The sequence below is a fragment of the Azospirillum oryzae genome, assembly GCF_900177515.1.
GTDB lineage: Bacteria > Pseudomonadota > Alphaproteobacteria > Azospirillales > Azospirillaceae > Azospirillum > Azospirillum oryzae_A.
Genome location: NZ_FXAK01000002.1, coordinates 1 through 105000 on the forward strand (window position 1 = coordinate 1; position 105000 = coordinate 105000).

91 protein-coding genes (1 of these 91 only partly in view) are annotated in these 105000 nt (G+C 68.9%); 47 read left to right on the top strand and 44 right to left on the bottom strand.

Features of this window, described 5'->3' with window-relative positions:
- Positions 1-189: 189 nt before the first annotated feature.
- The 3 genes from pyk to B9N97_RS03215 form a co-directional block, all read right to left on the bottom strand.
- Positions 190-1704: a pyruvate kinase gene (gene pyk / locus B9N97_RS03205; RefSeq protein ID WP_085083342.1), complete on the bottom strand. Its 1515-nt coding sequence runs from the start codon at positions 1702-1704 to the stop codon at positions 190-192.
- 50 nt (positions 1705-1754) lie between these two features.
- On the bottom strand, positions 1755-2840 hold the full coding sequence (locus B9N97_RS03210) for an aldose epimerase family protein (protein WP_085083344.1): 1086 nt from the start codon (positions 2838-2840) through the stop codon (positions 1755-1757).
- A gap of 332 nt (positions 2841-3172) precedes the next feature.
- Positions 3173-3544, bottom strand: a complete 372-nt coding sequence (locus tag B9N97_RS03215) for an EF-hand domain-containing protein (RefSeq protein WP_085084617.1) — start codon at positions 3542-3544, stop codon at positions 3173-3175.
- 228 nt (positions 3545-3772) lie between these two features.
- On the opposite strand from B9N97_RS03215, the gene B9N97_RS03220 reads away from it, so the two are divergent.
- Positions 3773-4006 carry a thioredoxin domain-containing protein gene (locus tag B9N97_RS03220; protein ID WP_085083346.1) on the top strand — a complete coding sequence of 78 codons (234 nt, stop codon included), beginning with the start codon at positions 3773-3775 and terminating at the stop codon, positions 4004-4006.
- Between the two features lie 54 nt (positions 4007-4060).
- Here the strand turns inward: B9N97_RS03220 and B9N97_RS03225 are convergent, their stop codons facing one another.
- From B9N97_RS03225 to B9N97_RS03235, 3 genes are read right to left on the bottom strand one after another with little or no spacing between them, the layout of a single operon-like run.
- The gene (locus tag B9N97_RS03225) at positions 4061-5416 is read right to left on the bottom strand and encodes a sensor histidine kinase (protein ID WP_085083348.1); all 1356 of its coding nucleotides are present in this window, start codon (positions 5414-5416) and stop codon (positions 4061-4063) included.
- A 22-nt stretch (positions 5417-5438) separates the two neighbouring features.
- Complete coding sequence (locus B9N97_RS03230) at positions 5439-6098, bottom strand: response regulator (RefSeq protein ID WP_085083350.1); 660 nt, start codon at positions 6096-6098, stop codon at positions 5439-5441.
- Between the two features lie 4 nt (positions 6099-6102).
- Complete coding sequence (locus tag B9N97_RS03235) at positions 6103-6441, bottom strand: PepSY domain-containing protein (protein WP_244560532.1); 339 nt, start codon at positions 6439-6441, stop codon at positions 6103-6105.
- Between the two features lie 228 nt (positions 6442-6669).
- On the opposite strand from B9N97_RS03235, the gene B9N97_RS03240 reads away from it, so the two are divergent.
- Genes B9N97_RS03240 through B9N97_RS03255 form a run of 5 tightly spaced genes read left to right on the top strand, consistent with a single transcriptional unit; the run spans position 6670 to position 8672 of the window.
- Positions 6670-7074, top strand: a complete 405-nt coding sequence (locus B9N97_RS03240) for a hypothetical protein (protein ID WP_085083352.1) — start codon at positions 6670-6672, stop codon at positions 7072-7074.
- A 13-nt stretch (positions 7075-7087) separates the two neighbouring features.
- The gene (locus B9N97_RS36640) at positions 7088-7216 is read left to right on the top strand and encodes a hypothetical protein (protein ID WP_280174729.1); all 129 of its coding nucleotides are present in this window, start codon (positions 7088-7090) and stop codon (positions 7214-7216) included.
- Between the two features lie 25 nt (positions 7217-7241).
- Entirely contained in the window at positions 7242-7778 is a 537-nt protein-coding gene (locus B9N97_RS03245; protein ID WP_085083354.1) for a hypothetical protein, read from the top strand.
- Positions 7775-8212, top strand: coding sequence for a DUF1924 domain-containing protein (locus B9N97_RS03250; RefSeq protein WP_085083356.1), 438 nt, complete (start codon positions 7775-7777; stop codon positions 8210-8212). The genes B9N97_RS03245 and B9N97_RS03250 overlap by 4 nt, the downstream gene beginning before the upstream one ends.
- 10 nt (positions 8213-8222) lie before the next feature.
- A complete protein-coding gene (locus B9N97_RS03255; RefSeq protein ID WP_085083358.1) occupies positions 8223-8672 on the top strand; it encodes a diheme cytochrome c in 450 nt (149 codons plus the stop codon).
- A 120-nt stretch (positions 8673-8792) separates the two neighbouring features.
- Here the strand turns inward: B9N97_RS03255 and B9N97_RS03265 are convergent, their stop codons facing one another.
- Genes B9N97_RS03265 through fliF form a run of 10 tightly spaced genes read right to left on the bottom strand, consistent with a single transcriptional unit; the run spans position 8793 to position 20690 of the window.
- Positions 8793-9158, bottom strand: coding sequence for a hypothetical protein (locus B9N97_RS03265; protein ID WP_085083362.1), 366 nt, complete (start codon positions 9156-9158; stop codon positions 8793-8795).
- A complete protein-coding gene (locus tag B9N97_RS03270; protein WP_085083364.1) occupies positions 9155-11008 on the bottom strand; it encodes a hypothetical protein in 1854 nt (617 codons plus the stop codon). Before B9N97_RS03270 ends, B9N97_RS03265 begins: the two co-directional genes overlap by 4 nt.
- Before the next feature lie 8 nt (positions 11009-11016).
- Positions 11017-11814 (bottom strand): MinD/ParA family protein, encoded by a 798-nt coding sequence (locus tag B9N97_RS03275; protein WP_085083366.1) that lies wholly within the window; start codon positions 11812-11814, stop codon positions 11017-11019.
- The gene (locus B9N97_RS03280; RefSeq protein WP_085083368.1) at positions 11811-13088 is read right to left on the bottom strand and encodes a flagellar biosynthesis protein FlhF; all 1278 of its coding nucleotides are present in this window, start codon (positions 13086-13088) and stop codon (positions 11811-11813) included. The genes B9N97_RS03275 and B9N97_RS03280 overlap by 4 nt, the downstream gene beginning before the upstream one ends.
- A gap of 46 nt (positions 13089-13134) precedes the next feature.
- Positions 13135-15318, bottom strand: a complete 2184-nt coding sequence (flhA, locus tag B9N97_RS03285; RefSeq protein ID WP_143266344.1) for a flagellar biosynthesis protein FlhA — start codon at positions 15316-15318, stop codon at positions 13135-13137.
- 53 nt (positions 15319-15371) lie between these two features.
- Positions 15372-16931, bottom strand: a complete 1560-nt coding sequence (locus B9N97_RS03290; RefSeq protein WP_085083370.1) for a sigma-54-dependent transcriptional regulator — start codon at positions 16929-16931, stop codon at positions 15372-15374.
- A gap of 4 nt (positions 16932-16935) precedes the next feature.
- Positions 16936-17853, bottom strand: coding sequence for a motility protein A (locus B9N97_RS03295; RefSeq protein ID WP_085083372.1), 918 nt, complete (start codon positions 17851-17853; stop codon positions 16936-16938).
- On the bottom strand, positions 17853-18170 hold the full coding sequence (fliN, locus tag B9N97_RS03300) for a flagellar motor switch protein FliN (protein WP_085083374.1): 318 nt from the start codon (positions 18168-18170) through the stop codon (positions 17853-17855). Before fliN ends, B9N97_RS03295 begins: the two co-directional genes overlap by 1 nt.
- Before the next feature lie 34 nt (positions 18171-18204).
- Positions 18205-18981, bottom strand: coding sequence for a FliH/SctL family protein (locus tag B9N97_RS03305; RefSeq protein ID WP_085083376.1), 777 nt, complete (start codon positions 18979-18981; stop codon positions 18205-18207).
- 47 nt (positions 18982-19028) lie between these two features.
- Entirely contained in the window at positions 19029-20690 is a 1662-nt protein-coding gene (gene fliF, locus B9N97_RS03310; protein WP_085083378.1) for a flagellar basal-body MS-ring/collar protein FliF, read from the bottom strand.
- Positions 20691-21230: 540 nt separating this feature from the next.
- Between fliF and B9N97_RS03315 the strand changes: the two genes are divergently transcribed.
- Positions 21231-21737 carry a helix-turn-helix domain-containing protein gene (locus tag B9N97_RS03315; RefSeq protein WP_085083380.1) on the top strand — a complete coding sequence of 169 codons (507 nt, stop codon included), beginning with the start codon at positions 21231-21233 and terminating at the stop codon, positions 21735-21737.
- A 21-nt stretch (positions 21738-21758) separates the two neighbouring features.
- Here the strand turns inward: B9N97_RS03315 and B9N97_RS03320 are convergent, their stop codons facing one another.
- Positions 21759-22367 carry a transcriptional regulator gene (locus tag B9N97_RS03320; protein WP_085083382.1) on the bottom strand — a complete coding sequence of 203 codons (609 nt, stop codon included), beginning with the start codon at positions 22365-22367 and terminating at the stop codon, positions 21759-21761.
- Between the two features lie 60 nt (positions 22368-22427).
- Positions 22428-24554 (bottom strand): ATP-binding protein, encoded by a 2127-nt coding sequence (locus B9N97_RS03325; protein WP_244560533.1) that lies wholly within the window; start codon positions 24552-24554, stop codon positions 22428-22430.
- A 235-nt stretch (positions 24555-24789) separates the two neighbouring features.
- On the opposite strand from B9N97_RS03325, the gene B9N97_RS03330 reads away from it, so the two are divergent.
- From B9N97_RS03330 to B9N97_RS03340, 3 genes are all read left to right on the top strand, one after another.
- A complete protein-coding gene (locus B9N97_RS03330) occupies positions 24790-25224 on the top strand; it encodes a response regulator (protein ID WP_085083386.1) in 435 nt (144 codons plus the stop codon).
- Between the two features lie 183 nt (positions 25225-25407).
- Positions 25408-26133 carry an exopolysaccharide biosynthesis protein gene (locus tag B9N97_RS03335; protein ID WP_085083388.1) on the top strand — a complete coding sequence of 242 codons (726 nt, stop codon included), beginning with the start codon at positions 25408-25410 and terminating at the stop codon, positions 26131-26133.
- Between the two features lie 27 nt (positions 26134-26160).
- Positions 26161-27465 (top strand): hemolysin family protein, encoded by a 1305-nt coding sequence (locus B9N97_RS03340; RefSeq protein ID WP_085083390.1) that lies wholly within the window; start codon positions 26161-26163, stop codon positions 27463-27465.
- 187 nt (positions 27466-27652) lie between these two features.
- Here the strand turns inward: B9N97_RS03340 and B9N97_RS03345 are convergent, their stop codons facing one another.
- The gene (locus B9N97_RS03345; RefSeq protein WP_085083392.1) at positions 27653-27919 is read right to left on the bottom strand and encodes a hypothetical protein; all 267 of its coding nucleotides are present in this window, start codon (positions 27917-27919) and stop codon (positions 27653-27655) included.
- A 313-nt stretch (positions 27920-28232) separates the two neighbouring features.
- Between B9N97_RS03345 and B9N97_RS03350 the strand changes: the two genes are divergently transcribed.
- Together B9N97_RS03350 and B9N97_RS03355 are read left to right on the top strand one after the other, a co-directional pair.
- The gene (locus tag B9N97_RS03350; RefSeq protein WP_085083394.1) at positions 28233-28811 is read left to right on the top strand and encodes a TetR/AcrR family transcriptional regulator; all 579 of its coding nucleotides are present in this window, start codon (positions 28233-28235) and stop codon (positions 28809-28811) included.
- A 139-nt stretch (positions 28812-28950) separates the two neighbouring features.
- A complete protein-coding gene (locus B9N97_RS03355) occupies positions 28951-29427 on the top strand; it encodes a hypothetical protein (protein ID WP_085083396.1) in 477 nt (158 codons plus the stop codon).
- 27 nt (positions 29428-29454) lie between these two features.
- Here the strand turns inward: B9N97_RS03355 and B9N97_RS03360 are convergent, their stop codons facing one another.
- Positions 29455-29829, bottom strand: a complete 375-nt coding sequence (locus tag B9N97_RS03360) for a DUF1636 domain-containing protein (protein ID WP_085083398.1) — start codon at positions 29827-29829, stop codon at positions 29455-29457.
- Positions 29830-29978: 149 nt separating this feature from the next.
- Here B9N97_RS03360 and B9N97_RS03365 point away from each other — a divergent pair, with 149 nt between their 5' ends.
- Both B9N97_RS03365 and B9N97_RS03370 read left to right on the top strand, forming a co-directional pair.
- A complete protein-coding gene (locus tag B9N97_RS03365) occupies positions 29979-33464 on the top strand; it encodes a hybrid sensor histidine kinase/response regulator (protein ID WP_085083400.1) in 3486 nt (1161 codons plus the stop codon).
- A complete protein-coding gene (locus B9N97_RS03370; RefSeq protein WP_085083402.1) occupies positions 33461-34393 on the top strand; it encodes a response regulator in 933 nt (310 codons plus the stop codon). The genes B9N97_RS03365 and B9N97_RS03370 overlap by 4 nt, the downstream gene beginning before the upstream one ends.
- 22 nt (positions 34394-34415) lie before the next feature.
- On the opposite strand, the gene B9N97_RS03375 is transcribed toward B9N97_RS03370, so the two are convergent.
- Positions 34416-34880, bottom strand: a complete 465-nt coding sequence (locus B9N97_RS03375; RefSeq protein ID WP_085083404.1) for a MaoC family dehydratase — start codon at positions 34878-34880, stop codon at positions 34416-34418.
- 240 nt (positions 34881-35120) lie between these two features.
- On the opposite strand from B9N97_RS03375, the gene B9N97_RS03380 reads away from it, so the two are divergent.
- The 8 genes from B9N97_RS03380 to B9N97_RS03415 all read left to right on the top strand — a co-directional run bounded on the left by B9N97_RS03380 (position 35121) and on the right by B9N97_RS03415 (position 45610).
- Positions 35121-35636, top strand: coding sequence for a chemotaxis protein CheW (locus B9N97_RS03380; protein WP_244560534.1), 516 nt, complete (start codon positions 35121-35123; stop codon positions 35634-35636).
- Entirely contained in the window at positions 35633-37063 is a 1431-nt protein-coding gene (locus B9N97_RS03385; protein ID WP_085083408.1) for a CheR family methyltransferase, read from the top strand. Before B9N97_RS03380 ends, B9N97_RS03385 begins: the two co-directional genes overlap by 4 nt.
- A complete protein-coding gene (locus B9N97_RS03390) occupies positions 37060-37773 on the top strand; it encodes a chemotaxis protein CheW (protein ID WP_244560535.1) in 714 nt (237 codons plus the stop codon). The genes B9N97_RS03385 and B9N97_RS03390 overlap by 4 nt, the downstream gene beginning before the upstream one ends.
- Before the next feature lie 46 nt (positions 37774-37819).
- Positions 37820-39508 (top strand): methyl-accepting chemotaxis protein, encoded by a 1689-nt coding sequence (locus B9N97_RS03395; RefSeq protein ID WP_085083412.1) that lies wholly within the window; start codon positions 37820-37822, stop codon positions 39506-39508.
- 186 nt (positions 39509-39694) lie between these two features.
- Complete coding sequence (locus B9N97_RS03400) at positions 39695-41938, top strand: hybrid sensor histidine kinase/response regulator (protein WP_085083413.1); 2244 nt, start codon at positions 39695-39697, stop codon at positions 41936-41938.
- A gap of 50 nt (positions 41939-41988) precedes the next feature.
- On the top strand, positions 41989-43065 hold the full coding sequence (locus B9N97_RS03405) for a chemotaxis protein CheB (RefSeq protein WP_208621140.1): 1077 nt from the start codon (positions 41989-41991) through the stop codon (positions 43063-43065).
- Between the two features lie 23 nt (positions 43066-43088).
- Entirely contained in the window at positions 43089-43829 is a 741-nt protein-coding gene (locus B9N97_RS03410; protein ID WP_244560536.1) for a response regulator transcription factor, read from the top strand.
- A gap of 107 nt (positions 43830-43936) precedes the next feature.
- Positions 43937-45610 (top strand): ATP-binding response regulator, encoded by a 1674-nt coding sequence (locus tag B9N97_RS03415; RefSeq protein ID WP_085084626.1) that lies wholly within the window; start codon positions 43937-43939, stop codon positions 45608-45610.
- 35 nt (positions 45611-45645) lie between these two features.
- Here the strand turns inward: B9N97_RS03415 and B9N97_RS03420 are convergent, their stop codons facing one another.
- From B9N97_RS03420 to B9N97_RS03450, 7 genes are all read right to left on the bottom strand, one after another.
- Positions 45646-46704, bottom strand: coding sequence for an osmoprotectant NAGGN system M42 family peptidase (locus B9N97_RS03420; RefSeq protein WP_208621141.1), 1059 nt, complete (start codon positions 46702-46704; stop codon positions 45646-45648).
- A gap of 208 nt (positions 46705-46912) precedes the next feature.
- On the bottom strand, positions 46913-48673 hold the full coding sequence (gene ngg / locus B9N97_RS03425) for an N-acetylglutaminylglutamine synthetase (protein ID WP_085083417.1): 1761 nt from the start codon (positions 48671-48673) through the stop codon (positions 46913-46915).
- Positions 48674-48797: 124 nt separating this feature from the next.
- On the bottom strand, positions 48798-50573 hold the full coding sequence (locus tag B9N97_RS03430; RefSeq protein ID WP_085083419.1) for an N-acetylglutaminylglutamine amidotransferase: 1776 nt from the start codon (positions 50571-50573) through the stop codon (positions 48798-48800).
- 297 nt (positions 50574-50870) lie between these two features.
- The gene (locus tag B9N97_RS03435) at positions 50871-52307 is read right to left on the bottom strand and encodes a mechanosensitive ion channel family protein (protein ID WP_085083421.1); all 1437 of its coding nucleotides are present in this window, start codon (positions 52305-52307) and stop codon (positions 50871-50873) included.
- A 109-nt stretch (positions 52308-52416) separates the two neighbouring features.
- Positions 52417-52908: a BLUF domain-containing protein gene (locus B9N97_RS03440; protein WP_085083423.1), complete on the bottom strand. Its 492-nt coding sequence runs from the start codon at positions 52906-52908 to the stop codon at positions 52417-52419.
- Positions 52909-53021: 113 nt separating this feature from the next.
- On the bottom strand, positions 53022-53744 hold the full coding sequence (locus B9N97_RS03445; protein WP_085083425.1) for an extensin-like domain-containing protein: 723 nt from the start codon (positions 53742-53744) through the stop codon (positions 53022-53024).
- Between the two features lie 12 nt (positions 53745-53756).
- Positions 53757-54251 (bottom strand): GFA family protein, encoded by a 495-nt coding sequence (locus B9N97_RS03450; RefSeq protein ID WP_085083427.1) that lies wholly within the window; start codon positions 54249-54251, stop codon positions 53757-53759.
- Positions 54252-54403: 152 nt separating this feature from the next.
- Between B9N97_RS03450 and B9N97_RS03455 the strand changes: the two genes are divergently transcribed.
- From B9N97_RS03455 to B9N97_RS03465, 3 genes are read left to right on the top strand one after another with little or no spacing between them, the layout of a single operon-like run.
- Entirely contained in the window at positions 54404-54955 is a 552-nt protein-coding gene (locus B9N97_RS03455) for a (2Fe-2S)-binding protein (RefSeq protein ID WP_085083429.1), read from the top strand.
- The gene (locus B9N97_RS03460; protein ID WP_085083431.1) at positions 54952-55962 is read left to right on the top strand and encodes an FAD binding domain-containing protein; all 1011 of its coding nucleotides are present in this window, start codon (positions 54952-54954) and stop codon (positions 55960-55962) included. The genes B9N97_RS03455 and B9N97_RS03460 overlap by 4 nt, the downstream gene beginning before the upstream one ends.
- Positions 55959-58241: a xanthine dehydrogenase family protein molybdopterin-binding subunit gene (locus tag B9N97_RS03465; RefSeq protein WP_208621142.1), complete on the top strand. Its 2283-nt coding sequence runs from the start codon at positions 55959-55961 to the stop codon at positions 58239-58241. The genes B9N97_RS03460 and B9N97_RS03465 overlap by 4 nt, the downstream gene beginning before the upstream one ends.
- A gap of 176 nt (positions 58242-58417) precedes the next feature.
- Here the strand turns inward: B9N97_RS03465 and pncA are convergent, their stop codons facing one another.
- From pncA to B9N97_RS03480, 4 genes are all read right to left on the bottom strand, one after another.
- Positions 58418-59053 carry a bifunctional nicotinamidase/pyrazinamidase gene (pncA, locus tag B9N97_RS03470; RefSeq protein WP_085083433.1) on the bottom strand — a complete coding sequence of 212 codons (636 nt, stop codon included), beginning with the start codon at positions 59051-59053 and terminating at the stop codon, positions 58418-58420.
- A gap of 136 nt (positions 59054-59189) precedes the next feature.
- A complete protein-coding gene (locus tag B9N97_RS35480) occupies positions 59190-59336 on the bottom strand; it encodes a hypothetical protein (RefSeq protein ID WP_167393185.1) in 147 nt (48 codons plus the stop codon).
- Between the two features lie 304 nt (positions 59337-59640).
- A complete protein-coding gene (locus tag B9N97_RS03475) occupies positions 59641-61137 on the bottom strand; it encodes a sensor histidine kinase (protein WP_085083435.1) in 1497 nt (498 codons plus the stop codon).
- Between the two features lie 13 nt (positions 61138-61150).
- Positions 61151-61816, bottom strand: a complete 666-nt coding sequence (locus B9N97_RS03480; protein WP_085083437.1) for a response regulator — start codon at positions 61814-61816, stop codon at positions 61151-61153.
- Positions 61817-61998: 182 nt separating this feature from the next.
- On the opposite strand from B9N97_RS03480, the gene B9N97_RS03485 reads away from it, so the two are divergent.
- The 3 genes from B9N97_RS03485 to B9N97_RS03495 all read left to right on the top strand — a co-directional run bounded on the left by B9N97_RS03485 (position 61999) and on the right by B9N97_RS03495 (position 66013).
- Positions 61999-63102 (top strand): ABC transporter substrate-binding protein, encoded by a 1104-nt coding sequence (locus B9N97_RS03485; protein ID WP_085083438.1) that lies wholly within the window; start codon positions 61999-62001, stop codon positions 63100-63102.
- Between the two features lie 198 nt (positions 63103-63300).
- Positions 63301-64968 (top strand): ABC transporter permease, encoded by a 1668-nt coding sequence (locus B9N97_RS03490; RefSeq protein ID WP_085083440.1) that lies wholly within the window; start codon positions 63301-63303, stop codon positions 64966-64968.
- Positions 64961-66013 carry an ABC transporter ATP-binding protein gene (locus B9N97_RS03495; protein ID WP_085083442.1) on the top strand — a complete coding sequence of 351 codons (1053 nt, stop codon included), beginning with the start codon at positions 64961-64963 and terminating at the stop codon, positions 66011-66013. Before B9N97_RS03490 ends, B9N97_RS03495 begins: the two co-directional genes overlap by 8 nt.
- A gap of 157 nt (positions 66014-66170) precedes the next feature.
- Here B9N97_RS03495 and B9N97_RS03500 read toward each other — a convergent pair whose 3' ends face one another.
- Positions 66171-66890, bottom strand: a complete 720-nt coding sequence (locus B9N97_RS03500; protein ID WP_085083443.1) for a metallophosphoesterase family protein — start codon at positions 66888-66890, stop codon at positions 66171-66173.
- Entirely contained in the window at positions 66883-67668 is a 786-nt protein-coding gene (locus B9N97_RS03505) for a nucleotidyltransferase (protein WP_085083445.1), read from the bottom strand. The genes B9N97_RS03500 and B9N97_RS03505 overlap by 8 nt, the downstream gene beginning before the upstream one ends.
- A 283-nt stretch (positions 67669-67951) precedes the next feature.
- Here B9N97_RS03505 and B9N97_RS35485 point away from each other — a divergent pair, with 283 nt between their 5' ends.
- The 3 genes from B9N97_RS35485 to B9N97_RS03515 all read left to right on the top strand — a co-directional run bounded on the left by B9N97_RS35485 (position 67952) and on the right by B9N97_RS03515 (position 69570).
- Positions 67952-68098, top strand: coding sequence for a hypothetical protein (locus B9N97_RS35485; RefSeq protein WP_167393186.1), 147 nt, complete (start codon positions 67952-67954; stop codon positions 68096-68098).
- 3 nt (positions 68099-68101) lie between these two features.
- Positions 68102-68701 carry a hypothetical protein gene (locus tag B9N97_RS03510; RefSeq protein WP_085083447.1) on the top strand — a complete coding sequence of 200 codons (600 nt, stop codon included), beginning with the start codon at positions 68102-68104 and terminating at the stop codon, positions 68699-68701.
- A 122-nt stretch (positions 68702-68823) separates the two neighbouring features.
- On the top strand, positions 68824-69570 hold the full coding sequence (locus B9N97_RS03515; protein WP_085083449.1) for a hypothetical protein: 747 nt from the start codon (positions 68824-68826) through the stop codon (positions 69568-69570).
- Positions 69571-69661: 91 nt separating this feature from the next.
- Here the strand turns inward: B9N97_RS03515 and B9N97_RS03520 are convergent, their stop codons facing one another.
- Positions 69662-70876, bottom strand: coding sequence for an alpha-hydroxy acid oxidase (locus B9N97_RS03520; protein WP_280174731.1), 1215 nt, complete (start codon positions 70874-70876; stop codon positions 69662-69664).
- A 120-nt stretch (positions 70877-70996) separates the two neighbouring features.
- Positions 70997-71191, bottom strand: a complete 195-nt coding sequence (locus B9N97_RS03525; protein ID WP_085083451.1) for a hypothetical protein — start codon at positions 71189-71191, stop codon at positions 70997-70999.
- A gap of 219 nt (positions 71192-71410) precedes the next feature.
- Between B9N97_RS03525 and B9N97_RS03530 the strand changes: the two genes are divergently transcribed.
- Positions 71411-72733 carry a nitrate regulatory protein gene (locus B9N97_RS03530; protein ID WP_085083453.1) on the top strand — a complete coding sequence of 441 codons (1323 nt, stop codon included), beginning with the start codon at positions 71411-71413 and terminating at the stop codon, positions 72731-72733.
- A 5-nt stretch (positions 72734-72738) separates the two neighbouring features.
- Here B9N97_RS03530 and B9N97_RS03535 read toward each other — a convergent pair whose 3' ends face one another.
- From B9N97_RS03535 to galE, 3 genes are read right to left on the bottom strand one after another with little or no spacing between them, the layout of a single operon-like run.
- Complete coding sequence (locus tag B9N97_RS03535) at positions 72739-73965, bottom strand: DUF2336 domain-containing protein (protein ID WP_085083455.1); 1227 nt, start codon at positions 73963-73965, stop codon at positions 72739-72741.
- Between the two features lie 16 nt (positions 73966-73981).
- The gene (locus B9N97_RS03540; RefSeq protein WP_085083457.1) at positions 73982-74551 is read right to left on the bottom strand and encodes a winged helix DNA-binding protein; all 570 of its coding nucleotides are present in this window, start codon (positions 74549-74551) and stop codon (positions 73982-73984) included.
- A 39-nt stretch (positions 74552-74590) separates the two neighbouring features.
- Positions 74591-75604, bottom strand: coding sequence for a UDP-glucose 4-epimerase GalE (gene galE / locus B9N97_RS03545; RefSeq protein ID WP_085083459.1), 1014 nt, complete (start codon positions 75602-75604; stop codon positions 74591-74593).
- A 540-nt stretch (positions 75605-76144) separates the two neighbouring features.
- On the opposite strand from galE, the gene B9N97_RS03550 reads away from it, so the two are divergent.
- Both B9N97_RS03550 and B9N97_RS03555 read left to right on the top strand, forming a co-directional pair.
- Positions 76145-77869, top strand: a complete 1725-nt coding sequence (locus B9N97_RS03550) for a type I secretion system permease/ATPase (RefSeq protein ID WP_085083461.1) — start codon at positions 76145-76147, stop codon at positions 77867-77869.
- Positions 77866-79221, top strand: a complete 1356-nt coding sequence (locus tag B9N97_RS03555; RefSeq protein ID WP_085083463.1) for an HlyD family type I secretion periplasmic adaptor subunit — start codon at positions 77866-77868, stop codon at positions 79219-79221. The genes B9N97_RS03550 and B9N97_RS03555 overlap by 4 nt, the downstream gene beginning before the upstream one ends.
- 233 nt (positions 79222-79454) lie before the next feature.
- On the opposite strand, the gene B9N97_RS34705 is transcribed toward B9N97_RS03555, so the two are convergent.
- The gene (locus B9N97_RS34705; RefSeq protein ID WP_143266345.1) at positions 79455-79751 is read right to left on the bottom strand and encodes a hypothetical protein; all 297 of its coding nucleotides are present in this window, start codon (positions 79749-79751) and stop codon (positions 79455-79457) included.
- A 125-nt stretch (positions 79752-79876) separates the two neighbouring features.
- Here B9N97_RS34705 and B9N97_RS03560 point away from each other — a divergent pair, with 125 nt between their 5' ends.
- From B9N97_RS03560 to B9N97_RS03600, 9 genes are all read left to right on the top strand, one after another.
- On the top strand, positions 79877-80695 hold the full coding sequence (locus tag B9N97_RS03560; protein ID WP_143266346.1) for a calcium-binding protein: 819 nt from the start codon (positions 79877-79879) through the stop codon (positions 80693-80695).
- Positions 80696-80836: 141 nt separating this feature from the next.
- Positions 80837-83128 (top strand): glycosyltransferase, encoded by a 2292-nt coding sequence (locus tag B9N97_RS03565; protein WP_085084636.1) that lies wholly within the window; start codon positions 80837-80839, stop codon positions 83126-83128.
- On the top strand, positions 83125-83952 hold the full coding sequence (locus B9N97_RS03570) for a class I SAM-dependent methyltransferase (RefSeq protein ID WP_085083465.1): 828 nt from the start codon (positions 83125-83127) through the stop codon (positions 83950-83952). Before B9N97_RS03565 ends, B9N97_RS03570 begins: the two co-directional genes overlap by 4 nt.
- Positions 83949-85337, top strand: a complete 1389-nt coding sequence (locus B9N97_RS03575; protein WP_085083467.1) for a glycosyltransferase family 4 protein — start codon at positions 83949-83951, stop codon at positions 85335-85337. Before B9N97_RS03570 ends, B9N97_RS03575 begins: the two co-directional genes overlap by 4 nt.
- Positions 85334-87529 carry a hypothetical protein gene (locus tag B9N97_RS03580; RefSeq protein WP_085083468.1) on the top strand — a complete coding sequence of 732 codons (2196 nt, stop codon included), beginning with the start codon at positions 85334-85336 and terminating at the stop codon, positions 87527-87529. The genes B9N97_RS03575 and B9N97_RS03580 overlap by 4 nt, the downstream gene beginning before the upstream one ends.
- 185 nt (positions 87530-87714) lie before the next feature.
- Positions 87715-89028 (top strand): glycosyltransferase family 4 protein, encoded by a 1314-nt coding sequence (locus tag B9N97_RS03585; protein ID WP_085083469.1) that lies wholly within the window; start codon positions 87715-87717, stop codon positions 89026-89028.
- 197 nt (positions 89029-89225) lie between these two features.
- The gene (locus B9N97_RS03590; protein ID WP_085083471.1) at positions 89226-90413 is read left to right on the top strand and encodes a polysaccharide pyruvyl transferase family protein; all 1188 of its coding nucleotides are present in this window, start codon (positions 89226-89228) and stop codon (positions 90411-90413) included.
- Between the two features lie 42 nt (positions 90414-90455).
- Positions 90456-91250, top strand: a complete 795-nt coding sequence (locus B9N97_RS03595; protein WP_085083473.1) for a hypothetical protein — start codon at positions 90456-90458, stop codon at positions 91248-91250.
- Between the two features lie 138 nt (positions 91251-91388).
- Complete coding sequence (locus B9N97_RS03600) at positions 91389-94811, top strand: DEAD/DEAH box helicase (RefSeq protein WP_085083475.1); 3423 nt, start codon at positions 91389-91391, stop codon at positions 94809-94811.
- Between the two features lie 6 nt (positions 94812-94817).
- Here B9N97_RS03600 and B9N97_RS03605 read toward each other — a convergent pair whose 3' ends face one another.
- From B9N97_RS03605 to B9N97_RS03615, 3 genes are all read right to left on the bottom strand, one after another.
- A complete protein-coding gene (locus tag B9N97_RS03605) occupies positions 94818-96053 on the bottom strand; it encodes a glycosyltransferase family protein (protein WP_085083477.1) in 1236 nt (411 codons plus the stop codon).
- A gap of 3 nt (positions 96054-96056) precedes the next feature.
- Positions 96057-97616, bottom strand: coding sequence for a glycosyltransferase (locus B9N97_RS03610; RefSeq protein WP_085083479.1), 1560 nt, complete (start codon positions 97614-97616; stop codon positions 96057-96059).
- Positions 97617-97727: 111 nt separating this feature from the next.
- Positions 97728-99347, bottom strand: coding sequence for a hypothetical protein (locus tag B9N97_RS03615; RefSeq protein ID WP_244560537.1), 1620 nt, complete (start codon positions 99345-99347; stop codon positions 97728-97730).
- A gap of 588 nt (positions 99348-99935) precedes the next feature.
- On the opposite strand from B9N97_RS03615, the gene B9N97_RS03620 reads away from it, so the two are divergent.
- From B9N97_RS03620 to B9N97_RS03635, 4 genes are read left to right on the top strand one after another with little or no spacing between them, the layout of a single operon-like run.
- Positions 99936-100943 (top strand): sulfate ABC transporter substrate-binding protein, encoded by a 1008-nt coding sequence (locus tag B9N97_RS03620; protein ID WP_085083483.1) that lies wholly within the window; start codon positions 99936-99938, stop codon positions 100941-100943.
- 3 nt (positions 100944-100946) lie between these two features.
- On the top strand, positions 100947-101846 hold the full coding sequence (gene cysT / locus B9N97_RS03625) for a sulfate ABC transporter permease subunit CysT (RefSeq protein WP_143266347.1): 900 nt from the start codon (positions 100947-100949) through the stop codon (positions 101844-101846).
- Positions 101836-102717: a sulfate ABC transporter permease subunit CysW gene (cysW, locus tag B9N97_RS03630; RefSeq protein ID WP_085083485.1), complete on the top strand. Its 882-nt coding sequence runs from the start codon at positions 101836-101838 to the stop codon at positions 102715-102717. Before cysT ends, cysW begins: the two co-directional genes overlap by 11 nt.
- Positions 102718-102745: 28 nt before the next feature.
- The gene (locus B9N97_RS03635; RefSeq protein WP_085083487.1) at positions 102746-103783 is read left to right on the top strand and encodes a sulfate/molybdate ABC transporter ATP-binding protein; all 1038 of its coding nucleotides are present in this window, start codon (positions 102746-102748) and stop codon (positions 103781-103783) included.
- A gap of 5 nt (positions 103784-103788) precedes the next feature.
- Here B9N97_RS03635 and B9N97_RS03640 read toward each other — a convergent pair whose 3' ends face one another.
- Positions 103789-105000, bottom strand: the 3' portion of a protein-coding gene (locus B9N97_RS03640; protein ID WP_085083489.1) for a monovalent cation:proton antiporter-2 (CPA2) family protein. Its footprint extends 486 nt past the window's final position; the window shows 1212 of its 1698 coding nt (coding positions 487-1698); its start codon lies off the right edge, out of view; it ends in the stop codon at positions 103789-103791.

Here is a 105000-nt window from a genome sequence, read left to right on the forward strand (position 1 = left end):
TCTTTATTTGATCGGTGTCAAGAGCATAGAAGTCGATAGGCCGCAAGGCTGACCGGACTTGCGTTTGATACTTTGGCAAGGCGCCCTTTGTTCGGATCGGAGGATTGGCGGTCTGCGAAAGGTGCGATTCGAACCGCGGGGCGGAACGGCCGGAAAGCCGCACCGCCCCGGTCGGACTTGCCCCCCGACTCAGGCGTCGGCGAAGGCCATCGGCTGGCGGGCCCGGACCTTCTGTTCACGCGCCTCCTGGTCCCGCTCCGGACGGCTCGGCGGCTCGACCCAGGCGATGCGCAGGACGTTGGTCGATCCCGGCATGCCGAAGGGCACGCCGGCGGTGATGACCAGCCGCTGGCCTTCCTCGGCCAACCCGTGGACATAGGCCAGCCGGGCCGCCTTGTGCACCATGTCGGAGAAGCTCTGCACATCCTCCGTCAGCACCGCATGGACGCCATAGGCCAGCACCATCCGCCGCGCGATGGCGGCGCTCTCGGTCAGGCAGAGGATCGGCACCTCCGGCCGCTCGCGCGCCGCCCGCAGCGTGGTGGAGCCGCTGGTGGTGTAGGTGGCGATGGCCGCCGCCTTCACCGTATGGGCGACCTGCCGGGCGGCGGCGGTGATGGCGTCCGATTCCGTCTGTTCCGGATCGGCATGCTGGGCATCCATCAGCCCACGGTACAGCGGATCGCCTTCCACCCGCCGCGCGATGCGGTCCATGATCGACACCGCTTCCACCGGATACTCGCCCGACGCGGTCTCCGCCGACAACATGACGGCATCGGCGCCGTCGAACACCGCGGTGGCGACGTCGGACGCCTCGGCCCGCGTCGGGGCGGGGGCGGAGATCATCGATTCCAGCATCTGGGTGGCGACGATCACCGGCTTGCCGGCCAGACGGGCGGCGCGGATGATGCGCTTCTGGATGGAGGGCACATCCTCCGGCGGCATCTCCACGCCCAGGTCACCGCGCGCCACCATGACGCCGTCCGACATCTCGACGATGCGGTCCAGATGCTGGATCGCCTGCGGCTTCTCCAGCTTCGACAGCAGTGCGGCGCGGCCGGCGATCAGCTTGCGCGCCTCCGCCACGTCCTCCGGCCGCTGGACGAAGCTCAGCGCCACCCAGTCCACGCCCTGGTCGAGCGCGAAGTCCAGATCGGCGCGGTCCTTGGGTGTCAGCGGCGACAGCGGCAGCATCACGCCGGGAACATTGACGCCCTTGCGGTCCGACAGCTTGGTGCCGGACACCACCACGGTCTCGGCGTAATCGGCGCCGCAGGCGGTCACCCGCAGCCGCACCTTGCCGTCGTCCAGCAACAGTTCGGCGTCCGGCACCAGGGCGGCGAAGATCTCCGGATGGGGCATGCCGACGCGACGGGAATCACCCGGCTCCGCCAGCAGGTCGAGGCAGAAGGACTGGCCGGCGGTCAGCGTCACCGGCCCGTCGGCGAAGCGGCCCAGCCGCAGCTTCGGCCCCTGCAGGTCGGCCATGATGGCGATGGGGCGGCCGGTCTCCTCCTCCAGCGCGCGGATGGCGCGGACGCGCTCGCCATGGTCCTGGTGGCTGCCGTGGCTGAAATTCAGGCGGAAGACGTCGACGCCGGCCTCGAACAGACGGCGGATCATCTCGGGCGAAGAGGAGGACGGACCCAGCGTGGCGACGACTTTCGTCTGCCGGTAACGGCGGATCGGCTTGGCGGTGTTCATGGCGATGGGGACTCCGAGGGGAGGGTGGGGGCGGGCGGTATGGCGCCGCCTCAGGCGACCCCGAACCGGTAGACGATGGACCCGGCGGTCCATTGGCCGGGACGCAGCACCGTCGACGGGAAGGACGGCCAGAAGGAGGAGAGGTTGACGGCGTTGGGGAATTTCGACGGCTCGGCGCAGAAGGCGCTGTGCTTCGTGTAGAGGACGCCGCCCTTGCCGACATCCCGCGGGGCTTTGCCCGCGAGGAAATTGCCGGTGTAGAGCTGCAGGCCGGGTTCGGTGGACAGCACCTCCAGCGTCCGGCCGCTGCCGGGATGCAGGAAGCGGGCATGAAGCACGGGCGCCGGCCCATTTGCCGGCCGGTCGATCACGTAATGCAGGTCATAGCCCTTGCCGAGCGCCAGCATGCGGTCGTCGGCGTCGATGCGGGCGCCCAGGGCCGTGGGCGTGCGGAAGTCGTGCGGCGTGCCGGCGACGTCCACCATCTCCCCCGTCGGCACCGCGCTGTCGCTCAGCGCCAGATAACGCCCGGCATGAACGGTGGCGACATGGTCGAGGATCGACGATCCCGGATCGCCCGACAGGTTGAAGAAGGTGTGGTCGGTGAAGTTGGCGATGGTCGTCTTGTCGGCCGCCACCGCGGTCCAGGCGATGGTCAGGGCATTGTCGTCGCCGACCGTATAGACCAGCCGCAAGGGCAGGGTGCCGGGAAAACCCTCCTCGCCGTCCTGGAAGACATAGGTCAGCTCCAGGCTGGCCTCGTCCAGTTGCCGGGCGTCGAAGACGCGGAAGCGCGACCCGCGCTGGCCGCCATGCAGGGTGTTGGGCGGGCTGTTCACCGCCGCCTGATGGGCGACGCCGTCCAGCGTGAAGCGCCCGTCGGGGATGCGCCCGCAATAGCGCCCGATGAAGGAGCCCATGGACGCCTGCCCGCCCATCGCCCCCTCGATCCCGTCATAGCCCTGGACGACATCGCCCAGGACACCGTCGCGGTCGGGGACCAGGACCTGCTCGATCTTGGCGCCGTAATTGGTGATGCGCACCACCATGCCGCGGCGGTTGCGCAGGGTGAACAGATCCACCGGCTTGCCGTCGATGGTGGCGGAGAAATTCTCACGCTTGAGGTCGGTTGCCATGGTGCAGGCATCCCTGTGGAAGAGGTTAATAGAAACCGAGAAGCAGCAGCCCCAGAACCATCACCACGCGCAGGAGCAGTGCCGTCTCCAATGGGTCGGCGGTCATGACGGGGCCTCACCGGATGGATCGTGGCTGTATTATACTAATATATTAGAGCGGAAGGCAAACCGCATCCGCACCCCGTACCCCCGCCGGACAGTTTGCCGCAGGCCGGGGACGCCGTGCATGGTCGGGAGACGCCGACGCCCCCCGGCCGTCATTCCCAGCAGGGTGGAAATGGCGGCGGAGGGGCGTTGGCCGGGTTCCTGCCGGTGTTATTGTCTGGTTGTGGTTACTTGGTCTTGGCCGGCGTCCAGGCGCCCCATTCCTCGGGCGTCAGCTTGCCGTCCTTGTTCTTGTCGAACCGGGCGAACCGGGCGCCGCGGCGATCCTTGGCGAGGTCGGTCATCGAACCGGGTCCGCCCCGCGGCGCATCGACGAACTCCGTCCGGCTGATGGCGCCGTCCTTGTCGGCATCGAGCTGGTCGAACATCTGCTGGTGCATCGCACCGGTGCCGCCCATGCCTTTCCCCGGCCCCATGCCCTGGCCCATTCCTTGGCCGCCCATGCCCTGACCCATGCCGGGACCCGCCCCGGTCTGGGCGAGAGCGGAGCCGGCAACCAGCAGCCCGGTGCATAGCGCGGCAATGAGGAAGCGTTTCATCGGAACCTCCCGTCGAAAATCAGCACCCCCGCTGCGATATTAGGCCCCACTGATAGAAGGGCGACCGCGCCAGCTTGTCGCAGACCCGGACTCGGCGCGACCTGCGATCTGGAATGCGCCCAACACGCAGCGCAACCTCTTGCGCCATCCCGATTCCGTGGCGCCGCGCTGTGGACCGACGCATGGCCGCGATGTCCCCGGCGCAAGGCCGCGCCCGGCTGTGACGCCATGCCCTACCGCCCGGCAATTGCCGACGGCACGGCGCTGACATTAGAATACACTCATGCACTGTCGCTGCCGGTGATGATCATCCTGCGCAAGGTGCTGACCGTCCGCCTGATCGCCCTGTTCACCGGGGTGCTGGGCCCCGGCTGCAAGCGGTGCCAGACGACGGCGGACATGGTCCTGGCCGAGGCCGACCGCCTCGGCGGGCCGGTCCGGATCGACAAGATCACCGACTAGGCGGCGATCGCCGGCTATGGCGTGCTGTCGACGGCCGGCTAAGCCGTACGCCCGTCACGCCGCCGGAAGCCGCAGCGTCGCCCGCAGCCCGCCCAGCGGCGATGCGCCGAGTTGGATGTCGCCGCCATAGAGCCGCGCCACATCCCGCACCACCGCAAGGCCGAGCCCCGTCCCCGGCGTGCTCTCGTCCAGCCGCACCCCTGGCTCCAGCGCCGCCTCGCGGCAGTCGTCGGGCAGGCCGGGGCCGTCGTCGTCCAGCGTGACGGACAGCATGCCGCCGTCTTCCTTCCGGCCCGTCACCTCGACCCGCCCGCGCGCCCATTTGCAGGCATTGTCCAGCAGATTGCCCAGCATCTCGTCCAGGTCCTCGCGCTCGCCGGCGAACAGCAGCCCGTCGGCGGCATCGACGCGGATGTCCAGCGCCTTGGCGGCGTGCAGCTTGCGCATCACCCGCGCCAATGCGGCGACGCAGTCCGGCACCGGCGTGCTGATGCCCGGCACGCCGCGGGCGGCGGCGGCGCGGGCGCGGGCCATGTGATGATCGACATGCCGGCGCATCAGCTCCACCTGCCGGACCATCGCCGCCCCCACCGCGCGCGCGTTGCGCTCGTCCAGCGTGGCGGCCTCGTTCGCCAGCACGGCGAGGTTGGTCTTCAGCGCATGGGCCAGATTTCCGGCCTGCAGCCGCCCGCGCCCGACGATTTCCTCCGCATGGGCCAGCAGCGCGTTCAGATCCTCCACCAGCGGCCGGACTTCCGTCGGCATCGCCACGTCGAAGCGTTTCTTCCGCCCGGCCCGCACATCGGCCAACGCGCCGCGCAGGCGGGACAGCGGCCTCAACCCGATCTGAACCTGGATCAGCGCCGCGGCGATCAGCGCCGTCGCCAGCACCGCCAGCGACAGCGCCAGCGTGGCGTTGAAGGCGCGGGTGACGCCGGCCAGTTCGGCCCGGTCGGCGGCCACGGCGATGCGGATCGGCTCCGCCCGCTCAGGCAGCAGGACGAAGCGCTCCAGCACGAACAGCGACTGGTTCGCCGGTCCCGCCGCGTCGTGCCGGTGCAGCGACCCGTCCTCCCCCCGGTCGTCGGGCAGGTTCAGCACGCTGTCCCACAGCGAGCGCGAGCGCAGCGGCTCATCCCCGCTCTCCCCCACCTGCCAGTATAATCCCGACAGCGGCCGGCGGAAGCGCGGGTCGCTCAAGGGCTGGCGCAGCGCCGGCCTGCCGTCCGGCCCGATCTCCAGCACCGCCGCCAGCTGTTCCAGATGATTGGTCAGTTCCGCCTCGAAGCGCTGGCGGACATGGGTCTGGAACAGGTCGGCGATGATCCAGCCCGCCAGCATCAGCGCCAGCGCCACCCACACGGCCGCGCCGGCCAGCAGCCGGAAGCGCAGCGACTCCGTCCATCTCATGGCCAGTTCCTATGCCCCGTCCTTACGGCTCGTCCGCCCGGTATCCCAGCCCGCGCACCGTTTTGATGACGTCCACCCCCAGCTTGCGGCGCAGGCGGCCGACGAAGACTTCGATGGTGTTGGAATCGCGGTCGAAATCCTGGGCATAGACATGCTCGATCAGTTCGGTGCGCGACACCACCTGCCCCTTCCGGTGCATCAGGTAGGACAGCACCCGGTATTCGAAGGCGGTCAGCTCGACCGGCTCGCCATCCACCGTGACCCGTCCGCTGCGGGTGTCGAGCACCACCCCGCCGCAGGCGATCTCGGCGGTGGCGTGGCCCTTGGCGCGGCGGATCAGCGCGCGGACGCGGGCCAGCAGCTCCTCCATGCTGAAGGGCTTCGCCAGATAATCGTCGGCGCCGGCGTCGATGCCCTGCACCTTCTCGTTCCAGGCGTCGCGCGCGGTCAGGATCAGCACCGGCACGGCCATGCCCGCCCGCCGCCACGAGCGCAGCACCGTCAGCCCGTCGATCTTCGGCAGCCCCAGATCCAGGATCACCGCGTCATAGGGCTCGGTCTCGCCCAGAAAGCGGCCCTCCTCGCCGTCCCCGGCGGTATCGACGGCATAGCCTTCGCCCTCCAGCCGCTGTTTCAGCTGCCGGGCCAGTTCCGGCGTGTCCTCCACCACCAGCACGCGCATGGCCTCACCTCCCGTCGCCGTGGGACCGGTGGCGGCCTCTGGTCCGCAGCAGCTCGCCGGTGGCGGCGTCATAGTCCAGCTTCAGGATCCGGCCGTCCGGCGCGATCAGCTTCAGCTCATAGCGGAAGCCGTCCTCCTCATCCTCCAGATCGACGTCGAGCACGTCGCCGCCGAACCGTTGCCTGGCGCTTTCGACGATCCGCTCCAGCGGCAGGATTCGCCCCTCCCGCAGCGCGCTGCGGGCACGCTCGTGGTCGTCGCCGGCATGGGCGCCAGCATGGATGCCCGGCCCTGCTGCGAACAGCAGGATGGGGAGAAGGAGCAATGCGGGACCGGTCCTCATGATCGACCTCTCTGCCTGGAACAGCATCGCGCACCGGGGCTGCGCGATCGAACCAGCATATCGTCGCATCCCTGAACCGCCGCTGAATGGCCCCCGAATCGCAGCTAACCGCCGTTTTTCATCCTGAACGGCGGATGAACGGCCCGTTCAGGCTCGGCTCAGGCTGGCTGGGGCAGAGTGCGCTTCATCGGGCGCTTTGACGCTCACCCCCGCACCACAGGTGATGCCATGCTGAAAGCCGCTACCCTCGCCACCCTTCTGACCGCGACCCTCGCGACCGCCGCTTTGGCCGGCGACCATCACCGCGGCGCGGCAATCCAGCCGACCAGCCCGCAGCCGATCGCCGACGTGGTGAAGGCCGGCGGCGGCACCGTGACCGGCATCGTGGAGAAGGTCGCGGCGAACTGGTTCGTCATGACCGACGGCAGCGACCGCATCGACGTCGCCAGCCGCGGCTTCCTTCCCGACGGCATCCGGACCGGCGACCAGATCACCGTCGTCGGCGGCGTCCGCCAGGGCGCGATCCAGGCCGGCCAGATCATCCGCCAGGACGGCACCGCCTTCGGCCGCGACGCCATGGGCAAGCATGAAGGCCGCCGCCACGGCCATGACGACGACCGCGACGACGACTGACCGGAGCCGCGCCATGCTGAAGAAGATGATCCTTCACACCCTGCTGATGGCGGCCGTCGTCGGCGCCCTCGCCACCGCCTATCAGGCCAGGGGCGCCGGTATCGCCACACTGCTGACCGCTGGCCTTACTCACGACGACTGACCCGCCCCAGGAGAGGGAGATCATCATGTCCGCCCGCAAGCCTTCCGCCGCCGAGATGACCGCCCTGCTGGCCTTCCACGCCATCGTCTCGGGCGCCTTCATCGTCGCCTATCTCACCGGCGACGAGGACACCTACGGCATGCACGTCTTCTCCGGCTATGCCGTCCTCAGCGCCATCGGCCTGCGCGTGGCGGCGGGGGCGCTGGCCCCGGCGGGAAGCCCGCTGCGCCTGCCCCGGCCCTCGGTGGCGGCGGTCGCCGGATGGCTCCGCCGTCTGTTCACCGGCGATGCGAAGGCGCGGGCGGAGCGCAGCCCGCTGACCGCCTGGATGGCCGCCGCCCTGCTGGTCGGCGTCGGGATCGCGGCGGCGACCGGTGCCGTCGCCGACTTCTTCGTGCAGGTCGAACATCTGCACAAGGAGATCGCCGAGGCCTCCCTCTTCCTCATCCTTGCGCACATCGCCCTGGTCTTCGCACTGCACGGCCTGAAGCGGATGCCCTCCGGCATCGTCTCCCGCTGCACCGCCTGGCTGTCCAACCTTTCCAACCGGGTGATCCCATGAGACCGACCAAACCGATCCTCCTGCTCGCCGCCGCGGTGTCCTTGGGCGCCGGCGTCGCCCTGGCGGCGTCCGGCGATCCGGAGCGTGCCCGCATCCTCGACGGCTATGCCGCCCAGGCCAAGGCGCAGACCCCCGGCTTCGCCGGCTTCTCGGCGGAGCGCGGGCGCGCGCTCTATCTCGGGCCGCATGCCGGCGGCAAGGTCGCCGACACCCCCGGCTGCGCCAGCTGCCACACCCGCGACCCGGCCGGAACCGGCCGCCATTACAAGACCGGGCGCGACATCCTGCCGATGGCGGTATCCGCCAACCCCAAGCGCTTCACCGATCCCGCCGAGGTCGAAAAGCGCTTCGAGCGCGACTGCGTCAACGTCCTCGGCCGCGCCTGCACGGCGCAGGAAAAGGGCGACTTCATCACCTTCCTGTCGAACCGATAGCGAGCCGCCGATGTCCCCCAACCGCAGTTTCCGCCCGCTCACCGGCATCGCCGCGCTCGCCATGCTCGCCGCGACCGCCGGTGCGACCTTTGCCAGCGAGTTCGAACGCGTCCGTCCCGTCACTCACGCCGCCACCCAGAAGGAATGCGGCGAGTGCCACATGGCCTATCAGCCGGGCCTGCTGCCGGCGGCGTCCTGGACCCGCATCATGGACGGCCTGCAGGACCATTTCGGCGATAACGCCAGCCTGCCGGCCGACACGGCCGCGGCCATCCGCAACTACCTGACGCAGAATGCCGGCAACGGCGACGGCCGTCTGATCCGCATCACCGAACAGCGCTGGTGGCTGCGCAAGCACGACTTTTCGCCCTCGATCTGGACGCGCAAATCAGTTGCCGCCAAAAGCAACTGCGAAGCCTGCCACCGCACCGCCGCGCAGGGTCTCTACGAGGACGATTGAGTAAGCTTTGAAGCGGCAACCCTCTCGACACCGCAAGAGTCCCCTCTCCCCCCGGGGAGAGGGTTAGGGTGAGGGGGACGCACAGCGAGGATTCTCGGGAAGGCACGCAACGCATCCCCCTCACCCCGACCCTCTCCCCGGGGGGGAGAGGGGGAACATGCGCGGATTGTCCCAGGTCGGCTGCCGGTCCTCGATCACCACGCGGTGGGGCAGGGGGGTGTCGCTCTCCACCGCGACCTCGACCCAGCGGGGGACCAGCTCGTTGTTGACGTCGTCCAGGATGGCGACCGCCAGCGCCTCCAGCCCGTCGGAGAAGCCGGCGAACTCCGCCAGATAGGCCACCACCGACGCCGGATCGGGCACCAGCAGGTCCGGCACCAGCCGCAGGGTCAGCCGCACCCCCGGCATCGGCTCGCCGCGCAGCTCCACCAGGAAGTCGTGGCGGGCGTCGGGGGAGGGGTGGGTGGTCAGACGCTCGCGCCTCATGCCGACACTCCCAGACCCGCTTGGCCGGCGCGGGTCAGCTTCACCCAACTGCGCGCCCCCGACTGGAAGGACAGGCCGCCGGTATAGCCGACGGCCCGCACGCTGTCGGCGAAGACCTGGATCAGCTCCACCCGCAGCTCCGGCGGCAGGGCGGCGTGGCTGCGCAGGATCAGGTCGAAATGGTTGGGCCGCACCAGACCGTCCAACTGCATCGGCCCGAAGCGGCTGAGGTCCAGATCGATGACGAAGCGGCTGCCCGGCTTCGACCGTTCCTTGCCGCCGCCCTCCTCGTCCTCCTTCAGCGGATGGACATGCAGCTTGATCGGCTTCGGCCCGTTGGCGTCCATCAGCGGGATGGTGTAGCTGCGCCAGTCGCCCGGCAGCGGCTCCGCCGCCTCGCGCCGCAGACCGTCGAAATCCTTCTCCAGCCGCTCCAGCAGGTCGCGCCGCCCGGCCTTATCCAGGGCGCCCGCCGCACCGTCGCCGAGCCAGCCCGCCGCGTCGCCGCCGCGCATCGCCGCCAGGAAGAAGCCGATGGCGGCGGTCAGCTTGCGGTTCGGCTGCGGCATCGTCGCCAGCATCGACTTGGCGAGCGCCGGATCGGCCGCCGCCAGCGTCGCCATCAGCTGCCGCATCGCCGGCCAGTCGCGGCCGTCCAGCGGACCTGGCGGGCCGGGCAGGGTGGGGGCCGCCGCCTGCATCGCCTGGGCGAGGTCGGCCAGCGCCGCCGTCACCTTGGCCCCCTGCGGCAGGCTGGCCGGGACGTTCAGCGCCAGCATGCCCTGCCTGGTCGCCAGGATCGGCTGCCCCTGCGCCGTGCTGCCGGCCACCGTGCCGCGCAGGATGGGGGTGTCGGGCGGCAGCGCCGCCTCGTCCGGCTCGGGGAACGGCTGCGGAGATGATTGCCCGGCGGATTGCTGTCCCGGCTGGTTCCCGGCCTGACCGTTGCGTCCACCGCCCTCCGGATCGCCGGGCGGGCGCGGCTGTTGCGGCGGCGGGGTGACGGTCAGGATCCTCAGCGCCACCGTGGCACCACGCGGCAGGTCGGGCGGCTCGGCATTGCCGGCGGTCTCGGCGGGCCGGTTCGGCATCGTCGGCGTTTCGGCGCCGGGATGGGCTGCGTCGCCGCCCAGCTGGACCGGCGTGCCGAAGGTGGCGCCGCCGCCGCCCATCGTCGGGGAGGGTGTCGGCGAACCGCTCATCGGCGCGGCCGGCGTTCCGGCGGTCGGAGCTTCGGGCTTCTGCGAACCGGACAGGCCGGGCGTGCCTGCGGTCGGCGTGGCGGGCGTGCCCTGCGACGGCGTCGCGGACGGAGCCGGCGGCTTGGCGCCCGACCCGCCGGCCAGCACCAGCGCCGGCACCACGGTGCCCGGCAGCAGCGGCGGCAGGTTGGTCGGGACCGTCGCCCCGGTCGGGGTGGGCAGCAGGACGGCGGGCGCCGCTCCGCTTCCGGCCGCCGGGGCCGGCGTCGTCCCGCCGGTCTGCGGCGCGGCCGGATTCCCCAATGATTGCAGCAGGATCAGCGCCGTCGGCTTGGCCGGCAGGGCGGTGGTGGGGGAGGCCGCCGAGGACATATTCCCCGGCGTGATCTGCACCGTGACCTGCTTGTCCGGTGGCAGCTCCGCCGCGCTGTCCAGCAGCAGTTCACCCGCCGCGGTGCGCACGCGGGTCAGCCCCTCCGGCGTCTGGCCGGCGACGGTGCCGGTCAGCACCACCGGGCGGGTCACCTCCGGAAGCCGTTCGGGAAGCTGGACGACCGTGGCCTCGGCCGTGACGGGGGCGGGCGCGGCGGGGGTCGCCGCGGCGGTGGCGGCGGCAGGCGTGACCGACGGTGGGATCGCCCCGCCCATCCTTGTCCTTACTTGGCGCCGGCGAGCAGCCGCTGCACGATCGCCTCGACGTCGCGGGCCGCGTCGCTGGAGGGCGAGCGGGTCAGCAGCGGGGTCTGGTTGCGGATGGCGTCGCGCACCTTCAGGTCGCGGCGGATGATGCCCGCCAGCGCCGGCTTGTATTTCAGGAAATTCTGGCAGGCCTTCAGGATGGTGCCGTAGGTGCGCTCGCCGTCCTTCACGCTCTGCGCCATGTTCACCACGATCCGCAGATCGGCGGATGGGTTGGTGGCGTGGGTCAGCTTGATGAAGGCATAGGCGTCGGTCAGCGAGGTCGGCTCGTCCGTCGTCACCACCAGCGTGGTGCCGGCCGGACCCGACAGAGTGCGCACCGTGCGGTCGACGCCGGCGCCCATGTCCATCACCACCCGGTCATAGCTCTTCGCCAGTTCCAGCAAATCGTTGCGCAGGCCGGACAGCCGCTGGCTCGGCAACTGCGCCAGCGTGCCCGACCCCGACCGGCCGGCGATGATGTCGAATCCGGTGTCGGGGAAGCGCTGCGCCGCCTTGGCCAGCGTCACCTCGCCGTTGATGACGGCGCCCAGGTCGTTCTTGGGGGAGAAGCCCAGCTGGATGTCGACGTTGGCAAGGCCCAGATCGCCGTCGAACAGCAGGGTGTTCATGCCCGCCTTGGTCAGGGCATGGCTGAGCGTGATGGAGAACCACGTCTTGCCGACGCCGCCCTTTCCGCTGGCCACGGCGATGACGTTGGCGCCGCGCAGCGGGCGAACGTTCTTGAGGGCGGCCGGGAACACCGGATCGGTCATGGCAGGGTCCTCGACGAGGGGGAACTGGCGGCCTTAGCCTTGGTTGCGGATTTCTGGGTTGTGGGTTTGGACGGTTTGGCGGCGGCGGCCCTGCGCGGTGGCGGCGGCGGTGGTGCCGGCTCCAAGTCCGGCTCGTCGTCCTCCGGCTCATAGCCCCGGCCGAACTTCGGCTTGCGCTCGGGTGTCAGGTCCGGCTCATGATCCGGGTGGCCCCCTTCGCCGATGTCGTCGTCCTCGTCCCACTCCGCGGTGCGGGCGGCGCGGCGCGGCGCCGGCTCCTTGACGGCGGGCGCCTTCTCCTCGGCCGGGATCATCATGCGGGCCAGCGCCAGCGGGTTCAGTGCCGTCAGCCCCTCCGCCACCTTGGACGAGATGCTGACGTCGCAGAAGGACAGCCGGGCGCGCGCGGCGATCGCCAGCACGCTGCCCAGCCGGCGCGCGATGTCCAGCCGGGTCACCAGCATGCGCCGCACGCCGACCGCCTTGAAGGCCAGCGCCATGTCGGCGGCCTCCATCGCGTCCAGCCCGGCCGGCAGCACCAGCACCGGCTCCACCTCTCCGGCGGAGAGCATGGCGCGCAGATCCTGCATGTCGTCGGCGTCGAACGGGTTGCGCCCGGCGGTGTCGACCAGCACGAGGTCGGTGCGGCGATGCACCTCGAAGGCGCCGGCCAGCGCGTCGGGGTCCTCCACCGTCGCCAGCTTCAGCTTCATCAGCCGGGTGAAGGCGGCCAGCTGGTCGACGCCGCCGGCCCGCACCGTGTCCGTGGTGATGACGCCGACCGAGCATTTGCGGAACACCGCCCGCGCCGCCAGCTTGGCCGCCACCAGGGTCTTGCCGGAGCCCGGCGGCCCGACCAGCGCCAGCGGCTTCACCGGCGACCGGCCGTCGGGCAGCGGATTGAAGGTGAAGAAGGAATCGAGCGCCGAGCCCAGCGCCAGCCGCGGGTCCTCGGTGTCCAGACCCGACGCCGCGTCGATCAGCTGTTCGGCCAGCGCCGCTGGCACGCCATGGCGCTGCAGGGCGTCGGCCACCACCTCGCCCACGTCGATCTCGGGTTCGACCGGCTTCGGCGGCGCCTTGCCCCGGCCGCCGCGCGCGGTGCCGGAGGACGGGGCGGGCGGCAGGTCGTCCTCTTCCACCGCCGCTGTGACGCGCACGCCGCCGCCTTCCTCCTCGCGCGTGGCGACGATGATGGCGTCGTCGCCCAGCGACTGGCGCACCATCCGCATGGCGTCGGACATGGTCTTGGCGTGGAAGGACTTCAGCCGCATCGGCAGCGCCTTCCGTCAGCTAAGGAGGAGGGAACGGCACGCACCATCAGATCTGCCCCAGGGTCTTGATGCGGGCCTTCGGGTGGATTTCGTTCTGCGACATGACCACGGTCGCCGGCCGGAACCGCTCGACGATGGAGCGGACGAAGGGCCGGATCAGCGGGCTGGTCAGCAGTACGGGGCTCTCGCCCATCATGGCATGTCGCTCGAAGGTTTGACGGACGGAGGTGATGAACTGCTGCAGGCGGGACGGGGCCATCGTCAGCTGCCGGTCGTCGCCGTCGCCCACCAGCGATTCGGCGAACCCCTGCTCCCATTCGGGCGACAGGGTGACGAGCGGGATGAAGCCCATCTCGTTCGTGTTCGCGTCGCAAATCTGCCGGGCAAGGCGGGACCGCACATGCTCGGTGATCTGGGTGATGCTGCGGGTCTGGCTGGTCGCTTCGGATACCCCTTCCAATATGGTGGGAAGATCCCGGATCGAAACCCGTTCGGCAAGGAGATTCTGCAACACCCGTTGCAATCCGCCCACAGTGATCTGTCCGGGCACCACATCGGCGATCAGCTTCTGGTGTTCCTTGTCGGTCTCGTCCAGCAGCTTCTGCGTCTCGGTGAAGGACAGCAGCTCCGGCATGTTGTCCTTGATCAGCTCGGTCAGGTGGGTGGTGACCACGGTCGACGGATCGACCACGGTGTAGCCCTTGAACAGCGCCTCTTCGCGGTATCCCGGCTCGATCCAGATGGCGGGCAGGCCGAAGGTCGGCTCCACCGTCTGTTCGCCGGGCAGGCTCATGGCGTCGCCGCGCGGGTCCATCACCAGCAGCATGTTGGGCCGGATGTCGCCGCGCCCGGCCTCGATCTCCTTGACGCGGATGATGTAGGTGTTGGGCGGAAGCTGCAGATTGTCCTGGATGCGCACCGCCGGCATGACGAAGCCGACCTCGCCGGCGATCTGCCGGCGCAGGCCCTTGATCTGGTCGGTCAGCCGGTGGCTGCCCGCCTGCGGCTGATTGATCAGCGACAGCAAGCCATAGCCCAGCTCCAGCCGGATCAGGTCGATGGACAGTGCGGTGGAGATCGGCTCGTCCGGCGCCGGTCCGGCGCCAGGCCCGCCGCCCGGCATCCCGCCGGCCGCCGCCGCTTCCTCCGCCGCCGCGGCCTCTTCCGCCTCTTTCCTGGCGCGCAGGCGCGGCATGTACCAGGCGGCGGCGCCGACCGCGGCGATGACCGGGGCCAGCGTCAGGATCGGCATGCCCGGCAGCAGGGCCAGCACGCCGACGGCACCGGCCGACAGGGCCAGCGCCTGACTGTGGCCGGTCAGCTGCCCGACCACCGCCTTGTCGGTGGAGCCGCCCATGCCGGCCTTCGACACCAGGAAGCCGGCGGAGATCGAGATCACCAGCGCCGGGATCTGCGACACCAGACCGTCGCCGATGGTCAGCTTGGTGAAGGTGTCCAGCGCCTGCATCACCGGCATGTCGTGGCGCAGCACCGCGATGGTCACGCCGCCGATGATGTTGATGAACATGATCATCAGGCCGGCGACGGCGTCGCCCTTCACGAACTTCGACGCACCGTCCATCGAGCCGAAGAAGGCGCTTTCGTCCTCCAGCTCCTTGCGCCGCGCCCGCGCCGTGCCCTCGTCGATCATGCCGGCCGAGAGGTCGGCGTCGATGGCCATCTGCTTGCCGGGCATGGCGTCCAGGGTGAAGCGCGCAGCCACTTCGGCGATGCGGCCCGAACCGGCGGTGATGACCTTGAAGTTCACGATGGTCAGGATGGCGTAGATGATCACGCCGATGACGAAATCGCCGCCCATGACCAGACTGGCGAAGGCCTCGATCACATGGCCGGCGGCCGACGTGCCCTCATGCCCCTGCGTCAGGATCAGGCGCGTCGAGGCCATGTTGAGCGACAGGCGCAGCAGCGTGGTGATCAGCAGGATCGTCGGATAGGACGACAGCTCCAGCGGCTTCTCGATGAACAGCACCACCATCAGGATCAGGATGGAGATGGTGACGTTCAGCCCCAGCATCATGTCGAGCATGACGGCGGGCAACGGCATGATCAGCCCGACCACGACGATCAGGATGCCGATGGCCATCGCCACGTCGCCGCGCTTCAGCGACGACTTGGCGACCGACCACATCTCGCCGAAGGCGGCCATGTTGCCGGGGCCACCCCCGCCACCGCCACCGCCGCCGCCGCTATTCTGCTCCGTCAGCGCCATGGATGCTCCCGCCGCTCAATCCCGCCGCTCATGGCTCCGAACCGGACGCGCCGTCAGGCCGTCGCCCGCTCGTCGTTGCCCGGGGTGGGCACGTTGCGGCCCTCGTCGCCATACTGCTTCAGCTTGTTGCGCAGCGTGCGGATCGAGATGCCCAGGATGTTGGCGGCATGGGTGCGGTTGCCCAGGCAGTGGGTCAGCGTCTCCAGGATCAGGTCGCGCTCGACGTCGGCCACGGTGCGGCCGATCAGCGCCGCCAGACCGGCGCCGCTGGTCCCGGCGCTGGCCGCGGCAGCCGCGCTGCTGTTGGCCGCCATGCCGTAGGGGCCGGGCTTGCCGCCCTTCGGCGGGCCGTAGCTCGTCGGCATGGCGCCCGGCGGCGGAACCACCAGCGGGGCGGACGGCTGCTGCGGCTGGTAGGGCGCGGCCGGCACGGTGCCGCCGGGACCGGCGAACGGGTTGGCGACCGGCGAGTCGGTGGGGATGGAGGCCTGGGCACTGCCTTCCGGGGCCAGCAGCTTGCTGGTCAGCATGATCGCTTCCGGCCCGACCTCTTCCCCGCGCGACAGCAGGACGGCGCGGTGCATGGTGTTTTCCAGCTCGCGCACGTTGCCGCGCCAGTGATGCGCCTTCAGCATCAGAAGCGCGTCCTCGGTCAGGCGCTTGTCGCCCAGCCCGTTGGCCTCCGCGTACTTCTTCAGGAAATGCTCGGCGATCATCGGGATGTCGGCCGGGCGTTCGCGCAGGGACGGGATCGCCACGCTGAACACGTTCAGGCGGAAATACAGATCCTCGCGGAAATTGCCGGCGCGGACCTCCGCCTCCAGATTGCGGTTGGAGGTGGCGATCAGGCGGACATTGACCTTCACCGGCTGGCTGGAGCCGATGCGGTCGATCTCCTTTTCCTGGATGGCGCGCAGCAGCTTGGCCTGCAGGCGCGGATGCATCTCCGACAGCTCGTCCAGCAGCAGGGTGCCGTTGTTGGCCTCCTCGAACTTGCCGAGCCGCCGGGCGACGGCGCCGGTGAAGGCACCCTTCTCGTGCCCGAACAGCTCCGACTCCAGCAAATTCTCCGGGATGGCGGCGCAGTTCACCGCGACGAAGGGCTCGCCCGACCGCCGGCTCTTGCGGTGGATGAAGCGGGCCATCAGCTCCTTGCCGGTGCCGCTCTCGCCGGTGATCATCACCGAGGCGTCGCTGGGCGCCACCTGCTCGGCCAGCCGCAGCGTCGCCAGCATCGCCGGGTCGCTGCAGACGATGGAATGGCTTTCCTCTGCCACCGCCTCCAGCACCGCGGCGATCAGTTCGGCATTGGGCGGCAGCGGCAGGTATTCCTTGGCGCCGGCGCGGATGGCGCGCACGGCGGCGGCCGCATCGGTGCCGATGCCGCAGGCGACCACCGGGATGGTGATCCGCTCCGACTTCAGGCTGTCGATGAAGGTGGCGATGTCCAGCTTGACGTCGATCATCACCAGATCGGCGCCGGCGGCGGCACGCAAGGCGTTCAGCGCCCCTTCGATGCTGTCGGTGTGCGACACCTTGGCCCCCCGCTTCATGGCGATCTTGCCGGCGGCGGTGATGTAGCCTTCCAACGTTCCAACGATCAGCAGACGCATAGCCTTACGCTCCCACTCTCGGGGCTTCCCGGTCGAAATACTGGATCCGCTTTCCAGGCGGCAGGACGGCGTTCAGGAGCATCTCCAGACGCCGCGGATTCTCCTGGCGCGCGATGGACACGGCGCCAATGGTGTAGAGGGTCTTGACCAGCGCGTCCTCCTCCGCCGCCCGCTCCACCTTGGCGGCGAGCGGGGAGAGGACGACGTTGCCGAGCACGGCCCCGTAGAAGGTCGTCAGCAGCGCCAGCGCCATCGCCGGCCCGATGGCCGACGGGTCGCTCAGGCTGCCCAGCATCTGCACCAGACCGACCAGCGTGCCGATCAGCCCCATCGCCGGCGCCACTTCCGAGGCGCGGCGCAGCACGCCGGCGCTCTTGCCGTGGCCGCCGGCGGTCGCCTCGACCTCGCCGGTCAGCATCCGCTCGATGGCGTCGGGCGGCAGGCCTTCGGTGATCAGGGTGACGCTGCGGTGCAGGAATGGCTCGCCGCGCAGTTCCGGCAGGACGTTGCGCAGGGTCTCCGGCCCGGCCCGGCGGGCGGCCTCGGCCAGCAGGATCACCTGCCGCGCCACGCCCTTGGGATCCAGCGTCTGATGCACCAGCACCGCCGCCGCGTTCTTCCAGGCCACCGCCACGTCGCCCAGCGAGAAGGAGGCGGTGGTGACCGCCAGCGTCCCGCCCAGCACGATCAGCAGCGAGGGCGGATCGAGGAAGGCGCGGGCCGACCCGCCGGTGGTGATGGCGATCACGATCACCGCGGCGGCGGCGGCCAGCCCGACCAGCGTCGCCACGTCCAGTCCGCCGCGCAGCCGCACGCTCCGCCCCGGCGCGGTCGCGCCGGTGGGGGCCTGCTCCGCGGTACGGGCGCCACCGCTGGCGGTGGCCTTCGCGCGGGACGTGGCGCTGTCGGACGAAATCGCCATCAGCCCCGATCCGACTTGATGATTTCCGTCATGGTCACGCCCAGCCGGTCTTCCACCACCACCACCTCGCCGCGGGCGACCAGGCGGTTGTTGACGTAGATGTCGATGGCCTCACCGACCTTGCGGTCCAGCTCCACCACCGCGCCGCGGCCCAGCTTCAGCAGCTGCGCCACCTGCATGGTCGATTTGCCCAGCACCGCGGAGATCTGGACGGGGATGTCGTACACCGCCTCCAGATCCTTGGTGATTCCGGGGCTGGCATAGTCGTCGCCATCGCCACCCTGCAGATCGTTCAGCGAGAAATTGTCGCTCGGCATGTCGGTCTCGGACCTCCTTCATTCCGGACACCCCTTAGACGGGGGCCGGAGCCTCCAGCATGTGCGCGGCGCGGCGTTCGATCTCGGCAAGCAGCTGGGCGGTGTCCCGCTCCATGCCGCCTTCGGCCCATTCGATGCGGCAGCCGCCGGGGGCGACCGACGGATCGCCGATCACCATCAGCTTGGCGCCGAAGCCGCGGGCGCCCACCGTTTCGTCCAGATGGTCGCGCACCAGACCCATCGTGTCCTCCGCCACCCGGATGACCAGCCGCGGCTCGTCGATCAGGTCGGTCAGGCAGGCGCGGACCATGCCCTCGACCTCGACCATGCCGCCGCGCCGCGCCCATTCCGGCAGCAGCTTGCGGACGATGGCCATCGCCAGATGGACCGGCTGCTCGCTGCGCGCGGCGTTGCCGGCCTCGCGCTCCGCCAGCAGCCGTTGCACCCCGTCGGCGATCTGCGCCAGGGCGTTGGCGATGCGGTTGTTCACCGTCGCCTCGATCTCCGCCTTGCCGCGCTCGTAGCCGGTGTTCTGCCCGGCGGCCATGCCGTCGGTGAAGCCCTTGCCGTAGCCCTCGGAGGTCCCCGCCGACTTGCCGGCGGCCATGCCCTCCTCATAGCCCTGGGCGCGGGCGGCGGCCAACTCCTCCTCGCCGAAGGTCGGGGCGGGCGGCAGTTCCGGCTCCGGTTCGGGTTCCGGCTGGGCCGACAGCTCGTCCTCCGGCAGCAGGTCGTCGTCCTCCACATGGGTCATGCGGGGGACGGCGTCCACGTCGAAGGACTCGTCGAAGAGGAATTTGCGCACGCTCATCGCCGCGACCCTCCCTCAAACGCTGTGGAAACGGAGGCCGGCATCGCTCAGCTCTCCTGATACAGCCAGTTGCGCAGGATGGAGACCGCCTCTTCCGGATGCTTGTCGACGATCTCGCCGACCTTGCGCAGGGAGGACGCGCGGACGCGGCCCTCGACCCGGTTGATGTCGATCATCTGCTCCAGCTCCTCGTCGGCCTGCGCCGCTTCCAGCGCCAGATCCTGGGCCAGCGCGCCGGTGGGGGCGGCGAGCGCGGCCGGCATGCCGGCCTGATCGGTCAGCAGGCGGTCCATCTCGTCCTCCTCCTGCATCTCCGCCTTCTCGAAGGCGCGGGAGATCAGCGGGCGGATGACCAGCAGGATGATGAGGACGGCGACGATGCCCAGCACGACCATCTCCGCGATGCGGAACAGGTCGTCCTTGGTCATGCCCATGAACAGCTCTTCCGGCTTCTGGATGTCGTCCTCGGGCGACCAGAAGCGCATGTTCACCACTTCCAGCGAGTCGCCGCGCACGGCGTCCAGCCCGACGGCGGACCGCACCAGCGCCTTGATGCTCTCGATCTCCTGCTCGCTGCGCGGCTGGTAGGTCGGCCCGCCGTCCTTGTTGGTCTGATAGGTGCCGTCGACCAGCACGGCGACTGACATGCGGCGCACCTGTCCCGCCTCGCGGACATGCGACTTGGTGGTCTTGGTGATCTCGTAGTTGATCGTCTCTTCGGCGCGGGACGACTTGTTGGAGGACAGCGGGCTGGCGCTGCTGCTGGCCTGCGCCGTCGGCAGGTTCTGGTCCACCGTCACCGGGGCCAGCGGGTCGCGGTCGCTGCTCTCGTTCGATTCGTTGACGGTCTGCGTCGAGCGGACGACCTGGCTGTCCGGGTCGAAGATCTCCGACTGGGTGGTGATGCGGTCGAAGTCGAGGTCGGCCGACACCTCCGCCCGGACCTTGCCGTAGCCCAGCGTCCGGCCCAGCAGATCCTCGATGGTGCGGGCCATCCGCCCCTCATAGGCCTGCTTCTTCTCCTCGGCGCTCGCCATCATCGCTTCGGCGGTGTCCGTGCCGGTGCCGCGCGCCAGCAGGTTGCCCTTGTCGTCGACGATGGAGATGCGGTTGGGGTCCAGGTTGGGGACGGAGGCGGCGATCAGCTGCTGGATCGCCTGGATGTTCTCGCGGCTCAGCTTGGCGCCGGGGCGCAGCTTCAGGAAGACGCTGGCGGTTGCCGGGTTCTGCTGGCGGGCGAACAGCTCGCGCTTGGGCAGCACCAGATGCACGCGGGCCTGCATGACGCCGTTCAGCGTCTGCACCGTGCGCGCCATCTCGCCTTCCAGCGCGCGCAGGTGGTTGATGTTCTGCATGAAGCTGGTGGCGCCGAACCCCTCGCCCTTGTCGAACAGCTCGTAGCCGACCGACCCGCCCGACGGCAGGCCCTGCGCCGCCATCCGCATGCGCATCGGCCCGACCTGATCGGCCGGGACCATGATCTTGGTGCCGGACTTGTCGACGCTGTAGGGGACCTTGGCCTCGTCCAGCTTCTTGGCGATGGCCGCCGCCTCCGTCTGCTGGAGGTCGGAATAGAGCAGCTCCATCTCCGGCGTGGACAGCCGGGTGGTCAGATAGACGAAGAATCCGATCAGCAGCAGCCCGACCCCGCCGATCGCCGCAAGGCGGGCGGGTCCGAGATTGCGCAAGGTCTGCAGCAGGTTGTTCACGCGCGGTCCCCGATCGGAAGTCTTCCCGGCATACTCTCCACACGTCTCCGTTTCGCGATTGCGAGACGGTTTGTGCAAGTTCCGCGCCGGGCATGCCTATGTCGGGGCATGCTGCGGTGTCTTGATGAAGAGAGGGTTAATCGGCGGCAGTTTTTGCCGGGCGCCCGGCAAATTATGCCTAGTGCCCCGCAAATGTTGCAGCCCTGCGGCGGCCGCGCCACGGTCCCCGCAGCAACCTTGGGTCACAATGCCGCAGCTGGGCTGGGGCGTGAGCGGGGCCGTCTGTCCGGCGCGACTGTGGGTAGGAGGATACCGCCCAATGCGCGAAAAGAGTGCGGTTCTATGACCAACCGGCCGATTTCCGCGAATAATCCACTGTCCAAAAGAGGTATCTGGGCGAGCCGCGGTTGACATCGGCAGGTCGCGGTCATAGCTGAGTTGCATTCAATCCCCGCATTCGGCCGATTCGTCTTTCCCGGCGACGTCACTCCGCAGAATCGGCTGCCGGGAACCAGTACAGGATCGAAGGGGGGAAGAGCCATGAAACGGCGTGGGCGCGAAAAGAAGGAAGGCCTGAACGAGGTCGATGTGTTCGTTGGCCAGCGCCTGCGGGAGCTGCGCATGCTCGCCGGCCTCAGCCAGAGCGACGTCGCCGCGGCGCTGGGTCTGACCTTCCAGCAATTGCAGAAGTACGAGCGCGGCTTCAACCGCGTGTCCTCCAGCCGCCTGTTCAAGCTGGGTCAGTTCTTCCGCGTGCCCGTCTCCGTCTTCTTCGAAGGGCTGGAGAACCGCCAGCAGGCGGGCGAGGGCGGCGAGATGCCGGCGGCCGGCGGCGGCGAGGAGCAGGAGAACACGCTGCAATCGCGCGAGGCGCTGATGCTGGCGCGCTATTTCCAGAGTATCCGCGATCCGCAGATCCGCGCCGCCATCCGCGAGCTTGCCGAGCGTTGCGCCGAGCAGCAGGCCAACGGCGCGTCCGCCTCCGGTGCCGCGCCGGCGCCCAAGCGCGGCCGTGGCCGGCGCGCGGAGCAGGGCGGCCACGCCTGACGCTGACCCGGCCCCCCGGTCTCACGCCGGCTTCAGCCGCCGGTAATGCTCCAGGAAATCGGCCAGCGCTTCCTCCGGGCCGAGCGGCACGATGGTGGCCTCGTCCGGGTCGGGCAGGTCGCGCCAGTTGACGCGGTGCGGCGCGCACAGGTCGCGCAGCTCGGTCGCCAGCGCCCGCTGGTCGGCCAGCTTGACCGCCTTCGGCTCCGGATGGCGGAAGCCGAAACGCAGGGCCAGCGCGCTCTTGATCGGCTCCACCGCCTGCCGGATGGCGTCGCGGCCGATCCGCACCTTCCAGGGCGTCGGCCAGTCGCCGGTGAAGGCCTCCTCGCAGTCATGCATCAGCGCGTCGTAGGCATAGCCCTGCGGCGCCAGCCGGCTGGCCAGGACACAGTGCTGGGCCACGCTGAAGAAGCGCTGGGTGTTGCCGACGAAGCGGCACTGGTAGGCCAGCGGGCGGGCGATGTCCTCGATGTCGAAGGGACCGAAATCCGGCCGCTCCAGATCCACCGTCCGGCCGGAATAGGTGATCATCACCGCCGTCGGCTCGGGCACGTCGAGCAGATCGAACTGGTCGGGATGGGTGATGCGCGGCGACCCGCCGCGCCGCTTCGGCGCTGCTTTCTTCATGCCCCGAGTCTCTAGCAGATCGGTCCCGCGCCGCTCAACCGCGCGTCCGGCGGAGTCACCTCAATCCCCTCCCGCCGGCTCGCGCACCAGGCTGCTGGTGGCGGCGACGGTGGTCTCCAGCAGGGGCAGCAATGCGGCGACCTTCTCCGTGTCGGCCGGGCTGTCGTTGATGGCGCGGGCGATGGCGGCCATGCGCGGGGTGCCGAAATTGGCGGCCAGCCCGGCCAGAGTGTGGGCCGCCTGCTTCAGCTCCTTCGGCCGGCCGGCCTGCAGGGCGGAGCGGATCGCCGTCAGCTCGCGCAACGCCGTCTCCGGCAGCAGCAGCAGCATGCCGTCCAGCGCCTCGCCGCCCAGCGCCAGCCGCAACTCCGCCAGCTTCACCCGGTCGACCAGCGGCAATGCCGAGAACTGGCCGCCCTCCGCCGCCGGACGGCTGGGCATCGGCACGACGCGCCCGTCCTGCGGCCGGGTCGCCAGATCGATCAGCACGGCATCCAGTTGGTCCCAGTCGATCGGCTTGGTCAGATAGGCGTCCAGCCCGGCGGCCAGATGGCCGTCGCGATGCTCCGGCAGGGCGTCGGCCGACAGTCCGACGATGGGGATGCGCGCCACCGGCCCGTCCAACCGGCGGATCGCCCGCGCCGTCGACCGGCCGTCCAGCACCGGCATCTCCATGTCCAGGATCAGCGCGTCGTAATCGGCCGCCGTGACCGCGGCCAGCGCCGCCCGCCCGTCGGCCACCGCGTCGATCTGGTGGCCGATGCGGGTCATCATGGCGACGATCAGCATGCGGTTGATGTCGTTGTCCTCGGCCAGCAGCAGCCGCAGCGGCACCCGCGTCGGCTCCGGCAGGTCGGCAGCCGACAGGGCCGGCCGCGACCCGAGGTCGGCGGCCGGCTGCGCCTCCGCCAGCCGGCTGCGGATCGAGAAGCGGAAGGTGGAGCCGCGGCCGGGCGCGCTGGAGACGGTGATCTCGCCGCCCATCGCCTCCACCAGCCGCTTGCAGATCGCCAGCCCCAGGCCGGTGCCGCCATATTTGCGGCTGGTCGACACGTCGGCCTGGACGAAGGCCTCGAACAGGCGGGCGCGCTGCTCCGCCGTCATGCCGATGCCGTTGTCCTGCACCTCGAACCGCAGGGTGACAGGACCATCCGGCGCGGCGGAGCCCTTTGACAGGTCGGCCGGCGGGTCGGGCGACCACACCGCGATCTCGATGGCGCCGCGGTCGGTGAACTTGATGGCGTTCGACACCAGGTTGAACAGCACCTGCCGCAGCCGGGTCGGGTCGCCGCGGACGTGGCGCGGCGTGTCCTCGGCGATGGAGGCCGACAGGCTCAGCCCCTTGGCCGCAGCCCGCACCAGGAACAGCTGGACCACGTCCTCCACCAGCCGGGGCAGCGAGAAGTCGATCTCCTCCAAGGTCAGCTGCCCCGCCTCGATCTTGGAGAAGTCGAGCACGTCGTTCAGGATCGTCATCAGCGTGTCGGCCGAGGAGCGGAGCGTCTTGACGAATGCCTTCTGCTGGTCGTTCAGCCCGCTGCCCATCAGCAGGTCGCCCATGCCGATCACCGCGGTCATCGGCGTGCGCAGCTCGTGGCTCATCATCGCCAGGAACCGCGACTTGGCGCGGCTGGCGTTCTCCGCCGCGATGCGGGCGGCCTCCGCCTCCTCCCGCGCGCCGTCCAGCTTCTCGGCCAGGGCGAAGGTCTCGGCCGCCAGCTTGGTCAGCTTGTCCTCGGCGGCGCGCAGTTCCTCCTGCGACCGGCGGCTGTGGGTGACGTCGGCGCAGGAGGCGGCGATCCAGCGCGCCCGCCCATCGGACCCTCCCCCTGGCCCCGGCACCGGCTGCAGGTTCAACGCATTCCAGAAGGCGGTGCCGTCCTTGCGGTAATTCAGCACCTCCACCGACAGGGGCCTCGCCTCGGCCAGGGCGGCGCGGATCGCCGCTGCCGTTTCCGGATCGGTGCCCGGCCCCTGCAGGAAGCTGCCGTCCTGGCCGATCACCTCGTCGGCCGCATAGCCGATCATGTCGAGGAAGGCGCGGTTGCAATAGATGATCGGATGATCGGGGAGGGTGGCGTCGGACACGGCGATGCCGCCGCCGCTGGCCTCCACCACGGCGGCGAGCATCGCCGCGTCGGGCGAGCTGCCGAAGGGGGACAGGGAGGATGCGGGCGGCGGGGTCACGGGGGGAGCGGTCCTGATCGGTTCGAATTGGGTCGGTTCCGAAGGGCTGGCCTTGCGGCGATGCCAAGGATAGGACGTTGCGTATCCGATTGCCATTCCCCGACGGCGGGATCCGCGTGTCGCCGACCCAGCATTGATGATTCCGTTAACGACTGCGCAACAATACTTCCAGAAAACTGTGTCGTCCGGCAGCATTGGCAGCGTCCGGGTGAAAACAGGCGGAGCGGAGAGCGTCATGGTGGTGGAGGCAGGCGGACGGACCCGCCAGGTCCGGACGATACAGGATCTCGGCGTGCTTCTGGTCGAGGACGACGATTTCACCCGCAAGCTGATCTACCGGCTGCTGCACGACATCGGGCTGCGGACGGTGTTCGAGGCGGCGGACGGCGTCCAGGCGCTCGACATCCTGCGCAAGAACGGCGAGGACGTCGACGTGGCGATCTGCGACCTGGAAATGCCGCGCATGACCGGGCTGGACCTGCTGCACGCCCTGCGCACCGCCACCGGCAACCCGCTGGCCGACCTGCCGGTGCTGGTGCTGACCGGCCACCGCGAGGCGGATGTGGTGAAGCGCGCCATCGCCTACGGCATCTCCGGCTATCTGGTGAAGCCCGTGTCGAAGGCCGACCTGACCAAGCGCCTGACCTTCGTCATGCAGAAGCGGCAATAGCGGACGGGCGGCGGCAGGGGAAGCTCTCCCGTCCGATTCCCGCCGCGCCTCAACCGGCGCTGGCGCTTTGGCCGCCCTTCCTGTAGAAGGGACGTCATTGCCGCCGCGACGCGAAAGGTCCATGGTTTCCTGCCATCCTTCGCCCGGCCCGCTCCGATCCCGTTTCCGGCATCGGGGAGAGCCGTGAGCAAAGACCGACCTCCCGGGTCGTCCCCCAGGTCGTACGACGCACCCGATCCCAGTGCGGAAGGGAGCTGTGCGCGCGTTTCGGACCTGCTGGACGACTTCCTGACGCGCGGTGCCGAAACCGCCGCCGATGCCGCCCCCGGCGATCCCCGTTCCGACGATCCGGCCGTCCCCTCCCGCATCTCGCTCGGCGAGATCATGGACGCGCTGGGCGACCGTGCCTTCGGCGCGCTGCTGCTGATCCTCTCCATTCCCAACGTGCTGCCGGTCCCCGGCCTGTCGACCGCCACCGGCGTGCCGATGATCCTGCTCGGCGCCCAGATGGCGCTGGGCCGGCATGGCCCCTGGCTGCCGCGCCGCATGCTGGCGGCCAGCTTCGACCGCCGGGCATTCCTGGGCGTGATCCGCCGGGCCAAGCCGTGGGCGGAGCGGGTGGAGCGGCACCTGCGGCCCCGCATGCCGGCGCTGGCCGGTCCCGCCGCCGAACGGCTGCTGGGGCTGGCGGTGATGGTGCTGGCCGGCATCCTGTCCCTTCCCATCGTCTTCGGAAACCAGCCCCCCGCCTTCGCCATCGCGCTGATCGCGCTGGGGCTGATGGAATCCGACGGTGCCTTCGTCTCGGCCGGCCTGATCGCCGGCCTTCTGTCCATCGCCATCGTCGCCGCCGTCCTGCTCGGTCTCGGGCAGGCGGCGGTCGCCGTGGCGCAACAACTGATCGGTTGAGGGAGCGCCCGCAAAGGGCATAAAGCCATGATCTGGGAACTGTTGGTCATCGTCCTGCTGATCCTGCTCAACGCCTTCTTCGCGATGTCGGAGATGGCGCTGGTGTCGGCGCGCCGCGCCCGGCTTCAGCAGATGGCCGAGGAGAAGGGCGGCGCCGGCGCCCGCGCCGCGCTGGAGCTGTCGGAGGACCCGAGCCGCTTTCTGTCCACCGTGCAGGTCGGCATCAGCCTGACCGGCATCATCGCCGGCGCCTATGGCGGCTCCACCCTGGCCGAACGGCTGGGCGGCGTGCTGGACGAGAATGTCGCCTGGATCGCCCCCTATGGCCACACCGTCGCGTTCGCCCTGGTGGTCGCCGCCATCACCTATTTCTCCCTCATCATCGGCGAACTGGTGCCCAAGCGCATCGCCCTGATCTCGTCGGAGCGGATCGCTGTCCTGGTCGCCGCCCCGATGCGGACGGTGTCGCGGCTGTCGGCCCCGGTGGTCTGGCTGCTGGGCGTGTCGAGCGACGCGGTGCTGAAGCTGCTGCGCCTGCCGACCTCGCGCGAGCAGACGGTGACGGAGGAGGAGGTCAAGACCCTGATCGCCGAAGGCACCCAGAGCGGCGTCTTCGAGCCGGCCGAACGCCAGATGATCGAGGGCGTGATGCATCTGTCCGACCGCACGGTGCGGTCGATCATGACGCCGCGCCCCGACCTGATCTGGCTGGACATCGACGACAGTCCGGAAACATTGGCCCGCGAGATCTGCGAAAGCGGCTATTCCCGCTTCCCGGTCTGCCGCGGCGATGTCGACGAGGTGCAGGGCATCGTCGCGACCAAGGCGCTGCTCGACCAGTCGCTGAAGGGGATCACCTTCGACCTGCGCACGGCGATGGTCCAGCCGCTGGTCGTCCATGACGGCACTCCGGTCTTCCGCCTGCTCGACCTGTTCAAGCAGGCCAGCGTCCACATGGCGGTGGTGGTGGACGAATACGGCAGCGTCGAGGGGCTGGTCACCATGACCGACATCCTGGAGGCGATCGCCGGCGAGCTTCCCGACAGCACCCAGGAAGGCGACTCCTCCGCCGTCCAGCGCGAGGACGGCAGCTGGCTGGTCGACGGCATGACCCCGGTCGAGGAGGTCGAGGCGCTGGTCGGCGTGAAGAACATGAAGGGGGAGGGCGATTTCCACACCATCGCCGGCTTCCTGCTCGATCATTTCGGCCACGTTCCGACCGCGGCGGAGCATTTCCACTGGAACGGCATCCGGTTCGAGGTCGTCGACATGGACGGCCGCCGCATCGACAAGGTGCTGATCCAGCTGAACCCCGAGGTTTCGGAGGGGTGAGGGTGACGTTCGAACTGATTGCTCCACCAAACCTTATGCCCCCTCCCCCCGCTTCGCGGGAGAGGGGGTAGGACGCTTGTTCGAGTGAACTGAATCGCGAAGCGGCGGCAGTCCCCTCTCCCGCGAAGCGGGGGAGGGTTAGGGAGGGGGCAAGAGGTTTGAGGGGGCGAGAGAGGCCAAGCCCCCCTCAATGCACCACCATATCCCTGTCCCCGAACGCGCCCCCGAACGCCCCATCATCCGCATTCGTCGTCCGCACCGCCTCGACCAGATCGCGGACTTCCTCCGACAGATCGTCGGCGTCCCAGCCATGGCCGTCGGCGCCGGCCACCACCAGCAGGCGCAGGGTGGTGCGCAGAAGGTCGCCGGCCTTCCAGCCGTTGGACCGCTCCGCCTCGCGCGCCATGTGCAGCAGGCCGGCGGCACAGTTCAGGACCTCCGTGTCGACCTTCATCGGGCGCTCCTCATCGCCCGTAAAGGGCGAAATCTGTTGGTCTGACCAACAATTATCGGAAGGTCGCCTTGGTCTGTCAAATAGGTCCTTCGGAAATGGGGGACAGCATCCGAGCGACCTCGCGTCGCTTCGATCCATAGGCAAGGCGCAAATCACATTGGGTCTTCCGCACCGGCAGGTATCAAACAGGATCCGGCGAATCTCGGATTCCGTGAAGGTCGGGAGACGGATTCTCAAAACCGCCGCCGATGATCGCCGCTGCGGCCAATCGCTCTGTGTTGACATGCTACCTACTAGTTGGTAGGTTCTCGGCATGAACACGCAATCGACCAGAGCCGATGACATTCTCCGCTGTGCGCGTTCACTCATCGTCAGGGGCGGCTACAACAGTTTCAGCTATGCCGACATTTCCAAGGTCGTCGGCATCCGCACAGCGAGCATACATCATCATTTTCCCAGCAAATCGGATCTGGTCCGCGTGCTCGTCGCGCAGTACCGGGAGGAGGCTTCGGCCGGACTGGCCCAACTGGAACAAAATATCCCCGATCCGCTCGACCAACTCCGCGCCTATCTCGGCTATTGGGAGCGGTGTTTCGCCGACATGGCTGCTCCTTTCTGCGTCTGCGCGTTGCTCGCGGGCGAAATCCCGGTTCTGCCCGAAGATGTCGCCGTGGAAGTGCGGGCACATTTCCGCCGGCTTGCCGACTGGTTGACAGGAGTCTTCCAACGCGGCGCCGCACAGGGCCGTCTCCGTCTGTCCGGAACCGCCAGCGCTGACGCCGAGATGTTCATGGCCACCACGCATGGCGCGATGCTGTCGGCCCGCGCCTACGGCGATGCCAAGGCCTTCGGTGCCATAACCCGTCCCCTGCTGGAGCGGATCGCCGCCTGAAAGCGGAGCCTCTCCCCGCGGAGTAAACGCTTGGCCGCAGAGCCTATCAACCAGTAGGTAGGCTATTCCTCCCTTCGGTCGGCTCCCCTCCTGCCGGCTCTCACCGTCCCGTTCCTCCCAAACTGAAAGGAAATCGCTGATGTTCGGAATTTCTCCGATCGGCTGGGCTCATACGCTCGGCAGCCTGCCGGCCATCCCCGTGGCCGCCTATATGTTCGCCCGCCATGGTCGGATCGTGCCCCGCTCCATGCCAGGTGCCGTCTATTTGGCGTCCATGCTGATCGGTTCCTCGACGGTCTTTCTCGCCGCTCACCAGCCGGTCAGCTACGGCATCGGCGCCGTGACGATCCTGCTGCTGCTTGTGGGTTATGCGATCGGATCGGTACCGGCGGCGGGGCGTACGGCCCGCTACATCGAGACCGTCTGCCTCAGCGTGAGCGCCTTCCTGCTGATGGTGCCGACGGTCAGCGAAATCCTGCGCCGGGTTCCGGACGGCCACCCTCTGGTGACGGACTTGAAGTCGCCGCTGCTGCTGGGCGCCCAGGGCGCGTTGGCGGTCATCCTCGTCATCGGCCTGACCGCCCAGATCGTCCACTTGGCACGGCGCCGGCAATAGACTGTCACCACCGGCGGGAGCAACGGTTCAATCCTCCAGCGGCGGGAGTCTGGAAACGAAACGACCCTTGACTCCCTGCGGCCATTGCTTGAACGGAACGATCCCGTCCTCGGTGGCGGCATAGGCGCGGAGATAGGCGGTCAGCGTCTCCACCGTCATCTCGTCCGGGGCGAAGTCGCCCAGCACATAGCTCATCCGCGCGGCGGAGCGCACGGCGACGGCACAAGGGCGCCGGCAGCTCATCAGGCAGCGCATCGGCCGCAGCCGCACCTGCGCGGCCAGATCGGGCGCCTCGGCCAGCGCCCGCTCCATCAGCGCCACCAGTTCCGCCCCCGGCCGGACGGCCTCCGGCGGATCCTCCGGACGGCGGCAGGTCTCACAGACGACAAGCTCGACGGTCATGCTTTGGCTTTCGGAGGTTTTCCGGGTCATGGGGTTCGACAGCTAGAGTGCGGCTCCGGCGCTGTCAACGCGCTTGCACCTTGCCAAGCCCCGCGAAACTTCCGACGATGCGGGCCACCACAGGCGACGGGCGGGAACGGCGGACGGGCATGAGCGCGAGGCAACGGATCGTCCGTGAACGCCGGCAATACAACCAGCTCGCCGCCGACCAGACGCTGGAGGACTACGCGCTCCGCTACACGGCGGAGCGGGCGCGGCGCTGGAGCGCGTGGCGGGTGGCCAACACCGCGCTCGGCGCCATCTCCTTCCTGGCCTGCGAGGCGCTGGGCGCCGCCGTCACCCTGACCTACGGCTTCGAGAACGCGATGGCCGCCATCCTGGCGGTGGCCGTTCTCAGCATCCTGGTCGGGCTGCCGATCACCTACCATGCGGCCAAGGCCGGGGTGGACATCGACCTGCTGGCCCGCGGCGCCGGCTTCGGCTATCTGGGATCCACCATCACCTCGCTGGTCTACGCCTCCTTCACCTTCATCCTGTTCTCGATCGAGGCCAGCATCATGTCGGCCGGGCTGACCATGGTGCTGGGCATTCCCGCCTCGCACGCCCATGTCATCAGCTCGCTGGCGGTGATCCCCATCGCCGTCTACGGCATCCGTTTCATCAGCCGCATGCAATGGGCGACGCAGCCGGTTTGGATCCTGCTGCAATGCGTGCCGCTGGCCTATTTCTTCCTGCTCGACCGCGAAACGCTGGCGCAATGGACCTCGCTGCCCGGTGTCTACGCCCCCGACGGCGGGCTGTCGCTGCTGCCTTTCGGCATGGCCGCCTCGGTCCTGCTGTCGCTGCTGCCGCAGATCGGCGAACAGGTCGACTATCTGCGCTTCCTGCCCTCGCAGTCCCGCATCGGCAAATTGCGCTGGTGGACGGCGATGCTGGCCGGCGGGCCGGGCTGGGTGGTGATCGGCAGCCTGAAGCTGGCGGCGGGGTCGCTGCTGGCCTTTCTCGCCATCAAGCACGGCATGCCGGCGCAGGACGCGGTGCAGCCCAACGGCATGTACCACATGGCCTTCCTCGACGTGTTCGGCTCCCCCATGGCGGCGCTGGCGCTGACCGGCGTCTTCGTCGTGGTCTGCCAGATGAAGATCAATGTCACCAACGCCTATGCCGGCTCCATCGCCTGGTCGAACTTCTTTTCCCGCCTGACCCGCAGCCACCCCGGCCGCGTCGTCTGGCTGGTGTTCAACGTGCTGCTCGCCCTGCTGCTGATGGAGATCGGCATCCTCGGCGTGATCGAGAGCATCCTCGGCCTCTACGCCAACGTCGCGGTCGGCTGGCTGGGGGCGGTCGCCGCCGATCTGGCGGTCAACAAGCCGCTGGGCTTTAGCCCGCCGGGCATCGAGTTCAAGCGCGCCCACCTCTACGACATCAACCCGGTCGGCACCGGCGCCATGGGGCTGTCGGTGCTGTGCTCCACCACCGCCTTCTTCGGGCTTCTCGGCCCGGTGGCCCAGGCGCTGGCCCCCTTCATCGGACTGGTCGTCGCCTTCGCCGCCGCCCCGTTGATCGCCTGGAGGACCGGGGGCCGTTATTACATCGCCCGCAAGTCCGCCCAGCTTCCCGGCGAGGGCGCCACCGTCCGCTGTTCGATCTGCGAGAACCATTTCGAACGGCCGGACATGGCCTTCTGCCCGGCCTACGACGCGCCGATCTGCTCGCTCTGCTGCACGCTGGAGGCGCGCTGCCACGACCTGTGCAAGACCGACAGCCGCTTTGCCGACCAGATCGCCCACAGCCTGCAACGGATCCTGCCCAAACGCATGGCCGCCGGGGTCCACACCCGCACCGGCCATTTCATCGGGGTGATGACGCTGTTCTCGCTGGTGCTGGGCGGGGTGCTGCTGGTCATCGACTTCCAGTATGCCAACGCCGAGGCGGCGGAGCGGGCGGCGATCCACGCCGCGCTGGTCACCGTCTTCGTCTGCCTGTTCATCCTGTCCGGCGTCGCCGCCTGGCTCCTGGTGCTGGCCCATGAAAGCCGCCGCAAGGCGGAGGAGGAGACCGGCCGCCAGACCGCCATGCTGATGGACGAGATCGCCGCCCACGAGCGCACCGACGCCGCGCTCCAGAAGGCCAAGGAGGTGGCGGAGGCCGCCAACGCCGCCAAGAGCCGCTACATCATCGGCGTCAGCCACGAAATCCGCGCGCCCTTGAACGCCATCTCCGGCTATGCCCAGCTTCTGGAAAGCAACAGCACCCAGCGCCCGCAGGACGCCGTCCGCGTCATCCGCCGCAGCGCCGAGCATCTGTCGAACCTGATCGACGGTCTGCTCGACATCTCCAAGATCGAATCGGGCCTGCGCCGGCTCAGCCGCGACAAGGTGCAACTGATCGACTTCCTCGACCAGCTGGCCGACATGTTCCGCATCCAGGCCTCGGCCAAGGGGCTGGAGTTCCGCTATGCCCGCGTGCCGCATCTGCCGGTCTGGGTCCACACCGACAGCAAGATCCTGCGCCAGATCCTGATCAACCTTCTGTCCAACGCGGTGAAATACACCGAGAGCGGCCATGTCGCCCTGACCGTCCGCTACCGCAGCCAGATCGCCGAGTTCGAGATCGCCGACAGCGGCATCGGCATCCGCGCGGAGGACCTCGACCGCGTCTTCGAACCCTTCGAGCGCGGGCGGGGCGCGGCGGTGCGGGCGGTGGCCGGCACCGGGCTCGGCCTGACCATCACGCGGGTGCTGACCCGGATCATGGGCGGCGACATCGCGCTGCGCAGCGAAGCCGGGCGGGGCAGCGTCTTCACCGTCCGCCTGCTTTTGTCGGAGGCGATGCACCGGCCGGGCGAGCAGGTGGAGCGCCGCGCCGTCACTGGCTATGCCGGGCCGCAGATCACCATCCTGCTGGCCGACGACGACCGCGACCACCTGGCGCTGATGACCGACATCCTGCGTCCGTTGGGCTTCGTGCTGTTCACCGCGTCCGACGCCGCCACCTGCCTGGAACTGGCGGCGCAGTGCAAGCCGGACGTCGCCATGCTCGACATCTCGATGCCCGGCGAGAGCGGCTGGGACGTGGCGGAGGAGCTGCGCCGGCAGTTCGCCGACCGCATCCGCATCATCATGGTCTCCGCCAACGCCTACGAAGCGCAGGGACCGGGCGACGGCCGGGCGCCGCATGACGCCTTCGTCGCCAAGCCCATCGAGATCCACGCGCTGCTCGACCGGCTGCAGGCGCTGACCGGCCTGGAATGGATCCACGCCCCGGAAAAGCTGGAAAAAGCCGCGGAACCGCTTGCTCCGCCGCCCGCGCCGGCCGATCAAACGCCCGTACCGTCCAATCAAACGCCGCCCAATCACCCCCCGGAGTCGGCGCTGCGTCATCTCGACGACCTGCGCCAGCTCGGCCGGATCGGCTATATTCGCGGGATCGAGGCCAAGCTGCGCGAGATCGAGGCGGAGGATGCCGCCGCCCTGCCGTTCGTCGAGCGGCTGCGAACGCTGGTGCGCGCCTTCGACCTGAAAGGCTATATGCGTGCGGTGGAAGAGGCGGCGGCGCATCGCGACGCGGCGGCAAAGGGCGACAAGGATCGGGCGGAAGATGATCTGGCGGAAGATGGGGCCGTGACGGGATGAAGCGCCGCGACATGATCCTGGTGGTGGACGACACCCCCGACACGCTGGGATTCCTGACGGAGGCCATCGAGCAGGCCGACCTGACCGTGCTGGTCGCCGTCGACGGCGAGAGCGCGCTGGACCTCGTCGGACAGATCACCCCGGACCTGATCCTGATGGACGCGGTGATGCCCGGCCTCGATGGATTCGAGACCTGCCGGCGGCTGAAGCAGATCCCCCACCTGTCGCATATCCCCGTCATCTTCATGACCGGCCTCAGCGACACCGAGCATGTGGTGAAGGGGCTGGAGGCCGGCGGCGTCGATTACGTCACCAAACCCATCGTGGTGGACGAGCTGATCGCCCGCATCCGCGTCCACCTGACCAACGCCCGCGTCGCCTACGGCGCCCGCGCCGCGCTCGACGCCACCGGCCGTTTCCTGCTGGCGACGGACGGGGAGGGCAGGCTGCTGTGGTGCACCCCGCAGGCGGAGCGGCTGCTCTGCGGCCTGCTGCCCGGCCCCGACGGCGTGCGCCCCGAAGCGGCATCCTCCCTGGCCGCCGGTCTGGTCCGGCTGCGCCAGTCCTCGTCCCCCGGCGCCTCGGCGGAGCCCTTTACGCTGGACCTGCCGGACGGCGAGGGGGTGCGGCGGCTGGAGTTCACCTATCTCAGCCCGGCCAACCCGGACGAATACCTGTTCCGTCTCAGCGAGCCGACGGCCGGCCGGCAGGAGGCAATCCTGCGCGACGCCCTCGGCCTGACCGCCCGCGAGGCGGAGGTTCTGCTGTGGATCGCCAACGGCAAGCCCAACCGCGACATCGGCGAGATCCTGGGCATCAGCCCGCGCACGGTGAACAAGCACCTGGAACAGGTCTTCGCCAAGCTGGGGGTGGAGAACCGCGCCTCCGCCGCCGCGCTCGCCATCCGCACCCTGGCCGCGCGGGCCTGAAGGCGGCGGAGGCAGGCGGCGTTCAGACCTCGACGGTCTGCGGGCCGCCCCGTCCGGCGATGATGTGGTTCATGATGCAGGTCATCACTGGCTCGCCGCGCTGGTTCACCGTGGTGTAGGCCAGCCGCACCGTGCCGCGCCCGCCGCGGCGCGACGGGATGGTCTCCACCACCTCCACCCGGACGCGGATGGTGTCGCCGGGCCGCACCGGGCGCAGCCAGCGCAACTCGTCCATGCCGGAGCCGCCAAGGCTGGTGCCGGTAATGATGCCGGTGTCGCGGATCAGCCGGAAGGTCAGCGACAGGGTGTGGAAGCCGCTGGCGATCAGTCCCTGGAACGGCCCGTCGGCCGCCGCCGCCGCATCCATGTGGAAGGGCTGCGGGTCGAAGCGCAGGGCGAAATCCATGATCTGGCTGTCGGTCAGGGTCGCCCCCTCCGATTCGATCACGTCGCCGATGCGGAAATCCTCGAAATAGCGGCCGGTCATCGTCACGTCTCTCCCTGGTCCCGGTTTGTCCTTGCCGCAGGAGAGTAGCCCGCCCCATCCATCCGGCAAAGGGCAGGGACGGTCTCGGCCGCGGCATAGGCCCTACGGCGTAAACCATTGGCGTAATTCGCAATCCGGTCGTGATGGGGCATGTTCCCGGTCGGATTCCAGACCATCGACGGACGGATGTCACCAAACCCAGCGCAAACCATCGCCACGCCATCGCCATTCCGTTGCGTCGTGTTTTCGGTTGCCGGCCGGGCGCTGGCGCTGCCGGTGGGGTCCGTGCGGCGTTTCCTGCCGTTGCCGCGTCTCGACCGTCTGCCGACGGCGCCGCTGCCGGTCGAGGGCGTGTTCCGCTATCAGGGCGAGGTGGTGCCGGTCCTGCGCCTGGACGTGCTGCTCGATCTGTCCGCCGGGGCGGCCGAGCCGAACCTCTATTCGCCGCTGTTCCTCGTCACCTGGCAGGGACGGCCGGCGGCGCTGCTGGCCGACCGGGTCCATGGCGACACCCTGGTCGATCCCGCCGAGCGCACACCCTCCGACCCGTCGCTGACCTTCAACGGCTGTGCCGCCGGCGCCTTTCCCGACCGTTTGACCGGCCGCGGCGGCACCGTGACCCTGCTCGACCCCGACCGGCTGCTCAGCGAGGCGGAAGCCCGGCTGCTCGACGCTTTCCGTGCGGTGGCGGAGCGCCGGCTGGCGCAGTGGCGGCAGTCTCAGGACGCGGACTCTTCCGCGGACGGTGCCGCATGATGCCGAATGCCGCCGCCGCCGGGATCGAGGCGATCCGCCGCGATCCGAACTTCCCGCGCCTGAAGTCGATGGTGATCGACGCCACCGGCCTTGCCTATTACGCCGACAAGGACGCCGCCTTCGCCGAGCGGATCAACCGCCGGCTGCCCTTCGGCAGCATCGCCACGGTCGGCGGCTATCTCGCCGCGCTGGAGGCGGAGGGCCCGGCCGGCGCCGAGTACCAAGGACTGATCAACGAGCTGGCGGTGGGGGAGACCTTCTTCTTCCGCTACATCGAGCAGTTCGACGCACTGCGCGCCGTCGCCATCCCCGAATGCCTGCGCCGCAATCAGTCGAGCCGCCTGCTGCGGATCTGGAGCGCCGGCTGCTCCATCGGGCCGGAGGCCTACACGCTCGAAATCCTGCTGAAGCAGCATTTCGCTTCCCAGCTGGACGGCTGGCAGGTCCACATCGTCGGCACCGACATCAACGGCGCCTTCCTGGAACAGGCGCGGCGCGGCGCCTATGGCGACTGGGCGGTGCGCGGCCTGTCGCCGGAAACGCTGGATGCCTGCTTCGACCGCCAGGACAAGCTGTGGTCGGTCAAGCCGAAATACCGGCAATGGACCAGCTTCATGCCCTTCAATCTGGTGGACGGGTCGATCCCCTCCTATCCGCACGGGATCGGGCATTTCGACATCATCCTGTGCCGCAACGTCATGATCTATTTCGACGAGGCGACGCGGCACCGGCTGCTGGGCAACCTGCACAAGGCGCTGGCCGATGGCGGCTGGCTGGTGGTCGGCCATGCCGAGGCGGGGCCGCAGATGAACGAGCTGTTCATTCCGGTCTCGGTCCCCGGCGCCACCCTCTACCGCAAGCAGGCCGAACCGGCGGCCCCGGCCATGGCGGATCGCGGCACGCCCCCCCGCCCGGCAGCGGCGCCGGCCCCCCTGCTCAAATCCCGCCGCGCGGCCGCTCCGGCGCCGGACGCCGCACCCGATCCGGCCCTCCGCCCCGCTCCCCGCGCGCGCAAAGTAACACCGGCGGCGACGCCTCCCGCCGCGCCGACCCCGCCGGACACCGCCGAGACCAACGAGCGCTCGACCGTTCTGGAAGCCTGTCTGGCCCGGGTGGAGGCCAACCGGCTCGACCCCGGCGCCCATTACCAGCTCGGGCTGGTGGAGGAGGAACTGGGCGTCGGCGACCCGGTGGCGGCCTTCAAGCGCGCGCTGTATCTCGACCCGCGCTTCGTCCTGGCCGATTATCATCTGGCGCTGGCCTATTGGCGGCGCGGCCGGCTGGTTCCGGCGCAGCGCCATTTCCGCAATGCGCGCGAGGCGTTGGAAATCCGTCCCGACGACGAGGCGGTGGCGGAGGGCGGCGGCCTGACCGTGCAGGAGCTGCGCGGCATGCTGGACCTCTGGCTGACCGGTGAGGAGGGATGATGGACGACACGCTCGCCGGGGCAGGGGCGGCCAATGGAATGGGTGTGGGAGCGGGCGCCGCACCGCTGATCGCCGCCCTCGAAAGCGCCTCCCCCGAGCGCGCCGCCGCCCGTGCGGCAATCGACTGGGACGATGTGCACAGGAAGCTGGCCCGCCGCAACGCCGACCTGGAGGCGACCTTCGCCGGGCGCGGCCCCTGGGCCGACGCGGTGCTGGCCCGCCGGGCCGAGGATCTGGCCGAAATCCCGCAGATCCACGAGGAGGAGAGCGCCGGCATCCCGATGCTGGTCGCCCGCGGGGACGAAACGCTCTATGGGCTGGAACTGCGCCATCTCGGCCATATCGTGCCGATGCCGCGGCTGGCCCGCGTGCCGGGGGCGCCGCCCGCCGTGCTGGGGGTGATCGCCGTCGCCGGCCGGGTGATGCGGCTGTTCGACCTCGACCGGCTGTGCAATGGCCCGTTGGCCAGTGTATCCGCCGCTCTCGCCAGGGGCGATGCCGGGGCCGACCCGTCCGGCTACGCCATCGTGCTGCGCACCGGCGCCGGCCGCCCGGCGGCCTTGCGCGTGCGCGAGGTGGAGCGGGTCGCCGACATCGTGCCGCCGCGGGGATCCGCCCCGGCGGAGGCCGGCCCGCTGGTCAGGGCCATCGCCGCCGACCGCATGGCGATCCTCGACATGGCGGCACTGCTCGACCTCGTGAAGACCTGACAACGACCGATCCACCTGAAGAGCCGTCCGGGGCTGGAGTCCAAGAATGAACATGAAAGTCGCGCACAAGCTGGTCCTGGGATTCGGCGTGGTCTGCGTCCTGACGGCGCTGCTGGCGCTCTATCAGATGTCGCGCTTCTCCGATGCGCTGGACGTCATCATGGCGGTGTCGACCTACGACAACGAAGCCGCCGACATGGTGACGGATGTCGGCAATATGCAGGCGGAGCTGCGCAGCACGCGCGAGACGGCGCTGAACGCCGTGTCCGTCGCCAATGCCGAAGGGCGGGTCGCCGAGATCCCCGCCCTGCTGGCGCCGCTGCACCGTCATTACGACGAGGTCGGCGTCCAGCTGCGCGACCGGCTGGGTCAGCTGCGGGCGATGGTGGCGGAGCGGGCCTCGACCGGCGTGACCGACAGCCGCCGCCGCGGCTGGGTCGAGCTGGACACCGCGGTCAACGAGATGAGCCGCGCCATCACCCTGGTCGGCGACGAGGCGCGGACGATCTACACCATGCTGGAGCGCAACCAGATCGCCGAGGCGCTGCTGCGCCGCCAGCGGGTGGATGAACTGCGCAAGAACATGGAGGCGCGCATCGCCCAGGCCCAGACCGCCATCGACCATCTGACCCAGGCCGGCCGGGCCGACATCCGGTCGATCTACAACTCCGCCATCCAGTCCTCGGTCATCGCGCTGGTCGTCGTCTTCCTGATCGCGGTGGGAGTGGCCTATCTGATCGGCAGCTCCATCACCCGCCGGCTCGGCCGCGCCATCGACTTCGTCACCAAGGTCGGCCATGGCGATCTGACCCAGGAGATCGCCATCGCCGGCAAGGACGAGCTGGCTATCCTCGGCCAGCATCTGAACGAAATGGCCGGCCGGCTGAAGTCGATGGCCCGCACCACGCGCGAGACGGCGGAGAGCGTCCACGCCGCCACCGCCCAGATCCGCGCCTCGACCCAGCAGCAGTCGGCCAGCGTCGCCGAACAGCTGGCGGCGGTGGAACAGACCACGGCGACCCTGTCGGAGATCACCGAATCCGGCGCCCAGATCAACCGCCGCGCCCAGGACGTCTCGCACGGCGCCCAGACCGTGGCGTCCTCCAGCCATTCCGGCATGAAGGCCGTGGACGACACCATCCAGGCGATGGACGCCATCCGCGAGCAGGCGGAGGCGGTGGCCGAGAACATCGTCATGCTGTCCGAGCGCACCCAGGCGATCGGCGAGATCATCGTGACGGTCAACGACATCGCCGAGCGCTGCCACCTGCTGGCGCTGAACGCCGCCATCGAGGCGGCGGCGGCGGGTGAGCATGGCCGCACCTTCTCCATCGTGGCGGGCGAGATCAAGAGCCTCGCCGACCAGTCGAAGGAGGCGACCGCCCAGGTCCGCTCCAACCTGTCGGAGATCCAGCACGGCATCAACGCCTCGGTCATGCTGACGGAGGAGGCGGTGAAGCGCGTCGCCGCCGGCAAGCGCCAGACCGACGCCACCCAATCGACCATCCGCACCATGGCGGAGAACATCCAGGAGAGCGTGCTGGCCTTCCAGCAGATCGTCGCCGGCACCAACCAGCAGCAGATCGGCCTGGAGCAGGTGATCCAGGCGCTGCAGAACATCCGCGAAGCCAGCAGCCAGACGGCAGCCGGCACCCGCCAGCTGGAAGGCGCCGCCGCCAACCTGAACAACCTCGGCCAGGGCCTGGTCGAGGCGGTGCGGAACTACCGGGTGTGACGATGCGGCGCCGAAACCATCCTATCCCTCTCTCCCGCCCCAAATCTCCCTCTCCCCCCCGGGGAGAGGGGCGGGGTGAGGGGGATGCACCGCGTGCCTTCCCGGAAATGCCGCCACGCTTCCCCCTCACCCTAACCCTCTCCCCGGGGGGGAGAGGGGACCGGCGTCGGGCGTGAGAGGACCCTGATGGACATCCGCCAGCGCCTGCTCGCCGCCTTCGACCTGGAGCACAAGGACCATCTCGCCGCGATCCGCAACGCGCTCCGCGATGCGGAGGCGACGGGCGAGGCGCCCGACCTCGTCGACATCCACCGGCGCGCCCACAGCCTGAAGGGCGCCGCCCGCGCCGTCGACCTGCCGGAGGTGGAAGCGATCTCCCACCGGCTGGAAGCCGCCTTCATCGCCGTGCAGAAGGGCGAGATCCCGCTCGACGCCGCCAATGTCGGCGTGTTCCGCCGCGCGCTGGACGCCATCGAGGATCTGGTCGCCTGGTCGCTCCAGGGCGGCGGCGAGGTGGAGACGGCCGGTGTGCTCGCCGACCTCGACGCGCTGGCCGGCGGCCGGAACGGCGGCCCCGCTCCGGTTCCGGTCCCCGCCACGGCAATGCCTGCCCGCGCTGTTGCGAACCGTCCTCCCCGCCAACGCGAACCCGCCGGTGACGCCGACTCCGCCGCCCTCGTCCGCATCGCCGCCCAGGGGCTGGAGCGCCTGTCGGAAACCGCCTCGGCCCTGCTGCCGGAGGTGGAGGCGCAGGCCGGCCTCGGCGAGCAGCTCCGCGCGATGCGGCAGGAATGGCGGGCGCTCGACCGCGCATGGCGGCATCTGCGCGTGCAGCTCGGCCGCGGCGCCCGGACAGAGGATGGAGGAACCGACGCGCTCGACGGCCGCGGTGCGCTGCCCGCCCTGATGGCCTTCGAACGCCGCTTCCGCGCGCTCGGCGGCGCGCTCGACAGCGCGCACCGCAGCCATGACCGGCTCTTGTGGTCGATGCGGCGCTGGGGCGGCGGCTTCCAGCAGGACATGCGGCGCCTGCGCATGCTGCCGGCGGAAAACCAGCTGAGCGGCCTCGGCCGCATGATCCGCGACATCAGCCGGGCCGAGGGCAAGGAGGTCGAGGTCGACGTCCGCGGCCTGGAGGTGGAGGCCGACCGCAATGTCCTGCAGCGGCTGAAGGACCCCATTCTGCACATCGCCCGCAACGCCATCAGCCACGGCATCGAAACCCCGGCGGAACGGCTGGCGCTGGGCAAGCGGCCGGCGGCGCGCGTCACCATCGCCGCCTCGGTGGAGGGCGCGCGCCTGCGCCTGCGCATCGAGGACGACGGCCGCGGGTTGGACCGCGCGGCGATCCTGCGCAAGGCGGCGGAACGCGGCCTGATCGACGCCGACGAGCTGTCCGGGGCCGACGAGATGCCGCTGGAGCGGCTGACCGAGTTCCTGTTCCACCCCGGCTTCTCCACCGCGTCGCGCACCACCGAACTGGCGGGGCGCGGCATGGGGCTGGCCATCGCGCGGCGGGAGGTGGAGCGGCTGCAGGGCAACCTGACCATCGCCGACCGGCCGGAGGGCGGCGCCGCCGTCACCATCGAGGTGCCGCTGAGCCTGCTCAGCCAGCGTCTGGTCTTCGTCGCCGTGCAGGACCAGATCCTGGCGATCCCGTCGGCCGACGTGGTCCGGCTGCGCACCGCCACCGTCGAGGCGCTGTTCTCCGGCGTCGGCACCCCGATGATCCGCATCGGCGAGGAGGAGACGCCCGTCACCTCGCTCGCCGCCCTGCTGGGCATGGAGGCGCCGGTGGTGCCGACCGCCGAACGCTCGCTGTCGCTTGTGGTGGTGCGGGCGGCGGACCGCCGGCTGGCGCTGGCGGTCGACCGCTTCGTCGCGACGCGCGAAACGGTGGTGACGGCGGCGGAGGAGACCGGGCTCGACAGCGGGCGCTATCTCGGCACCGTGCTGATGGACGACGGCGGGCCGGCGCTGGTGCTGAACATCTCCGGCCTGATGCCTCTGCCCGGCAGCGTATTGCCGCCGCCGGCACGACCGGCGGAAGAGGTTACCCCCGCCCGGGCGCATATCCTGGTCGTCGATGACAGCATCACCACCCGCACGCTGGAAAAGAGCATCCTCGAAGCCCATGGTTATCGGGTGACGCTGTGCGTGGACGGGCGCGAGGCCCTGGAGCGCCTTTCCGAAGGGATGGAGGTTGGCCTGATCATCAGCGACGTCGAGATGCCCAGGATGGACGGATTCGCCCTGCTGCAGGCGGTGAAGGCCGACAAGCGGCTGGAGGAGATCCCGGTGATCCTCGTCACCTCGCGCGCCAGCGACGAGGACCGCGAGCGCGGCCTGCGGCTGGGGGCGGACGCCTACATCGTCAAGACGCGCTTCGACCAGAACGAGCTTCTGGCCGGCATCCGGCGGCTGCTGTGAGCGGGGCGTCGCACTCCGGATCTCCCACCGTCGGAAACCGTCGTATCCGTGTGCTGGTGGTGGAGGACAGCCCGGTCATCCAGCAGCTGCTCAGCCACGTCATCGGCGCCGACCCGCGGCTGGAGGTCGCGGGCATCGCCTCCAGCGGCGAGCAGGCGCTGCGCATGATCGAGAAGAACGCCCCCGACGTGGTGTCGCTCGACATCCGCCTGCCGGGCATCGACGGCTTCGAGGTGACCAGCCGCATCATGCGGCAGACGCCGCTGCCGATCGTGGTGGTGGCGTCCGACGTGCGCGACCTCGACATCCCGATGCGGGCGCTGCAGGCCGGCGCGCTGGCGGTGGTGGAGAAGCCGGGCAGCATGGCGCGCGCCGACTACCAGACGGTGGCGCACCATCTCTGCACCCAGCTGGTCATCATGAGCCAGGTGAAGGTCATCCGCCACCGCATCACCGCGCGGGCCGCCCGCCCGCCCGGTGCGAACGGCGAAACCCCATCCCCGGACGGCGGCCTGCCCGAGGCGGCGGTGACGGCCGACGGCCGCATCCGCCGCTTCCGCGGGCTGGGTCTCGTCGCCTCCACCGGCGGGCCGGCGGCGCTGTCCAAGGTCCTGCGGGAGCTGCCGGCCGGCTTCCCGCTGCCGGTCTTCGTGGTCCAGCATATGGGCGCCCCCTTCATGGAGGGCTTCGCCAACTGGCTGGGCACCGTCTCGTCCCTGCCGGTGCAGCTGGGCGAGGCGGGGGCGAAGCCGCGCCCCGGCACGGTCTATGTCGCGCCGGGCGACCGGCACATGCTGGTGGACAACGGGGCCATCCGCCTGTCCGGCGACCCGATGGTGTGCGGCCAGCGACCGTCGGGAGAGGTGCTGTTCCAGTCGATGGCGCGCGCCTATGGCGCCTCCGGCATCGGCGTGCTGCTGACCGGCATGGGAGAGGACGGGGCGAGGGGATTGGTGGACATGCACCGGATGGGGGCCTACACCATAGCCGAACACGCCTCCACGGCGGTGATCCACAGCATGCCGGGCACCGCCGTGCGCCTGGGCGGCGCCGTGGAGGAACTGCCTCTCGACCGGGTGGCCGGACGGCTGCTGCAACTGACCTCCGACGATAAGATGGCGCCATGAACGGACTCCGCAGCCTGGTAGTCATGGGTTCCCAGACGCAGGGCCTTCTGCTGAAGCTCCTGCTGGAGGAGCGCGGCGTCGAGACCGTCTGTGTCGAAGGCGTCGAACCCGCCCTGGCCGAGATCGCCGGCACCGCGCAGGACCTGCTGATCGTCGAGGGCGAGCTTGCCGGCCCCTCCGGCCTTGCCGACCTGCGCGCGCGCAGCGACGCCGCCGTCATGGTGCTCGGCCGTGGTGAGGGCGAGCACGACCCCTCCGACCCCAAGGCGCTGGTGGAGGCGGCCTGCGCGCTGATGGAGCGGCGCAGCGCCCCGCCGACCGTGCCCGAGATCTTCCGCCGCGCCCGCATTCTGATCGTCGACGACAGCGCGACCTACCGCGAGTTCCTGCGCGCCGAGCTGGAGCAGGAGGGCTGCACCGTCACCGCCGCCCGCAACGCCGACGAGGCGGTGACTGCGCTCGCCGGCGGCGGGCTCGACTGCGTCATCCTCGACCTCGTGATGCCGGGCACCAGCGGCACCCAGCTCTGCGAACGATTCGACAGGTTCCGGCGCCAGCGCGGCCTGTTCTTCCAAATCGTCATCCTGACCAGCCAGGACGACGAGGAGCAGTTGATGATCAGTTTGAATGCCGGTGCCGACGATTTCGTTGGAAAGGCGCAGGAGATGGATGTCCTGAAGACCCGCCTGATGGCGCTTCTCCGTCGCAAATACTTTGTGGAGGATCATCTTATGCGGCGGCCGAAGCCTGCACCTTCCGCATAGGAAGGGAGTAGAGCCATCGTGTGATTTCGAAAGCCGGCTTGTCCGTTTATTCTCTGCGGACTTTCTGAAACTGTCCCACGGTCCGACCGGTGCCGGTGCCCAACACGATGGCGATCAGCCTCCAGCCGTTCCACGAGATCCCGATCCCCGCCCCGATCACCGGCGATACCGACGCGAGAGACCCCGACGCGATGCACCGATCTTCGGCCACCCCAATGTCCCCGACCGATCAGCGCTATCGCGAGTGTCTCGACAACGCGCGCCGGGTCTGCGCGGCCGGAACGGTGCCGACCATGCTGGTGATCGGCGGGCCGGAGATGGCCGCCGTCCGCTGCAACGAGGCGCTGGCCACCCTGCTGAACCATCCGCGCGCCGCCACCCGCGACGAAAGCGGCCCGACCCTGCTGCCCGGCGGCTGGGCGGCGGTGGCCGACGCGCTCCGCCCGCTCTACGGGGTGGAAGGCACCGGCGGTTCGGCCACGCCGCCCGACGGCGCCCCGCTGCAGTTGCCGACCGAACCGCCGCTGAGCCTGCGCGCCACGCCGCTGCTGGTCGACGGGCGCGTGGTGGGGGTGCTGGCGACGGCGACGATGGACGGCGCCATCGCGAAGCTGGAGGAGGCGATGCGGGCGGAGGTGGCGCGCACCACGGCGGCGCGCTCCCGCTTCCTGGCCTCGGCCAGCCATGACCTGCGCCAGCCCTTTCAGGCGATGCGCCTGTTCCTCGACGCCCTGACCACCCAGGTGGAGGGCAACGCGCGGGCGAGCCGCACCGCCGGCATGCTGGCCAACGCCATGACCGCAGGCGAGCAGCTGCTGAACGCCCTTCTCGACATCTCGACGCTGGACGCCGGCACGGTGGAGGCCGACCTGCAGCCGGTGTCGCTCGACGCGATGCTGCAATCGCTGGCCGAGGAATTCCGTCCCCAGGCGGAGGAGAAGGGCCTGCGCCTGCGCCTCCATCTGCCCTGCCAGGCCTTCACCCGCAGCGACCCGGTCCTGCTCGGCCGCATCGTCCGCAACCTACTGGCCAACGCCATCCGCTACACCCAGCGCGGCGGCATCCTGCTGGGCCTGCGCGAGCGCGACGGCCAGTGGCGGATCGAGGTGTGGGACACCGGCTTCGGCATCCCGCAGGACAAGCTGGACGTCATCTTCGACGAGTTCCACCAGCTGACCAACCCGGCCCGCGATCCGACGCGCGGCCTCGGCCTCGGCCTCGCCATCGTGCGGCGCCTGTCGGTGCTGCTGAGCGCGCCCATCGACGTGCGGTCGCGCTCCGGCCGCGGCTCGGTCTTCGCCGTCACCGTCGACCGGCTGGAGGGGGAGGGGGCGCTCGCCGACGCCCCGTCCGCGACGGCATCCTCCGACCACGGGGCGGCGGCCGTGCCCTTGGACGGCATGCGCATCCTGGTGGTCGACGACGACAGCATGGTCCTGTCCGGCCTGCTGCTGACCCTGGAAAGCTGGGGCTGCGCCTTCGTCTCCGCATCCAACATGCGCGAGGTGTTCGCCGCCGTCGATGGGTTGGAGGGTCCACCCGACGCCATCCTGACCGACCTGCGCCTGCCGGGAAAAGTTTCCGGCTTCGACGTGATCGACCGTGTGCGCAAGCTGTTCAAGGCCAACATCCCGGCGGTCGTCCTGACCGGCGAGACCGCGCCCGAATCCCTGCTGGAGGGCCAGCGCCGCGGCTGCGCCTTCCTGCACAAGCCCCTCCACCCCGGCGACCTGCGCCGCGTGCTGGAGGAGGTGCGGCGGGACGGGACGGCGGGCTGCTGAGCGTCCCCCTCAATCCCGCCCGTCAATCCCGCCCCTCAATCCCTGGGCGGGCTCTGCAGATACAGCACCAGCAACCGCACCAGGCTTTCCAGCGCGTTCGTGTGGATGCGCTCGTAGCCGTGCGAGGCGTCGATGCCGAAGCAGACCAGCGCCGTGCGGATGTCGTTGCCGGCCTCGATGGCCGACGCGCTGTCGCAGCGGTAATAGCGGAAGACGTCGCGCTGGTGCGGGATGTTCTGCGCCTTGCACAGCGTGATCAGCGAGTGGGTCAGCGCCATGTCGAACGGGCCGGTGCTGTCGGCCATGGCGATGGTGACGCCGTATTCGCTGCTGTTCTGGCCGGGGGCGGTGGTGCCGTTGTCGATGGTCACCATCTCCGCCACGTCCTGGTGCAGGATCGAGGACGCACCGGACCCGACCTCCTCGGAAATCGTGAACAGCAGGTGGCAATCGACCGGCAGCGCCGCCCCGGCATCGACCACCGCCTTCGCCGCGCCCAGCATCACCGCCACCCCCGCCTTGTCGTCGAGATGGCGCGAGACGATGAAGCCGTTCTCAAGGAATTCCGGCTGCGGGTCGATGGCGACGATGTCGCCGATGTTGAAGCCGTTCTCCTCCAGCTCCGCCCGGTTGCGGCAGGGGGCGTCGACACGCAGTTCCACCTGCTGCCAGGTGACCGGCTGGGTGTCGACCTCCTTGTTGAAGGTGTGGCCCGAGGCCTTCAGCGGCAGGATGGTGCCGCGCCACGGGCCCCGGTCGGTCAGCACGGTGCAGCGCGCCCCCTCGGCGAAGCGCGACGACCAGTGGCCGATCGGCACCAGCTCCATCCGGCCATTGTCCTTCAGCATCTTCACCTGGGCGCCCAGCGTGTCGACATGGGCGACCAGCGCCCGGTCGGGGCTGGCCCGCACGCCCTTCAGGTCGGCGCGGATGGCGCCGCGCCGCGTCAGCTCGTAATGGATGCCCATCCGCTCCAGCTCGGCGCAGCACAGCCGCACCACGTCGGTGGTGTATCCGGTCGGGCTGGGCGTGGTCAGCAGCCGGTAGAGGATGTCGGTGACATAGCCCATGTCGATGGGCAGCGGCACGGCCATGGTTGGATTTACCTCCTGCTGGCGGTGGGAGTTGTTGCGACGATTGCCCCCTCCCTAACCCTCCCCCTCTTCGAGGGAGAGGGGACTGCCGCCGCTCCTTTGCATCACTCCTGCAAGCGTCCTGCCCCCTCTCCCGCGATCGGACCGGCCTTTGGCCGGCCGAGAGCGGGGGAGGGATGGGGAGGGGGCACCCGACGCGACAACTCCCCTACAGCACCCCCCGCGTCTGGGGAAACAGCAGGTCGACGAAACGTTCCGCCGTCGGCTGCGGTTCGTGGTTGGCAAGGCCGGGCCGCTCGTTCGCCTCGATGAAGACGTAGCCCGGCCGGTCGGGCGATCCCACCAGCAGGTCGAACCCCACCACCGGAATGTCCAGCGCGCGGGCGGCCACCGTCGCCACCTCCACCAGTTCCGGGTGCAGGCTGTCGGTCACGTCGTGGATCGTCCCGCCGGTGTGCAGGTTCGCCGTCTTGCGCACCGGCAGCACCTCGCCGGCCGGCAGCACGTCGTCCAGACTCTTGCCGGCGGCGGCGAGGCAGCGGTCGGTCTCCGAATCCATCGGGATGTGGCTTTCCCCGCCGGTGGCGGCGGCGCGGCGGCGGCTCTGCGCCTCGATCAGCTCGCGCACGCTGTGGGTGCCGTCGCCGGTGACCTCGGCCGGGCGGCGCACCGCGGCGGCCACCACCTTCTTGTCGATGACGATGATCCGCAGATCCTGCCCCTCGCAGAACTGCTCCAGCAGCACCGTGTCGCAATGCTGGCGGGCCGAGGCTATGGCCTTTTCCATCGTCTCGGCGTCGCGCACGTCCACCGTGATGCCGCGCCCCTGCTCGCCGCGGGCAGGCTTGACCACGACGCGGCCGTGCGTCGCCAGGAAGGCGGCGTTCTCCTCCGCGCTCCCCGCCACCGCCTGGGCCGGCACGTTCAGCATGGCGCGTTCCAGCACGCGCCGGGTCACCGCCTTGTCGTCGCAGCGGCTCATGGCGACGGCGCTGGTCAGCTCGCTCAGCGATTCGCGGCAGACCACGCTGCGCCCGCCCCAGGTCAGGCAGAAATAGCCGGCCTCTGCATCGACCACATCGACGCCGATGCCGCGCCGCCGCGCCTCGTTGACGATGATGGTGGCATAGGGGTTCAACCGCTCGCCCGGCAGCGGGCCGGTGAACAGCCGTTCGTTGATCGGGTTCTTGGTCTTCAGCGCGAAGGCCGGGATCCGGCGGAAATTCAGCTTCTCATAGAGCGCGATGGCGTTCTCGTTGTCGTGCAGCACCGACAGGTCGAGGAAGGCCCGGCCGCGGGCCTGCACATGCTCCGCCACCGTGCGGACCAGCGTCTCGCCGATCCCCGGAAACGACGCCTGCGGATCGACCGCCAGGCACCACAGCGAACTGCCGTTCTCGGGATCGCCATAGGCATGGGCGTGATCGACCGCCGTCACCGAGCCGATCACCTCGCCGGTCGCGTCGTCGCAGGCGACGAAATGGGTCAGCACCCGGCTGTTGCGCGACGCCACCAGGAAGGAGGAGGAGACCGGGACCATCCGCCGCCGGGCATAGATGCGCTGCACCCCCTCGGCATCCTCGCGCGTGCGCAGCCGGCGGACGCTGTAGCCCTTCGGCCGCCGCCGCGACGGCCGGTAATCGGTCAGCCACAGGCGGAAGGTGTGGGACGGGTCGAGGAACAGCTCCTGCGGCGCGCGGGAGAGCGCGACATGCGGGTCCTGCAGATAGAACACGATGTCGCGGGTGCCCGGCGCTTCCTGCCGCAGCGTCTCGATCATGCGGTCGAGATCGTCGAAGGTGTGGGCGAAGATCAGCCGGCCCCATCCGCAATCCACCACCACGTCGGCGCGCGGCGCGTCGGCCTCGGTCTCTCCGGCCGGCGGACGGCCGGTATAGCGCCGGGTGTGGCGCAGGGTGGCGCTGGCGGCGCGTTCCAGCCGGTGCGGTTTGACGCGGGCGTAGCTCATTGGAATCCCCCTGATCGTCGGATGCGGCTCCTCGCATTGGCAACATCCGGGGACGCGGTTCGGTCCCGCGCTCGGACGTGCCGGCGGAGCGTTCTTCGTTTGTGATGGCCGTGAAGACGGCCGCTTACAGGCCCTGTTCCTGGAACCAGAATTCCAGCAGCGCCACCTGCCACAGCTTCGACCCGCGCAGCGGCGTGATGTGGCTTTCCGGATCGGCCAGCAGCCGGTCGAGATACTCGCGCCGGAACAGGCTGCGTTCCCGCGCCGCCGGTGCGTTCAGCACGTCCCGCACCCGCTCCAGGAAGGGACCGCGCAGGTATTTCAGCGCCGGCACCGGGAAATAGCCCTTGGGCCGGTCGATCACCGCCGCCGGCACCACGCGCCGCGCGGCTTCCTTCAGGACGTATTTGCCGCCGTCCGGCAGCTTCATCTCCGCCGGGATGCGGGCGGCCAGCTCGACCAGCTCATGGTCGAGGAAGGGCACGCGCGCTTCCAGTCCGGCGGCCATCGTCATGTTGTCGACGCGCTTCACCGGATCGTCCACCAGCATGACGGTGGTGTCGAGCCGCAGCGCCTTGTCCACCGGCCGGTCGGCGCCGGGCATGGCGAAGCGCTGCTCCAGCCAGCGGCGGGAATGGTCCTCGCCGACCAGACGCGGGTCCAGCGCCTCCGCCATCTCGGCCTGATCGCGGTCGAAGAAGACGCGGGCGTAATCGCCCACCGCGTCCCGGCTTTCCAGCAGCGGCGGATACCAGTGATAGCCGCCGAACACCTCGTCGGCGCCCTGGCCCGACTGCACCACCTTCACCTGCTTCGCCACCTCCTGCGACAGCAGGAAGAATCCGATGTTGTCGTGGCTGACCATCGGCTCCGACATCGCGCGGACGCAGTCGGTCAGCTCCGGCAGCGCGCGGGCGCTGTCGACGAAGATGCGGTGGTGGTCGGTGCCGAAATGCTTGGCGACGATGTCCGAATACTGGAACTCGTCGCCGCGCTCGTCGCCCACCGTCTCGAAGCCGATGGAGAAGGTCTTCAGCCCGCTCTGCCCGTTCTCGGCCAGCAGCGCGGTGATCAGCGAACTGTCCAGCCCGCCCGACAGCAGCACGCCCACCGGCACGTCGGCGACCAGCCGGCGGCGCACCGCGCGGGTCAGCGTCTCCAGCACCAGTTCGCGCCAGTCGGCGAAGTCGCGCCCTTCGTCGCCGGACTGCGGCCCGAAGGTCAGCGACCAGTAGGTGTTCTCGCGCCGGGTGCCGTCCGGCTCCAGGATCATGACCGTGGCCGGCGGCAGTTTCCGCACGCCCTTCAGGATGGTGTAGGGCGCCGGGACGACGGCGTGGAAGCTCATGTAGTGGTGCAGCGCCACCGGATCGACGTCGGTGTCGATGCCGCCCGACGCCACCAGCGCCGGCAGCGAGGAGGCGAAGCGCAGGCCGCCGGGAATGTCCGCCAGATACAGCGGCTTGATGCCCAGCCGGTCGCGGCCCAGCACCACCCGGCCGCTGTCGCGCTCATGGATGGCGAAGGCGAACATGCCGTTCAGGCGCTTGACGAAATCAGGCCCCCAGGCGTGATAGGCCTTGATCAGGACCTCGGTGTCGCCCTCCGAGAAGAAGCGGTAGCCGAGCCCGACCAGTTCCTCGCGCAGATCCCGGTGATTGTAGATACAGCCGTTGAAGACGATGGCGAGCCCCAGGGCCGCATCCACCATCGGCTGCTGCGATGCCTCGCTGAGATCGATGATCTTCAGCCGGCGGTGCCCGAAGGCGACGCGCCCATGGGCGAACAGGCCGTGGCCGTCCGGCCCGCGCGGCGCCAGCCTGTCGCACATGGCCTGGACCGCCACCGTGCTGGCCGCCTCGCCGGCCTTGAAACGAATTTCACCACTCAGTCCGCACATCGGCTGTCGAGCCTCCTCGTTGGTTCAGGACGAAGGGGCGCTCGACCCGCAAGAAGGGCCAAACACCGGGGGCGCCGGCTGCGGAATGCGGCCGCCACCCGTTGCGAGCGATCGATGATGCTCCGATCCGGAAAATCGTTTCCGGCACCCGCGCGCCATAACGCCGCGCACCGCCCGAGGTTCCATGAAGAAGCCCGCCGGACAAAACCGCTCGCAGCCGGCCTCTTGTGGGCCGGAGCCGAAAAGATAGGGATTACAGCCGGCGATTGCCAGCAACCGAAGGTCGCAAACGTCCGGTTACAGCCCGAAAAAGCCCCGCAGACGTGCCAGCAGCGCCTGCGATTCCGCCGGCGGCGGCGGGGTGGCGCCCTGCTGGCGCTTGGACTGGCTGACGTTGCGGGTCTGGCGTTCGGCCATCAGTTCCGCCAGCCGTTCCGCCAGTTCCGGACGGCGCCGCAGCACCGGGTCGAGATGGCCGCGGGCCAGCTCGAACACCACGGCGTCGGTGCAGGCGACGACCGAGGCGCTGCGCGGCTGCCCGGTCAGCAGCGACATTTCGCCGAACAGGTCGCCCGGCCGCAGCCGCGTCAGATGCACCACGCCGGAGCGCTGACCGTCCTCCGCGTCGGCGGCGCTGCTGGCGGCGACCTGGACGTCGAACACCCCCTCGGCGATGACGAACAGCGATTCGCCGGCATCGCCCTGGCGGACGGCGGCGGTGCCGGCGGGGATGTGGAGTTGCCGCATCGCCTGGGCCAGCGCGTCGACCTCCTTGTCGTCGAAGGCGTCGAACAGTTCCAACTGGCGCAGCAGACCGCGCCGCAGCGTGCCGCTGTCGGGCGGCCCCGGCTGGCGGCGGCGGACCTCCTGCTTGGGGCGGGCCGGCTCGATCCCGGCGCGGGCGAGGTTGGACAGCACCGCCGTCAGAACGGCGTCGCGCACCAGCGACACCCGGCCGCCGTCGTCGGTCCAGAAGCGCGCCAGATACGACACGCCGTTGGGCGTCACCGCCTCGACGATCACGTCCGGCCGCGGCGTGGGCAGCACGCCGTCGGCGCAGAGCATCGCCGACAGCAGGATGCGCTTGGCGCGCTCCACCGGCACCTCCTGGTCCAGCAGGATCGGGACCGAGGCGCGGAAGGCCGGGTTGGGACGGCTGTAATTGACGAAACGGCTGCCGGCGACGATGCCGTTCGGCACGACGATGGCGGTGCCGTCGCTGGCGATCAGCCGGGTGGCGCGCCAGTTGATCTCGTCCACCCGCCCCGCCACGCCGGGCGACAGCTCCAGCCAGTCGCCCAGCCGGTAGGGATGTTCGATGTTCAGGGCGATGCCGGCGAAGATGTCGGCGATCATGTTGCGCAACGCGAAGCCCAGCACGGCGATGGCGACGCCCGAGGTCGCCAGCAGCCCCGTCACCGGCTGTTCCAGCACGAAGGCCAGGATCGCCAGCACCGCGACGCCATAGACGAAGAAGCGCAGCAGGTCGGCCAGCAGCCGGGGGATGCGCGGCGGCCGGCCGCCGTTGCCCGCCGCCAGCATGTCGATCACCCGCGCCCCGCCCCAGGCGGCGACCAGCCACGCGGCCGACGCGACCACGATGTCGAAGCCGCCGCTCAGCGGCAGCCCGACGTAGGGTTCCAGGTGGCCGTGCAGCCAGGGCTTGGCGGCGACCAGCGCGGCCAGAAGGGCCAGGACCAGGGCAGGGGCGGACAGACGCCGCAAGGCGTTCATCGACGGGCTTCTCCTCGGCCGCCGGCCATCCACGGCCGGGCGAGGGGCGACGATGGCACGAGCACGCGCCCTCCCGTCAAGGGCTCAATTGAATCAGATGCTTGACGGTTCAGACGCCCGCCGGACCCTGTAGCGCCCACGGGTATCCCATCACGAAGCCGCCGATCACCGGATCGGTTCCCGCGACCATGCCGGCGAAGGCATAGGCACGGCACAGCACCGCCAGCGCGGTGTCGGGATCGCCGCTCCTGCGCCGGAAGGCGTCGCCGTCGCGCAGGTCGGCGAACTCGCCCTCCCAGAAGGACGGATCGTCGAGCGGCCCGAAATTCATCGCCCAGAAGCCGAAGGATCGGCCCGTCCGCTCCCAGCGGCCCAGCACCGCCATGTTGCAGTGCCTCTCGTCCTGCGAGATGCGGTCGAAGAGCCCGTTCACAGCGTCCGGTTCGCCCTCCAGCACCTGAAGAAACGTGCCCTCATGTTCGATGAGGAAGCCGGTGATGCCCAGACGCCGGTTCTTTGCGGAACTTCGTACGCAAATGTCCGCCAGTGCCGAAAAAGGCAGCAAAGAGACCGCATCACTTCGATAGAGCAGGGTCAGCATGGCGCTCCTCCCATTTTTACTTATGAAAATGGCGAGGAAACCGGCGCGTGGTAACCCTTTCTTTCGTAGAACCGGTGTCGCAGCCGCTGGTCATATCCCAAACCGGGTGGTCCTTAACGGCAGGTGCTGAATGCGCCCATATCAAGGTGGAAGTGGTTCCGGTGCGCCTCGTTGTAGTCCGGCCCCAGCACCACGTCGAAAAACCGGCAGGCGCCGTCGCGCACATCGCGCAGGAAGGCCGCCTTCCGGCCGTCGCCCCCGCTGCCGCCTTTGGCGTCCCAGTCGCCCAGCACGCCCACCCGCGTCCCATCGGCCAGCACGAAGGCGGCGAGGTCGATGGCGTTGGCGGTCGCGTGCTCGCTGCGCCGCCCCGACGTCCGGCCATAGACGTTGCGGCAGGCATAGGTGCCGAGATGCTCGACCCTGGCCACCGTCTGCCCGAAATGCCGCTCCGCCGCCGGCTGCAGGGCGTTCGCCTCGAACAGGGTCCAGGCGGCGGCCAGCCCGCAGGTGGCGATGAAGCCGCTGCTGAACGCCACATCCGACCGCGCCACCCGCACCACGCCGCGCAGCGCGCAATTCTCATCGGAATCGCGGTCGGGCAGGGCGGTGAAGCGCAGCCCCGTCTCGCCCAGCGCCGCGCGGCATTGCTCCGGCTCGCGCTCCAGCCGCGACAGCTTGAACCCGGTCAGCCAATCCGGCTCCGCCCGCAGATCGAGCCGCGCCCATGGATCATAGCGCGCCGGCACCACGATCAGCCCGCCCCACACCCCCGCCGCCGCACCGGCCAGCGCCAGCAGGACCAGCAGCGCCAGCCATCGCAACAGCCTCGCCATCGCCGACCGCCGTCAGCGGTCGAGCAGCCCGTGCCGCCGGTGCCAGTCCTCCAGCGATTCCTCCGGATAGCGGGCGAAATGCACCTCGTTCGGCCCGCTCGGCACCTCGACCCACGGCGCCTTGAAGTCCAGCATGATGTGGACCCGTTCCGGCGGCGTCGGCAGCGGCGTGTCGATGGCCGAGGCGAAGGGATGGACCAGTTCCGGCCAGGCCGGGTCCTCCGCCCACAGCGCCGTGCCGCACTGCTTGCAGAAATGCCGGTGCGACGGACCGAGGTGGGTCTGCCCCGGATGGTCGGGGTCCTCCATCGGCGCCCGCCACATCGCGACATTCTCGCGCCCCTCGACCTCCAGCGTGTCGGCGTCGCCGCCCAGATTGATGGCGTATCCGCCGCCGCCGGCGCTCTTGCGGCAGATCGTGCAGTAGCAGCGCATGTAGGGCACCGGCGTCGGCGAGCTCAGCGTGAAGCGGACTGCGCCGCAGCGGCAGGAACCGGAAAGCTTCATGGCACGGGTCTCCGCAATTGATGCCCACTCCCGCACCAGATGGGACCGCCGCCGCCGTTTGACAGCGCCCCATCGACGGAACGCAGCGGAAAGGCGGCTGTTGACCCCCGGTAGCCATTCCCGGAACCCACCTGCCAGCAGTCGGAGCGGTCATGTCCCAGCCAACAGGTCCAGCGTCCCAGGGCCACGCCCACAAACAGCCGGCGCCTCCCCCCGACCTGATGGACGTCACCCTGACCATCAACGGCAGCCGCAAGACCCTGCGCGTCGCCCCCTGGACCAGCCTGCTCGACGCGCTGCGCCTGCATCTCGACATGACCGGGACCAAGAAGGGCTGCGACCATGGCCAGTGCGGCGCCTGCACCGTTCTGGTGGACGGCCGCCGCATCAACTCCTGCCTGACCCTGGCGGTGATGGCGGAGGGGCGGACGGTGACCACCATCGAGGGTCTGGCCAGCGGCGACGCGCTCCACCCGTTGCAGGAGGCCTTCGTCGAGCATGACGCCTTCCAGTGCGGCTACTGCACGCCCGGCCAGATCTGTTCCGCCGTCGGCATGCTGGAGGAGGGCCACGCCAGGACCGACGACGACATCCGCGAACTGATGAGCGGCAACCTGTGCCGCTGCGGCGCCTATCCCAACATCGTCGCCGCGATCCGCCAGGTCATGGATTCGCAAGCGCAAAAGGACGGAGGCAAGCCATGAGGGCCTTCTCCTACGACCGTCCCGACAGCGTCGATGCCGCGCTCCGCGGCGTCGCGAACCAGCCCGGCACGACGACCGAAGCGGCGGTGAAGTTCGTCGCCGGCGGCACCAACCTGCTCGACCTGATGAAGGCCGACGTGATGCGGCCGGACCGTCTGGTCGACATCTCCCGCCTGAACCTCGACAAGATCGAAGAGGTTGACGGCGGCGGCCTGCGCCTAGGCGCGCTCGCCCGCAACTCCGACACCGCCTATGACGCGCGGGTGCAGGCGCGCTATCCGATGCTGTCCAAGGCGATCCTGGCCGGCGCCTCGGCGCAGTTGCGCAATATGGCGACCAACGGCGGCAACCTGCTGCAACGCACGCGCTGCTATTACTTCTACGACACCGGCACCCCCTGCAACAAACGGGAGCCGGGGACCGGCTGCGGCGCGCTGACCGGCGTCAACCGCATCCACGCCATCCTCGGCGCCAGCGACCACTGCATCGCCGTCCACCCGTCGGACATGTGCGTCGCGCTCGCCGCGCTGGAAGCCATCGTCCGCGTCACCGGCCCCAAGGGCGAGCGGACCATTCCCTTCGCCGACTTCCACCGCCTGCCCGGCGACACCCCGCACATCGACAGCACGCTCGCCGCCGACGAACTCATCACCGCCATCGACCTGCCGGCTAAGGGCTTCGCCGAACACTCGACCTACCTGAAGGTCCGCGACCGCGCCTCCTACGCTTTCGCGCTGGTGTCGGTGGCCGCCGCCCTGGAACTGGATGGCCAGACGATCCGCACCGCCCGCCTCGCGCTCGGCGGCGTCGCCCACAAGCCCTGGCGCGACCCGGCGGCCGAGGCCGAACTGGCCGGCAAGCCCGCCTCGCTGGAGAATTTCCGCGAGGCCTCGCGCGTCCTGCTGCGCGACGCCAAGGGCCAGTCCCACAACGCCTTCAAGATCGGACTTGCCGAGCGCGCCATCGTCCGGGCGCTGGCCGAAGCCGCCGGAGTGGAGCACCCATGATCGCCAAACCGACCATCCCCGATCCGCTGGAGCGTTCCAATCCCCGCCCCGGTGCCCAGATCGGCAAGCCCGTCAGCCGCGTCGACGGCCGGTTGAAGGTGACCGGCGGCGCCAAATACGCGGCGGAGTTCAACACCCCCGGCCTCGCCCACGGCTACATCGTCTCCAGCGCCATCGCCCGCGGCCGCATCCTCGCCATCGACACGTCGAAGGCACTGGCCCTTCCCGGCGTGTTCCAGGTCTTCACCCACCAGAACCGGCCGAGCCTGCCCTGGTTCGACCGCAAGTGGAAGGACGACGACGCGCCGAAGGGCTCGCCCTTCCGCCCGCTCTACGACGCGACGATCCACCACGCGCTCCAGCCCATCGCGCTGGTGGTGGCGGAGAGCTTCGAGCTGGCGCGCTACGCCGCCCGCCTGATCCATGTGACCTACGAGGCCGACGAGCACCAGACCGACCTCCATGCGGCAAGCGCCGACGCCTTCACCCCCGGCAAGGACAAGGGCGGCTTTCAGCCCCCGCCCAAGCCGCGCGGCGACGCCGACAAGGCGCTGGCCGAGGCGGAGGTCAGCGTCGACCTCGATTTCACCCAGGCGGTCGAGCATCACAACCCGATGGAGATGCACGCCTCCACCGTCATCTACCACAATGACGGCACCCTGACCGTCCATGACAAGACGCAGGGGCCGATCAACACCCAGACCTATGTCTGCAACGTCTTCGACCTGTCGAAGGACGCGGTGCGGGTGATCTCCCCCTTCGTCGGCGGCGCCTTCGGCTCCGGCCTGCGTCCGCAGCACCAGCTGTTCATGGCGGTGCTGGCGGCGACCACGCTGAAGCGCTCCGTCCGGGTCGAGCTGTCGCGCCCGCAGATGTTCAGCTTCGGCCACCGGCCCGAAGCCCTCCAGCGCGTGGCCCTGGGCGCAAAGAAGGACGGCACCCTCACCGCCGTCATCCACGAGGCGGTGCAGGAGACCTCGCAGACCGAGAATTACGTCGAGGTCGTCGTCAACTGGTCGGGCCAGCAATACAAGTGCGACAATGTCCGGCTCGACTACAAGCTGGCCCGCATGGACACCCACACCCCGCTCGACCAGCGCGCCCCCGGCGCCGCCACCGGCGTCCCGGCGCTGGAAATCGCCATGGACGCGCTGGCGGCCAAGCTGGGCATGGACCCGCTGGAACTGCGGCTGAAGAACTACACCGAGGTCGATCCCAACACCGGCAAGCCCTTCTCCAGCAAGGAGCTGCGGGCCTGTTTCCAACAGGGGGCCGAACGCTTCGGCTGGCACAAGCGCAGCCATGCCCCGCGCTCGATGCGCGAGGGGCGGCAGCTGATCGGCTGGGGCATGGCGACCGGCGTGTGGGACGCAATGCAGGGGCAGGCGGTGGCGTCGGCCCGGCTCGGCATCGACGGCACGCTGACGGTGGGCAGCGCCACCGCCGACATCGGCCCCGGCACCTACACGGCGATGACCCAGATCGCCGCCGACATCCTCGGCCTGCCCATCGACAGGGTGTCCTTCCAGCTCGGCGACACCAACCTGCCGATGGCGCCGCTGCAGGGCGGCTCCTGGACGGTGTCGTCGGTCGGCTCGGCGGTGAAGGCGGTCTGCGACCGTCTGCGCGACAAGCTGGCCGGCCTCGCGGTCGGGCTGAACGACGGGCCGCTGAAGGGGTTGAAGGCCGACGACCTGCACTTCGCCGACGGCTGCCTGATTGCCAAGTCCGACCCGTCCTGGCGCCTGTCGATCACCGAGGTGATGCGCGCCAACGACCTGCTGGTGCTGGAGGACGAGGCGCGCTCGATCCCCTATTACAAGTCGCAGATGCAGCACGCGCTCGGCACCCACTCCGCCATCTTCGCGGAGGTGCGGGTGGACGAGGATCTCGGCACCGTGCAGGTGACCCGCGTGGTCAGCGCGGTGGCCGCCGGCCGCATCATCAACCCCAAGACGGCGCGCAGCCAGGTTCTGGGCGCGGTGGTGTGGGGCATCGGCATGGCGCTGGAGGAGGAGACGATGACCGACCAGCGCCTGGGCCGCTTCATGAACCACGACTTCGGCGAGTACCACATCCCGGTGAACGCCGACGTCCACGACATCGACGTCATCTTCGTCGAGGAGCATGACGATATCGTCAACCCGCTGGGCGCCAAGGGCGTCGGCGAGATCGGCATCGTCGGCGTTCCCGCCGCCATCGCCAACGCGATTTACCACGCGACCGGCAAACGCCTCTGCGACCTGCCGATCACCGTGGATAAGATTTTGGGGGCGTGAGCAGCCCAAACTCCCTCTCCCGTCCCGGGAGAGGGAAGGGGCCCAAGCCTGGCTTGGGAAGGGTGAGGGGCAATCCAAGAATTCAGAACCGCAGCGTTCCTTGCCTCACCCCTCACCCTCCCGCCTTCGGCGGGCCCCTCCCTCTCCCGGGGCGGGAGAGGGGAATCCAGCACCCCTCACCCAATCTCCCTCTCCCGACAGAACACCACCCCACACTCCGCCAACCTTCGCCGCGCCGTCTCCAGCGACCCGTCCAGATCGATGGCGCGGCACCCATCCTCCACCACCACCGCCTCGAATCCGCAGCGCACCGCGTCCTCCGCCGAATAGGCCACGCAGTAATCCGTCGCCAGCCCGGCCAGCACCACGCGGGCGACCCCGCGCTCGCGCAGATAGCCCGCCAGCCCGGTCGCCGTGCTGCGGTCATTCTCGTAGAAGGCCGAATAGCTGTCGATTCCCACCCGGAACCCCTTGCGCAGCACCAGTTCCGCCCGCGTGGTGTCCAACTCCGGATGGAACTCCGCCCCCTTCGTCCCCTGCACGCAATGGTCCGGCCACAGCACCTGCGGCCCATAAGGAAATTCGACGGCGGAAAACGCCGCGCCGCCGGGATGGGCGCTGGCGAAGGAGCGGTGGCCGGCGGGGTGCCAGTCCTGCGTCAGGACCACTGTGGCGAACCGCCGCATCAGCCGGTTCGCCACCGGCACCACCGCATCCCCATCCGCCACCGCCAGAGCGCCGCCGGGGCAGAAATCATTCTGGATGTCGATCAGGACCAGCGCGTCGGCCGGCTGCGGGATGAGGGTGGGCATCGGCTGTGTCCATCCGGCGATTGGAAACGGTCGCCTGGAGTGTAGGCACATCCGCCGGTCGGTTCCACCGCCCTCTCCCCAACTCGGAAAAGGGCAACAAACAAGCGCTCCCGCCAACCGGCGGCAGCGATACGCCTCAACCCATGATGTTCTCGTCCGCGATGCGGCGCGGCATGTCGGTTTGATGCTGGCGGTCCTGCTTCGGCGCCTTGGTGACGCTGAAGCCGATGCCCGACAGCAGAAGGACGCCCAGCGAGGCGACGGTGACGATGTTGCAAAGCATAGTGACTGACCCTTTCCCTAACCTCTTTCGGCCACCCGCTTGGGAGCGGCCAGACCCTTATTCCGCGGTCTTCCTGGCAATAGACGCCGGGCGCCGCTTCTTTCTTCCCCGAGCCGAACCGGGATGAGTGAAAATAATCGTCCGTTACCCGGACAGTCTTTACTTCCAACACCTTACCGGCACAGTCTGCGCGGAGCGGTCAGATAGTCCCGCAGCTGCGAACTGGCAATGGAAGCCGGCGACATATCCGCGCAGCTCTGGTTAACAAAATTGTCATGGCAGAGCTTGGGGGGAGGGGCGCCTCTCAGGCGCCGCGGCCGTCCGCCATCGAACGCTTTGAAGCGGCATCGCTTTCCACCGCCCGCAGGATCACCGTCACCTTCAGCCCCCGGCCGTCCTGCCCGGCGTCCAGCCGCACCACCGCCCCCAGCCTGTCGGCGAGCGCGCGCACGATGGCAAGGCCCAACCCGCTGCCGGTGCGCGGCGGCTCGCCCGGACGGTCCAGGCGATAGAAGCGCTCGAACACCCGCTCGCGCTCGGCCTCGGGGATGCCGGGGCCGTCGTCCTCCACCTCCAGGACAGGTCCCGCCCCGACCCGCACCGTCACCGTGCCGCCCGGACGGTTGTAGCGGATGGCGTTGTCCAGCAGGTTGCCCAGCAGTTCGCCCACCAGCACCGGGTTGCCCACGGCCCGCAGGTCGGCGTTCCCGTCCTCCGGTGCCCCAGTTTCCAATGTTTCGAACCGCACCTCGATGTCCTGGGCCAGCGCCGCCGGCACCTGCTCCGCCGCGACCTCCATCGCCACCTGCCGCAGGTCGGTCACCTCCGGTGCGGCCGGCGCCGTCGGCGCGTCCTCGTCGGCGCGGGCCAGCGCCAGCAACTGCACCAGCAGCCGCTCCAGCCGCTTCACCGCCCCCTCGACATCGTCCAGCGCCGCGCGTCCTTCCGCGCTGTCGGTGCCGAAGCGGCGCAGCAGTGCCAGGTGGGTGCGCAGCACTGCCAGCGGCGTGCGCAGCTGGTGCGAGGCGTCGGCGGTGAAGCGGCGCATGGTGCCGATCGACTGGTCAAGCCGCGCCAGCAGCCCGTTGATGGCGATCACCAGCGGCAGTACCTCCACCGGCACCACCGCCAGCGGCAGCGGCACCAGCGCCATCCCTCCCCCCGTTATGCCACGCGCCGACCGGCTGTCGATCACCCGCCGCAGCCGCCCCAGCGGCGCCAGCCCGCGCCCGACCGCTCCCCACACCAGCAGACCGCTGCCGCCGACCAGCGCCACCTCCAGCAGGGTCAGCCACAGCAGCAGATCGACCTCCACCGCGCGCCGGCCGGCCGTGGTCTCCGCCACCTGGACCAGCACCGGATGCGGCACGCCGTAGAGCCGCCGGATCTGCGCCGCCACCCGCACCGCATGGCCGCGATAGGTGGCGTCGCGGAACACCGTGACGTTGGTCGGCATCTTCGAGATGTCCGGCAGCGGCAGGTCGAGATAGCCGGTGATGATCCCGCCCTCATGGGCGACGTTGTAATAGATGCTGTCGCGCGCCTGGCTCTCCAGCATGCCGAAGGCGACGGCGGGCAGGTCGACCGTCACCTCGCCATTGTCGTCGTCCACCGCCAGCCGCTCGGCGATGGCGAGCGTCGAGCCGGCCAGCAGCCGGTCGTGGGTGGACTGGACGAAGCCGTGGATCAGCGCCGACCCGCCGACGCCCAGCCCGACCGCCAGCGCCCCCAGCGGCACCAGCAGCCGGGTCAGCAGTCGGCGCCGCAGCGACGGCACCCGCTCCGGCCTGCTTCCGGCCATCAGGTGCTTTCCATCAGTTGACTTCCATAAGGTAGCCCAGCCCTCGGATGGTGCGGATCTGCGGCCCGTCGGGTTCCAGCTTCTTGCGCAGCCGGGCGACATACAGCTCGATGGCATTCGGCGCCACCGGCTCGTCGAAGCCGAACACCTCGCCGGCCAGCCGGTCCTTCGGCACCACCTTGCCGGCGCGGGTGATCAGCCCCTCCAGCACCGCCAGCTCGCGCTTGCGCAGATCCAGCACCCGGCCGTTCAGCGTCACCGTCGCGGTGGAGCGGTCGTAGCGCAAGGCCCCGCACGCCAGCTCCGGCACCGGGGTGCCCTGGCCACGCCGCATCAGCGCGCGCACCCGCGCCTCGAACTCCGCCGGGTCGAACGGCTTCAGCAGATAGTCGTCGGCGCCGAGATCCAGCCCCTTCACCCGGTCGGCCACCGCCTCCCGCGCGGTCAGGATCATCACCGGCACGGTGGAGCCGCGGCGGCGGATTCGCGTCAGCACCTCGAACCCCGACAGGTCGGGCAGCCCCAGATCCAGCACCACCAGCCCATAGGGCTCCGCCCGCTCCAGCCGCGCCGCCTCCTCGCCCGACGCGACATGGTCGACGGCATAGCCGGCCAGCTTCAGCGACGCGGTCAACCCGCGCGCCAGGGCGGCGTCATCCTCCACGATCAGGATGCGCAAGGGCGGCACCCTCCGTCCGACCGGGCCATCATCCGAACGCCCCTGTTCCGTTCCACCAACAATTTCCGTCCGCGACAGATTGACGACAGGTTGGCCGCCTATAGTCACGACAAAGTCGCTTGTAAGCCCAACCAACCCGGCCCGCAACGGCGCCGTGGGAACCAACCGCAGGAGAGGAAACGATGCGCACCAAACTGGCCCTTCTGGTCGCGACCGCCCTGACCGTCGCCGTTCCGGCCTTCACCGCCGGCACCGCGATGGCGCAGTCGGTCCCCGCCGGCTACGACCCCTCCTATGCCAAGATCATCGAGGCGGCGAACCAGGAAGGCGCGCTCAGCATCTATTCCGCCACCGACGCGGCCGCCGTGTCGGAACTCCTGAAGGGGTTCGAGGCGCTCTATCCCAAGATCAAGCTGGAATACGCCGACCAGAACTCCACCGAGATGTACAACCGTTTCATCAGCGAGGCGGCGGCCAACACCGGCACCACCGACCTGATGTGGTCGTCGGCGATGGACCTGCAGATGAAGCTGGTCAATGACGGCTACGCCCAGTCCTACAGCTCGCCGGAAACCAAGAACATCCCCGACTGGGCCAACTGGAAGAACGAGGCCTTCGGCACCACCGCCGAGCCGATCGTCTTCGCCTACAACAAGCGCGTCGTCCCCGCCGCCGACGTGCCGAAGACCCACGCCGACCTCGCCAAGCTCCTCGCTGAGAAGCCCGACGCCTACAAGGGGAAGGTCACCTCCTACGATCCGGAGCGCAGCGGCGTCGGCTTCCTCTACATCACCCAGGACGTGCAGGCCAGCAAGGGCACCTGGGATCTGGTGAAGGCGATGGGCCAGACCGGTGTGAAGCTCTACACCTCCTCGGGCGCGATGATCGAGCGCCTGACGTCCGGCGAGCACACCATCGGCTACAACATGATCGGCTCCTACGTCTTCGAGCGTCAGAAGAAGGACCCGGACTCGCTGGGCGTCGTGCTGCCGACCGACTACACCATCGTGATGTCGCGCATCGCCTTCATCCCGAAGGGCGCCAAGCACCCGAACGCCGCCAAGCTGTTCCTCGACTATCTGCTGTCGAAGGAAGGCCAGCAGGCGATGCAGGCCCGCTACATGGGTTCGATCCGCTCCGATCTGGCCGCGTCCAACCCGACCGCCGGCATTCCGGAAAGCACGCTGCGTCCGATCCATGTCGGCCCGGAACTGCTGACCTATCTCGATCAGGTGAAGCGCCTGAAGTTCCTGAAGGATTGGCAGAAGGCCCTGCAGGGGAAGTGATTTAATCCGACCTGAAATCACCCTCTCCCGCCCCGGGAGAGGGAAGGGGCCCGCCGAAGGCGGGAAGGGTGAGGGGCAATCCAAGGAACGAACAATTCGATCCTCGCCTCACCCCTCACCCTCCCCGCGCCTTTGGCGCGGGTCCCCTCCCTCTCCCGGGACGGGAGAGGGAAGGTTTGCGCCAAAAGGAATCCCCCCATGAACCGCGCGACGCGCATCGCGGTGATCGTCGCCATGGCGATCGCCGTGCTGGCCCCGATCGGGCTGGTCGTCTACCAGAGCTTCCTCGACGGGCCGTTCTTCCAGCCCAAGATCTCCTTCACCCTGTCGGCCTACGAGTTCGTCCTGGACGACGAGGACTTCTTCGACGCCCTCTACAACTCCTGCATCATCGCCTTCGGCATGACCGCCATCGCGGTGCCGGTCGGCGCGCTGCTGGCCTTCCTGATGACCCGCACCGACCTGCCGGGCCGCCGCTGGATCGAGCCGGTGATCCTGGTGCCGATGTTCGTCTCGTCGGTGGTGCTGGCCTTCGGCTTCGTGGTCAGCCTCGGCCCGGCCGGCTTCGTCACGCTGTGGTTCAAGGGCGTGTTCGGCTACGTCCCCTGGTATCTCTATTCCAAGTGGATGCTGATCGTCATCGCCGGCCTGACCCATGTCCCGCACATTTTCCTCTACACCTCGTCCGCTCTGCGCAGCCTGGGCTCCGACGTCGAGGAAGCGGCGCGGATGACCGGCGCCGGCCCGCTGCGCACGGCGATGACCGTTAGCCTGCCGATGGTGATGCCGAACATCCTCTATTCGGCGGTGCTGGTCTTCTTCCTGGGCTTCGAGCTGTTCGGCCTGCCGCTTGTGCTGGGCGACCCCGAAGGCATCCTGGTGCTCGCCACCTATCTCTACAAGCTGACCAACAAGCTCGGCACGCCGTCCTACCAGCTGATGGCGGTGGTCGTGGTGGCGATCATCTGCATCGCCCTGCCGCTGGTCGCCTTGCAGCGCTTCCTGCTGCGCGCCGCCAACCGCTATGTCTCGGTGAAGGGCAAGGCGGCGGCGCAGAAGCCGGTGTCGATCGGCGTCTGGCGCTGGCCGGCCGCGGCGATGATCACCGCGTGGCTGCTGTTCACCGTCGTCGTGCCGCTCAGCGGCCTCGTGCTCCGCGCCTTCGTGTCGAGCTGGGGCGAGGGCGTCAACCTGCTGGACGTGCTGACGCTGGCCCATTTCCGCGAGCTGATGGAGTTCCCCAACCTGACCCGCGGCATCGTCAACACGCTGCTGATCGCGTCGGTCGGCGGGGCCTTGTCGGTCGGCGTCTACACCGTCCTCAATCTTGCCGCCCACCGCTGGCCGTCGGGCTGGACCCGGCTGATGGACTATCTGGTGCTGCTGCCGCGCGCCATGCCCGGTCTGGTCGCCGGTCTGGCGATCTTCTGGGTCTTCCTGTTCACGCCCTTCCTGGCCCCGCTGCGCCAGACCATGATCGCCATCTGGGTCGCCTACACGCTGGTCTGGCTCGCCTACGGCATGCGTCTGGTCAGCGGCGCCCTGCTGCAGATCGGCCCCGAGCTTGAGGAGGCCGGCCGCATCGTCGGCGCCAGCCCCGGCCGGGTGTCGCGCGACCTGACGATCCCGCTGATCAAGGTCGGCCTGTTCTCCAGCTGGCTGCTGATCTTCGTCACCTTCATGCGCGAATACTCGACCGGCGTCTATCTGCTGGCCCCCGGCACCGAGGTGATCGGTTCGCTGCTGGTCTCGCTGTGGGGCACCGGCGCCGTCGATCTCGTCACCGCGCTCTCCACCGTCAACATCGCGATGATCGGCGGCGGCCTGCTGCTGATGTCGCTCTTCGGGAAACGCTCCCATGGCTAAGCTCATCATCGACGACCTGCACCTGTCCTACGGCAGCACCGAGATCCTGAAGGGCATCACCGCGACCTTCGCCCAGGGCGAGATCGTCGCCCTGCTCGGCCGGTCGGGCAGCGGCAAGACCACGCTGCTGCGTTCCATCGCCGGTCTGGAGGAGCCGAAGAAGGGCGTCATCTCCATCGGCGACCAGCCGGTGTTCGATGCCGCCGCCGGCCTGAACGTGCCGTCGGAAAAGCGCGGCCTCGGTCTGGTCTTCCAGTCCTACGCGCTGTGGCCGCACAAGACGGTGTTCGAGAACGTCGCCTACGGCCTGCGCCTGCGCAACGTGCCGAAGGCGGACCTCCAGCAGCGCGTCGCCACCGTTCTCGACGGCGTCGGCCTCGGCCATCTCGGCGACCGCTACCCGCACCAGATGTCGGGCGGCCAGCAGCAGCGCGTCGCGCTCGCCCGCGCGCTGGTCTACAACCCGCCGGTCATCCTGCTGGATGAGCCGCTGTCGAACCTCGACGCCAAGCTGCGGGAGGAGGCGCGCATCTGGATCCGCAACCTGATCAAGCGGATGAACCTGACCGCCGTCTTCGTCACCCACGACCAGATCGAGGCGATGGCCATCGCCGACCGCATCGTCCTGCTCGACGGCGGCCGCATCGTCCAGGCCGGCACCCCCGAACAGCTCTACACCGAGCCGGTCAGCCTGTTCGCGTCGGAGTTTATGGGCGTCAACAACCAGATCCTGAGCCGCGTGCAGGACAAGCGCGGCGGCTACGCCCGCATCGACCTGTCCGGCCACCCGCTGTGGGGCAAGGACCGCGCCGGCAAGTCCGTGTCGGACGAGGCGACCGGCGTCATCCGCCTGGAACAGGTCGAGGTGGTGGACGGCGAAGGCGAGAACCGGGTCCCGGCCGAACTGGAGACCTCGGTCTATCTCGGCAGCCATTGGGAGCATGTCTTCCGCTGCGGCGACCAGACTTTGCGGGCCTTCGGGCGGCCCCTGGCGGCCGGCACGCACTGGCTGCACCTGCCGCCGGAGCAGCTTTGGGTGTTTTGAGGGCTGGTGCTCTGCCGCACCAGGATCCCCTCTCCCCCCCGGGGAGAGGGTTAGGGTGAGGGGGACGCACCTGCCGAACGTCTTCGGCTGCGCCGAACCCCCTCATCCCGACCTTCTCCCCAGGGGGGAGAAGGAGGTCTCTCCGGGAGAGAACCCCTCAAACCTCGATCAACGCATAAGCCCGCCCCGTCTCCTTCGGAATCGTCTGCGCCACGTTGTACACCGGCGTCCCCCGCAGCGTTTTCCCGGTATAGCTCCCGTGATGCGCATGCCCATGCGCCACCGCCCGCACATTGTCGAAGCGGTCGATCGTCTCCGCCAGCCGGGACGAGCCCAGGAACGGGAAGATCTCCGTCGGCTCCCCCTCCACCGTCGCCGCGATGGGAGCGTAGTGCAGCACGACGAACACCCGCTCGGTGTCCAGCTGCCGCAGCGCGCTTTCCAGCCGCATCGCCTCGTTCACCGACTCGTGGACGAACTGCTTGATCGCCGGCTCGCCGAAGCTGTCCAGCATCCGGTTGCCGAAGCCGCCGCCGAAGCCCTTCACCCCGGCGAAGCCGACCCCGCCGATCTCCTGCGGCGCGCCGTCCAGGAACCGCACGCCCGCCTGCGCCAGGATATGCTCGATCTCCTCCAGATGGCCGCATTCGTAATCATGATTGCCGAACACCGCGACCACCGGGATGCCGATGGAGCGCAGGGCGTCGGCCAGGATTTCCGCCTCGCGCGGCTTGCCATGGTTGGTCAGGTCGCCGCACAGCGCCAGCACGTCGGCCTTGCCGGCGATCTCCTGGAACAGCTCGCGATAGGGGAACTGCGTCGTCTCGCCGACATGGATGTCGCCGATGGCGGCGACGGTCAGCCTGCGCTCATCCATTGCTGGTCTCCTTGAAATTCTCCTTCGTGCCCTCCTCCCCGACCACGTCGGCGAAGCCCCATTGCGTGACGTCGATCAGGTAATCCTCGCGCGAGAACAGCCGGCCCCGGCAGATGCGGGTCTGGGCGACCGGCAGCTTGGCGCGCTCCTGCATCCGCTCCAGCAGCTCCGCCACCAGCCAGTCGGGGATGCGGTCGCGCTCGGTCGGATAGATGAACCGGAAGTTCAGCAGGTGGATCAGCAGCACCTCCCAATACTGCTCCATATGGGCGAGCAGCCTTTTCCAGTCGATCTTGTCATGCTGCTTCAAGATCATGTGGACCACGTCCGGCCCATCGTACTTATGGCGCATCTGGACGAAGGACTTGGAGAAGATCATCTCCGTCGGCGCCACCAGCCGCACGTCGGCGCCGCAGATCACCGCGCGATGCTCCTCCTTGAACCAGCGGTCGTTGACCGGGTTGATGGCGACGGCAGAATTGAAGATGACGTCGAAGAACAGCTCGCCATGCTTGACCTTGCCGATCCAGCGTTCGTCCTCGATCTCCGTTTCGAAGCCATGGTCCTGGAAATGGGAGAGGATGCGCGGGAAATCGCCGCCGCAGCAGAAGACGTCGATGTCCTTGGTCGGCCGGTTGATCCCGGTATAGGCGCTGACCGCGTAGGTCCCGCCCAGCAGGAACGGGATGCCCGACTGCGTCAGCAGCTTCAGGCTTTCGGTATAGAAGGCCTCGGCCTCCGCGGTGACGGTGGCGCTGCCCTCACGGAGTTCGCTCATGGACCACTCCCCATTGCGTGCCGGAACGGGCACGTCGCCCGGATACAACAGGGCAGGGCGGGAAGCGTTGCGGGGGCGCTTAGGCCACGGGATCGGCTGCGTGGCCGAGGGAACAATCCCTTATCCCGCAGGTTTTGTGATATTCTCCATCTTGAGGAGCAAAGGGCACATTTCGTCGAACCTGTACCATCGCTCCAAAGGGTCGGAAATCCGGTTGCCGTGGTCACGTTGCGGGTGGTTTAAGGGAGAACCGATCATGACGGTCTGTGGAACGGAGTTGAGCATGAGCGAACAGCAGCGGAAGGCCATCCTTGAGTCCCTCAAGCGCATGAGCGACCGCGCCAAGACCGACCCGGACTACGCCATGGACGTTCTCGTGAAGGAAGGCGTCTACACGAAGGATGGCGAGGTCGGCGAAAACTATCGGTAAGCCATGACCGTCTTATCGAACCCCTACGTTCTCGGCTATCACGGTTGCGAGAAGAGCATCGGGGAGGCGATCCTGCGCGGAGACACGGATCACCTGGAAAGAAGCGAAAACTCCTGGGACTGGCTCGGCAAGGGCGTCTATTTCTGGGAAGCCGATCCGAAGCGCGGATATGAGTGGGCATTCGACTATTGCAGGCGGAAGGGCACCGGCACCCCGATGCTCATCGGCGCTGTGATCCATCTCGGCAACTGCCTGAACCTCATGGACCGCACGTCCCTGGAGACGCTGAGGGTCACCTACGAGGAATACAAGGTCGTCCACGAGAGCGCGAAACTCGGAATGCCGCTGCCGGTGAACCATGGCGACAAGCGCCACAAGCTCGATTGCCAAGTCATCAATCACCTGCATGAGGCCATCGAACAGGCCAGCGCCCGGGGAGTTGCCATTACCCCCTACGACACAGTCCGCGGCCTCTACCAGGAAGACGACCCGGTGTTCCCAGGCTCGATGATCATGGAGCGCACCCACATCCAGATCGCCGTGCTGACACCGGAAGCCAGCATCCAGGGCTATTTCCGTGTTCCCGAGGCGCAGTACCGCTGAACGTATTTTCACGACACAGGCAGCCCATTGGCTTTGCGCAATACCGGTTTGCGCAAAATCCTATTAATCGGAAAATAATCCCATAAACTTCCGCGAATGCCACCATTCCGCGGAGCCTCTCCATGCCTCTCGACCACCGCACCCTCGCCGCCGAAGCCGCCGCCGACCGTTTCCCCTGCTGGGCGGAGGAACCGCCGGTGCCGTCCGAAGGCTCGCTGGTCCCCGGATCGCAGTTCCACGAGGAACAGTGGATCATGGCCGCCGGCATGTTGGCGCGCGGCAACAGCTTCCTCCAGGTCTCCCGCGCCATGGGTTGCAGCCGCACCACCCTGTGGCGCGCCTATTACGGTTCCAAGGATTTCCGCCTGCGGGTGTGGTGGGAGCGCGAGGCGCTGAACCGCGAGGCCGAGTTGCGCCTGTCCTCGCTCCGCGCCCTGGTGGCCGAGCAGATCGAACGGCTGGTGTCGGCCGGCGATCCCACCACCGTCCGCTGGCTGGCCGAGCAGCTGGGGCTCATTCCCGGCGTCGTCTCAGGCGCCGCCTCAGGCAGGGAGACCGCAAGGAGCGCCCCCAGGGACATCCAGCGCAGGGACATCCCAAATGCCGGGCCGCAGCCGCCCCGCACCGAAGATTCCCCCGCCGTCACCGTTCCCGAACTCGACGACGACATTCCCGGAGCCTTGCGCGAGCGGACGCCGCCCGATCCGGCCATGGTCGCCGCCATCCTGGCCCGGCCGGAAGCCGCCGGCCCGAAGGGCGTGTTCCCCTGGACCGTCAACCAGTATGAACATTACCCCAACCTCAACCCCGGCCCGGTGAGCCGCCGCGCCGCCGGCGCCTTCTCCTGGCGGCTGTCGGGACGCCCGTAGGCGCCCCCATGGCCGCGCTCATGGAACGCCACCGGAAAAACGTTCCATCCTGTTCCACATGGCACCCCGAAGAAAGGACCTGCCGCCCTGCTCAAACCTCGAAATTCGGCTTTCCCGCCAGGATGTTGGACGTCACGTCCTTGATGTCGCGCAGACCGCACATCGCCATGGTCACGTCCATCTCCTTGCGGATGATCTCCAGGCACTGGGCCACGCCGGCCTCGCCGCCGGCGCCCAGCCCATAGAGGAAGGCGCGGCCGATGAAGGTACCCTTGGCGCCCAGCGCCAGAGCCTTGACCACGTCCTGGCCGGAGCGGATGCCGCCGTCCATCAGCACCTCGATGCGGTCGCCGACCGCCTCGACGATGGCCGGCAATGCGGCGATGGAGGAAATCGCGCCGTCCAGCTGCCGCCCGCCATGGTTGGAGACGATCAGCGCGTCGGCGCCGGTCTCCGCCGCCATCACCGCGTCTTCCGGATCGAGGATGCCCTTCAGGATCAGCTTGCCGCCCCAGCGGTCGCGGATGCGGCGCACGTCGTCCCAGTTCAGCGTCGGATCGAACTGCTCCGCCGTCCAGGACGACAGCGACGACAGGTTGCTGACCCCGGTGGCGTGGCCGACGATGTTGCGGAAGGTGCGGCGATGAGTCCGCAGCATGTTGATCGACCAGCGCGGCTTGGTCGCCATGTCCAGGATGTTGCCGATGGTCAGCTTCGGCGGGGTGGACAGCCCGTTCTTGATGTCCTTGTGGCGCTGGCCGAGGATCTGCAGATCCAGCGTCAGCACCAGCGCCGAGCAGCCCGCCGCCTTGGCGCGGTCGATCAGCTTGTCGATGAAGGCGCGGTCGCGCATGACGTAGAGCTGAAACCAGAAGGGCTTGTCGGTGTTCTCCGCCACGTCCTCGATGGAGCAGATGCTCATGGTGGACAGGGTGAAGGGCACGCCGGCCTTGGCCGCGGCGCGGGCGGCCAGGATCTCGCCGTCGGCATGCTGCATGCCGGTCAGGCCGGTCGGGGCCAGCGCCACCGGCATCGCCACCGGCTGTCCGACCATGCTGCTGGCCAGCGTCCGGTTGGTCATGTCCACCGCCACGCGCTGGCGCAGCTTGATCCGGCCGAAGTCGGACTCGTTGGCGCGGTAGGTCGACTCGGTGTAGGAGCCGGAATCCGCGTAGTCGTAGAACATCCGCGGCACGCGCCATTCCGCCAGCTGCCGCAGATCCTCGATGCAGGTGACGGGCCGGTCGGTGAACAGGTTCGCCCAGCGCGACGGCGGCCGCGACGAAGGCATGCGAACGGAGGTCATGGGGCGTGTCTCGAACGGTTGCGCGTGAAACGGAAGGGGGTGGATTTGGCCACTCCCTCCGCGCACCGTCAAGCCATGGCTGCGGCAACGCTGCCCTTTGCCCGGTTCACGCGTTCCGGTTCAGCGCGCCGGCTTGGACTTGCGCTTCGGCTTGGCGTGTCCGGACTTGGGCGGCGTCATCATGGCCTTGATCATCGCCGATTGGGCCGTCGCCTGGTTGCGCCGGGCCGCCGACATCGCGGCGGAGGTCCACATGCCGCTGGCGCGGTTGGCCCAGGAGAGCCACGCGCTCATGAAGGGATTCTTGGTCATCATCGGACGACTCCGAAACAGGGGAACTCCCAGACAAACAGTGAGGGCCTTGCGATGTTGCACTGCACATCCTTGCGCCACCGATCCGCCCAATTTTCCGGCAAAGCCGCCGGAATCTTGGGCAGGAAACCGCATTGCCGGCCGGAGCGAATGCGCATTCAAGCTGGCATATCCATTGCGTACAGGGCCGTGGGGCAGGGCAATGTCGGGGGAGCGGGCCGCATGGAATTAGAGCAGCAGACCGTGACGAGCGCCGCCGCGGCGCGGTTCCTGCGCGCCGCCAGGCTGTGCCGCATCCGCGACGTCGAACAGCTTCTGGTGGTCAGCGCACTCGTCCGCGATCTCAGCGCCCTGATCCACGCCCTGCAGAAGGAGCGCGGCGCCTCCTCCATCTATCTGGGATCGAGCGGCAGCCGCTTCGCCGACGACCGCGCCCGCTGGCAGGCCGACGCCAGGGCGCTGGAATCCGTGCTGCGCGACCGTCTCGATCTGGTGGACGAACAGCTCGACCGTCTCAGTTCCGGCGCGCAGTTCTACAGCCGCGTCGCCATCGCGCTGCATGCGCTGGACGGGCTGCCGGCCCTACGCAATCAGGTGTCGTCGCTGGCGCTGGTGCCACAGGATTCGGTGAAGGCCTTCACCGACATCATCGGCCACCTGCTGTCCGTGGTGTTCGAGGCCGCCGACATCGCCGCCGACCCGGCGATCTCCCGCGCCCTTGTCGCCCTGTTCAACATCGTCCAGGGCAAGGAATTCGCCGGGCAGGAGCGGGCGACCGCCAGCGCCGGATTCTCGCGCGGGCGCTTCGACGGGGCGGAGCATGCCCGCCTCGCCCAACTGGTCGACGCGCAGAACCGCGCCTTCCGCATCTTCGCGGAGTTCGCCGATCCCGCCCACGCCACCGCCTTCCGCAGCGCGCTGACCGACCCGGCGGTGGCGGAGGTGGAGCGGATGCGCGCGGTGGCGCTCGGCGACGACGCCCGCCACGGCGAGCTGTCGGGCATCACGCCGGAGGTCTGGTTCGAACGCTCCACCCGCCGCATGGATCTGCTGAAGACGGTGGAGGATCGGCTGACCGAGGATCTCCGCCACCTGTGCGAGGCGAAGCTGGCCCAGGCCCGTGCCGATCTGGAACAGGCCGACGGCCGAACCCCCGACGCGGTTGTGCCGGTCGCCATGGTGCTGGTCGACGCCGATCCCGGTCTTTCCGGCCAGGACACCTCCGGCCTCTACGCCCCCGACGGGCTGCGGCCGAAGCTGATGCGCTCCGTCCTAGACGTCGTCCAGGCGCAGTCGCAACGGCTGCGCGACGTCAGCCTGGAACTGGAGACCGCCAAGGCGGCGCTCAACGAGCGCAAGGTGATCGACCGCGCCAAGGGCCTGCTGATGTCCACCCGCAACCTGTCGGAGGAGGAGGCCTACAAGCTGATCCGCAAGACGGCGATGAACCAGAACAAGCGCATCATCGAGGTGGCGGAGGCCATCCTCAGCATGTCCGACATCCTCCGCGGCGTTACGGCCGGCGTCTCGGGGGGAGGCGCATGACCTGATTATTGCACCGTCCGCACCGGCGAGAAGGGCAGCCCCGCCTGATCCAGCGCCCGGTCGATCACCTCCTCGGACTTCTGGTCGAACAGCTGCAGCAGCAGGTCGTCCACCATCCAGTCGTTGGTGGGGGTGCAGGCAGTGAACAGCTCGCTGATGACCTCCGCCTGGAAATCCTCGCGGCCTGCGTCGCCGCCCTCATACTCCATCCGCTTGGCGACGCCGACCGCGACCTGGAAGGGGTGGGTCAGGCCGGGGGCGACGGTCGCCTTCTTCATCAGCGCCGCCATGCCCAGCTCGCCGTCGTCCCAGGCCAGCCGGCGGGCATTCTCCTGCGGGATGCCGGCCCGCAGCGCCATGCCGGCGACGAACAGCCCGAGGTCGCCGGCGCAAAGCGCCCGGAACAGCAGGACCGGCGTCAGGCGGCGGTTGGTGTGCAGCCACTGGATCACCGCGTCGATGTCCTCGGCGCCGCGCAGCACCGGGCGCAGCATGCGCATGGTCGCCGCCTCCCGCCCGCGCTCCACCAGCCGTTCGACCAGCTCGCGCGACAGGCCGTGCGCCTGCATCAGCGTGGTGCGCATGCTGTCGGAGACGAAGGCGACCACCCGCTCCACCATCGCCAGCGACAGGCCGGGGCGGGTCGCCGCCGCCTCGCTGACCATGCGGACCCGGCCGAAGCGGTCGAGCGCGCGGCTCATGGCGCTGTCCGGCACCTCGGCGCCATCGTTGCGCAGCAGCGCGGTCACCGCGATCACGTTGCCGCGCTCGGCGATGGCGCCGGAAACGCGGGCCGAGAGCTTGGACCGGCTGGCGACCGCCACATGCTTGCCGGCATCGGGATCGGACAGCACGTCCAGCAGCAGGTCGTCGGTCAGGCCGGCGGCGTCGCGCAGGATGGGAAAGGCCACCCGGCCGACGTCGCGCACCAGCCGTTCCGCCAGATCCTCGGTCAGCAGCGGGCTGTTGCGCAGCTGCCAGGCCACCGCCTCGCGCACCGCCACCTGGGCGTCGCCGGCGAAGCAATGCACCACCTCGATCGCCAGCGACCGTTCGGCCGGGCTGAGCGCGCCCGACTCCAGGTCGTGGAACAGCTTGTTCATCGTCTCGATCCGCGTTTCCGCGTTGGGCGAGACGAGCAGCCGCTCCACGTCTTTCGACGACAGGCCGTTGGGGTGGGGGGCGTCGGGGTGGGCGGCGGCGTGTGGCATCATGGCACCCGGCTGCGGCATCGGAGGAAACCTTCGCTCAATCGAAATCGAGGCAGGAATAGCGGACCATGTCGCCCCAAAGCCGGTCGAGCCGGCGGAGCGTGCGATAGCTGGCCTTGAGGTCGCGGACCTCGGTCTCGTTGCGGACCAGCGCCTCGGCCTGCGCCTGCTCCATCCGCCGCAGCCCCTCCCACAGCTCCCGACCCTTGTCGGTCAGCTGCAGGCGGGCGGTGCGGCGGTCGCGCTGGTTGGCGGCCCGGTTGATGTATCCGGCGTCGACCAGGATCTTCAGGCTGTAGGAGGCATTGGAACCCAGATAATAGCCGCGCTCCATCAGGTCGCGGACCGACAACTCGTCCTCGCCGATCAGCATGATCATCAACGCCTGAACCGGCCCGATGTCCTCGATGCCCTGCTTGGACAGCCCGACACGGACGACATCGAGATAGCGGCGGTGCATCCGCTCGATCAGGCGCGCCATGCCGTGGAAGTCGGCGAGGTCGAGAGCCTCGCCGGGCTTGCCACTCGTGTGGTCCACGGATTTGTCATCCGGTCCCGGTTCGGGCGCGTCGTCGTCGTCCCAGTCCAGATTGCTCATCGCGTCCATGATCCCGGCTCTATCATTGCCGTCGTCCTTCCTGCTGACTCACTCAGCCGCGGCGGCAAGACCGCGGAAGCCTTTGGGATGTGCGCTGCGCCACACCCAGGCGCTGCCGATGATGCTGTCCAGTTCCGGGAAGCGCGGCTGCCAGCCGAGGTCGCGGCGGATGCGCTCCGACGAGGCGATCAGCACCGGCAGGTCGCCGGGGCGGCGCGGGCCGACCTTCACGGGCACGCTTCTGCCGGTGATGCGCTCCACCGACGCGATCACCTCGCGCACGCTGTAGCCGGTGCCGTTGCCGAGGTTGTAGCGGACCGACCGCTCGTCCAGCGCATCCAGCACCCGCAGATGGGCGTCGGCCAGATCGCAGACATGGATATAGTCGCGGATACAGGTTCCGTCGCGGGTCTCATAGTCGTCGCCGAAGATTTCGATGTGCGGCCGCTTGCCGGTGGCGGCGTCCATCACCAGCGGGATCAGGTGCGTTTCCGGGCTGTGATCCTCGCCGAGCCGCCCGTTCGGATGGGCGCCGGCGGCATTGAAATAGCGCAGGCAGGCGGAGCGCAGTCCATGGCAGCGGTCGGCCCAATGCAGGGCGCGCTCGATCATGAACTTCGATTCGCCATAGGGGCTGCCGGGATCGATCGCCTCGTCCTCGTCGATGGGGATGCGCTTCGGCGAGCCGAACAGGTTGGCGGTGGAAGAGAACACCAGCTTCATCACCCCCGCCTTTACTGCGGCGCGGATCAGGTTCAGCGAGGTGACGGTGTTGCCGTGCAAGTAGGCGTGCGGGTCGCGCATCGATTCGCCGACCACCGACAATGCTGCGAAGTGGAACACCGCATCGAAGCGCCACTGCCCGAACACGCGGGTCAGCGCCGCCTCGTCGTGCAGATCGGCCTGGACGAAGGTCGCCTCGGCCGGAACGGCTGCGGCATGGCCCTGGCGCAGATTGTCGAACACCACGACCCGGTGGCCGCGGTCGAGAAGCTCCGCAACGCAGTGGCTGCCGACATAGCCGGCGCCGCCGGTAACGAGAATGGTTTTGGAGGTCGTCATGGAGCGTGGGTTTCCTTGAACCGGATTTCGGGCCGCAGCCTGAATCGGGCGGCCGGCATGGTGGAAGGAAAGCGGGGGGCGGTGCAGGGCGGGCCGGATGGGGGGATCGCGGCGCCTTGCGAAAAACTCGTGCGGCGCAGCATGCACGATGTCGGAGGCGTCTGACCAGATGGCTGCAAAAACCGCCACCAATGGCCTAAGACCTTCGGTGAAGCGCTACTTTCTCTTTCTTAGTCAAAGGCTTATGGCGGCGCTTATACCCCTTTTTCGGCTGCTGGAAAGGAGTGCAGACCGAAACTTGTCACACGTCTCTAAAATGTCCCCGGTGTAAAGCTTAAGCGTGCCAAGTCCGCCGACGCCTCCCCCCGCGTCCGAACCTGTCCATTCATAGGCGACCGCCCGTTCACGGGACCGGCCGCATCCGGCATCCCCCCAGCCGGCTTCCTGTCCCGCGTCCCTCGTCGCCGGCAGCTTTTTCCGTTTGTGCCCAATTTCCAGCGCCGTACGAGCCGGCCAGTCCTCCATCAGGAAGGATCGACTATGAGTTCCGTGGATCGGCCCCTGCTGACCCAAGCCTACCGGAAGATCGGACATGGCCTGCTGCTGGCCGGCGTCCTCAGCCTGTTCGTGAACGTCCTGATGCTGGTGCTGCCGCTTTTCACCATGCAGGTCTACGACCGGGTGATGAGCAGCCGCAGCCTGGAAACGCTGACGATGCTGGCGATCATCGCGGTGGGGGCGCTGGCGCTGTACGGCGTGCTGGACTTCATCCGCGCCCGCGCCTTCCTGGTGACCAGCGCCGTGATTGCGCACCGCTTCAACGTCCCGGCGCTGGAGGCGTCCATCGTCGACGCGCTGTCGGGCGGGCCGCGCAATGCGGCGCAGACCATGCGCGACCTGAACGACCTGCGCAGCTTCATGACCAGCAGCGCCGTGACCGCCCCGCTGGAACTGGCCTGGGCGCCGATCTTCCTGGCGATCCTGTTCCTGCTGCACCCGGTCTATGGTGTGCTCGCCATCATCTCGGCGCTGGTGCTGCTGGTGATGGGCGTGCTGACCGACATGCTGACCCGGCGGCCGATGGCGCAGGCGAACGAGGCCTCGGCCCGCGTTTTCGCCGACATCGCCGGCACCGTCCGCCATGCCGAAGCCATCGAGGCGATGGGCATGCTGCCGGCCCTGGCCCGGCGCTGGCAGTCGGCGCAGACCGGATCGGCCGGCATGATCGACCGCGGCGCCACCCTGTCGCGCGGTCTGGCCGCGTCCTCCCGTTCCTTGCGGATGATCCTGCAGGTCGGTGTGATCGCGGCCGGCGCCACGCTGGTGATCGACAATCTGGTGACCCCCGGCAGCATGATGGCCGCCGGTCTCATCACCGGGCGGCTGCTGCACCCCTTTGAACAGCTGGTCGACGGCTGGCGCCAGTGGGTGAAGGCGCTGGAGGCGCACCGGCGCATCCGCGACCTGCTGAACAACGGCGCCTCCGCCCGCTCCACCATGCCGCTGCCGCAACCCACCGGCACACTGACCGTCGACCGCGTCAGCCATGTGCCGGCCGGGATGAACCGCCCGGTGCTGCGCAACGTCACCTTCGCGATCGAGGCGGGGGAGGTGCTGGGCGTCATCGGCCCGTCGGGCGCCGGCAAATCGACGCTTGCCCGCCTCCTGGTCGGCGTCTGGCAGCCGACGGCCGGCGGCATCTATCTGGACGGCACCAGCACCTATCTTTGGGAGCGCGAAAGCTTCGGAAAGTATGTCGGCTATGTGCCGCAGTCGGTGGCGTTGCTGGACGGCACCATCGGCGAGAACATCTCCCGCATGGCCAGCGCCGATCCGGCGGAGATCGTCCGCGCCGCCCGGCTGGCGGGCGTGCACGAGATGATCGGCCGACTGCCTTTCGGCTACGACACGCCGGTGGGCGACAGCGCCTTCTCCCTGTCCGGCGGCCAGCGGCAACGCATCGCACTGGCCCGCGCCCTGTTCGGCCGTCCGCGCCTGCTGGTGCTGGACGAACCCAACTCCAACCTCGACCATGAAGGCGAACAGGCGCTCCTGAACGCCGTCCACAAGGTGAAGGCCGACGGCACGACGGTGGTGATGATCGCCCACCGTCCGTCCATCGTTGCCATCGCCGACAAGCTGGTGGTGATGAAGGAGGGGGCCGTCGAGCATTTCGGCGCCCGCAGCGACGTCCTGAAACTGGTGCAGCCGGGCGGCGTCCCCGCCGGCGTGACCCGCCTTGTCCGCAGCGGAGAACAGCGATGAGCAGCGACGCGCCCCTCCTGTCGTCCCAGCCCGTCTGGACCGCCACCATCGACATGGCGCCGGTCGAACCGTCGCTGCGCGGCACCGCCCTGGCGGGCGCGCTGGCCGTACTGGTCGGATTCGGAGGCTTCCTGACCTGGGGTTTCACCGCCAGCCTGGACAGCGCCGCGCTGGCCGCCGGAACGGTGATGGTGGAAAGCCACCGTAAGACCGTCTCCCATCTGGAGGGCGGTATCCTGCGTGACCTGCTGGTCAAGGACGGCGACCTCGTGCAGGCCGGTCAAGTGCTGCTGCGGATGGACTCCACTCAAAGCCAGGCGGTGGTCGCGCAGTTGCAGGGGCAGTATTGGACCGCGCTGGCAAAGATGGGCCGGCTGCGCGCCGAACAGTCGGATGCGACGAAGCCCCTTTTCGCCGAAGAACTGGTCAAGGCTGCCCGCGACAACCCGGTGGCGACCGAGGCGATGGCGGTCGAGGAACGGCTGTTCCGCTCCCGCCATGACAGCTACGAGGCGCAACTGGGAATCCAGCGCAAACAAATCTCCCAGCTGCGCGACGAGATCGTGGCGCTGGAGGCCCAGCGCGTCGCCACCGCCGACCGGCTGCGCTACACCCAGGACGAATTGCGGGTGGTGCAGGGCCTGCTGGCGAAGGGTTATGAGCGCAAACCGCGGATGCTGGAGCTTCAGCGCAACGTCGCCGACTCCGAAGGCCGGCTGGGCGAGCTGATGGCGAACAAGTCCAAGGCGGAACAGGCCATTGCCGCCGCCGAACTGACCATGATCAACATCGGCAACACCCGCCGGTCGGAGGTCTCGACCGACCTGCAGGCGGCCCAGGCCAGCGTTTCCGACCTCTCGGAACGGCTGCGCAGCGCCGATGACGTGCTGTTGCGCCAGGCGGTCACCGCACCCCAGGCCGGGCGTGTAACCGGTCTGAAGTTCTTCACTTCCGGCGGCGTGATTCCCGCCGGCACCGGCATCCTCGACATCGTGCCGCAGGACGATGCCATGATCGTGGAGGCGCGCGTATCGCCGCATGACGTCCAGAATGTGGAGGTCGGCAGCAAGGCGATGGTGAAGCTCACCGGCTATCGTCAGCGTGCCGTGCCGCCGGTGGCGGGGCAGGTGGTGTCGCTGTCGGCCGACCAGCTGGAGGACGAGCGCACCGGCGCCTATTACTTCGCGGCGCGGATCAGCATGGATGCGGCGGAGCTGAAGGCCCTGCCGAATGTCGAACTGCATCCCGGAATGCCGGCCGAAGTGATGATCCACGGCCATGCCCGCCGCGCCATCGATTACTTCCTGACACCGCTGACCGACGGCCTGCAGAGGGCCTTCCGCGAGCGGTAAGCGGAACCGCCATCCACCCGGCCCTCCCCCGTTCGGGCCGGTGTGGGCTGGGGTCCTTGCCTGGGCATCCATCCCCTGCCAAGCGGCCCCGTGGAAGGGCCGGCGTCCCCCACGCCGGCCCTTTTGCATGTCCGGGATAGGGTTCTTGCGGAATTACTGGACCCGATTCGGTTGTTACTTGGATATCGGGGTGCCGAGGTACGGATTCTGTGACCTGTCGCCGAATTCGTTCCTTATTCATTGGTTCGCGCCTGCATCTGCGATGCCGGCGGTAAACCATAGGGATTTGCCGCTGTGGCATCGGATGGACCATCGGCTTTTAAAAACCTTCCTTTAACGAATTTGGATTTGTTCAGGGAATCCAGCCGGTCCGCGGCTTTCCGGTGGTGGAAAGGCGGGTCAGACCAGCATTTTTTAAAACGTAAACTGCTTAGAAATTCGAAGCAAATCAGACTAACTGTCTTTTTGAAAATATCGACAATGCGTTCTACTGCAAGAATCCTCTGTCTTGACTCAACTTTCTCTTCCATGTGCCCGAGTTTTATCACACTATCCCCTCGATAGATTTGGTTACACCGAAAGGCGAGCTCAGCCTTTTGAGCGAGGCCGAAAGACGGCCCAACAATCCCAATCACATCGCAAGGAGACACCTACGATGGCTACGGTTCCTGGGGGCAGCTACGACGTGCATGTCGGCACGAATCATGACGATCTGCTGGTTGGTGGGCAGGGGAACGACCTGGTGCTGGGGGGCAACGGGAGCGACACTCTGCTCGGTGGCGATGGACATGACGCTCTGTTCGGGGGGAACGGTGCGGACGTGATCCATGGCGGCACCGCTGCGGACGTGCTGCTGGGGGGTAACGGCAACGACATCATCGACGGCGGTTCGGGCGACGACATCATCCTGGGGGGGAGTGGTGACGACGTTCTGATCGGCGGCGCCGGTCGTGACGTGCTGGACGGCGGCAACGGCAATGACGTGCTGTCCGGGGGGGACGGCAACGACATTCTGACCGGCGGCAAGGGTGACGACATCCTGTCCGGCGGCGGCCACGACGACATCCTCGATGGCGGCAAGGGCAACGACATCCTGCATGGCGGCACCGGCAACGACATGCTGTCCGGCGGCGACGGCAACGACGTGCTGTTCGGCGATGACGGCAACGACATCCTCGACGGCGGCAAGGGCAATGACATTCTGTCCGGCGGCGCCGGCCAGGACGTCTTCATCTTCTCCGGCGGTGGTGGCCAGGACGTGGTCCTGGACTTCAAGGCCGGCGAGGACGTTCTGCAGATTTCCCGCAACATCAACGGTCTGAAGGTGACCGACGCCGCCGATCTGGCCGCCCGCGTCACCGACCAGCATGGCGACGCCGTGATCGATCTCGGCCATGGCGACAGCATCACGCTGAAGGGTGTCTCTGCTGCGGACATCCACAACCACCCGAACGACTTCTTCGTCATCCACTAACCGGGCGCTGATCGAGCGACGCATTTTAAGCGACGCCTGAGAAGGGACGGACCGGTGGTGTCAAAGCCGCCGCCGGTCCCCCTTTGCCCGAACTCCGCCTTTTCGATCTTCAAATCCATCGACGCTGCCGGAATCCCCATCATGACCGTCATCGCCGTCCTGCCGAATTCGGTGTCGATCGCCCCCGCGCAACGTCTGGCACTGGGCCGCCGCTTCGTCCTCGTCTCCTGGACGACGGACGGGAAGGCGGATGGCACGGTCGACCCCGTCGGCCCGATCACGCCGAGCGTCGACGGCGAGCCGGTGCGTCCGCCCTTCACCACGCTGACCGTCGAGACCGGCTGGGGCGGGCGGCGTGTTTTGTCGATCCTGCCGGCACCGCGCGACCCGTGGATGCCCATCCATTTCATCGCCAACAACCGTGTGATCGCCGAGCTTCGCACCGAATCCGGCGCCGTCGATCTGGACCCCACCGGACTGCTCGGCAGTTTGGACGGTGCGGCCCGGCTGCGGGTGTTGCGCTTCCTGTTCGATTTCGCTTGCTCCACTCCGGCGCTTCGCCGCGATGGCGCCTTCGCCGCCCTATGCCGGCGGCTGGTGCTGGACCGTGCGGCGGAGCCGCCCGATCTGGCGGTTCGCGCGACCGCGGGCGGCGGCCTGTTGCTGTGTGCCGGCGCGCTGTCCGGCCGCTTCGGCGCCATCACCGGTCTGGTGGTGCTGTCGCCGAACGCGGTGGCGCGCGCGCCCTTCGATGCCTGCATCGGTGCCGATCCGGCGGGGAAGGGGCGCATCGCCTTCGACCTGCTGATCGACCGCGGGCTGTGCGCGCCGGGCAACCTGCTGGTGGTGCTGGGCGCCAACGGCGTCGCCTGCCGCCGCTTCCCCGAGGAACCGGCCGGCCTGCCGACCCTGACGGACCGGCTGAACGCCCGTCCCGACACGCCTGCCTCCCTGCGCCATTATCTGTTGACCTGCCTCGCCCAGCGTGGCCGCAGCGATGCATCCGCCGCGTCGGCGGTCAGCGAGCTGCAGGCGCTGGCCCCGCTGCCGCGCCGGCAGGCCGCCGACGCCAAGCGTCCGATCGGCGCCTCGCTCGACCTCGCGGTTCCCACGGCCGACGGCGGGCTGTTCCTGGCCGGCTGGCTGCATGATCCGCATGGTCTGGCGGCGGAGCTGGTGGTGCGCACCCCCTTCGGCGGCGAACGCCGGGTGGAGCGCTTCGCCAACCGCTTCCCGCGCGAGGATGTCGCCAAGCTCTACGGCACCGCGGGCATCGACCGCAGCGGCTTCATCCTGCATCTGCCGGGCCTGCCCGAGCCGGCGGAGGCGCTTCAGGTGACGGCGGAGCTTCGGCTGGCGTCGGGCGGCGCCTTGCGGCTCGTCCCGCCGCCGCGTCCGCGCGCCCATGCCGACGCCCGCGCCGCCGTGCTGGGCAGCCTGCCGCCGCGCTTCGCCACGCCCGAGTTGCTGGAGACCGTCATTGGCCCGGCCGTTGCCCCGTTGCATGCCGCCCATCTCGCCACCCGCGGCGAGCCGGAGCTGGTCGTCTATGGCGAGCGCAAGGTGAAGCCCGCCGTGTCGGTCATCATCCCGCTCTACCGCGCGCTGGAGTTCCTACGTTTCCAGATCGCATGCTTCGCCACCGACCCGGCGATGGCCGACGCCGAACTGATCTTCGTGCTCGACAGCCCAGAACAGCGCGACGAGGTGGTGCATCTGCTGCGCGGCTTCCATGGCCTCTATGGCCTGCCGATGCTGCTGCTGGTGCAGAGCGCCAATTACGGATACTCCGCCGCCAACAATGCCGGCGTCGCGGTCGCCCGCGGGAACCGCCTGCTGTTCCTCAATTCCGACGTCGTGCCCGACCGCGCCGGCTGGCTGCCGCAGCTGGTCGCGGCGCTCGAGGAGCGTCCGGGCATCGGCGCCGTGGGTCCGAAGCTGCTGTTCGACGACGACAGCCTTCAGCATGCCGGGCTCTATTTCGACCGCGACCTGCAAGGCGCCTGGTACAACCACCATTACTTCAAGGGCCTGCCGCGCGACTTCGCCGCCGCCTGCCGTCCGCGTGCGGTGCCCGGCGTCACCGGCGCCTGCCTGCTGACCACGCGGGCCGCCTACACCACGGCCGGCGGCTTCTGCGAAGACTACATCATCGGCGACTTCGAGGATTCGGACCTCTGCTTGCGCATCCGCGCCCAGGGGCTCGACATCCGTTATGCCCCGGCGGTGGAGCTGTACCATCTGGAACGCCGCTCCATCGGCCGGCACCAGGGCTACACCCGCGGAGTCGCCTCCGAATACAACCGCTGGCTCCATGGCCGCCGCTGGGCCGACCGCATGGCCGAACTGATGGCGCGCGACTGGTACGCCGACGACGAGGTGCGGCCCGCCAAGACAGGCCGCGCCCGCAAGACAGCACAGGTGACCCGATGAACGCGATTCTGCCGACCCCGCAGCTTGCCGTGTTGCGCCGCCAGACCGACCCGCGGCTGGAATGGCTCTGCGCCCAGATCGCGCGCAACCGCTTCCTTCCGGTGCCGCCGCCCGAGCTGCATTTCATCGGCGACGGCGATTTCCGCGCCATCGGGGCGGAGTTTCTGCGCCATTTCGTCCGTCTCGGCGGTCTGCGTCCCGATCACAAGGTGCTGGAGATCGGCTGCGGTGTCGGCCGCATGGCGCTGCCGCTGACTCAGTATCTGGACTCGTCCTACGACGGCATCGACATCGTGCTGGACGGCATCCGCTGGTGCGCGTCGACCATCACGCCGGCCTACCCGGAGTTCCGCTTCCACCATCTCGACGTCGCCAACGGCCTGTACAACCCCGATGGCCGGATCGAGGGGGAGACGGCGACTCTGCCCTTCAAGGCAGCGGCTTACGACTTCGTCATCCTGACCTCGGTCATCACCCACCTGCGCACGGCCGACACCGAGCGCTATGCGGCCGAGATCGCGCGGGTGCTGAAGCCGGGCGGCCGCTGCTTCCTCAGCCTGTTTCTGGCCGACGCCACCGCCCGCGCCGGCATCGCCAAGGGCACCGCCCGCCCGCCCTTCCGTGATGCGCCGGGCGTGGAACTGCTGGCCGATCCGGAACATCCCAACGCTGCCGTCGCCTATGACGAGGAGTTCCTGCTCGGCCGCTTCGCCGCTCATGGCCTGCGTCCCGCCCGCGCCGTGATGCGCGGCCATTGGAGCGGCCAGCGCGAGGCGGAGAATTTCCAGGATCTGCTGGTTCTGGAGAGGGGGGCTGTGCCATGAGCCGCCGCCGTCTTCCATTGGTCCCGGCCAACCACACAGCCGCCCGTCCCGCGCCCCGCCAGCCGGCGCGTCCTCTGGTCGCCGCCCGGCCGCCGCGGGTGCTGCTGATCGCGCACAACCACCCGAGCCTGCATCCCGGCGGCACCGAGATCTTCGCGCACGAGCTGTTCGGCGGGCTGAAGGCGGCGGGGGCGGAGTGCCTGTTCCTGGCCTGCACCAACGATACCCACCGGGCACCGCGTCCCGGCACCGGCTTCCAGACGCTGGGCCGCAGCGCCGACGAGGTGCTGTTGTGGACCGGCCATTTCGACCATTTCCACCAGAGCCAGATCGACCTGCACGGGCTGGTTCCCGACCTGTCCAACCTGCTGCGCGCCTTCCGGCCCGACATCGTGCATGTGCATCACACGCTGCTGCTGGGCGTGGAGATGCTGTTCCTGATCCGCCGCGTCTGCCCGGATGCGAAGATCGTCTACACGCTGCACGACTATTACCCGATCTGCGCCAATGACGGGCAGATGGTCACCCCGCCGCGCGGCGAGGGTGGACGCGCACTCTGCACCAAGGCGTCGCCCGATGCCTGCCACCGCTGCTTCCCCGACCGGCCGGCCGACCAGTTCCTGCTGCGCGAGAAGCACATCAAGGCGATGTTCGGGTTGGTCGACCGATTCCTGGCGCCGAGCCGCTTCCTGCGCGACCGCTATGTCGCGTGGGGCCTCGACCCCGCCCGCATCGAGGTGATGGCGAACAGCCGGCCGTCCGTGGAGCCGGCTCCGGCGCGCGACCTCGCCCCCGGTGCGGCGCGCGACGCCTTCGCCTATTTCGGCAATTTGAACCCGTTCAAGGGCGTCACCGTGGCGCTCGACGCCGTTGCCCGCATGGCGCGCCAGGGCCTGTCCCCCTCGCTGGCCGTGCATGGCGGCAGCCTCTATCAGGCGCCGGAGTTCCGCCAGCGGGTGGCCGACGGCTTCGAGGCGACGAACGGCCTTGCCACCGCCCACGGCCCCTATCGTCCGCAGGAGATGCCGGCGCTGATGGCCGCCGCCGACTGGGTGGTGATGCCGTCGATCTGGTGGGAGAACGCGCCCCTGGTGATCCAGGAGGCCTTCCAGCACCGCAGACCGGTCATCGTCAGCGGCATCGGCGGCATGGCGGAGGCGGTGCGCGACGGCGTCGACGGCCTGCATGTCCGCCCCAACGACCCCGCCGACCTCGCCCGCGTCATGACCCGCGCCATGACCGAACCCGACCTGTGGGAGCGGCTTTCGGCCAACATCCCCGCCGTCCGCCCGACGGAGGAGGCCGCGTCGCTCCATCTCGCGCTCTACGGCGAACTTCTGTCGCCGGCATCCGCCGCTCTTATCCAGGGGAGTCGCACCCGATGAAGGACCGCAGCACCAAGGCCGACATCACCGCCGCCGTCCTGCTGGACGAGGATACGCTGATGCTGTTCGGCGCCATCGACCAGCCCCTGCCGGCCGACAGCGCAGTGATGCTGGACGGCATGATCGACGGCCGGTTCCGCGGCGGCTGCTGGACCGATGGGGCGGGGGAGCGCTGGTTCCTGGGCGCCATCCGCGTCACCGGCTTGGCACACATGCGCCCGTCCCGCATCGAGATCGAGGATGCCCGGGGCAAGCACCTGCTGCTCCCGCGCCTGTCCAACGTCCGCACCAACCCCGCCCATCTGGTCGCCGCCTTGCGCGAGGTGCAGCCGCAGTCGCTCGGCGTGGCGCTGGATGTCGCCGTGACCCTGCTGTCCGGCCCGGAGATGGGCGAGGGCGAGGCGGGGGAGGGCGACCGCCGCACCCGCCTGCTGTCCGGCTTGGCCCATGAGGCCTCCCGTCCCGACGGCTTCGCCGAGGTGATGGGCCGCTTCCGCGATGGCGCGCTGATGGTACAGGGCTGGTCGCACGGCTTCCCGGCCGGTGCCGCGCCGGTTCTGGTCGAGGCCGACGATCTGCGCGCCCACGCCAGCGCCGCTGCGCCATTCCACCGCCCGGACCTGCCCGACGATGCTTCCGGTCTGCTGACCGTTCTGGAAGGCCCGGTCGCCGCACCGGACACCATCCGCCGCATCCATTTCCGCGCCGCCAACGGCTGGCGCCATCTGGCGATCTTCGAGCATCGACAGCTTCTGGCTGACGGCGTCGCCTCCGCCCATGCCCGCGACATGCTGGGCCAGTTGCAGGGCGATGCCGCCCGCCGCGGTATCGCCGCCGCCATCGCCGCCCGCTACAACGGGGTGGAAACGGTATCGCAGATCCAGGCTCCGGTGCGCATGGGGCTGGACATGGCGGTGCGTGTTCCGGGCGCCGGGCTGTTCGTCTGCGGCTGGCTGCTCGATCCCACCCAGGCTGTCCGCGCGGTGACGGTCAAGGGCGGCGGCATGACGGCGCGGCTGGACACCGACTGGTCGCGGCTGGCCCGCAAGGACGTTTCGGACGCCTTCGCCCACGACCCGATGTTCGCCGGCCGTCTGCTGCCGGGCAACGACGCCCACGGCTTCACCGCCTTCGCCCGCGAACCGGCTGGCATCGTCGCCGACGCCGAGTTCCATCTGGAGCTGACGCTGGCCGACGGCATCGCCTTCCTGCCGCTGCCCTGCCAGCCGCCGACCGGCGATGCGCTGCGCCGCATGCTGGGGGCGGTCAACCCCGACAGCCCCGCCATCGACCGCGTCGTCGCCACCCATCTGGGACCGATGCTGCGCGCCGCGGCGTCTGGGCAGCCGGCCCCCTCCTCCGTCCTGCATCCGATGGGCCGCGCGTTGAAGAGCCCGCGCGTGTCGGTGATCTTGCCGGTCTGCGACGGGCGCGAGGATGTCGACCTGAACCTCGCCCGCATGGCCAACGATCCGGACTTCGCCGAGGCGGAGATCCTGGTGGTGGCCGGTGCCGGCACCCATGAAAGGCTGGCCGGGATGGTCCGGCAGGCGGCCGCCTTCTACCGTCTCTCGGTCGGCTTCGTCGCCGCATCCACCGCCGCCGACCCCCTCGAAGCGGTCGCGGCATCCCTGCCGCATGCTCGCGCCGACCGCGTCCTGCTGCTGTCGCCGTCGGTTCTGCCGACCGAGCGCGGCTGGCTGTCGGCGCTGGAGCGGGCGATCCGCAAGCCGAATGCCGTGGGCTCCGCCGCGCTGGCGCCGGTGATGGCCAGCCCGACGCTGCTGTACGAGGACCACTCCGTCCGCTTCGCCGGAATCGTCGCGGTCGAAGGAACGGGCGGCATGGTCACCTACGAACGCCGCTTCGCCGGCTACCCGCGAGATTGGCTGAAGGAGCAGGAGGCATCGGCGGTCGATGCCGCGTCCGCCGACTGCGCGCTGCTGCCGCGCGAGTTGCTGGTGCGCGCGATGGCCGACGGCGGCCGCTACCTCGGGTCGGAGCCAAAGGGTCTGGACCTGTGCCTGAGGGTGCGGGCGGCCGGCGGCTCCTGCCTGTGGCTGCCGAAGGTCCGGCTGGTGGCGGTCGACGAACAACCCCGCCACGCCCGCGACCCGAGGCTGGAGCGCATGAGCGCGCTGGTCGACGAATGGAGCTTCGCGGAGCGCTGGAAGGCGTCGATCGCGGCATAGTGCTTTGCCCCCTCCCTAACCCCCCCACCTTCGGTGGAAGAGGGAACTGCCGCCGCTTCGCGATGAAACCCCTTCGCCACGCATCCTACCCCCTCTCCCGCGGAGCGGGGGAGGGATGGGAGGGGGCAGCGGCAGGCAAGCGACACAACCACTTCTCCCCCCAGCCTCGGACAAACGGTCACACGATGAGCAAGACCAAGCGCGCGCTGATCATCAGCCATGGCCACCCCTCCTTTTCGCTGGGCGGGGGTGAGGTCGCCTCCTATAACCTGCACAACGGCCTGCACGACCTGCCGGGCTGGGAAAGCCATTATCTGGCCCGTGTGGCGCCGCCCATCGCCCAGCACCGCGGCTCCGCCCTGATGGCTCTGCGCCAGAAGGAGCGGGAGGTACTGTATTACGCCAACGACTACGACCATTTCCGCCTGTCCAACCGCAATCTGCCGGGGCTGGAGAAGGACTTCGTCCGCTATGTCCGCGACCTGCAGCCGGACGTGGTGAACTTCCACCATTTCCTCGGGCTGGGGATCGAGACGATTCAGGCGGTGCGTCAGGCGCTGCCGCGCGTGCCCATCGTGGTGACGCTGCACGAGTACCTGTCGATCTGCCACCACCATGGCCAGATGGTGAAGACCAGCCGCAACACGCTGTGCTACCGCGCCAGCCCGGCCGATTGCGCCGGCTGCTTCCCCCACATCGGCGAGGCGGAGTTCTTCAAGCGCGAACTGTTCCTGAAGACCTTCCTCGAACAGGCGGACTTCTACGTCAGCCCGTCGAACTTCCTGATCGACCGCTATGTCGACTGGGGTTTGCCGCGTGAGAAGTTCCGCATGATCGAGAACGGCCTGACCATCGAGGGCATCGCCCCGCCGCGTCCGGTCACCCGTGCCGGCAAGCGCAACCGCTTCGCCTTCTTCGGCCAGCTGACCGAGTTCAAGGGCGCTCATCTGCTGGTGGAGGCGGTTTCGCGCATCTCCGACAAGGCCTGGGGCGAGGACGGCGCGCTGATGATCTTCGGCGGCAACCTGGAACGCCAGCCGGAAGCCTATCAGAAGCGCTTCAACGACGCGGTGGAGAAGGCCGGCGACCGGGTGCGTTTCTACGGCAGCTACCGCTCGGCCGAACTGCCGGGCCTGATGAAGGACGTCGATTGGATGATCATCCCGTCTATCTGGTGGGAGAACTCCCCCGTCGTCATTCAGGAGGCCTTCCTGCACGGCCGCCCGATCATCGCCAGCAATATCGGCGGCATGGCGGAAAAGGTGACCCACGGTGTCGATGGTCTGCATTTCCGCAACGGCAGCGTCGAGGATCTGGTGGACCGTATGACCGAGGCGCTGACCACGCCCGACCTGTGGGACCGCCTGCGCCTGCGCATCCGCCACCCCATCGACCGCGCTGAATGCGCCCGTCAGCATGCGGAAGTGTTCGACGCGCTGATGGCGGCAGGAGGCGCCGCGCCCTCAATGCCTGAGCGGGCTGTGGCGCAGCGGTCGTGATAAAATAGTTCTGGAATCTTCTGTGATATTTTCGAATATGCAAAAGATTTCATTCCACATATCGCCGACCACATTGGTATTGTTGAATCGAAAATCACAGGGTTTCTATCGTAAGTCTTGTGTAACGATTCGAATTAGCCCGGCGGTGATCCGGGTGTTATCCGCCTCTATTGTCGCCCAACTTAGGGAGAGCCGCCGTGGCCAACATTCTCGTCATGATTCCGTCGGGCGAAGTCTACGATCACGACTGCGTGCGCTGGTACAGCTACCAAGACATTCAGCGCAGCATCGACCACTACCACAACATCGGTGACGCGTTCGTCTTCGACTCCTCGTTGAAGCTGCTGACCTACGACAAGCTGGATGTGCTGGAGATCCGCGAGTTCCGCCAGGAGGTGGTCGACCGGATCAACGCGGAATACGACTATGTCTTCCTGCGCGGCAGCAACTACATCCACGATTCGATGGATTGGCCGGCGGCGACCATCCAGGTGCTGACGAAGTTGCGCATTCCCGTCATCGCCTTCGGCGTCGGCGCCCAGGCGCCCGCCACCGGCAAGCTGACGCTGACCGAGGAAAGCAAGCGCATCTGGCGGATGATCGCCGACAAGTCGACGACGCTGGGCGTGCGCGGCACCTACACCGCCGAAGTGCTGTGGGATCTGGGCATCAAGAACACCCGCATCGTCGGCTGCCCGACTGCCTTCCGCAACCGCGATCCGGAGCTGCGCATCGACCTGCCGGCGCTCGACAGCGTGCGCAAGGTCGGCATCACCATGCGCCGCGAGGTGTCCAAGCACTATTCGCCGGACGTGCGGAAGTATCTGGAGCGCCACCGCGACTTCGTGAAGGACATCTCCCGCCGCTTCGATACCGTCCTGATGATGCAGGGCGAGGTGGAGGAAAAGAAGCTGCTGTGGGGCACCGAGGAGCAGAAGGCGGAAGCCTGGACGCACCTGCATGACAGCGCTTGGCTGAAGCAGTGGTATTTCGACGACGAGATGGACGCGCTGTACCGCGAGCGGCTGTGGTATTCGGACGTCGTCTCCGATTACGAAAATCTCGTGCGGTCGAAGGACCTCGTGCTCGGCTATCGTCTGCACGGCAACCTGATGGCTCTGTCGAACGCCACGCCGTCGGTCTACTTCAGCTATGACAGCCGCACGGCGGAGTTCGCGGAGACCTTCGCGATCCCCTGCTACAACGTCTATTCGGACAAGCCCTTCGTTCTAGAAGAGTATTGGGACCAGAGCCTGTTCGAGAAGTTCAACCGCACCTACTACCAGCGCTATCGCGACATGCGGGAGTTCCTCGACGAGAACTACGTCCCCCACCGCATGCCCAGCCACACCCTGCGCCGCGCCGCCGACCGTAAGGCGGCCTGAGCGCAAGCGCCCTCTCCAGCACAACAACCGGAAGCCGGTCCCATGTCCGCCACCGCCAAGATCGTCGAGCTTCGTGAGACCACCCCCGTGGCCGATCCAATCGACGCACCCCAAGCGGCGGCCATCGTCGGTCATATCGACGCCCTGCAGGGTGGTCGGGTGTTCGGCTGGGCCTGGGACGGCAACCATCCGGCCGACCGGCTGGAGGTGGAGTTGCGGCTGGAACGGGACGGCGGGCCGCCGGAAACGCTGGCGCGGGTGGCGGCCGACCGGCCGCGGCCCGATCTGGCCGGCGGCGGCATCGGCGACGGTGCCCATGCCTTCGAAGCGGAGGTGACCCTGCCGGAGGGGGCGGACCCCTCGCGGGTGGTGGCGGTGGTGCGGTCGCCCTCCACCGGCGAGACGGCGACCTTCGCCCAGCCGAACCCGGAGGACCAGCGGCTCGACCGCCTGCTGGCGCCGCATCTTCAGCGCATCGGAGAGCGGATCGACGCGCTCCGCCGCGACCAGCGCCAGCTTGCCGCCGCCCAGCAGACCATCGGCCGCCTGTTGCGCGACGCGAGCGAGGGGGTGACGGCCCTGCGCGCCGATACCTCCCGCCTGGAAACGGCGCAAGGTGAGCGCTCCGATGCCTTGGCCGATTCCCTGCGCGACCTGACGGAGCGGGTCGGCGGGTTGGAGGTGTTCCTGATGCGGATGGACCAGAGCCTGCGCGGCCTGGACAGCGCATCGGCGGAAAAGACGGGCGGAGGGGGATGGTCGCCGCTGCTGACCGTGCTGGGGTCGACGGCCGGTGCCTTCCTGGCGGTTCTGGTCGGCTGGCTGGTGCTGCACTGAACCGGAAGGTTCCGCTAGACTGAAGGGTAGGCAACCGCGGGGCACCCGGCGGTGTTGAACCTCCGCAGCCCCGCCGTCCCTCTCCCCGAGGGGGGCGCGGTGCCATCGAGCGGAGCCTGCCCATCATGTACGCCAATCATGCTTGACGGAGTTCCCGTCGCCGATCCGTCGCCCGACGCGCCGCCCCCCGTTCCGGCGTCGTCTCCCGCCACACTATCCGTGCAGAGCGAAGGCGAACTGGCCGTTCGGCTGGCGGCGCTCGCCCGCCGGCCCGGCGGTGTCCTGCTGCTCGCCCGCAGCGACGCGCGCGCCACCCGGCTGGCGCGGCTGGTGGGTGACCTGTTCCCCGACCTCGACACCGTTCTGCTGCCCATCGACGAGACGGCGGCCGGCGACCGTGCCGCGCCGTCGCGGGCGGTGCTGGGGCGCCGCGCTGCCGGGCTGATGCGGCTTGCCGACGGGGGGAAGCCCGCCGGACGGCTGGTGGTGGCCTCGGCCGATCTGGCCCTGCAACGGCTGCCGCCGCCGGACGCCTGGGCGGACGGACGCTTCCGCCTGACGCGGGGCATGGCGTATGACGAGACGGCGTGGCGCGGCTGGTTCGCCCGCACCGGCTATGTGCTGGACGACCGGGTGGACGAGCCCGGCGAGGTGGCGATCCGCGGCGCGGTGGTGGAGGTCTTCCCCGGCGACTGCGACCGCCCGATCCGCTGCGACATCGCCGATGGCATCCTGCGCGACCTGCGCCTGTATGATCCGGTTTCCCAAAGGTCGGTGAAGTCGATCGACGGACTCACGCTGGGGCCGGTCACCGACCTGATCGTCGGGCCGGAGATGCTCGACCGGCTGGCCGCCAGCCTCGCCGGACTTGGGTCCGCCTTGCCTGAGGGATTGCGGCGGCAGTTGGAGGAGGGCCGGCGTCCCTACGGCTTCGACCTGCAGCTTCCCAATGTCTTCGATGATTGCCCGCTGCTGCTGGACCTGTTGCCCGACGCGTTGGTCGTGCTGGATGCCGGCGCGCGCGACCGCATCGAGGCACGGGCCGACGATCTGGCGGAAGCCGGCCTGGACCGGCGCATCCGCCGTGACGATCCCTGCCTGCTGCCGGTTCCGGCATTGGAACGCCGGCTGATCGACGCCGACGCGCTGGAGGAGAAACTGGCCGCCCGCTCCGTGCTGCCGGTGGAGGTGAGGAGTGGCTCCCTTGTGGAGCCGGCGCGGACCGAGCGCACCCTGCTGCGGCGCGCTGCCGTTCTGACTGCGGAAGGCAGGGCCGTGCTGCTCGCCGCACGCTCCGCCACGGGTTCGGGCGAGGCTGACCGATTGGCGGAGCGGGCATCGTCGGAGTTGGGGCGCCCGGTGCCGCGTCTCGACCACTGGCCCGAACCGCCACTGGCGGCCGGCGGCTGTGCGGTGCTGCCGCTGCGGACCACCGATGGTTTCGTCTGCGACGGCATGACCGTTCTGGTGGCGCCGCGCCATGGCGAGGAGCGCAGCGGTGACGCGCCGTCCCGGCCGCCGCTGGCCCCGTCGGAACTGGCGACCGGCGATTTCGTCGTGCATCTCGACTATGGCATCGGTCGGCTGATCGGGCTGGAGACCATCGCCTCCACCGATGGCGACGGGGAGGATTCGGCTGCCGATTTCCTGGTCCTTGATTACGCCCATGACGACCGGCTGCTGGTGCCGACCGCCGATTTCGACCGGCTTTGGCGCCATGGCTCCGCCGATACCGGCGCCAGGCTCGACAGCCTGAAGAACGCCCACTGGCTGGAGCGCCGCGCCGTGCTGGAGGCGGAGATCGCCGAGACCGCCAAGGGTATCCTGCGCGAGGCCCGGCGCCGCGCCCGCGAAGTGGCGCCGGTCATCGACCCGCCGGCCGACCGCATGCGCCGCTTCGGCGCCCGCTTCGGCTTCGATCCCACCGAGGGGCAGCGGCGGGCCGTCCAGGCGGTGCTCGACGCCATGCGCCGGGGCCATCCGATGGACCATCTGGTCTGTGCCGACGTCGGCTACGGCAAGACGGAGGTCGCCCTGCGTGCCGCGGCAGCGGTGGCGTTTGCCGGACATCAGGTGGCGGTGATGGCCCCGACCTCCGTCCTCGCCCGTCAGCATCTGGACGTGTTCCGCCGCCGCTTCGCCGGCTTCGGCGTGACGGTGGAGCCGCTGACCGGCGCCATGACCAAGCCCGAGGCCGACCGGGTGCGCGCCGGGCTGGCCGACGGGTCGGTGGACATCGTCATCGGCACGCATGCGCTGCTGTCCAAGGATGTCCGGTTCGACCGCCTCGGCCTGATGGTGGTGGACGAGGAACAGCGCTTCGGCGCCGCCCAGAAGCAGGCGCTGAAGCGGCGGACCAAGGGCGTCCATAGCTTGGCACTGAGCGCCACGCCGATCCCGCGCACCCTGCAGGGCGCCTTGGCGGGCCTGCGCGGGCTCAGCATCATCGACACGCCGCCGGCCCGTCGCCGGCCGGTGCGCACCGCCGTCACCCCGCGCGATCCCGCCACCGCCCGCGCCGCCCTGCTCCGCGAACTGGGGCGCGGCGGTCAGGCCTTCTGCGTCGCCCCGCGCATCGCCGACCTCGGCGAACTGGAGGACTGGATCCGCGAACTGGTGCCGTCGGCCCGGATTGCGGTCGCACATGGCCGGCTGGGGGCGGTGGCGCTGGACGATGCGGTGATGGGCTTCGTCGATGGCGAGAGCGACATCCTGCTGGCGACGCCGATCATCGAATCCGGCATCGACATCCCGCGCGCAAACACGCTGCTGCTGTTCCGCCCCGACCTGTTCGGGCTGGGCCAACTGCACCAGCTGCGCGGCCGGGTCGGGCGGGGGGCGGTGCAGGGCTACGCCTATCTGCTGACCGACCCCGAGCACCCGCTGGAGGAACGGGCAGCCCGCCGTCTCGGCTCGCTGGAGGTGATCGAGAGCCTGGGCGGCGGCTTCGTGCTGAGCATGCTCGACCTCGACCAGCGCGGGGCAGGCGACCTGCTGGGCGAGGACCAGAGCGGTCATCTGCGCGCGGTGGGGACCGAACTCTACCAGCGCATCCTCGCCGACGCCTTGCGGGCACTGCGCCGCCAGCCCGACGACCGCTGGGACCCGGAGGTGACGGTCGCGGTGCCGCACTGCATTCCGTCCGCCTACATCCCGGAGGAGGAACTGCGCATCGGTCTCCACCGCCGCATCGCCCGCACCCGCGAGGCGGGCGAGATGGACGCCCTGCGCGAGGAGATGGAGGACCGCTTCGGCCCGCTGCCGGACCCGGTGGAACGGCTGCTGGCCATCGCCGATCTGAGGTGCCGCTGCCGGGCGCTGGGCATCGCGACGCTCGGTTGCGGCCCGGCGGGCGTCGCCGCCACCCTGCGGGGCGAGCGCGCAGCGGCAAAGGCCTTGACGTTGGCGAAGCGATCCAAGGGTTTTCTGCGTGCCCAGGACGACCGGCTGTCCGCAGCACTGGAAGCGCCGGACGCCGATGGCCGGCTTGCCAACGCGGCCCGCGTGCTCGACTGCATCGAGGCGATCGTCCGCAAGGCGCAGCGGCGAAAGCGGGGATAGGCCCCGTCAGCCGCAGGCGCGCCTGATCACCCGCGGCAGGATGGCGGTCAGTGCCAGGGCGTCGAAGCAATGGTCCAGATGCGCCGACCGCAGCCTCGCGCGGCGGTCGGCGTCGTCGGCCAGCGCGGACAGGAGGCGCACCGCCTCGTCCTCGCCGGTGAAGGTCAGCTCATCCTCATATGGGCCGAAAAGCAGGGCGGTGTCGGCGTGGCGCCAGCTCACCAGCAGACCGTTCCGTTTGACGATCTCCAGCGTCCTCGGGAAGATCGCCGTGTCGTAGGCGAGGCTGCCGAAATCCAGGCAGGCCGCCGCGGCGGGGTAGGCGTTGCGTGGGGCCGCCGACACAGGGCCGGCTTCGAGGCCGAACCGCTCCCAGCCATTGCCCCACAACGAGAAACCCTCGCCGAAGCCACGGCGCAGGGCGTTGGCGAAGCGGCGCCGGTTCTCTACCGCGAAGGCGATGGTGAAGGCCCGGTTGAACTCCAGGGTCCAGGCCGGATCCGCCGACCGGTCCGTCAGCCCGCATCCATCCATGGCCTGCAGACGGTGCAGCATCGGCCGTTCCATCATCGCCGTGGCCACCGCCTCCGCATCGCGTTGGATCGCCGGGGAAACCGGTTCGCGTCCGGATTCCAGATGCTCCGGCCAGCCCTGTCCCAGATAGAGGAAACGGTCGCTCACCGAAGCTTCGGCCCCGGCATCGGAGTGTCCCTTCATCGCGGCATAGGGGTGGCGCCGCAGTCCGGGCGTGTCCTGCGCCATCCACCGCTTGTACAGATCGACTGTCCCGTCCGCCGCCGGTGCGGTGTAGATCGAGCGATGCACCCCCAGCGGCTCGTGGAAGACCCGGCTCAACCCCAGGCGAACGGCCTGCTCCGCCGACCCCTGGCACATGCACCACATGGAGACGTCGTTGTCGGCCATCCAGCGGTCGGCGTCGTGGATTTGCTCCGCCGTGCCGGCGCCGATTTCCTCCAGCGGGTGCTTCAGGCAGATGTGGACGATGGCCGGCCCTTTGCCCAGTTGGCCACCGAACTGCGCGATGTAGGCGCGCAGCATTTCCACCGTCGGCCTGGGGATCTCGAACAGGTTCAGCACGAACAGGACGTCGATGCGGCGGTCGATCACATCCTGCGAGATGTCGGGCAGGGCCAGCACGGCCTCGTGCCCCAGATCGACCAGGGCCGCATGGATCGACCACAGAATTTCCGACGTGCCCTGTCCGCAGAGCAGGAAGCGCATGCGTTATCTCCGCGCCGCGAACAGGCCGGCGGCCTCGGCCATATAGGCGGAGAGCTGTGCATTGTCGGCACCCTCCCGCTCTACCGTGGCGATGCGGGCACGAGCCTGCTGCCGTGCTTCTTCCAGCAGCGCCGGATCGCCCGCCAGGGCGGCGGCGCGGGCGACGAAAGCCGCGTCATCGGTAACCAGGAAGGAGGGGCCGGCGACGCTGGCGACATCGCCGCCGTCGAAGGACAGCACCGGCACGCCGCCTGCCATCGCCTGCGCCGCCCCCGCTCCGCCGCCGGTGCGGCGCGGATTGACGAACAGGTCGCAGACCGACATCAGCGCCTCCATCCGGTCGACATGGCCGAGGCTGCGCAGCTGACCGGCATGCCCGTCCCTGGCCAGCCGTCCGGGCAAAGTCTCCACCCCGCCGGCGAACAGCACCAGCGCCTGCGGCACGGCATCGAGCATCCGCCCCAGCAGGTCCAGGAACGCGCCGTCGGCCTCGGCATCCAGGCGGTTGCCGACCACGACACAGACGAACGCGGAATCCGGCAGAGCGAATTCGGCGCGCGTCGCGGTGTCCCCGCTGCGGCGCAGCGACAGGCCGAAGCGAGACGGACGCCAGGACCGGGCGAGCCGCCCGTTTCCGGCCGGCGGCGCGTGGCCGCCGAAATCCAGCACGATGTCGGCAAGCGAGACGATCCGCCCGCTGGTTGTCGGGATGCACATCAGCGGACGTGCGCGCTCCATCAGGTCGGCGACGATCACCGAGCCGCCGAAGGCGATTAGCAGATCGGGGTCGAATGTCTCCACCGCCGACAGGAAACCGCCGAGCTTCTCCGCGGTGATGCCGGGTGCGGTCGACGACTGCATGCGGATCCGCTGGCCGCCGCAGCGGATCGTCTGCTCCCCCGACAGCCTCTCTTCCAGCGCGGCGGCGAAGGGCGGGACGAAGGGGCTGTAGTAGCGATCCGGCATCATGTTGGTGTTGAGCACCAGAACCGTCCGGCCAAGGTCGCGCTGAAGCCGCACCGCCAGCAGCAGCAGGTCGCGCGACGGCTGGTGTTCGGCCGACAGGAACTGGTTCGTCACGATGACAACCCGTCCGGTATCGTGCATCCCCGCCGGCCTTGCCGCCGGGGTCAGCCCCAGACGCAATGCGATCTGCCGCAGGAAGCGCTCATAGAAGGCGAACAGGTGTTCCGTGACGAAATCGGGCACGGAGGCCATGTCCATGCGCATCAGGAAAAGCTGTCGCTGCATGGACCAGTAGATCTGGTTGATCCCGTCCAGCGACGCCAGATCCAGCACGGCGTCCAACATGTCCAGGATGCGCAGGTACCGCCGCAGGTCGCCGGATACGGCGGCCAGCGCCGACTCCCGCAGGATCGGGTCCAGGTTGGCGGTGGCGGCGTCCAGCGCCTCCATCGCCCCGGCATCGCTGCCCAGCCCGGTCGCCCTCGCGGCTTCGCAGCATTCCGAGATCGTCTTCAAGGCCTCCCCGGTGCCGGCCGGACCCTGCAGCCGGGCGATCAGGTCGGTCAGCATGGCGGTCTGGCGGTCGGAGGCATGCATCGTTCGAACGGTCCCGGTTGGCACGACGACCGCCGGCGGCGCCTCGACAGGCGCGACTCGGTCAGCATCCGTTTCCACCCATAGGAGTGACGCCGCCGGGTGTCAATGCAATCAGCCCGCGTTCGCTGCCGGCGTACGGATTCGCCGCCATTGCTCTTCGTATCGGCGACGTTCGCGGGCTGCCGACGGATCGCTGCCGGCCGCGAAGGTCCAATAACCGATCTGGAAGGCGATGTAGCAGGGAATGCAGAAGGCCAGAAGCCGCCGGTCGAGCGGCACGACCGCTTCGACCATACGGCACAGCACCTCGGCCTGCGCGTCGGACAGATCGAACTCCACGATGCCGCCGGCCACGTCCCAGGCGATGTCCTGACAGCCGATCAGGTCATGGGCGGCGGCATGGTCCAGCGCATCGGTCTTCATCAGCCGTCCGTCCGGCAACCGCAGCCATTCCCAGCGGTGCAGGCGGTTGTCGGTGACGACCCGGCGGATGCCAGCTTCCAGTTCGGCCAGCCTGTCGGCCGTCCAGCAGTCCAGCATCGCTGCGGCGCCGTCGCCCAGCGCTTCGCCGATGTTGGTGCGCGCCATGGTCAACAATTCCGCCAGAGGGGCGCCCGATCCGGACGGAGCGGGGAAGCGTTCTGCGCGGAAGGCCAGATAGCCGGCGAGGCGCTCTACGGCGTCCGGCGTCACCTTCGTCAGCGGGCGTGCATTCTCCAGCCAGCGTTCCGCAAGAAAGCCGTGGCGCAAGGCCGACGGCTCCGCGGTGAAGCCGGCGGTATGGAGGGCGCGGGCACGCCCCAGCGCCTGTTCCCCCGCTTCGCCCAGCCCGGCGAACTTCAGCAGCCATGCCCCCCTGGCAGTACGCAGCAGGAATTTGCGCCGCTCCTGTTGCGGATTGGCCGGCAATCCGTTGGAGCCGCCGTACAGCCGCCGCCACTCGCCGCCCGACAGATCCTCCAACGGTATGACGGGCAGGCCAAGATGGTCCACGAACCATCGCTCCAACGAAGGGAACGGCCTTTCTGCCGATCGGAACAGATCGTCGAAGCCGGCCACCGGGCGCACCGCTTCGGCCCAGCGCCGGCGGTGGCGGTCGGAAGCTTGTGGGCCAAGTGCGCCACCATGGCCGGGCAGGAAGGCGATGCGCTCAGCCGCCACCCCCTGCGCCTCCAGCCAGTCGGCCACGGCACCAAAGGAGCTGCCCGACAGCCCCGGCCCTTCGTCGACGACGACATAGGCAGCCTCGGGATCGGCCAGCAAGGTGGCGCGCAATTTCTCCGATACCCGCAATTCCCGGCGGAAGGGATGGCCGACCGGCCGCAGGGTCACCGGCGTCGGCGCCTTCAGCGCAACCGCCGCCATCGCCGCCAGCCCGGTGCCGATGCTGCGCAGTCCGATCACCACCGGCGAACGGGCAAAACGAGTCGGCAGTTGTGCGGCCGCCTCCAGATAAGCTTCGGGGTAAAGGCAGTAGAAGGAATAGCCCTCCGCCCGCCGCATGTTTACGGAATCCGGCAGGCGCAGGCTGGACAGCTTGTCCAGCGCTCCGCAGGGGTCGGCATCCGGTGGATCGGCCATCCGCCAGGATGCGGCGACGCCGGCGGCAAGTTCCATCACCACCGCCATGGCTGCATCCTGCATGGGCGTGCGGTCATCCATGCCCGAGGCGTGGAATTCTCGATCGGCCAAACCCTGCGCCAGTTCGGCCGCTTCGATGAACAGCGTCACCAGGGCGCCGTGCCGCTCCGGACCGGGAGCGGCAGGGACCCTGTCGGTGAGGCGGCGCCTCAGCCTTGCGATCCGACGGCGCGGATCTTCGCAAAGCTCCTGGTCGCCATAGACCAGCATCGCCGCCGGCCACCGTTACCAGGTTGGGAAGAACAGCAGCAGCAGGGCCAGAACCGCAAGAATGCCCAGAATGCCCCACATGGCGGGGCGCCCCATGCCCCGCGAGGTGCCGGCCTTCGGGAGTTCAGTGCCCACTTTCCGGAAAGGGCCAGCCATGGTGTTTGCTCCTGACAGTGTCGATCTGTCGGTACTCAACAGGGCTCAGCCGGCAAAGTTGCCGGTTCCGATCATGATCCTCCGTCCGGCACAGGATCGGCCTCTCCGTGCCGAACGGAGTTCCCTCGTTCACTTTTCGCCGTAACGCCAACGGGTTGACGGCAGCGCGCGGTTTTCCCGCAGCCGGATGCAAAAAACCGCTTTCCAAGCACTGCATCGGCGTGCAAACTCTATTCATCAGATAGAAAAAGAGCGCTGCATACCACGAAAGTGAACAGTGAAAATCGGCAGCCACCGAAGGAGGCTTCTGCCATGTCGCTTCGTCGTCTGACTCTTCTCGCCGCCGGGCTGACGCTGGCTTGGTTGGGTGTCGCCGCCGCGGATTCCAAGGACTCGCTGCTGAACGTATCCTATGATCCAACTAGGGAATTCTATGTCGAGTTCAACAAGGCTTTTGCCAAGGCATGGCAGGCGGAGACCGGCCACGTCCTGACGGTGAAACAGGCACATGGCGGATCGGGCAAGCAGGCCCGTTCGGTCATCGATGGCCTGGATGCGGACGTCGTGACCCTGGCGCTCGGCTATGACATCGACGCCATCGCCGACGCCGGCCTGCTGGCGAAGGACTGGCAAGGCCGCCTGCCGAACAACAGTGCCCCCTACACCTCGACCATCGTGTTCCTGGTGAAGAAGGGGAATCCGAAGGGAATCAAGGACTGGAACGACCTCGTGAAGCCGGGCGTCCAGGTCATCACGCCCAACCCGAAGACCTCGGGCGGCGCGCGCTGGAACTATCTGGCCGCCTGGGCCTACGCCATGCAGGCCAACGGCAACGACGAGGCCAAGGCCAAGGAGTTCGTGTCGAGGCTGTTCAAGAACGTTCCGATGCTGGACAGCGGCGCACGCGGCTCCACCGTGACCTTCACCCAGCGCGGAATCGGCGATGTCCTCCTGGCATGGGAGAACGAGGCATACCTCTCGCTGAAGGAATTCGGCGCCGACAAGTTCGAAATCGTGACTCCCAGCCTGTCGATCCTGGCCGAACCGCCGGTCGCCGTCGTGGACAAGGTCGTCGACCGCAAGGGAACCCGCAAGGTGGCGGAGGCTTACCTGCAGTTCCTCTACACCCGCGAAGGGCAGGAGATCGCGGCCAGAAACTTCTACCGCCCGCGGTCGCCGGAACTGGCCGCCCAGTATGCGGGACGCTTCGCCGATGTTAAGCTGGTCACCATCGACCAGTTTGGGGGCTGGCGTGCTGCGCAGGAGAAGCATTTCTCGGATGGCGGCGTCTTCGACCAGATCTTCCAGATGGGGCGCTGACCCATGGTCGCCGCCGGCAGCGGTGCCGTCGCCGCCGGACGGGAGAGCGCGGTGACGGTCCGCGCTTCCCTGCCACTCTTTCGCAAGCCCAGCGTCCTTCCCGGTTTCGGACTGACGCTCGGCTTCACGCTCAGCTACCTCGGATTCATCGTATTGCTGCCGCTGGCGGCCCTGATCCTCAAATCCAGCGGCCTCGGTTGGAGCGGTTTCTGGGCGGCGGTGACCACGCCGCGCGTGCTGGCCGCCTTCCAGGTCAGTTTCGGGCTGTCCCTCGCCGCCGCACTGACCAATGCAATCTTTGGATTCCTCGTCGCCTGGGTGTTGGTCCGCTACGATTTTCCCGGCAAGCGGCTGGTGGATGCGCTGGTCGATCTGCCTTTCGCCCTGCCGACGGCAGTCGCGGGCATCGCGCTCAGCGCGCTCTACGCCCCGAATGGCTGGATCGGCAGGCCGCTGGACGAGCTGTTCGGCCTGAAGGTGGCCTTCACCCCGCTTGGTATCGCCATCGCCCTGACCTTCATCGGGCTTCCCTTCGTTGTCCGCACCGTGCAGCCGATCCTCCAGGATCTGCCGCCGGAGGAGGAGGAGGCCGCGGCCTCGCTGGGCGCGTCGCGCCTGCAGGCCTTCAGCGGCATCATCCTCCCGGCCATTCTGCCGGCGCTGGTGACCGGCTTCGCGCTGTCCTTCGCCCGCGGTGTCGGCGAATACGGGTCCGTCATCTTCATCGCCGGCAACATGCCGGGCCTGACGGAAATCCTGCCGCTGCTGATCGTCATCAAGTTGGAGCAGTACGATTATGCCGGCGCCGCCGCGGTCGGCACCGCGATGCTGGGGGTGTCTTTCGTCATGCTCCTGATCCTCAATCTCCTCCAGCAGTGGATGAGGTCGCGCCATGCCCGCTGATACGGTCACCGGCACCAGCGTTCCCATGCCGCCCGTGCGCTCGGCACTGAGCGAGCCGGGTTGGGTCCGCATCCTTCTCATCGGCGGTGCCTTGCTGTTCCTGGCGCTGTTCCTGCTGCTGCCCCTGGTGGCGGTGTTTGCGGAGGCGCTGCACCGAGGCTTCGACGCCTATTGGACGGCGCTGACCGAACCGGACGCTGTGGCCGCCATCGAGTTGACGCTGATCGTCGCCGCCATCTCGGTGCCGGCCAATCTGCTGTTCGGCGTCGCCGCCTCCTGGTGTGTCGCCAAGTTCGACTTCCGCGGCAAGAACCTGCTGATCACGCTGATCGACCTGCCTTTTTCGGTGTCGCCGGTGATCTCGGGTCTGATCTATGTCCTGCTGTTCGGCCTGAACGGACTGTTCGGCACCTATCTGCGCGACATGGGCATCCAGATCATCTTCGCCGTGCCGGGATTGGTGCTAGCCACAATCTTCGTCACCTTTCCCTTCGTGGCGCGCGAACTGATCCCGCTGATGCAGGAACAGGGCTCCGACGAGGAGGAGGCAGCGCTGGTGCTGGGCGCGTCCGGCTGGCAGACCTTCTGGCGGGTGACCATTCCCAACATCAAGTGGGGCCTGCTCTACGGCGTGCTGCTCTGCAACGCCCGCGCGATGGGCGAGTTCGGCGCGGTGTCGGTCGTCTCCGGCCATATCCGGGGCGAGACCAACACGATGCCGCTGCATGTCGAGATTCTCTATAACGAATACAACTTCGTCGCCGCCTTCGCGGTCGCCTCGCTCCTGGCCATGCTGGCGCTGGTCACGCTGGTCGTGAAGACCGCGCTGGAGTGGCGCTTCGGGGACGAGCTGGCGGCGACCCGGCATTGATCGCCGGCAGGCAGAGGAAACGCAATCCATGGCGATCCAGGTTTCAGGCATCACCAAGCGCTTCAACGATTTCACCGCGCTCGACTCGGTCGATCTGGAGGTGAGGTCGGGGGAGCTTCTGGCCCTGCTCGGCCCCTCCGGTTCGGGCAAGACCACGCTGCTGCGCATCATGGCCGGGCTTGAAAGCCCCGACGCCGGCGGCCTGCTGCTGAATGGGGAGGAGGCGCTGGGGTTGAAGCCGCGCGACCGGCAGGTCGGCTTCGTCTTTCAGCATTACGCCCTGTTCCGCCACATGTCGGTGTTCGAGAATGTCGCCTTCGGCCTGAAAGTTCGGCCGCGCGGCCAGCGCCCCAGCTCGGCCGAGATCCGGCGGCGGGTGGCCGAACTGCTGGAACTGGTGCAGTTGTCGCCCTTCGCCGGCCGCTATCCGGCGCAGCTGTCGGGCGGCCAGCGCCAGCGCGTCGCGCTCGCCCGTGCGCTCGCCATCGAGCCGAAGGTGCTGCTGCTCGACGAACCGTTCGGCGCGCTTGACGCCAAGGTCCGCAAGGAGCTGCGGCGCTGGCTGCGCAAGCTGCACGACGACATCCACATCACCTCCGTCTTCGTCACCCACGACCAGGAGGAGGCGCTGGAACTGGCCGACCGAGTGGTGGTGATGAACCAGGGCCGGATCGAGCAGATCGGAACCCCGGCGGAGGTCTACGATCACCCGGCCTCCGCCTTCGTCTATGAGTTCCTCGGGCAGGTGAACCGGCTCGACTGCACGGTGGAAGGCGGCATCGCACACGTCGGCGGCGGTGCGCTCGCCATTGCGACCGACGGCGGGGTGCAGGGGCCGGCGGTGGCCTATGTCCGTCCGCACGATCTCGGCGTCACACCGGCCGCGGGCGGTCCGGCGCGCATCTCTGGCATCCATGTCGTCGGCCCGGACGCCCGCATCGACATCGACCTCGCCGGTCTGGCGCTGGAAGCCGAGATGGACCGCGAGCGCCTCGCCACGCTCGGCATCGTCGCCGGCGACCGCTGCTCCGTCCACATCGACCGGGCGCGGGTGTTCGCACGGTAAGGGCTTTATTCGGCGGTCTTCTGCTCGGCCAGGGCACGGTAATTGCCGTCCCGATAGGATTTCAGGCTGAGGTCGATGGCGGCGGAATCGATACCGGCGCTCCGCAGGACGAGGCCGGCCAGTTGCAGGCTGGCCTCCATGGTTTCCGGCACGATGGCACTGGCGCCGGCTCCTGCCAGGGTGGCGCTCTGCCCCAGATCATGGGCGCGGGCGATGATCGGCAGCTTCGGTGCCGTTGCGTGGATCGCCTCCACCGCGCGATGGGCGGCATCCGGCCGGTTCAGGGTGATGACGGCGGCCCGCGCCCGCTCGATTCCGGCGGCACGCAGCACGGTTCCCTGGCTGGCGTCGCCGTAATAGACCGGCAGCCCGTCATGGCGGGCGGCGGCGATCCGTTGCGGCTCCAGGTCCAGCGCGACATAGGCGATGTTGTGCTCGGTCAGCAGCCTGGCGACCGCCTTGCCGACACGACCATAGCCGCAGATCAGCACATGGCTTTTCAGATCGCTGGTCTCGATTCCGAAGGCCTCGGCCCCCATCCGCGCCTCGATCATCTGGGCAAGGCGCTGGGCGACCGCGCCGATGGCCGGCGTCACCGCCATGCTGAGCGCAACCGAGGAAGACAGCAACAAGCCGGTATGACCGTCCAGAACCGACAGGCCGACCGCCTTGCCGATCAGCACGAAGGCGAACTCTCCGCCCTGCGACAGCAGCAGCCCGATCCTGAGCGAGGTCGCCAGCCCCAGCCCCGACAGCCGGCAGAGCAGGAACAGCAGCAGGCTCTTGCCGACCAGCAGGGCGGCGGTCAGTGCCGCGATGGTCTCCGCCTCCGCCACCATGGCAGGCAGGTCCAGCGACATGCCAACCGTCATGAAGAACAGCCCGAGCAGCAGCCCGCGGAATGGCTCGATATCCGCCTCCACCTGATGGCGGTAGGCGGTGTCGGCCAGCAGCATGCCGGCCAGAAAGGCGCCCAGCGCCATCGACATGCCTGCTTCCGCCGTCAGCCAGCCGACCGCCAGGACCACGAACAGGTTGGTGGCGGTGAACAGCTCCGGATTGCCGGCCGACGCGATGAAGCGGTACGCCGGACGCACGACGAAGCGACCCAACAGCATGATGACCAGGATTGCCGCGACCGCTTTCGCCGCAGCGAGCGCCAATGCCAGCGGAATGCTCGCATCCGGATCGGCCAGCAGCGGCAGCAGGGTCAGCAA

Coding starts and splice junctions, on each gene's coding strand:
- pyk (WP_085083342.1), bottom strand. CDS start 1,704: ATGAACACCGCCAAGCCGATCCGCCGTTACCGGCAGACGAAAGTCGTC.
- B9N97_RS03210 (WP_085083344.1), bottom strand. CDS start 2,840: ATGGCAACCGACCTCAAGCGTGAGAATTTCTCCGCCACCATCGACGGC.
- B9N97_RS03215 (WP_085084617.1), bottom strand. CDS start 3,544: ATGAAACGCTTCCTCATTGCCGCGCTATGCACCGGGCTGCTGGTTGCC.
- B9N97_RS03220 (WP_085083346.1), top strand. CDS start 3,773: ATGCCCTACCGCCCGGCAATTGCCGACGGCACGGCGCTGACATTAGAA.
- B9N97_RS03225 (WP_085083348.1), bottom strand. CDS start 5,416: ATGAGATGGACGGAGTCGCTGCGCTTCCGGCTGCTGGCCGGCGCGGCC.
- B9N97_RS03230 (WP_085083350.1), bottom strand. CDS start 6,098: ATGCGCGTGCTGGTGGTGGAGGACACGCCGGAACTGGCCCGGCAGCTG.
- B9N97_RS03235 (WP_244560532.1), bottom strand. CDS start 6,441: ATGAGGACCGGTCCCGCATTGCTCCTTCTCCCCATCCTGCTGTTCGCA.
- B9N97_RS03240 (WP_085083352.1), top strand. CDS start 6,670: ATGCTGAAAGCCGCTACCCTCGCCACCCTTCTGACCGCGACCCTCGCG.
- B9N97_RS36640 (WP_280174729.1), top strand. CDS start 7,088: ATGCTGAAGAAGATGATCCTTCACACCCTGCTGATGGCGGCCGTCGTC.
- B9N97_RS03245 (WP_085083354.1), top strand. CDS start 7,242: ATGTCCGCCCGCAAGCCTTCCGCCGCCGAGATGACCGCCCTGCTGGCC.
- B9N97_RS03250 (WP_085083356.1), top strand. CDS start 7,775: ATGAGACCGACCAAACCGATCCTCCTGCTCGCCGCCGCGGTGTCCTTG.
- B9N97_RS03255 (WP_085083358.1), top strand. CDS start 8,223: ATGTCCCCCAACCGCAGTTTCCGCCCGCTCACCGGCATCGCCGCGCTC.
- B9N97_RS03265 (WP_085083362.1), bottom strand. CDS start 9,158: ATGAGGCGCGAGCGTCTGACCACCCACCCCTCCCCCGACGCCCGCCAC.
- B9N97_RS03270 (WP_085083364.1), bottom strand. CDS start 11,008: ATGGGCGGGGCGATCCCACCGTCGGTCACGCCTGCCGCCGCCACCGCC.
- B9N97_RS03275 (WP_085083366.1), bottom strand. CDS start 11,814: ATGACCGATCCGGTGTTCCCGGCCGCCCTCAAGAACGTTCGCCCGCTG.
- B9N97_RS03280 (WP_085083368.1), bottom strand. CDS start 13,088: ATGCGGCTGAAGTCCTTCCACGCCAAGACCATGTCCGACGCCATGCGG.
- flhA (WP_143266344.1), bottom strand. CDS start 15,318: ATGGCGCTGACGGAGCAGAATAGCGGCGGCGGCGGTGGCGGTGGCGGG.
- B9N97_RS03290 (WP_085083370.1), bottom strand. CDS start 16,931: ATGCGTCTGCTGATCGTTGGAACGTTGGAAGGCTACATCACCGCCGCC.
- B9N97_RS03295 (WP_085083372.1), bottom strand. CDS start 17,853: ATGGCGATTTCGTCCGACAGCGCCACGTCCCGCGCGAAGGCCACCGCC.
- fliN (WP_085083374.1), bottom strand. CDS start 18,170: ATGCCGAGCGACAATTTCTCGCTGAACGATCTGCAGGGTGGCGATGGC.
- B9N97_RS03305 (WP_085083376.1), bottom strand. CDS start 18,981: ATGAGCGTGCGCAAATTCCTCTTCGACGAGTCCTTCGACGTGGACGCC.
- B9N97_RS03315 (WP_085083380.1), top strand. CDS start 21,231: ATGAAACGGCGTGGGCGCGAAAAGAAGGAAGGCCTGAACGAGGTCGAT.
- B9N97_RS03320 (WP_085083382.1), bottom strand. CDS start 22,367: ATGAAGAAAGCAGCGCCGAAGCGGCGCGGCGGGTCGCCGCGCATCACC.
- B9N97_RS03330 (WP_085083386.1), top strand. CDS start 24,790: ATGGTGGTGGAGGCAGGCGGACGGACCCGCCAGGTCCGGACGATACAG.
- B9N97_RS03340 (WP_085083390.1), top strand. CDS start 26,161: ATGATCTGGGAACTGTTGGTCATCGTCCTGCTGATCCTGCTCAACGCC.
- B9N97_RS03345 (WP_085083392.1), bottom strand. CDS start 27,919: ATGAAGGTCGACACGGAGGTCCTGAACTGTGCCGCCGGCCTGCTGCAC.
- B9N97_RS03350 (WP_085083394.1), top strand. CDS start 28,233: ATGAACACGCAATCGACCAGAGCCGATGACATTCTCCGCTGTGCGCGT.
- B9N97_RS03355 (WP_085083396.1), top strand. CDS start 28,951: ATGTTCGGAATTTCTCCGATCGGCTGGGCTCATACGCTCGGCAGCCTG.
- B9N97_RS03360 (WP_085083398.1), bottom strand. CDS start 29,829: ATGACCGTCGAGCTTGTCGTCTGTGAGACCTGCCGCCGTCCGGAGGAT.
- B9N97_RS03365 (WP_085083400.1), top strand. CDS start 29,979: ATGAGCGCGAGGCAACGGATCGTCCGTGAACGCCGGCAATACAACCAG.
- B9N97_RS03370 (WP_085083402.1), top strand. CDS start 33,461: ATGAAGCGCCGCGACATGATCCTGGTGGTGGACGACACCCCCGACACG.
- B9N97_RS03375 (WP_085083404.1), bottom strand. CDS start 34,880: ATGACCGGCCGCTATTTCGAGGATTTCCGCATCGGCGACGTGATCGAA.
- B9N97_RS03385 (WP_085083408.1), top strand. CDS start 35,633: ATGATGCCGAATGCCGCCGCCGCCGGGATCGAGGCGATCCGCCGCGAT.
- B9N97_RS03390 (WP_244560535.1), top strand. CDS start 37,060: ATGATGGACGACACGCTCGCCGGGGCAGGGGCGGCCAATGGAATGGGT.
- B9N97_RS03395 (WP_085083412.1), top strand. CDS start 37,820: ATGAACATGAAAGTCGCGCACAAGCTGGTCCTGGGATTCGGCGTGGTC.
- B9N97_RS03400 (WP_085083413.1), top strand. CDS start 39,695: ATGGACATCCGCCAGCGCCTGCTCGCCGCCTTCGACCTGGAGCACAAG.
- B9N97_RS03410 (WP_244560536.1), top strand. CDS start 43,089: ATGGGTTCCCAGACGCAGGGCCTTCTGCTGAAGCTCCTGCTGGAGGAG.
- B9N97_RS03415 (WP_085084626.1), top strand. CDS start 43,937: ATGGCGATCAGCCTCCAGCCGTTCCACGAGATCCCGATCCCCGCCCCG.
- B9N97_RS03420 (WP_208621141.1), bottom strand. CDS start 46,704: ATGGCCGTGCCGCTGCCCATCGACATGGGCTATGTCACCGACATCCTC.
- ngg (WP_085083417.1), bottom strand. CDS start 48,673: ATGAGCTACGCCCGCGTCAAACCGCACCGGCTGGAACGCGCCGCCAGC.
- B9N97_RS03430 (WP_085083419.1), bottom strand. CDS start 50,573: ATGTGCGGACTGAGTGGTGAAATTCGTTTCAAGGCCGGCGAGGCGGCC.
- B9N97_RS03435 (WP_085083421.1), bottom strand. CDS start 52,307: ATGAACGCCTTGCGGCGTCTGTCCGCCCCTGCCCTGGTCCTGGCCCTT.
- B9N97_RS03440 (WP_085083423.1), bottom strand. CDS start 52,908: ATGCTGACCCTGCTCTATCGAAGTGATGCGGTCTCTTTGCTGCCTTTT.
- B9N97_RS03445 (WP_085083425.1), bottom strand. CDS start 53,744: ATGGCGAGGCTGTTGCGATGGCTGGCGCTGCTGGTCCTGCTGGCGCTG.
- B9N97_RS03450 (WP_085083427.1), bottom strand. CDS start 54,251: ATGAAGCTTTCCGGTTCCTGCCGCTGCGGCGCAGTCCGCTTCACGCTG.
- B9N97_RS03455 (WP_085083429.1), top strand. CDS start 54,404: ATGTCCCAGCCAACAGGTCCAGCGTCCCAGGGCCACGCCCACAAACAG.
- B9N97_RS03460 (WP_085083431.1), top strand. CDS start 54,952: ATGAGGGCCTTCTCCTACGACCGTCCCGACAGCGTCGATGCCGCGCTC.
- B9N97_RS03465 (WP_208621142.1), top strand. CDS start 55,959: ATGATCGCCAAACCGACCATCCCCGATCCGCTGGAGCGTTCCAATCCC.
- pncA (WP_085083433.1), bottom strand. CDS start 59,053: ATGCCCACCCTCATCCCGCAGCCGGCCGACGCGCTGGTCCTGATCGAC.
- B9N97_RS35480 (WP_167393185.1), bottom strand. CDS start 59,336: ATGCTTTGCAACATCGTCACCGTCGCCTCGCTGGGCGTCCTTCTGCTG.
- B9N97_RS03475 (WP_085083435.1), bottom strand. CDS start 61,137: ATGGCCGGAAGCAGGCCGGAGCGGGTGCCGTCGCTGCGGCGCCGACTG.
- B9N97_RS03485 (WP_085083438.1), top strand. CDS start 61,999: ATGCGCACCAAACTGGCCCTTCTGGTCGCGACCGCCCTGACCGTCGCC.
- B9N97_RS03490 (WP_085083440.1), top strand. CDS start 63,301: ATGAACCGCGCGACGCGCATCGCGGTGATCGTCGCCATGGCGATCGCC.
- B9N97_RS03495 (WP_085083442.1), top strand. CDS start 64,961: ATGGCTAAGCTCATCATCGACGACCTGCACCTGTCCTACGGCAGCACC.
- B9N97_RS03500 (WP_085083443.1), bottom strand. CDS start 66,890: ATGGATGAGCGCAGGCTGACCGTCGCCGCCATCGGCGACATCCATGTC.
- B9N97_RS03505 (WP_085083445.1), bottom strand. CDS start 67,668: ATGAGCGAACTCCGTGAGGGCAGCGCCACCGTCACCGCGGAGGCCGAG.
- B9N97_RS35485 (WP_167393186.1), top strand. CDS start 67,952: ATGAGCGAACAGCAGCGGAAGGCCATCCTTGAGTCCCTCAAGCGCATG.
- B9N97_RS03510 (WP_085083447.1), top strand. CDS start 68,102: ATGACCGTCTTATCGAACCCCTACGTTCTCGGCTATCACGGTTGCGAG.
- B9N97_RS03515 (WP_085083449.1), top strand. CDS start 68,824: ATGCCTCTCGACCACCGCACCCTCGCCGCCGAAGCCGCCGCCGACCGT.
- B9N97_RS03520 (WP_280174731.1), bottom strand. CDS start 70,876: ATGACCTCCGTTCGCATGCCTTCGTCGCGGCCGCCGTCGCGCTGGGCG.
- B9N97_RS03525 (WP_085083451.1), bottom strand. CDS start 71,191: ATGATGACCAAGAATCCCTTCATGAGCGCGTGGCTCTCCTGGGCCAAC.
- B9N97_RS03530 (WP_085083453.1), top strand. CDS start 71,411: ATGGAATTAGAGCAGCAGACCGTGACGAGCGCCGCCGCGGCGCGGTTC.
- B9N97_RS03535 (WP_085083455.1), bottom strand. CDS start 73,965: ATGCCGCAGCCGGGTGCCATGATGCCACACGCCGCCGCCCACCCCGAC.
- B9N97_RS03540 (WP_085083457.1), bottom strand. CDS start 74,551: ATGGACGCGATGAGCAATCTGGACTGGGACGACGACGACGCGCCCGAA.
- galE (WP_085083459.1), bottom strand. CDS start 75,604: ATGACGACCTCCAAAACCATTCTCGTTACCGGCGGCGCCGGCTATGTC.
- B9N97_RS03550 (WP_085083461.1), top strand. CDS start 76,145: ATGAGTTCCGTGGATCGGCCCCTGCTGACCCAAGCCTACCGGAAGATC.
- B9N97_RS03555 (WP_085083463.1), top strand. CDS start 77,866: ATGAGCAGCGACGCGCCCCTCCTGTCGTCCCAGCCCGTCTGGACCGCC.
- B9N97_RS34705 (WP_143266345.1), bottom strand. CDS start 79,751: ATGGAAGAGAAAGTTGAGTCAAGACAGAGGATTCTTGCAGTAGAACGC.
- B9N97_RS03560 (WP_143266346.1), top strand. CDS start 79,877: ATGGCTACGGTTCCTGGGGGCAGCTACGACGTGCATGTCGGCACGAAT.
- B9N97_RS03565 (WP_085084636.1), top strand. CDS start 80,837: ATGACCGTCATCGCCGTCCTGCCGAATTCGGTGTCGATCGCCCCCGCG.
- B9N97_RS03570 (WP_085083465.1), top strand. CDS start 83,125: ATGAACGCGATTCTGCCGACCCCGCAGCTTGCCGTGTTGCGCCGCCAG.
- B9N97_RS03575 (WP_085083467.1), top strand. CDS start 83,949: ATGAGCCGCCGCCGTCTTCCATTGGTCCCGGCCAACCACACAGCCGCC.
- B9N97_RS03580 (WP_085083468.1), top strand. CDS start 85,334: ATGAAGGACCGCAGCACCAAGGCCGACATCACCGCCGCCGTCCTGCTG.
- B9N97_RS03585 (WP_085083469.1), top strand. CDS start 87,715: ATGAGCAAGACCAAGCGCGCGCTGATCATCAGCCATGGCCACCCCTCC.
- B9N97_RS03595 (WP_085083473.1), top strand. CDS start 90,456: ATGTCCGCCACCGCCAAGATCGTCGAGCTTCGTGAGACCACCCCCGTG.
- B9N97_RS03600 (WP_085083475.1), top strand. CDS start 91,389: ATGCTTGACGGAGTTCCCGTCGCCGATCCGTCGCCCGACGCGCCGCCC.
- B9N97_RS03605 (WP_085083477.1), bottom strand. CDS start 96,053: ATGCGCTTCCTGCTCTGCGGACAGGGCACGTCGGAAATTCTGTGGTCG.
- B9N97_RS03610 (WP_085083479.1), bottom strand. CDS start 97,616: ATGCATGCCTCCGACCGCCAGACCGCCATGCTGACCGACCTGATCGCC.
- B9N97_RS03620 (WP_085083483.1), top strand. CDS start 99,936: ATGTCGCTTCGTCGTCTGACTCTTCTCGCCGCCGGGCTGACGCTGGCT.
- cysT (WP_143266347.1), top strand. CDS start 100,947: ATGGTCGCCGCCGGCAGCGGTGCCGTCGCCGCCGGACGGGAGAGCGCG.
- cysW (WP_085083485.1), top strand. CDS start 101,836: ATGCCCGCTGATACGGTCACCGGCACCAGCGTTCCCATGCCGCCCGTG.
- B9N97_RS03635 (WP_085083487.1), top strand. CDS start 102,746: ATGGCGATCCAGGTTTCAGGCATCACCAAGCGCTTCAACGATTTCACC.